This window comes from Mesobacillus subterraneus (assembly GCF_023715485.1).
Taxonomy (GTDB): domain Bacteria; phylum Bacillota; class Bacilli; order Bacillales; family Cytobacillaceae; genus Mesobacillus; species Mesobacillus subterraneus_B.
The window spans coordinates 56,916-171,816 of the sequence record NZ_JAMBOF010000008.1 but is presented as its reverse complement, the minus strand read 5'-3'; the positions used below and the strand labels follow the sequence as shown (position 1 = coordinate 171,816).

At 43.1% G+C, this 114,901-nt stretch carries 125 protein-coding genes, 3 pseudogenes and 1 riboswitch (2 of these 129 only partly in view); of the genes and pseudogenes, 101 read left to right on the top strand and 27 right to left on the bottom strand.

Annotated elements, in window-relative coordinates:
- The 4 genes in view from M3204_RS13735 to M3204_RS13720 are tightly spaced (at most 12 nt apart) and all read left to right on the top strand, a layout consistent with a single transcriptional unit that may run on beyond the window.
- On the top strand, positions 1–115 hold the 3' portion of the coding sequence (locus tag M3204_RS13735; protein WP_251482750.1) for a phage holin. The gene continues 152 nt to the left of window position 1, outside the view; the window shows 115 of its 267 coding nt (coding positions 153–267); its start codon lies off the left edge, out of view; its stop codon occupies positions 113–115.
- A gap of 11 nt (positions 116–126) precedes the next feature.
- Complete coding sequence (locus tag M3204_RS13730) at positions 127–825, top strand: N-acetylmuramoyl-L-alanine amidase (RefSeq protein WP_251482749.1); 699 nt, start codon at positions 127–129, stop codon at positions 823–825.
- A gap of 12 nt (positions 826–837) precedes the next feature.
- Positions 838–1,233, top strand: a complete 396-nt coding sequence (locus tag M3204_RS13725; protein ID WP_251482747.1) for a hypothetical protein — start codon at positions 838–840, stop codon at positions 1,231–1,233.
- Positions 1,234–1,236: 3 nt separating this feature from the next.
- On the top strand, positions 1,237–2,640 hold the full coding sequence (locus tag M3204_RS13720) for a hypothetical protein (protein WP_251482745.1): 1,404 nt from the start codon (positions 1,237–1,239) through the stop codon (positions 2,638–2,640).
- A gap of 14 nt (positions 2,641–2,654) precedes the next feature.
- On the opposite strand, the gene M3204_RS13715 is transcribed toward M3204_RS13720, so the two are convergent.
- The 4 genes from M3204_RS13715 to M3204_RS13700 are packed head-to-tail and all read right to left on the bottom strand — an operon-like array spanning position 2,655 to position 3,548.
- Complete coding sequence (locus M3204_RS13715; RefSeq protein ID WP_251482743.1) at positions 2,655–2,876, bottom strand: hypothetical protein; 222 nt, start codon at positions 2,874–2,876, stop codon at positions 2,655–2,657.
- Between the two features lie 39 nt (positions 2,877–2,915).
- Positions 2,916–3,098, bottom strand: coding sequence for a hypothetical protein (locus M3204_RS13710; protein ID WP_251482741.1), 183 nt, complete (start codon positions 3,096–3,098; stop codon positions 2,916–2,918).
- A 24-nt stretch (positions 3,099–3,122) separates the two neighbouring features.
- Complete coding sequence (locus M3204_RS13705; RefSeq protein ID WP_251482739.1) at positions 3,123–3,317, bottom strand: hypothetical protein; 195 nt, start codon at positions 3,315–3,317, stop codon at positions 3,123–3,125.
- A 33-nt stretch (positions 3,318–3,350) separates the two neighbouring features.
- Positions 3,351–3,548 (bottom strand): helix-turn-helix transcriptional regulator, encoded by a 198-nt coding sequence (locus tag M3204_RS13700; RefSeq protein ID WP_251482737.1) that lies wholly within the window; start codon positions 3,546–3,548, stop codon positions 3,351–3,353.
- A gap of 362 nt (positions 3,549–3,910) precedes the next feature.
- On the opposite strand from M3204_RS13700, the gene M3204_RS13695 reads away from it, so the two are divergent.
- From M3204_RS13695 to M3204_RS13635, 13 genes are all read left to right on the top strand, one after another.
- Positions 3,911–5,206, top strand: coding sequence for an FtsK/SpoIIIE domain-containing protein (locus tag M3204_RS13695; RefSeq protein WP_251482735.1), 1,296 nt, complete (start codon positions 3,911–3,913; stop codon positions 5,204–5,206).
- Positions 5,178–5,723: a replication-relaxation family protein gene (locus tag M3204_RS13690; RefSeq protein ID WP_251482733.1), complete on the top strand. Its 546-nt coding sequence runs from the start codon at positions 5,178–5,180 to the stop codon at positions 5,721–5,723. The genes M3204_RS13695 and M3204_RS13690 overlap by 29 nt, the downstream gene beginning before the upstream one ends.
- 12 nt (positions 5,724–5,735) lie before the next feature.
- Positions 5,736–6,176: a hypothetical protein gene (locus M3204_RS13685; RefSeq protein ID WP_251482731.1), complete on the top strand. Its 441-nt coding sequence runs from the start codon at positions 5,736–5,738 to the stop codon at positions 6,174–6,176.
- Between the two features lie 3 nt (positions 6,177–6,179).
- A complete protein-coding gene (locus tag M3204_RS13680) occupies positions 6,180–6,776 on the top strand; it encodes a M23 family metallopeptidase (RefSeq protein WP_251482729.1) in 597 nt (198 codons plus the stop codon).
- A gap of 88 nt (positions 6,777–6,864) precedes the next feature.
- Entirely contained in the window at positions 6,865–7,263 is a 399-nt protein-coding gene (locus M3204_RS13675; RefSeq protein ID WP_285856976.1) for an ATPase, T2SS/T4P/T4SS family, read from the top strand.
- Positions 7,250–8,281, top strand: a complete 1,032-nt coding sequence (gene comGB / locus M3204_RS13670; RefSeq protein WP_251482725.1) for a competence type IV pilus assembly protein ComGB — start codon at positions 7,250–7,252, stop codon at positions 8,279–8,281. The genes M3204_RS13675 and comGB overlap by 14 nt, the downstream gene beginning before the upstream one ends.
- A 25-nt stretch (positions 8,282–8,306) precedes the next feature.
- On the top strand, positions 8,307–8,624 hold the full coding sequence (gene comGC / locus M3204_RS13665; RefSeq protein ID WP_251482723.1) for a competence type IV pilus major pilin ComGC: 318 nt from the start codon (positions 8,307–8,309) through the stop codon (positions 8,622–8,624).
- A 7-nt stretch (positions 8,625–8,631) separates the two neighbouring features.
- Positions 8,632–9,072: a competence type IV pilus minor pilin ComGD gene (gene comGD, locus M3204_RS13660; RefSeq protein ID WP_251482721.1), complete on the top strand. Its 441-nt coding sequence runs from the start codon at positions 8,632–8,634 to the stop codon at positions 9,070–9,072.
- Positions 9,056–9,391, top strand: coding sequence for a hypothetical protein (locus tag M3204_RS13655; protein ID WP_251482719.1), 336 nt, complete (start codon positions 9,056–9,058; stop codon positions 9,389–9,391). Before comGD ends, M3204_RS13655 begins: the two co-directional genes overlap by 17 nt.
- Positions 9,342–9,818 (top strand): competence type IV pilus minor pilin ComGF, encoded by a 477-nt coding sequence (comGF, locus tag M3204_RS13650; protein ID WP_251482717.1) that lies wholly within the window; start codon positions 9,342–9,344, stop codon positions 9,816–9,818. The genes M3204_RS13655 and comGF overlap by 50 nt, the downstream gene beginning before the upstream one ends.
- 59 nt (positions 9,819–9,877) lie before the next feature.
- The gene (gene comGG / locus M3204_RS13645) at positions 9,878–10,189 is read left to right on the top strand and encodes a competence type IV pilus minor pilin ComGG (RefSeq protein ID WP_251482715.1); all 312 of its coding nucleotides are present in this window, start codon (positions 9,878–9,880) and stop codon (positions 10,187–10,189) included.
- Positions 10,190–10,205: 16 nt separating this feature from the next.
- Entirely contained in the window at positions 10,206–10,706 is a 501-nt protein-coding gene (locus M3204_RS13640) for a shikimate kinase (protein ID WP_251482713.1), read from the top strand.
- Positions 10,707–10,745: 39 nt separating this feature from the next.
- Positions 10,746–10,925, top strand: a complete 180-nt coding sequence (locus M3204_RS13635) for a YqzE family protein (protein WP_251482711.1) — start codon at positions 10,746–10,748, stop codon at positions 10,923–10,925.
- A 127-nt stretch (positions 10,926–11,052) separates the two neighbouring features.
- Here M3204_RS13635 and M3204_RS13630 read toward each other — a convergent pair whose 3' ends face one another.
- Positions 11,053–11,841 (bottom strand): YqhG family protein, encoded by a 789-nt coding sequence (locus M3204_RS13630; protein ID WP_251482710.1) that lies wholly within the window; start codon positions 11,839–11,841, stop codon positions 11,053–11,055.
- Positions 11,819–13,507: a DEAD/DEAH box helicase gene (locus tag M3204_RS13625; protein WP_251482708.1), complete on the bottom strand. Its 1,689-nt coding sequence runs from the start codon at positions 13,505–13,507 to the stop codon at positions 11,819–11,821. Before M3204_RS13625 ends, M3204_RS13630 begins: the two co-directional genes overlap by 23 nt.
- A 173-nt stretch (positions 13,508–13,680) precedes the next feature.
- A riboswitch (glycine riboswitch) is annotated at positions 13,681–13,769 on the top strand.
- 227 nt (positions 13,770–13,996) lie between these two features.
- Here M3204_RS13625 and gcvT point away from each other — a divergent pair.
- The 4 genes from gcvT to M3204_RS13605 all read left to right on the top strand — a co-directional run bounded on the left by gcvT (position 13,997) and on the right by M3204_RS13605 (position 18,640).
- Entirely contained in the window at positions 13,997–15,103 is a 1,107-nt protein-coding gene (gene gcvT / locus M3204_RS13620) for a glycine cleavage system aminomethyltransferase GcvT (protein ID WP_251482706.1), read from the top strand.
- A gap of 22 nt (positions 15,104–15,125) precedes the next feature.
- The gene (gcvPA, locus tag M3204_RS13615; RefSeq protein WP_251482703.1) at positions 15,126–16,472 is read left to right on the top strand and encodes an aminomethyl-transferring glycine dehydrogenase subunit GcvPA; all 1,347 of its coding nucleotides are present in this window, start codon (positions 15,126–15,128) and stop codon (positions 16,470–16,472) included.
- Positions 16,465–17,928 carry an aminomethyl-transferring glycine dehydrogenase subunit GcvPB gene (gene gcvPB, locus M3204_RS13610; RefSeq protein ID WP_251482701.1) on the top strand — a complete coding sequence of 488 codons (1,464 nt, stop codon included), beginning with the start codon at positions 16,465–16,467 and terminating at the stop codon, positions 17,926–17,928. The genes gcvPA and gcvPB overlap by 8 nt, the downstream gene beginning before the upstream one ends.
- 163 nt (positions 17,929–18,091) lie before the next feature.
- Positions 18,092–18,640 (top strand): hypothetical protein, encoded by a 549-nt coding sequence (locus M3204_RS13605; RefSeq protein ID WP_251482699.1) that lies wholly within the window; start codon positions 18,092–18,094, stop codon positions 18,638–18,640.
- A gap of 45 nt (positions 18,641–18,685) precedes the next feature.
- Here the strand turns inward: M3204_RS13605 and M3204_RS13600 are convergent, their stop codons facing one another.
- Positions 18,686–19,006 carry a rhodanese-like domain-containing protein gene (locus M3204_RS13600; protein ID WP_435367729.1) on the bottom strand — a complete coding sequence of 107 codons (321 nt, stop codon included), beginning with the start codon at positions 19,004–19,006 and terminating at the stop codon, positions 18,686–18,688.
- A gap of 232 nt (positions 19,007–19,238) precedes the next feature.
- Here M3204_RS13600 and M3204_RS13595 point away from each other — a divergent pair, with 232 nt between their 5' ends.
- The 6 genes and pseudogenes from M3204_RS13595 to M3204_RS13570 all read left to right on the top strand — a co-directional run bounded on the left by M3204_RS13595 (position 19,239) and on the right by M3204_RS13570 (position 26,276).
- Positions 19,239–20,075, top strand: coding sequence for a lipoate--protein ligase family protein (locus M3204_RS13595; protein WP_251482695.1), 837 nt, complete (start codon positions 19,239–19,241; stop codon positions 20,073–20,075).
- A gap of 355 nt (positions 20,076–20,430) precedes the next feature.
- Positions 20,431–21,870 (top strand): annotated as a pseudogene (locus M3204_RS13590) (vitamin B12-dependent ribonucleotide reductase); the annotation flags it as partial.
- A 189-nt stretch (positions 21,871–22,059) separates the two neighbouring features.
- Entirely contained in the window at positions 22,060–22,995 is a 936-nt protein-coding gene (locus tag M3204_RS13585; RefSeq protein WP_251482693.1) for a restriction endonuclease, read from the top strand.
- Positions 22,996–23,055: 60 nt separating this feature from the next.
- A pseudogene (locus M3204_RS13580) lies at positions 23,056–24,174 on the top strand (vitamin B12-dependent ribonucleotide reductase); the annotation flags it as partial.
- Positions 24,175–24,272: 98 nt separating this feature from the next.
- Complete coding sequence (splB, locus tag M3204_RS13575) at positions 24,273–25,298, top strand: spore photoproduct lyase (RefSeq protein ID WP_251482692.1); 1,026 nt, start codon at positions 24,273–24,275, stop codon at positions 25,296–25,298.
- A 93-nt stretch (positions 25,299–25,391) separates the two neighbouring features.
- Positions 25,392–26,276: a patatin-like phospholipase family protein gene (locus M3204_RS13570; protein WP_251482690.1), complete on the top strand. Its 885-nt coding sequence runs from the start codon at positions 25,392–25,394 to the stop codon at positions 26,274–26,276.
- A gap of 38 nt (positions 26,277–26,314) precedes the next feature.
- Here M3204_RS13570 and M3204_RS13565 read toward each other — a convergent pair whose 3' ends face one another.
- Positions 26,315–26,683 carry an SA1362 family protein gene (locus tag M3204_RS13565; protein ID WP_251482689.1) on the bottom strand — a complete coding sequence of 123 codons (369 nt, stop codon included), beginning with the start codon at positions 26,681–26,683 and terminating at the stop codon, positions 26,315–26,317.
- A gap of 330 nt (positions 26,684–27,013) precedes the next feature.
- Between M3204_RS13565 and M3204_RS13560 the strand changes: the two genes are divergently transcribed.
- The 4 genes from M3204_RS13560 to efp all read left to right on the top strand — a co-directional run bounded on the left by M3204_RS13560 (position 27,014) and on the right by efp (position 29,702).
- Positions 27,014–27,529: a YqhR family membrane protein gene (locus M3204_RS13560; RefSeq protein WP_251482687.1), complete on the top strand. Its 516-nt coding sequence runs from the start codon at positions 27,014–27,016 to the stop codon at positions 27,527–27,529.
- A gap of 80 nt (positions 27,530–27,609) precedes the next feature.
- Entirely contained in the window at positions 27,610–28,056 is a 447-nt protein-coding gene (gene aroQ / locus M3204_RS13555; RefSeq protein WP_251482685.1) for a type II 3-dehydroquinate dehydratase, read from the top strand.
- Between the two features lie 4 nt (positions 28,057–28,060).
- On the top strand, positions 28,061–29,122 hold the full coding sequence (gene pepQ, locus M3204_RS13550; protein ID WP_251482683.1) for a Xaa-Pro dipeptidase: 1,062 nt from the start codon (positions 28,061–28,063) through the stop codon (positions 29,120–29,122).
- A 22-nt stretch (positions 29,123–29,144) separates the two neighbouring features.
- Entirely contained in the window at positions 29,145–29,702 is a 558-nt protein-coding gene (gene efp, locus M3204_RS13545) for an elongation factor P (protein WP_251482681.1), read from the top strand.
- A gap of 235 nt (positions 29,703–29,937) precedes the next feature.
- On the opposite strand, the gene M3204_RS13540 is transcribed toward efp, so the two are convergent.
- Complete coding sequence (locus M3204_RS13540; protein ID WP_251482679.1) at positions 29,938–30,300, bottom strand: rhodanese-like domain-containing protein; 363 nt, start codon at positions 30,298–30,300, stop codon at positions 29,938–29,940.
- A 335-nt stretch (positions 30,301–30,635) separates the two neighbouring features.
- On the opposite strand from M3204_RS13540, the gene M3204_RS13535 reads away from it, so the two are divergent.
- The 6 genes from M3204_RS13535 to M3204_RS13510 all read left to right on the top strand — a co-directional run bounded on the left by M3204_RS13535 (position 30,636) and on the right by M3204_RS13510 (position 36,252).
- Entirely contained in the window at positions 30,636–31,670 is a 1,035-nt protein-coding gene (locus M3204_RS13535; RefSeq protein ID WP_251482677.1) for a hypothetical protein, read from the top strand.
- Between the two features lie 12 nt (positions 31,671–31,682).
- Positions 31,683–32,135, top strand: a complete 453-nt coding sequence (locus M3204_RS13530; RefSeq protein WP_251482676.1) for a cytochrome c maturation protein CcmE — start codon at positions 31,683–31,685, stop codon at positions 32,133–32,135.
- Between the two features lie 30 nt (positions 32,136–32,165).
- A complete protein-coding gene (locus M3204_RS13525; protein WP_251482674.1) occupies positions 32,166–34,148 on the top strand; it encodes a heme lyase CcmF/NrfE family subunit in 1,983 nt (660 codons plus the stop codon).
- A 123-nt stretch (positions 34,149–34,271) separates the two neighbouring features.
- Positions 34,272–34,643: a hypothetical protein gene (locus tag M3204_RS13520; RefSeq protein ID WP_251482672.1), complete on the top strand. Its 372-nt coding sequence runs from the start codon at positions 34,272–34,274 to the stop codon at positions 34,641–34,643.
- A complete protein-coding gene (locus M3204_RS13515) occupies positions 34,644–35,651 on the top strand; it encodes a hypothetical protein (RefSeq protein WP_251482670.1) in 1,008 nt (335 codons plus the stop codon). It begins immediately after the preceding gene.
- 94 nt (positions 35,652–35,745) lie between these two features.
- Positions 35,746–36,252 carry a TlpA family protein disulfide reductase gene (locus M3204_RS13510; protein ID WP_251482668.1) on the top strand — a complete coding sequence of 169 codons (507 nt, stop codon included), beginning with the start codon at positions 35,746–35,748 and terminating at the stop codon, positions 36,250–36,252.
- A gap of 250 nt (positions 36,253–36,502) precedes the next feature.
- On the opposite strand, the pseudogene M3204_RS13505 reads toward M3204_RS13510, so the two are convergent.
- The 3 genes and pseudogenes from M3204_RS13505 to M3204_RS13495 form a co-directional block, all read right to left on the bottom strand.
- Positions 36,503–36,680: pseudogene (locus M3204_RS13505) on the bottom strand (IS5/IS1182 family transposase); the annotation flags it as partial.
- A 514-nt stretch (positions 36,681–37,194) separates the two neighbouring features.
- On the bottom strand, positions 37,195–37,857 hold the full coding sequence (locus M3204_RS13500) for an SIMPL domain-containing protein (protein WP_251482666.1): 663 nt from the start codon (positions 37,855–37,857) through the stop codon (positions 37,195–37,197).
- 123 nt (positions 37,858–37,980) lie between these two features.
- Positions 37,981–38,133, bottom strand: a complete 153-nt coding sequence (locus M3204_RS13495) for a hypothetical protein (protein WP_251482664.1) — start codon at positions 38,131–38,133, stop codon at positions 37,981–37,983.
- Between the two features lie 124 nt (positions 38,134–38,257).
- On the opposite strand from M3204_RS13495, the gene spoIIIAA reads away from it, so the two are divergent.
- Genes spoIIIAA through M3204_RS13455 form a run of 8 tightly spaced genes read left to right on the top strand, consistent with a single transcriptional unit; the run spans position 38,258 to position 43,402 of the window.
- On the top strand, positions 38,258–39,181 hold the full coding sequence (gene spoIIIAA / locus M3204_RS13490; protein WP_251482890.1) for a stage III sporulation protein AA: 924 nt from the start codon (positions 38,258–38,260) through the stop codon (positions 39,179–39,181).
- On the top strand, positions 39,182–39,697 hold the full coding sequence (spoIIIAB, locus tag M3204_RS13485) for a stage III sporulation protein SpoIIIAB (protein WP_251482663.1): 516 nt from the start codon (positions 39,182–39,184) through the stop codon (positions 39,695–39,697).
- A 19-nt stretch (positions 39,698–39,716) separates the two neighbouring features.
- Entirely contained in the window at positions 39,717–39,923 is a 207-nt protein-coding gene (spoIIIAC, locus tag M3204_RS13480; protein WP_009794945.1) for a stage III sporulation protein AC, read from the top strand.
- 14 nt (positions 39,924–39,937) lie between these two features.
- The gene (spoIIIAD, locus tag M3204_RS13475; RefSeq protein ID WP_173401223.1) at positions 39,938–40,327 is read left to right on the top strand and encodes a stage III sporulation protein AD; all 390 of its coding nucleotides are present in this window, start codon (positions 39,938–39,940) and stop codon (positions 40,325–40,327) included.
- A gap of 30 nt (positions 40,328–40,357) precedes the next feature.
- Complete coding sequence (gene spoIIIAE / locus M3204_RS13470) at positions 40,358–41,557, top strand: stage III sporulation protein AE (protein WP_251482661.1); 1,200 nt, start codon at positions 40,358–40,360, stop codon at positions 41,555–41,557.
- 11 nt (positions 41,558–41,568) lie between these two features.
- Positions 41,569–42,198: a stage III sporulation protein AF gene (gene spoIIIAF / locus M3204_RS13465; protein ID WP_251482659.1), complete on the top strand. Its 630-nt coding sequence runs from the start codon at positions 41,569–41,571 to the stop codon at positions 42,196–42,198.
- Positions 42,188–42,850 (top strand): stage III sporulation protein AG, encoded by a 663-nt coding sequence (gene spoIIIAG / locus M3204_RS13460; protein WP_251482657.1) that lies wholly within the window; start codon positions 42,188–42,190, stop codon positions 42,848–42,850. Before spoIIIAF ends, spoIIIAG begins: the two co-directional genes overlap by 11 nt.
- Before the next feature lie 3 nt (positions 42,851–42,853).
- On the top strand, positions 42,854–43,402 hold the full coding sequence (locus tag M3204_RS13455) for a SpoIIIAH-like family protein (protein ID WP_251482656.1): 549 nt from the start codon (positions 42,854–42,856) through the stop codon (positions 43,400–43,402).
- 91 nt (positions 43,403–43,493) lie between these two features.
- On the opposite strand, the gene M3204_RS13450 is transcribed toward M3204_RS13455, so the two are convergent.
- On the bottom strand, positions 43,494–44,975 hold the full coding sequence (locus tag M3204_RS13450; protein ID WP_251482655.1) for a methyl-accepting chemotaxis protein: 1,482 nt from the start codon (positions 44,973–44,975) through the stop codon (positions 43,494–43,496).
- A gap of 223 nt (positions 44,976–45,198) precedes the next feature.
- Here M3204_RS13450 and accB point away from each other — a divergent pair, with 223 nt between their 5' ends.
- From accB to spo0A, 14 genes are all read left to right on the top strand, one after another.
- A complete protein-coding gene (gene accB, locus M3204_RS13445; RefSeq protein WP_251482654.1) occupies positions 45,199–45,705 on the top strand; it encodes an acetyl-CoA carboxylase biotin carboxyl carrier protein in 507 nt (168 codons plus the stop codon).
- A 12-nt stretch (positions 45,706–45,717) separates the two neighbouring features.
- The gene (gene accC / locus M3204_RS13440) at positions 45,718–47,073 is read left to right on the top strand and encodes an acetyl-CoA carboxylase biotin carboxylase subunit (protein WP_251482653.1); all 1,356 of its coding nucleotides are present in this window, start codon (positions 45,718–45,720) and stop codon (positions 47,071–47,073) included.
- Between the two features lie 15 nt (positions 47,074–47,088).
- Complete coding sequence (locus tag M3204_RS13435) at positions 47,089–47,499, top strand: Asp23/Gls24 family envelope stress response protein (RefSeq protein ID WP_251482652.1); 411 nt, start codon at positions 47,089–47,091, stop codon at positions 47,497–47,499.
- 247 nt (positions 47,500–47,746) lie between these two features.
- Complete coding sequence (gene nusB, locus M3204_RS13430) at positions 47,747–48,142, top strand: transcription antitermination factor NusB (RefSeq protein WP_251482651.1); 396 nt, start codon at positions 47,747–47,749, stop codon at positions 48,140–48,142.
- 51 nt (positions 48,143–48,193) lie between these two features.
- Positions 48,194–49,066 carry a bifunctional methylenetetrahydrofolate dehydrogenase/methenyltetrahydrofolate cyclohydrolase FolD gene (folD, locus tag M3204_RS13425; protein ID WP_251482650.1) on the top strand — a complete coding sequence of 291 codons (873 nt, stop codon included), beginning with the start codon at positions 48,194–48,196 and terminating at the stop codon, positions 49,064–49,066.
- Between the two features lie 211 nt (positions 49,067–49,277).
- The gene (gene xseA / locus M3204_RS13420; protein ID WP_251482649.1) at positions 49,278–50,648 is read left to right on the top strand and encodes an exodeoxyribonuclease VII large subunit; all 1,371 of its coding nucleotides are present in this window, start codon (positions 49,278–49,280) and stop codon (positions 50,646–50,648) included.
- A complete protein-coding gene (locus M3204_RS13415) occupies positions 50,626–50,859 on the top strand; it encodes an exodeoxyribonuclease VII small subunit (RefSeq protein WP_251482647.1) in 234 nt (77 codons plus the stop codon). Before xseA ends, M3204_RS13415 begins: the two co-directional genes overlap by 23 nt.
- A 2-nt stretch (positions 50,860–50,861) precedes the next feature.
- Positions 50,862–51,755, top strand: coding sequence for a polyprenyl synthetase family protein (locus M3204_RS13410; protein WP_251482645.1), 894 nt, complete (start codon positions 50,862–50,864; stop codon positions 51,753–51,755).
- Between the two features lie 301 nt (positions 51,756–52,056).
- The gene (dxs, locus tag M3204_RS13405) at positions 52,057–53,949 is read left to right on the top strand and encodes a 1-deoxy-D-xylulose-5-phosphate synthase (RefSeq protein WP_251482643.1); all 1,893 of its coding nucleotides are present in this window, start codon (positions 52,057–52,059) and stop codon (positions 53,947–53,949) included.
- Positions 53,950–53,952: 3 nt separating this feature from the next.
- Complete coding sequence (locus M3204_RS13400) at positions 53,953–54,801, top strand: TlyA family RNA methyltransferase (protein WP_251482642.1); 849 nt, start codon at positions 53,953–53,955, stop codon at positions 54,799–54,801.
- Positions 54,802–55,038: 237 nt separating this feature from the next.
- Positions 55,039–55,488 (top strand): transcriptional regulator AhrC/ArgR, encoded by a 450-nt coding sequence (gene ahrC, locus M3204_RS13395; protein WP_251482640.1) that lies wholly within the window; start codon positions 55,039–55,041, stop codon positions 55,486–55,488.
- A gap of 19 nt (positions 55,489–55,507) precedes the next feature.
- On the top strand, positions 55,508–57,199 hold the full coding sequence (recN, locus tag M3204_RS13390; protein ID WP_251482639.1) for a DNA repair protein RecN: 1,692 nt from the start codon (positions 55,508–55,510) through the stop codon (positions 57,197–57,199).
- A 127-nt stretch (positions 57,200–57,326) separates the two neighbouring features.
- Positions 57,327–58,613 carry a SpoIVB peptidase gene (gene spoIVB, locus M3204_RS13385; RefSeq protein WP_435367730.1) on the top strand — a complete coding sequence of 429 codons (1,287 nt, stop codon included), beginning with the start codon at positions 57,327–57,329 and terminating at the stop codon, positions 58,611–58,613.
- Positions 58,614–58,916: 303 nt separating this feature from the next.
- Positions 58,917–59,744 carry a sporulation transcription factor Spo0A gene (gene spo0A, locus M3204_RS13380; protein ID WP_251482635.1) on the top strand — a complete coding sequence of 276 codons (828 nt, stop codon included), beginning with the start codon at positions 58,917–58,919 and terminating at the stop codon, positions 59,742–59,744.
- A gap of 292 nt (positions 59,745–60,036) precedes the next feature.
- On the opposite strand, the gene M3204_RS13375 is transcribed toward spo0A, so the two are convergent.
- Positions 60,037–60,177, bottom strand: a complete 141-nt coding sequence (locus M3204_RS13375; RefSeq protein WP_251482633.1) for a YycC family protein — start codon at positions 60,175–60,177, stop codon at positions 60,037–60,039.
- A gap of 38 nt (positions 60,178–60,215) precedes the next feature.
- Between M3204_RS13375 and M3204_RS13370 the strand changes: the two genes are divergently transcribed.
- Complete coding sequence (locus M3204_RS13370) at positions 60,216–60,956, top strand: glycerophosphodiester phosphodiesterase (protein ID WP_251482631.1); 741 nt, start codon at positions 60,216–60,218, stop codon at positions 60,954–60,956.
- Here M3204_RS13370 and M3204_RS13365 read toward each other — a convergent pair.
- Positions 60,953–61,216 carry a DUF2627 domain-containing protein gene (locus tag M3204_RS13365; RefSeq protein ID WP_251482629.1) on the bottom strand — a complete coding sequence of 88 codons (264 nt, stop codon included), beginning with the start codon at positions 61,214–61,216 and terminating at the stop codon, positions 60,953–60,955. The genes M3204_RS13370 and M3204_RS13365 overlap by 4 nt on opposite strands.
- A gap of 202 nt (positions 61,217–61,418) precedes the next feature.
- Between M3204_RS13365 and M3204_RS13360 the strand changes: the two genes are divergently transcribed.
- From M3204_RS13360 to M3204_RS13280, 17 genes are all read left to right on the top strand, one after another.
- Positions 61,419–63,479: a sigma-54 interaction domain-containing protein gene (locus M3204_RS13360; RefSeq protein WP_251482628.1), complete on the top strand. Its 2,061-nt coding sequence runs from the start codon at positions 61,419–61,421 to the stop codon at positions 63,477–63,479.
- A 137-nt stretch (positions 63,480–63,616) separates the two neighbouring features.
- Positions 63,617–64,522: a phosphate butyryltransferase gene (gene yqiS, locus M3204_RS13355; protein WP_251482626.1), complete on the top strand. Its 906-nt coding sequence runs from the start codon at positions 63,617–63,619 to the stop codon at positions 64,520–64,522.
- A 28-nt stretch (positions 64,523–64,550) separates the two neighbouring features.
- Positions 64,551–65,645: a branched-chain amino acid dehydrogenase gene (gene bcd / locus M3204_RS13350; protein ID WP_251482625.1), complete on the top strand. Its 1,095-nt coding sequence runs from the start codon at positions 64,551–64,553 to the stop codon at positions 65,643–65,645.
- Between the two features lie 120 nt (positions 65,646–65,765).
- Positions 65,766–66,851 (top strand): butyrate kinase, encoded by a 1,086-nt coding sequence (buk, locus tag M3204_RS13345; protein WP_251482623.1) that lies wholly within the window; start codon positions 65,766–65,768, stop codon positions 66,849–66,851.
- 26 nt (positions 66,852–66,877) lie between these two features.
- Positions 66,878–68,299 carry a dihydrolipoyl dehydrogenase gene (gene lpdA, locus M3204_RS13340; RefSeq protein WP_251482621.1) on the top strand — a complete coding sequence of 474 codons (1,422 nt, stop codon included), beginning with the start codon at positions 66,878–66,880 and terminating at the stop codon, positions 68,297–68,299.
- 72 nt (positions 68,300–68,371) lie between these two features.
- Positions 68,372–69,367 (top strand): thiamine pyrophosphate-dependent dehydrogenase E1 component subunit alpha, encoded by a 996-nt coding sequence (locus tag M3204_RS13335; protein ID WP_251482619.1) that lies wholly within the window; start codon positions 68,372–68,374, stop codon positions 69,365–69,367.
- A gap of 12 nt (positions 69,368–69,379) precedes the next feature.
- Complete coding sequence (locus M3204_RS13330; protein ID WP_251482618.1) at positions 69,380–70,363, top strand: alpha-ketoacid dehydrogenase subunit beta; 984 nt, start codon at positions 69,380–69,382, stop codon at positions 70,361–70,363.
- Positions 70,364–70,409: 46 nt separating this feature from the next.
- On the top strand, positions 70,410–71,708 hold the full coding sequence (locus M3204_RS13325; RefSeq protein WP_251482617.1) for a dihydrolipoamide acetyltransferase family protein: 1,299 nt from the start codon (positions 70,410–70,412) through the stop codon (positions 71,706–71,708).
- A 165-nt stretch (positions 71,709–71,873) separates the two neighbouring features.
- Positions 71,874–73,835, top strand: coding sequence for a methylmalonyl-CoA mutase family protein (locus M3204_RS13320; RefSeq protein ID WP_251482616.1), 1,962 nt, complete (start codon positions 71,874–71,876; stop codon positions 73,833–73,835).
- The gene (scpA, locus tag M3204_RS13315; protein WP_251482615.1) at positions 73,822–76,002 is read left to right on the top strand and encodes a methylmalonyl-CoA mutase; all 2,181 of its coding nucleotides are present in this window, start codon (positions 73,822–73,824) and stop codon (positions 76,000–76,002) included. The genes M3204_RS13320 and scpA overlap by 14 nt, the downstream gene beginning before the upstream one ends.
- The gene (gene meaB / locus M3204_RS13310) at positions 76,002–77,135 is read left to right on the top strand and encodes a methylmalonyl Co-A mutase-associated GTPase MeaB (RefSeq protein WP_251482614.1); all 1,134 of its coding nucleotides are present in this window, start codon (positions 76,002–76,004) and stop codon (positions 77,133–77,135) included. The genes scpA and meaB overlap by 1 nt, the downstream gene beginning before the upstream one ends.
- Before the next feature lie 226 nt (positions 77,136–77,361).
- Complete coding sequence (locus M3204_RS13305; protein ID WP_251482613.1) at positions 77,362–77,799, top strand: BrxA/BrxB family bacilliredoxin; 438 nt, start codon at positions 77,362–77,364, stop codon at positions 77,797–77,799.
- A gap of 239 nt (positions 77,800–78,038) precedes the next feature.
- Complete coding sequence (locus tag M3204_RS13300; RefSeq protein WP_251482598.1) at positions 78,039–78,836, top strand: transporter substrate-binding domain-containing protein; 798 nt, start codon at positions 78,039–78,041, stop codon at positions 78,834–78,836.
- An 84-nt stretch (positions 78,837–78,920) separates the two neighbouring features.
- Complete coding sequence (locus M3204_RS13295; protein WP_251482596.1) at positions 78,921–79,580, top strand: amino acid ABC transporter permease; 660 nt, start codon at positions 78,921–78,923, stop codon at positions 79,578–79,580.
- Positions 79,573–80,295: an amino acid ABC transporter ATP-binding protein gene (locus tag M3204_RS13290; protein WP_251482594.1), complete on the top strand. Its 723-nt coding sequence runs from the start codon at positions 79,573–79,575 to the stop codon at positions 80,293–80,295. Before M3204_RS13295 ends, M3204_RS13290 begins: the two co-directional genes overlap by 8 nt.
- Before the next feature lie 163 nt (positions 80,296–80,458).
- Complete coding sequence (locus M3204_RS13285) at positions 80,459–81,454, top strand: aromatic acid exporter family protein (RefSeq protein WP_353056045.1); 996 nt, start codon at positions 80,459–80,461, stop codon at positions 81,452–81,454.
- A 26-nt stretch (positions 81,455–81,480) separates the two neighbouring features.
- Complete coding sequence (locus M3204_RS13280; protein WP_251482592.1) at positions 81,481–81,996, top strand: L,D-transpeptidase; 516 nt, start codon at positions 81,481–81,483, stop codon at positions 81,994–81,996.
- A gap of 151 nt (positions 81,997–82,147) precedes the next feature.
- Here the strand turns inward: M3204_RS13280 and prli42 are convergent, their stop codons facing one another.
- Positions 82,148–82,243, bottom strand: a complete 96-nt coding sequence (prli42, locus tag M3204_RS23730) for a stressosome-associated protein Prli42 (RefSeq protein ID WP_207499914.1) — start codon at positions 82,241–82,243, stop codon at positions 82,148–82,150.
- A 287-nt stretch (positions 82,244–82,530) separates the two neighbouring features.
- On the opposite strand from prli42, the gene mce reads away from it, so the two are divergent.
- From mce to M3204_RS13255, 4 genes are all read left to right on the top strand, one after another.
- On the top strand, positions 82,531–82,944 hold the full coding sequence (gene mce / locus M3204_RS13270) for a methylmalonyl-CoA epimerase (RefSeq protein WP_251482590.1): 414 nt from the start codon (positions 82,531–82,533) through the stop codon (positions 82,942–82,944).
- 1 nt (position 82,945) lies between these two features.
- The gene (locus tag M3204_RS13265) at positions 82,946–84,496 is read left to right on the top strand and encodes an acyl-CoA carboxylase subunit beta (RefSeq protein ID WP_251482589.1); all 1,551 of its coding nucleotides are present in this window, start codon (positions 82,946–82,948) and stop codon (positions 84,494–84,496) included.
- Between the two features lie 74 nt (positions 84,497–84,570).
- Positions 84,571–85,692 (top strand): tripeptidase T, encoded by a 1,122-nt coding sequence (locus M3204_RS13260; RefSeq protein ID WP_251482587.1) that lies wholly within the window; start codon positions 84,571–84,573, stop codon positions 85,690–85,692.
- Positions 85,693–86,202: 510 nt separating this feature from the next.
- A complete protein-coding gene (locus tag M3204_RS13255) occupies positions 86,203–86,685 on the top strand; it encodes a chemotaxis protein CheW (protein ID WP_251482585.1) in 483 nt (160 codons plus the stop codon).
- 48 nt (positions 86,686–86,733) lie between these two features.
- Here the strand turns inward: M3204_RS13255 and M3204_RS13250 are convergent, their stop codons facing one another.
- Positions 86,734–88,446, bottom strand: coding sequence for a methyl-accepting chemotaxis protein (locus M3204_RS13250; protein ID WP_251482584.1), 1,713 nt, complete (start codon positions 88,444–88,446; stop codon positions 86,734–86,736).
- 180 nt (positions 88,447–88,626) lie between these two features.
- Between M3204_RS13250 and M3204_RS13245 the strand changes: the two genes are divergently transcribed.
- From M3204_RS13245 to M3204_RS13235, 3 genes are all read left to right on the top strand, one after another.
- Complete coding sequence (locus tag M3204_RS13245; protein ID WP_251482582.1) at positions 88,627–89,919, top strand: DNA polymerase IV; 1,293 nt, start codon at positions 88,627–88,629, stop codon at positions 89,917–89,919.
- Between the two features lie 136 nt (positions 89,920–90,055).
- Positions 90,056–91,465: an NADP-dependent phosphogluconate dehydrogenase gene (gene gndA, locus M3204_RS13240; protein WP_251482581.1), complete on the top strand. Its 1,410-nt coding sequence runs from the start codon at positions 90,056–90,058 to the stop codon at positions 91,463–91,465.
- Between the two features lie 161 nt (positions 91,466–91,626).
- Complete coding sequence (locus M3204_RS13235) at positions 91,627–92,370, top strand: alpha/beta hydrolase (protein ID WP_251482580.1); 744 nt, start codon at positions 91,627–91,629, stop codon at positions 92,368–92,370.
- Between the two features lie 531 nt (positions 92,371–92,901).
- Here M3204_RS13235 and M3204_RS13230 read toward each other — a convergent pair.
- A complete protein-coding gene (locus tag M3204_RS13230; RefSeq protein WP_251482579.1) occupies positions 92,902–93,645 on the bottom strand; it encodes a YwaF family protein in 744 nt (247 codons plus the stop codon).
- A gap of 143 nt (positions 93,646–93,788) precedes the next feature.
- Here M3204_RS13230 and M3204_RS13225 point away from each other — a divergent pair, with 143 nt between their 5' ends.
- Positions 93,789–93,995, top strand: coding sequence for a zinc ribbon domain-containing protein (locus tag M3204_RS13225; RefSeq protein WP_251482578.1), 207 nt, complete (start codon positions 93,789–93,791; stop codon positions 93,993–93,995).
- Positions 93,996–94,045: 50 nt separating this feature from the next.
- Here M3204_RS13225 and zwf read toward each other — a convergent pair whose 3' ends face one another.
- Positions 94,046–95,545: a glucose-6-phosphate dehydrogenase gene (gene zwf / locus M3204_RS13220; protein ID WP_353056046.1), complete on the bottom strand. Its 1,500-nt coding sequence runs from the start codon at positions 95,543–95,545 to the stop codon at positions 94,046–94,048.
- Between the two features lie 252 nt (positions 95,546–95,797).
- On the opposite strand from zwf, the gene rnz reads away from it, so the two are divergent.
- The 6 genes from rnz to M3204_RS13190 all read left to right on the top strand — a co-directional run bounded on the left by rnz (position 95,798) and on the right by M3204_RS13190 (position 100,967).
- Complete coding sequence (gene rnz / locus M3204_RS13215; protein WP_251482577.1) at positions 95,798–96,727, top strand: ribonuclease Z; 930 nt, start codon at positions 95,798–95,800, stop codon at positions 96,725–96,727.
- A gap of 18 nt (positions 96,728–96,745) precedes the next feature.
- The gene (locus M3204_RS13210; protein ID WP_251482576.1) at positions 96,746–97,294 is read left to right on the top strand and encodes a histidine phosphatase family protein; all 549 of its coding nucleotides are present in this window, start codon (positions 96,746–96,748) and stop codon (positions 97,292–97,294) included.
- 101 nt (positions 97,295–97,395) lie between these two features.
- A complete protein-coding gene (locus tag M3204_RS13205; protein ID WP_251482575.1) occupies positions 97,396–97,680 on the top strand; it encodes a hypothetical protein in 285 nt (94 codons plus the stop codon).
- Positions 97,681–97,792: 112 nt separating this feature from the next.
- Positions 97,793–98,161: an ArsR/SmtB family transcription factor gene (locus M3204_RS13200; protein WP_285856977.1), complete on the top strand. Its 369-nt coding sequence runs from the start codon at positions 97,793–97,795 to the stop codon at positions 98,159–98,161.
- Entirely contained in the window at positions 98,154–100,292 is a 2,139-nt protein-coding gene (locus tag M3204_RS13195; protein ID WP_251482573.1) for a heavy metal translocating P-type ATPase, read from the top strand. The genes M3204_RS13200 and M3204_RS13195 overlap by 8 nt, the downstream gene beginning before the upstream one ends.
- Before the next feature lie 54 nt (positions 100,293–100,346).
- Positions 100,347–100,967 (top strand): class I SAM-dependent methyltransferase, encoded by a 621-nt coding sequence (locus M3204_RS13190; protein WP_251482572.1) that lies wholly within the window; start codon positions 100,347–100,349, stop codon positions 100,965–100,967.
- A 195-nt stretch (positions 100,968–101,162) separates the two neighbouring features.
- Here M3204_RS13190 and namA read toward each other — a convergent pair whose 3' ends face one another.
- The 3 genes from namA to proC all read right to left on the bottom strand — a co-directional run bounded on the left by namA (position 101,163) and on the right by proC (position 104,317).
- Entirely contained in the window at positions 101,163–102,185 is a 1,023-nt protein-coding gene (gene namA / locus M3204_RS13185; RefSeq protein WP_251482571.1) for an NADPH dehydrogenase NamA, read from the bottom strand.
- A gap of 80 nt (positions 102,186–102,265) precedes the next feature.
- On the bottom strand, positions 102,266–103,411 hold the full coding sequence (locus tag M3204_RS13180) for a glycosyltransferase (protein WP_251482570.1): 1,146 nt from the start codon (positions 103,409–103,411) through the stop codon (positions 102,266–102,268).
- A 60-nt stretch (positions 103,412–103,471) separates the two neighbouring features.
- The gene (proC, locus tag M3204_RS13175) at positions 103,472–104,317 is read right to left on the bottom strand and encodes a pyrroline-5-carboxylate reductase (protein ID WP_251482569.1); all 846 of its coding nucleotides are present in this window, start codon (positions 104,315–104,317) and stop codon (positions 103,472–103,474) included.
- Between the two features lie 91 nt (positions 104,318–104,408).
- Between proC and M3204_RS13170 the strand changes: the two genes are divergently transcribed.
- The 5 genes from M3204_RS13170 to M3204_RS13150 all read left to right on the top strand — a co-directional run bounded on the left by M3204_RS13170 (position 104,409) and on the right by M3204_RS13150 (position 108,758).
- Positions 104,409–104,642 carry a hypothetical protein gene (locus M3204_RS13170; RefSeq protein WP_251482567.1) on the top strand — a complete coding sequence of 78 codons (234 nt, stop codon included), beginning with the start codon at positions 104,409–104,411 and terminating at the stop codon, positions 104,640–104,642.
- A 394-nt stretch (positions 104,643–105,036) separates the two neighbouring features.
- Positions 105,037–106,002 carry an MBL fold metallo-hydrolase gene (locus M3204_RS13165; RefSeq protein ID WP_251482565.1) on the top strand — a complete coding sequence of 322 codons (966 nt, stop codon included), beginning with the start codon at positions 105,037–105,039 and terminating at the stop codon, positions 106,000–106,002.
- Positions 106,003–106,013: 11 nt separating this feature from the next.
- Positions 106,014–106,805: an SDR family NAD(P)-dependent oxidoreductase gene (locus M3204_RS13160; protein ID WP_251482563.1), complete on the top strand. Its 792-nt coding sequence runs from the start codon at positions 106,014–106,016 to the stop codon at positions 106,803–106,805.
- Between the two features lie 104 nt (positions 106,806–106,909).
- Positions 106,910–107,431, top strand: coding sequence for a sigma-70 family RNA polymerase sigma factor (locus M3204_RS13155; RefSeq protein ID WP_251482561.1), 522 nt, complete (start codon positions 106,910–106,912; stop codon positions 107,429–107,431).
- A complete protein-coding gene (locus M3204_RS13150; protein ID WP_251482559.1) occupies positions 107,424–108,758 on the top strand; it encodes a DUF4179 domain-containing protein in 1,335 nt (444 codons plus the stop codon). Before M3204_RS13155 ends, M3204_RS13150 begins: the two co-directional genes overlap by 8 nt.
- Positions 108,759–108,804: 46 nt before the next feature.
- On the opposite strand, the gene M3204_RS13145 is transcribed toward M3204_RS13150, so the two are convergent.
- Positions 108,805–108,996, bottom strand: coding sequence for a YqzH family protein (locus M3204_RS13145; protein ID WP_251482557.1), 192 nt, complete (start codon positions 108,994–108,996; stop codon positions 108,805–108,807).
- A gap of 228 nt (positions 108,997–109,224) precedes the next feature.
- Here M3204_RS13145 and M3204_RS13140 point away from each other — a divergent pair, with 228 nt between their 5' ends.
- Together M3204_RS13140 and M3204_RS13135 are read left to right on the top strand one after the other, a co-directional pair.
- Positions 109,225–110,484 carry a DinB/UmuC family translesion DNA polymerase gene (locus M3204_RS13140; RefSeq protein WP_251482555.1) on the top strand — a complete coding sequence of 420 codons (1,260 nt, stop codon included), beginning with the start codon at positions 109,225–109,227 and terminating at the stop codon, positions 110,482–110,484.
- Positions 110,485–110,505: 21 nt separating this feature from the next.
- A complete protein-coding gene (locus M3204_RS13135; protein ID WP_251482553.1) occupies positions 110,506–110,844 on the top strand; it encodes a YolD-like family protein in 339 nt (112 codons plus the stop codon).
- 63 nt (positions 110,845–110,907) lie between these two features.
- Here the strand turns inward: M3204_RS13135 and M3204_RS13130 are convergent, their stop codons facing one another.
- Positions 110,908–111,123 (bottom strand): CDGSH iron-sulfur domain-containing protein, encoded by a 216-nt coding sequence (locus tag M3204_RS13130; RefSeq protein ID WP_251482552.1) that lies wholly within the window; start codon positions 111,121–111,123, stop codon positions 110,908–110,910.
- Positions 111,124–111,274: 151 nt separating this feature from the next.
- On the opposite strand from M3204_RS13130, the gene M3204_RS13125 reads away from it, so the two are divergent.
- On the top strand, positions 111,275–111,601 hold the full coding sequence (locus tag M3204_RS13125; RefSeq protein WP_251482550.1) for an iron-sulfur cluster biosynthesis family protein: 327 nt from the start codon (positions 111,275–111,277) through the stop codon (positions 111,599–111,601).
- Positions 111,602–111,692: 91 nt separating this feature from the next.
- On the top strand, positions 111,693–112,238 hold the full coding sequence (locus M3204_RS13120) for a hypothetical protein (RefSeq protein ID WP_251482548.1): 546 nt from the start codon (positions 111,693–111,695) through the stop codon (positions 112,236–112,238).
- A gap of 210 nt (positions 112,239–112,448) precedes the next feature.
- Here M3204_RS13120 and M3204_RS13115 read toward each other — a convergent pair whose 3' ends face one another.
- The 3 genes from M3204_RS13115 to M3204_RS13110 form a co-directional block, all read right to left on the bottom strand.
- Positions 112,449–113,396: an alpha/beta hydrolase gene (locus M3204_RS13115; protein ID WP_251482547.1), complete on the bottom strand. Its 948-nt coding sequence runs from the start codon at positions 113,394–113,396 to the stop codon at positions 112,449–112,451.
- Positions 113,397–113,489: 93 nt separating this feature from the next.
- Positions 113,490–113,621: a hypothetical protein gene (locus tag M3204_RS23725; protein ID WP_023627442.1), complete on the bottom strand. Its 132-nt coding sequence runs from the start codon at positions 113,619–113,621 to the stop codon at positions 113,490–113,492.
- Positions 113,622–113,695: 74 nt separating this feature from the next.
- Entirely contained in the window at positions 113,696–114,598 is a 903-nt protein-coding gene (locus M3204_RS13110) for a hydroxymethylglutaryl-CoA lyase (protein ID WP_251482545.1), read from the bottom strand.
- Between the two features lie 149 nt (positions 114,599–114,747).
- Between M3204_RS13110 and M3204_RS13105 the strand changes: the two genes are divergently transcribed.
- Positions 114,748–114,901, top strand: partial view of an acetyl-CoA C-acetyltransferase gene (locus tag M3204_RS13105; protein ID WP_251482543.1) — the beginning only. The gene runs 1,034 nt beyond the window's last position; 154 of the gene's 1,188 nt are visible here — the first part of the coding sequence; it begins with the start codon at positions 114,748–114,750; its stop codon lies off the right edge, out of view.

Sequence of the window (114,901 nt, the reverse complement as noted above, 5' to 3'; positions counted from 1 at the left end):
CTTACTAATCAATGCCATTTTCGGAGTATTGGCCACACTCGGAGTCGTGCAGGACCCGACGACAGAAGGCATGGAAGATAGCTCTAGGGCGAAACGATATTCTGAACCACAATAGGAGGGATATACATGAAAATTTCACATAGTGCCGGACACTCTAAAACAACACCGGGCAAACAGTCTCCTGATGGAATGAAGGAATGGGAATTTAACTCTGCGGTTGTGGGTTATGCCATGGCATTGCTAAACGAATACAAGGATGTTGAGCAACTACGTGTGGATGATCCGACAGGGAACAGGGATATTTCATTGAAGGAACGCTCGGATAAGGTCAATAATTGGGGTGCAGATGTGCACATTGATTATCATGCTAATGCTTTCGGTGCTGGCGGTTATAACGCAGCCAGGGGAATTGAAACCTATGTATACAAAACGAAACCGAAGGAAGCTTATGAATTGGCAGCAAGGATTCAGAATAACCTCCTGAGAGCAACAGGATTGCCGAACAGAGGTGTAAAGGCTGCCGACTTCCACATGTTAAGAGAAACGAATATGACATCTGTATTGCCTGAAATGGGATTCATGACGAACCAGGATGATTTAAGGCTGTTGAAATCTGACCACTATCGAAGGTCATGTGCTGAAGCCATCGTGGCGGCATTGGTGGAACAGTATAAGCTAGTGAAGAAACCAGCTCCTAAAAAGCCTGAGACTGCTGCAAAAGACCTTTGGGGTGTTCAAGTATTCGCGGGGAGTAAAGAAGGCGCAGAGAAGGCTTTGCACAGGGCTAAGACATTGTTCCCTGATGCTTATATGTATAAAAAATAAGGGGGAGTCAAAATGTTAAAGATTGCGAAGAATGCAGGTTTAACGGATATTGTTTCCACAGGTGACGGAACGAATGCCATCAGCACACAGCATCCAATCACAGGAAGCACAGTAGAAATGAAACTGTGGCTATTCAATGATAATGCTGCTGAACGGTTCGAGAACATCAACATCGACCCATCTGACAGTGTTAGTACCGATGAAAGCACATGGATTCAGCTTGCTCCTGATAATGCCGGTTCAGCCGGAACTTATATATCGGGCGGTGCAGCTCTGACAATGGCGAATATCTCTGACAGCAACGTGGGCAAACCCTTCTGGGTGAAGATTACCACTCCATCTGTGGGAAGTGTGCAGAATAAGACGGATATTAAGCTAACTGTGAATTATCGTAAGTTTGCGGTGTAGGGTATGGTTAAGTATCTGCAAATGGATGGGCTTAATGACTATATACAATGTCCATCCGTTACAATAACATCTTTTGAATTAGATATGAATTACCAATCAAAAGGTACAACGGAATATATATTTGATGGGAGAACAGGTTTAACTGATGCGATAATTTATAACGGCACGTATAAAAGCGGCTTAGGTAAATTTACGGGCACAGAGGGAACAACTTATTTAAATGGTTCTGTTATTTCAAATTCAAGCAGTATAACAAAAGATGTAAGAATTTTATTGAAGGCAGTTTCTAATGTTGTGTTTACTGACAATGTTACATTTTTTGCAAAAAATGACGTAACTAATTTTGGTAAAGGTTTAATTTATGCTATCAAGATTTATAACGGCACAACCTTAGTCGCTCACTACGACATGTCAACAGGCACAGTCAACGACATAAGCGGAAACGGCAACCACGCAACGCTAACAGGTGGCACATGGCTAGACGATGGCACAGGCGGAGGAGACACCGGAACAGACGGAACAACAGCGTTCGACCTACGTCAATCTATGTATCAGGATTCAGCCTTTTCAACCGATACCCGATTCAGCCTGTATGTGGATGGATCAACGCAAGCCGACACAAAAAAAGTCCTATACGAAATTTCCTCCACATCATTTGATATGCTTCAAGAAATATTCAGCGATGGGCAAGTCGGGCAGACTCCTTTTGATATGCGTTTGCTGTTGTATTCAGATGGCTCAATATTACACGATAGCCGACAGGCGATGTATGAGTCGGGGCAGAACGCTCATGACTTACAGCAAGCCATATACGAATCAGGAGAGAGCAAGGCGGATATGCACCTTGTTCTCTTTGCTGATTCTTCCACCCATCATGATTTGATTCAAGCGTTATACCAAGATGCAGCAATCCATTTCGATACAAAGCAGATTTCCTTTAATCCTGACCAGCAGAAAATCGGCACGATCCGATTGAAAGGCAAACGTGATTTATATGTCTACCTTGTCGGTAAACAGGAGTTATATGTGCCATTGAAAGCCAAAAGAGAATTAACCGTTTCATTGAAAGGTGGGGTGAACATGACAATGCAGAATCAAAACTTCTCCATGAGTGCCGGGGATACGAAATATTTGACCTTCTCCATTGAAGGGGCAGACGATTTAACAGGGGCAACGATTACCTGGGGAGCGAGGCAGAGGTCATACTCGAATGTGGATAATCTGATTACGAAGTCAACAGGCGATGGCATAACTGTGGAAGGTTCGGAAGTGAAGATTAAACTTGATCCAGAGGATACCGAGATGCTGAGTGGAACATATCATCATGAATGCCAACTAGAGGATAACTTGCAGAACGTTTCCACAGTGTTCACTGGATTGATGACGGTGAATAAATCAGCGGTATAAAAATAAGCCTCGCTCTAATCCAGCGGGGCTTTTTCCATTTCTAACACCTTTCCAGTTATATCCTCATTCCCATCCACAATCACCGAGATTAACTTCTGGTATGTAACTTTCCTCTTGATCTGCTGCAGCCACTCATAAGCGATTTCCTCTGGCTTTCTCCTTCTCAATGGAAATGTTCCACTTTGATAAACCCTTCCAGCATCACTCAGAAATTTGATTTGTATGGTTACGTTCATATTTATCTCCTTTCAAAGAAAAACCCCGGCTGAGTGGGGTTATTTTAGTCTTGATTCTTTTAGAAATACTTTTAACAAGTTGCGAGTGCCTTTTTTAAGTTCGCTTTCTAAAAAAGCTAAGTTATATCCAAAGGAATCCTGTATAACCTTTTTGTGTTTTATTGCTTCTTGTTCTGATAAACCGAATTTTTCTTTAGCGTAATTTAAATAAAACTCATTCATTTCTCCCACTCCTTCTTGGATTGTTCACCAAACAATTTCCCAAAACCTACTTATCACATCTGAATGTGCTACAAAGTCAACCGTTTTATCGCTTTCATATTCAACTATAAAACAAGGTCTAGGACTAAGGTTTTTAGGGGTATATAACTCAAAACCTATGATTTTAGGGTTTTCTTCATTGTGTCGGAAATTGTATGGGTTTAATGATTTTAAATACATATCCGTTTTCCTCCCTTAATGAATATTTCGAATCTATTCCTCATAACTCCACAAATCATCAACCTTACAATCCAATTCCCTGGCGATCAGGAAAGCAGTTTCTAAAGGTGGCTTCACCCTTCCTTTAACCCACCCATTCATAGTCTGTTTGGTTACTCCTAGCTTTTCAGCTAGCTCAGTTTGTGCTATATCCAATTCTGCTAATCTGACTTTGATTCTCGACTTCAACATTTCCGACAACTCCAAACTTACTATAATATTCATCTCCTTTCATATTATTACTACTTCTTTATTATATCAATAAATTTATAAATAGTACAGGATATAATATAAAAAGTAATAATTATTTTTGTACTAGACAGGCAATAAATCATACGTTTCAAAATACGATTAAGTATACAGAAAAACAGTCGCAGATTACTAGCATTCAAAAAGTCGTTTAAAGGCTTCGTTTTCTCTCTTCTTTTCCACAGTCGGAAGGCGAACATCTAAACGACTTCATGAACGGTTTAATCTCGGCAATGGAAAGGATTATCTATCATTCGTTTGATCAGGGACTATATTTCATATATCAAAGGGTGGTGTTGCCATTTATGTTCTTCGAGCTTACTACATCATTACTGGCCGGAAGTTTAGCAGGATTTTCTTATTTTCAAAAGAAAGGCGGGAGCAGTGACGCGGTAAAAATTCAGAGGATATGCGCTCAAAATGGATTGGATTTTAAAGACGATAACATGCAGCTTCTAAGGAAGTCCAAAATCAAAGACGGTGGAATGGTGGTAGGCACTGAATACGCTTATCGAATCCCATTAGGTAAAAGCTTCCACGATTATGAGTTGAAGAAGGCTCATATCCAAGATGGATTAAACAACAAACAATCGATTTTAGACATAAGCTTCAGTGACCTCAGAACGGTCAAATTAGACCGAAACATCTTTCAGGCTATAAAGACATTACTCGATAAGAAAAAGGATGTAAGAAAGGAAATAGAGCTATCGTATGACGGTGTTTTGAAGATTAAAGTATTCAATGAACCATTACCAACTAAGTTTGATTTTGAAACTGGAATATCAAAGGGATGGAAAGTGCCAGTAGGCAAAAGTAGAGGCGGAATGATTTTATATGACTTTGAAAAGAAAGCTCACATCATTGTGGCCGGCACAACGGACTTCGGGAAATCAAACTGGGTAAACTGCACGATCAACACTTTGTTGCATAATCAGGGCGATAATGTTTCCTTCACACTCATTGATTTAAAAGGCGGTCTTGAGTTTAATCGGTACCGAAATTTAAAACAGGTGAAAGCCTATGCGACGAATGTGGAAGAAGCAGCTGAAGCACTTCAAGCAGCAGTCGAAGAAATGGATAGGATGACTGAATATTTACTTGAGAATGGATTCTCTAATGTAAAGGATGCAGGAGTAAAGGAAAGGCATTTCATCGTGATAGATGAAGCGGCTGATATGGCTGACGATAAAACGTGCCAGGCACTATTGAAGGACATTGCAAGGAAGGGAAGGGCCAGCGGTCTGAGACTCATCTACACGACACAATATCCAACAACGGAGACTGTAAGCTCACAGGTAAAAAGAAACTGCATAGGGCGGCTCTGCTTCGTTCTGGATACAGCTACAGCGAGTCAGGTCGTATTAGACCAACCAGGTGCGGAGAAGTTGCCAGCCATTCAAGGAAGGGCATTATACAAGGATTTGGGATTGATTGAAGTCCAGACACCTTATATCTCGAATGATGCAATTACAAAGAATATTCAACCACACATAAATATAAGGCCTCGAAAAGAAAGGGTTGAACTGAATGAAGAAGGAAATCGAAAGGCAACAAAGGGAGGAAGCCATTCTCTTGAGCTTACGGAAACTAGATTATCTTAGCCGGTCACAGATCCAGAAGCTTCACAGATTGAAAAGCGACAGGAACGCTCAAAGAGTGCTGAAAAACATGAGCGATTACTTGAACAGCTTTAAGGATGGCGAGAACATTTACTATCTCAATGAAGAAGGCAGGGAGCGGGTAGGAGCAACCAAGGCCATGAAGAAAACGACTCAAGCCAGGCATTACATTATGAGGAATACACTTTATATCGGCTATGGTTGCCCTTCCACATGGAAGAATGAAATCAAGCTGGAAGTGAAAGGGAAAGTGACTGTCATTGCCGATGCCATATTCATGGTGAATAAACAATATCACATTGTGGAAGTGGACCACACTCAAAAGATGGTGAAGAACAAAGGGAAAATTGAACGATATAAGCAGTTGATTGAACTGAATGTGTTCGAGAAAAAGCCGAAATTCATCTGGATCACCACGACAGAGCTTAGACGAAAGCAACTGCAGCAAGCATGTGAAGGCTTAGATGCCAGGGTTTACACTGTAAAAGATTTTATTTAAGGGGGAAACATCATGTTCAGACAAAAGCAAGAGATTATCAAATTCAGCGATTTTATGAACAAAGGGAAGGACATCATCAGTGTGGAAGAAATGGAAATTATGAAGAAAGGAAAAACAGCCGGGTATGCGTTTGGATTATCCATGCTGCCATTGGCTATTGCTCCATTGACTCAAGCTACTACAGCATCAGCACACGAAGCAGTCACAGTAATGGCACAAGGTCAAATGTACGACAAGATGATTATTGCCTTTAATCCTTTAATCGACCTCATTCAAGCGCTAGCCTATCCTATTGCAATGGTTGTAGTCCTGGGCGGTGCAATCATGGTCATGATTAACCAAAAGGAAAAAGGCTATTCCATGATGATGGGCGCGGGTTTAGGCTATGTCCTGGTCAATATGACACCAATGATTTTAAATATCTTAGTCGATGCCATGAAAAGCGTGGTGTAAATCATGATTGTTCGAATAACTTCTAAATTCGGGGAGGTCAGCAAGATCCATCCAACTCCACATACTGGGATAGACATAGGACTTCCAGAGGGGAGTCAGCTGCACTCCATCGGTGAAGCGGTTGTGGAAAGAGTAGTCGATTATGGAAGTGAAAACATAGGAAAAGGAGTCATCCTTCAATTAGCCGATGGCAGAGAAGCCATATATGGGCATATGAGCGATATAAAGGTTAAGGCTGGGCAAACACTCCACGAAGGGCAATTAATCGGATTAAGCGGCAATACAGGGCATTCCACAGGTCCACATTTACACTTTGGATTGAAAGAGCATGGGGAGTTTGTAGACCCGACTTCCCTTGCTCAGAATTTCTTCGAGCGTGGATCAGTAGCAAACAACAATTATCCAACATTATGGGGGTACTTATATGAAAAGATTATTGGTGACGGGCTGCAGCATTGGGCTTCGGATTACATTATGGCATTACCTGTCATGGTGGGGGTTAGTATTGGTGTATGGGGTTTACTTAATATGGTTAATTCTCGGATGGCTACATGGGGTGTAGGAGGAGTGTTTATCCTGGGAGGATTGATGCTGATATAAAAAAGAGCCGGTATCCCGACTCCATTTATATAAAGAGGATGCTGGCTAAAGCATTATTTATATACCCATGAAAAATCATCTATAAAACATGCGTTGTCCTTTTATCATTACTAAACATTTGGTACTGACCACGATGCATACGAGGGATGCCAGGGGAGCGATCTACAGGCTGATTGAATTTGGCATCAATTGGCTTGAAATAGAACAGACCCTGATAGCCGTAACGGCGCAAAGGCTTGTGGAGCTGACCTGTCCATATTGTGAAGGGCCATGCTCGCCGTTTTGTTATTCGTCTGGCAGCGGCAAAAGGGGGAATGTCTTCGAAATTCTTACCGGGAAAGACCTATCCGCAGTTCTAAAGGAGGCAAGGGGAGAGCATCAGTCCTATCATTACAAGACATTGAAGGATGCTATCACCAAGGGTATAGCACTCGGCTACATTAAGGAGTCTGAATACCAGAGGTGGGTTCTGAATGATGGAGAATAAATGGCCTGTGGCTGAACAGGCGCGTTTTCTGAAAAGGACAGGAGAATTATTGTCGCGGGGATACCCTTTGGCAGAAGCGATTGAGTCCATGACCTTTTATCTTGAGAAAAAGAGAAAGGAGGATATCAGAAGAAGCCTAGATCAACTGCGTGAAGGTTTTCCATTATATTCAATTCTTGCACAGCTTAAATTTAAAAAAGATCTAGTCAGTTATGTTTATTTTGCCGAGCAGCATGGCGGCTTGGCACGTGCTGTTACTGAGGGCAGCGAAATGGTCCTTAAAAGAGAGGGGGATTACCAGCGTTTAAGAAAGCTGGCGTCTTATCCATTTTTTCTAATGCTGCTTACATTTATTTTATTTTTCTTCGTGAACAGGATTTTGCTCCCAAAATTCACGTCACTCTTTGCCGATATGAATCTCACTCCTCACTTATATATGAAGGCCATTTACTCAGCCGCTGCGTTTTTTCCTTTCCTGCTCTATTTCCTGCTGATCCTATCAGTCATGCTCCTCCTTCATTACTTTTTTATTTTCAAGAAGCTATCGCCAATCGAACAAAAAGTGAGACTTACTAAGATACCTCTGCTTGGTAAGCTTCTGAAGCTTCTATATACACATTTTTTCTCCATTCAGCTGAGCTATTTATTTTCAGGAGGGCTTTCAGTATTGGACGCACTGAAAGTATTTGAGCATAATCGCGAGGAACCTTTTTCAAGCGTGCTTGGAAAAGAGATCATTTTAAAGCTCGCTACTGGCCAGGATTTTGACAGAGCGGTCGCGGATTATTCTTTTTTCGAGGAAGAACTGCCCAGGATCATCAGGCACGGACAAAAGAATGGCAAGCTTGACCAGGAGCTTTATTTTTACAGCAGCCATTGCCTGAAACAGCTTGAAGAGAGGACTGATAAAACGATGAAAACCATCCAGCCGGTACTATACAGCTTTATAGGATTGCTCGTTGTATCATTGTACCTCGCGATCCTGCTGCCAATGTTCCAAATGATACAAGGAATTTAAACATTTAAAAAGGAGATTTTGAAAAATGAAAAATAATCAAAAGGGATTTACGCTAATTGAAATGATGATTGTCCTATTGATCATCTCAGTTTTATTGATTATCACCGTTCCGAATATATCCACCCACAGCTCAAACATCAATACGAAGGGATGCGAGGGCTATATGAAAATGGTTGAAGCCCAGGTCCAGGCATATAAAATGGATAAAAAAACGACTCCTTCCTTTGCAGAACTTAAAAGTGAAGGCTATTTGAAAAGCGCAGATGCAAAATGTCCGGACGGCACTGATATTGAAATCACTTCTAAAGGTCAAGTTCAGCCAGTGGCGACAGTAACACCGTAAGCAGGAAATGATGAAATCGGACGGTTTTACAATGATTGAGATGCTGGTCGTACTGGCTGCTTTCTTCATGCTCTCCCTCGCATCCGCATTCATGTTTACTCCCCAAAATGAAAAACTGGAGAAGGACCTGTTTTTTTCTCAGCTGCAAGCCGACCTCCTGTATAGCCAGCAATATGCGATAGCCCACCAGGAGCAGATTACGGTCCATATCATGCCGGAAAATAATTATTACTATATTCGCGGCACTGATTATACAGCAACTTACCTCGTCAAAAGACATTACTCTCAAAATATCAAAGTGAAAAAAGGAACGATGGCATTGTTGTTTTACTATATGCCCGATGGCAATATCAATAGTTTTGGGTCGATTTTCGTCACTGTTGGAACCAGGACTTACATGATGATGATCCAGATTGGAAAGGGCAGGTTCTATGTTACGGAAGTGTGAAGGTTATTTCCTTGCAGAAATGCTGCTTTCGCTCGCTGCCTTTATCATGGCTGCGTCCGTTTTGCTGCCTATTGCCATTCATGTCCTCAACCAGAATATTGAACTTAGGAAAGAGGCCGATGCGGGCAATCTATTATTTGACGAGCTTATGCACATAAAAATATCGGGTACGGAGTCAGGCAGAGTAAGCATTCAGCAAAATGGCATCACTTATCGAGTCACAATAGACAAAAATGAAGACCCATCAGCTTGGGAGGTTTGTATCCATTATGAGGGAGAGCAACAGCAAAACTACAAAAAATGCGGCTTTACTGAATGACCACGCCTTCACGATGCTTGAAATGCTTCTTGCCTTATCAGTCTTTTTGCTGATTGCCTCGATTCTGCCATTAGGCATGAAATTCATCTTGGATGGTGATGTTGGCGAAAGTGGAATCCGCAGGATGGAGTGGGAAGTTTTCAGCAGTCAGGTGAAAAAGGAGATTCGTTCAGCAGAACAGTTGACGATACAGCCGGATAAGCTGCTGCTAAAGGTTGATGGCAAATTAATCATTTATGAAAAATATTCTGCAAGTATGCGCAGGCGGGTCAATTATGTTGGCCATGAAATCCTGGTGCAGAGCCTTGCGAGCTTCAGCTTTGAAAAAATAGCTGACGGTGTAGAAATCAGGGCGACGGATCTAAACGGAGTTCAATATTCTTCGAGGGTTTACTATTTTTATCAAATAGGAGGAGTGACGCCATAGATGAGAAAGGCTTTATTTACCCATTATCACTTATTTTTCTACTGTTGATGTCTTTCTTCTTGCTGATATTGACAGAACAGTATGTCACTGAAAAAAAATTCGTCAAAGAAACTGAAACAATCAGGCTTCAGGAATACTATATGCTTTGTTCAGTTAAACAAGCTGAAGCATTGCTGCGGGATGAACATCTGCCGGAAGCGGGAGGAATGAGCTACCTGAAAGGTGAAGTGGCTTTTCAAAAACAAAATTTATCGGCAAATATGGATCAAGTGACTTTCATACTCACAATGGACAGCGGTGAGAAATCCATTGGAATTGGCCAATATGACAAGGAAAAGGGAGCAATGGTAAAATGGTTAGAAAAGAATTGACAGGTGGTCTAGGAATATGGAAACCATGTATTTAGTTGGATTCATGGGTGCGGGGAAGACATCAATCTCCCAGGAGCTTGCCAAAAGATTGTCAGTCCCTGTGTATGACACTGACAAAGAAATTGTGAAATCTAGTGGAAAGTCGATCAATGAGATATTCGCTACAGATGGAGAAGCGAAGTTCCGGGAAATAGAATCTGAGGTTTTGCAGAAAATGCCCTCAGAAGAGGCGATTGTTGCAACAGGCGGCGGAATCGTTGGTGCGGAGAGAAACAGATTGTTCTTAAGGGAAAAAGCCAATGTTGTCTTTTTGTACACGGAATTGAGTGAAATTATAAAAAGGGTGGAAGGGGATGATTCAAGACCGTTATTGCAAAAAGGCAATCTTGATGCTGCCGAAACCTTGTACAGAAGCAGACTTCCTCTGTACCGCGAGACAGCGAATATCGAAATCGATACGTCTGGTAAATCCATCCCTGCCATTGTCGATGAAATTGTCGAGCGTATGAAAAATTAAGGCCTGGTTATACTTGTAATGGTGAAGGCAGGTGTAACCATGAAAACGAATGATTATGTAAAATACATTACCCAGACTGTAGTTAAGTATATTGACCAGCCAAAAGAAGAGCGAAAAAAAATGAAACAGGCAAAAAAAGAAGCAGAAGCAACCTTTCTATTCAGGTGGTTTGGAATTCTTCCCTTTTTGCTGATGTCGAGCATTAAAAAGAAAAAGTAAAAGGAACCCCGGCAGTTCAAGACTGCCGGGTTTTATTTATGAGATAAGAAAGTATAAAATTTCACTTCGAGAAATGTCCAGCTCCAGCGCTTGTCGGGGCTGAACAAGGCGCTTGCGCTTTTCTTAGTTATAACGCCTTTTCTGTCAGATAAAATAATCCGCCATTTACGATTGATATATTGACTTTTGGTTCGTATTGTTCCTGCAATGCGATTTTTTCAGTTTCAAAGCTTTCGGATATTTCTTCTTCATCTTCATAGAAATGGTGAAGTAAATCCAGATCTTTTTTCCAGCGCATTCTTGCTTCATCAGCCCACGAGTGGTCTTCCAGTTCGATTCTATTGGTCAAGTAGGATTGGATCCTGTTCAAACCGCTTCTCGGCTTAATAAGCGGTGAAAGGGTATAGGCATAGTCTGGTATTTTTGACCTCATCGGCAGACTTAAAAGCTTATCGTGGAAGTCTTCTACCATCCTTCCATTGATCAGCTGCAGGCCAATCGACTGGTAGACATCCCGTTTCCTGTCGCATTGGTAGGAAATTTTCATATTCAGTCCAATCCAAGGAATCAACGGAGTCTGTAGCCCGAAATTATTATTCTCATATAGCCTGATAAAGCCGGCCAGATTTTTTGTTGATTGAAAAATCTGATGCAGCCGTGGTGAGCCAAAGTGAATGACCTCGCCTTTTATATGGTCAGGTGCCTGCTTTTTATTTGTAATGAAGGTCAGCTTCATTGGATTCGGAACGCCGCCCGTCTTCTCAAGATAGTGCCAGTAAAACGGACGATTCATCAGCTCCTTATCCAATTCCACGGTCAGCTGGACAGTCATATAACCTTGGTTATTTTCCAGCAGGTCACAGTGATTGGCAGTGAAATATCTCTCGAGAAAATTATGGATTTCCTGTTGCTGCACGCGTGTTTCCCTCCTTCATTTCTTCTGCGAACTGGATCATAGAGGTCAGGTTTTCCATCTTGATTTTCATTTCACCTTCAGAAGAAGACTTGCCAAATATATCAATCAAATGGTCTTCGATATTGCCAAATTCCAATTTTGTCAGAATATCATCCAGTTCTCCGATAACTTTTTCGAACAGATGAATTTTTTCGTAAAGAAGCTTAAGGACATGCTCTTCAACAGTATCTTTCGTCGCGAAATTATAAATTTTCACGTCTTTTTCCTGTCCGAGGCGATGGATCCTTCCAATCCTTTGTTCCAGCCTCATCGGATTCCATGGCAGGTCGAAATTAATGATGTAGCTGCAAAATTGCAGGTTAATGCCTTCGCCTCCAGCTTCGGTTGCTATGAGTACCTGGACATTTTTCTGGAAAAGCTCCCTCATCCAATCCTTTTTGCCACGCTTGAAGCCGCCTCGGAAAGGGACAGAGGTGATCCCGTGTTGCTTTAGGAACCATTGGAGATAAAGCTGGGTGGCTCTGTATTCGGTAAAAATGATGACCTTGTCGTTTATCTGTTTAATCAATTCCAATGCTTTTTCTGCTTTCGAGTTCTTCGTGACCGCCTCGACTCTCTTAATCAGCTGGCCGATGATATCCTGGAAGGCTATTGAAGGGTTATCCTGCCTTTGGAGCATATTCTTTAAAGTATAAAAAACAGCTTCCCTGCTGCTGCATGCCTCCCGCTGCAAAGTCATCAGTGAAAACTGGCTTGAAGAAAGTCCTCCTTCTGAATCTCTCAATGAGAGGATGGAGTCATACAAGGCGCGTTCTTCCTTGGAAAATTCAATCGCAATCGTCTCGACATGCCGCTTGGTCCATTCAATTCCTGTATCTGCACGCCTGTTGCGGATCATAACTTTATTCACTAATTCCCTTAAGTGTTGATCATCATTAACAGATCGTGAATCCTTTTTATATTTCTCAAAAAAAGCGGTTTCACTGCCTAAGTGGCCTGGTTTCAGGAGTGAAACGAGATTGAAGATTTCTTCGATTCTGTTTTGGATCGGCGTCGCTGTCAGCAGCAGGCAGAACCTTTTCTTCAGGTTTTGGACAAATTCATAGTTTTTTGTTTTGTTATTTTTCAATTTATGAGCTTCATCGATGATGATAAGGTCATAATTTAAATTATTAATGATGTCCCGGTGTGGAGCTCGCTTGGCTGTGTCAATGGAAGAAACCACAACATCGCATTGCTCCCAAACATAGCTTTTCTTTTGGGCGACAGCAGGGATATGGAATTTCGTGTTCAATTCCATTGCCCACTGTGATACTAGCGAGGCAGGGACGAGAATCAACACCTTTCTTACAAGCCCCCTGATCATGTATTCTTTTAAGACAAGACCAGCTTCTATTGTCTTGCCCAAGCCTACTTCATCTGCAAGGATTGCTTTGCCGTTCATGTTTTCGACAACCTGTTTTGCTACTTCAAGCTGATGTGGAAGCGGGGTCAGTTCAGGCAGGTGGACTGGCGCCTGAAGTCCTTCGAATTCTGGGATTATGGTATGTTTTTCTATTTCAATAGCAAGCTTGAACAGTTCCCAGTTTCCCCATGGTCCGTCATGCTCGATTCGTTCAACCATTTCGTCCTGCCAGGAAGAATCAAAGTTAATTTGCACGGTCATTTTACACACCTCTTTTAAAATATAAATGTATTGCCGAACCCGGCTGTCTAATGGTAGGATGAAGATAGATTTGAATGTTTTGAAATTTGTCACTTTAAAGTCTTAAAAAATCAGTTTGCAGCCATGTGTAATAAGGTTTAGCATGCCCAATTTGGAAAATTATATAAATGCGGATGACAGCAAGGGGAGAGACTACCCTGGTAGCGCCGAAGGAGCAAGCAATCTTTGTGAATCTCTCAGGCAAAAGAACTCTTGTTTGACGCATCTCTGGAGAGCGCTTTCTTTAGCGGAAGCCACCAAAGGGGAAAGCCTTTAAAGGTAAACTTTCAGGTGAAAGGACAGAGACCCTCTCGAATTTTAGAGGGGGTGCTCTGTCCTTTTTTGTCTCCTGCGGCTATTGGGCTGCGAGGTCGGATGAGTACCGCTGCTGGCTGATATTTCAGGGGCTGTTTGCTGATTAGTTAGGCACAGGACGAAGGGGGATACATAATGACTGAATTAAAACGAACACCGCTTTTTGAAGTGTATAAGGAATACGGTGGTAAAACAATCGATTTTGGAGGCTGGGATCTTCCTGTCCAGTTTTCAAGTATAAAAGAAGAACACGAAGCTGTAAGAACGAAAGCAGGCTTATTCGATGTTTCCCACATGGGTGAAGTCGAAGTGAAAGGCCCCGATAGTCTGGCCTATTTACAAAAAATGATGACAAATGATGTTTCAAAACTTAAAAACGGCGGTGCTCAATACACAGCCATGTGCTACGAAAATGGCGGCACTGTCGACGATTTGCTCGTTTATAAGCTTGAAGATGACCACTACTTGCTTGTCGTCAATGCGTCCAATATCGAAAAGGATTTCGAATGGCTGCAGGACCATCTGGAGGGTGATGTCCAAATTGAGAACCTTTCTGAAGGCATGGCCCAGCTAGCCCTGCAAGGTCCGGCTGCTGAAGATGTGCTTCAAAAGCTAGTAAAGGATCATGACCTGAGCACGATTGGCTTTTTCAAATTCAGCGAACAAGTTGATCTGAATGGAAAGAAAGCTCTTGTATCAAGAACGGGTTATACAGGTGAAGACGGCTTTGAAATTTACTGCAATGCCGAAGATGCCGTCAGCCTTTGGAAGGAAATCCTGGAAGCAGGCAAAGAAGAAGGCGTGATTCCATGTGGTTTAGGTGCAAGGGATACATTGCGCTTTGAAGCGAATCTGGCTTTATATGGCCAGGAGCTGTCTCATGAAATAAGCCCGCTTGAAGCTGGCATTGGCTTTGCGGTGAAGTTGAATAAAGAAGAAGAATTCATCGGCAAAGCAGCGCTTAAGCAGCAGAAGGAAAATGGCCTGCCAAGAAAGCTAGTCGGGATTGAAATGATTGACCGCGGAATTCCGCGCCATGGCTATCCTGTTTACAAAGGAGACGTCAAAATCGGTGAAGTAACTACCGGCACTCAATCTCCATCATTGAAGAAAAATATCGGTCTTGCGCTCATCGATGCCAAGGAAACTGATTTAGGTAATGAAGTGGAAGTTGAAATCCGCGGAAAGCGTTTAAAAGCTGCCGTTTCAGCTACACCTTTTTATAAAAGAGAGAAAAAATAAAAGCCGGAGAGGGGAAAAAGTTATGAAGCATCGCTATTTACCGCTGACTGAAAGTGATAAAAACGCAATGTTGGAAAGCATCGGCGTTTCATCAATTGACGAACTGTTCAGCGATATTCCTGAAAAAGTCCGTTTTGCCGGGGAATACAATATCAAAAAAGCCAAGCCTGAGACAGCGCTTATGAAAGAACTGGCGCAAATGGCTGCAAAAAATGCTGACTTGAAAATGTACTCTTCTTTTATCGGTGCCGGTGTATATGACCATTACATTCCGGTCATTGTAGACCATGTTCTGTCACGTTCAGAATTTTACACTGCGTATACTCCTTATCAGCCGGAAATTTCCCAGGGTGAGCTTCAGGCGATCTTTGAATTCCAGACAATGATCTGTGAACTGACTGGAATGGAAGTAGCGAACTCATCGATGTATGACGGCGGTACTGCATTGGCAGAAGCTGCTATGCTGAGCGCTGGCCATACAAAGCGCAAGAAGGTATTGATCTCAAGCGCTGTCCATCCGGAATATAAAGATGTTGTTAAAACTTACGCAAAAGGCCAGTACATTGATGTCGTCGAAGTTCCTCACAAGGATGGCGTGACTGACCTTGATGCTTTAAAAGATATGGCTAGCGAAGAAGTCGCAGCTGTAATCGTCCAGTATCCTAACTTCTTTGGACGCATCGAATCCATGAAGGAAATCGAGGAAATCACCCATAATAACAAATCTTTATTTGTGGTTTCCAGCAACCCGCTAGCACTTGGAGCACTAACACCTCCAGGGAAATTTGGTGCGGATATCGTTGCAGGAGATGCGCAGCCTTTCGGGATCCCGACAGCATTCGGCGGACCGCACTGTGGATATTTCTCCGTTACTGGAAAGCTTATGAGAAAGGTTCCAGGAAGACTTGTCGGCCAGACGAAGGATGACCAGGGACGTCGCGGATTTGTTCTGACGCTTCAGGCGAGGGAGCAGCATATCCGTCGCGACAAGGCCACTTCCAATATTTGTTCCAACCAGGCTTTGAATGCACTTGCTGCATCTGTTGCAATGACGGCGATTGGGAAAAAGGGTGTTCGTGAAATGGCGCTTGCTAATATCCAGAAAGCCCATTATGCGAAAAAAACATTTAAAGAAAATGGCTTCGAAATCGCTTTTGATGGCCATTCCTTCAATGAGTTCGTAGTGAGGCTTAATAAACCTGTCAAGGAAGTCAATCAGCAGCTTCTCAATAAAGGCATTATTGGCGGCTATGACCTTGGCCGCGATTATCCTGGACTGGAGAATCACATGCTTGTTGCAGTAACTGAACTTAGAACGAAAGAAGAAATAGATACTTTCGTAAAAGAAATGGGGGATATCAATGCATAAGGAAGATCAGCCACTCATTTTTGAATTAAGCACACCAGGCCGTGTCGGCCACAGCCTGCCAGAAATGGATGTTCCGGAAGTAAACTTGTCTGAGCTTTTGCCTGAAGGTTTCCTGCGCGAAGAAGAACCCGAGCTTCCTGAGGCATCCGAGCTTGATATCATGCGCCATTATACTGCACTTTCCAAGCGCAACCACGGAGTTGACTCTGGTTTCTATCCGTTAGGATCGTGCACAATGAAATACAATCCTAAAATGAATGAAAACGTTGCCCGCTTCAACGGCTTTGCTCACTTGCATCCGTTACAGGACGAGAGTTCAGTCCAGGGTGCACTTGAATTGTTGTATGACCTGCAGGAGCACTTGATCGAAATCACAGGCATGGATGAGGTGACTCTTCAGCCGGCAGCCGGAGCCCATGGTGAGTGGACTGGATTGATGATGATCCGTGCTTACCATGAAGCAAATGGCGATGATAAGCGGACAAAGGTTATCGTTCCTGACTCTGCTCACGGCACGAATCCTGCCTCAGCAACAGTAGCGGGTTTTGAAACCATCACGGTAAAATCAGATGAAAATGGACTCGTAGATTTAGAGGATCTAAGAAAGGTTGTCGGAGAAGATACAGCTGCATTGATGCTGACGAACCCGAACACGCTTGGTCTATTCGAAGAAAACATTCTTGAAATGGCAGAAATCGTCCACAGTGCTGGCGGTAAGCTTTATTATGATGGAGCGAACCTGAACGCTGTAATGTCCAAGGCACGTCCTGGCGACATGGGCTTTGATGTTGTTCACTTGAACCTTCATAAGACTTTCACAGGCCCACACGGCGGCGGCGGTCCAGGATCTGGCCCAGTAGGCGTCAAGGCTGACCTGATCCCATTCCTGCCGAAGCCAATCGTTACGAAACAGGATGGCGTATATAAATTCGATTACGACCGTCCGCAGTCCATTGGAAGGGTTAAGCCATTCTACGGCAACTTCGGCATCAATGTCCGTGCATACACTTACATCCGCACAATGGGTCCAGACGGCTTGAAAGCTGTTACGGAGTATGCTGTGCTGAATGCGAACTATATGATGAGAAGGCTTGCAGAGCATTATGACCTTCCATTCAACAGGCACTGCAAGCACGAATTCGTCCTCAGCGGCAAGCGCCAAAAGAAGCTTGGCGTCCGTACTTTAGATATTGCCAAACGTCTGCTTGATTTCGGCTATCACCCGCCGACAATCTACTTCCCATTGAATGTGGAAGAGGCAATCATGATCGAGCCAACAGAAACAGAATCAAAGGAAACTCTTGATGCCTTCATCGATGCGATGATTCAAATCGCCAAGGAAGCAGAAGAGAATCCGGAAATCGTCCAGGAAGCGCCGCACTCTACAGTTGTAGGCCGTCTGGATGAAACAACAGCAGCGAGGAAGCCTATCCTGCGCTACCAAAAAGCTGAATAAGTTTTTGAAGTCCTGTCGTTTCGGCAGGACTTTTTTTATATCTGGGTAGATTTAGATTTAAGTGATTTTGAAAGAAATCGTGAGGTTTAACCGTGTTATAGAAGGATAGAAGGCAGGTGACGCAGAATATTAGGCAGGAATAAGAAATTAAAGGGGAACTTAGATGGATTTTTCTATTGTATTGCTTATTGTAATGTGTTTTTTTCTGCTGATTGTACCTTTCCGCTACATACTGAAGGTATTTACAAATAAGGAGATATCCTGTGCTTACAAGGTGGCTAATTTAACTGGTCTCGCAGTTTTAAGTTTATTAATTGTGATTGGGATTGATGTTTTGACAATTGACCCACAAACCATTTCAGGAAATGGGAACTTGGCTCTGCTATTAATCATTCCCTTTATAATGGTGCTAACACTCTACCTTACAGCCTTTTTCTTATTTTTCAAGGAAGTAATAAACAGAAGATGGAAGTTATTGCTGTCTATCATTTTGCCATTAATCATTATCTTTTCACTTGCACGTATCTGGCAGGATAGTTCAGAACTGATATCCTTGCTTGGAGGAGGGCCCAAGAATCCGGATTCAAGAATTTATCGTTTTCCCTGGCTGAATCAATATACTAATACAATCTTTTTCAATGTGTATTTAATCGTTCTCCTTTCAGGTCTGACGATGTGGGGGAGTGCTGTTTTTACATCGAAGAAAAGCTAAACCCCTCAGCCATCTAGCTGAGGGGTAATTTTATGGGAAGTTCGCTTATTTAGCCTTGACTTTGCCGCCCCATTTTTTAAATCCGCCTTGAAGGTGGTGCAGATCCTTATAGCCTTTTTTATAAAGCAGCTGTGCAGCACGGCCGCTGCGGGATCCGCTCTGGCAATAAAGATAGACTGGCTTGTCCGGTCTGACTTCCTTCAAACGTGACTTCAGTTGGGTAAGTGGAATATTTCTTGCACCGAGAATGTGTCCGCCGGAAAATTCATTTGGTTCACGGACATCAATCAATTGAGCTTTGCGATAGCCGCTCTTAAACTCTTCTTCCGTCAATGTTTTCACGATTTTCTTTTGATAGAAATACATGAAAACAGAGTAGAGAATTACCGCAACAGTGAGGACGATTAAAAAAATAAGTGTATCCAAAACATATTTCTCCTTTCAAGCTTAGCTGAGCCACTTATAATTATATAAGTCATCTGACCTGAGAGCAAAGGAATTTAGCAAATTTCTTTAAAACAAGCTGCTTTGCTTTTGAATATTATTTTGATAGACTAAAAAAATCTTAACCGTAAATATTTGAAAATGGGGTAATCGTATGAAAAAAGAGGTATGGAGATTTATTGATTCAGGAGACAACTCTCCTTCTTTTAATATGGCACTTGATGAGGCACTCCTTGATTGGCATGGAGCTGGGAAGATTCCACCAGTAATTCGTTTTTATGGATGGAACCCGCCTTCCCTCTCAGTAGGTTATTTTCAAAATATCGAAAGAGAAATAGACATGGATGCCGTAAAGGAGCACGGTCTTGGATTTGTGCGCAGGCCGACTGGAGGCAGGGGTGTACTCCACGAGCATGAACTTACATACAGTGTGATCGTTACCGAAGAGCACCCTGAAATGCCAAAGACAGTTACTGAAGCCTACAGGGTTATATCAGAAGGGATTTTACAAGGGTTCCAGAAGCTTGGACTGGATGCCTATTTTGCTGTGCCGAAAACTTCTGCCGAAAAGGACGCGCTAAAAAACCCGCGCTCTGCGGTATGCTTTGATGCTCCGAGCTGGTATGAGCTTGTTGTTGAGGGGCGCAAGGTTGCCGGGAGTGCCCAGACACGCCAAAAGGGTGTCATTCTTCAGCATGGGTCGATCCTGCTGGATCTTGATGAGGACAAACTTTTCAGCTTGTTTAAATACCCTAATGAACGGGTCAAAGAAAGAATGCAGAGGGCTTTCAAATCAAAAGCTGTCGCAATCAACGAAATCAGCAGCCGGAAAATATCCATCGATGAAGCGAAGGAAGCATTCAAGACAGGCTTTGAGGATGGCCTTGGAATTATTTTGGAACCATATCAGTTAAGTGATGAAGAAATAGAATATGTAAATACGCTGGCGAAAAATAAGTATGAATCGGATGAATGGAATTTCAAGAGATAAAAAAATAAAAAGCGGAATTCCGCTTTTTTTTTAATTTTATCCAGTATTTTCAAGGGGCCTTTAGACTTAGTAAAAGTGCAACCTTCGAAATTTGTTGATTTTTATCTTTAATTGTAGGAAATCTGTCTTTCTCTCTTTTTATCTCTCTTTTTTAATAGATTTCATTTTTGACAAAATAAATTTCTTTTGACCTTAACACCATATATAGTATTGTCGAAAATAAAAAATACACTATATATTGATTTTTGATGTTTCGATATGATAACGTAAGGGTAATTCAAGAATGCAGCTAGAATTACATACTTCTAGTAACATACTACAGATATGAATTAAAACCTTAGAAGGAGTTGTAGAAATGTCTGTTACTTTTGGACAAAAAATGAGCCTGAATGTTGATAGCCTGAACAATGATATCAAGTTGTTCCCGCAGGTTCACCCCATCACACCTGATATGAAACTTACCCACAAAGGCGTATCCCGATTAGTCATGCTGGACCGCTATACTTTTAAAGACACTGAAAAAATCACTCTATCAAATGGGGATTTCGTCGTCCTTACTATCAAAGAGGATCCAAAATTCCCAGCGCGCGGACTTGGATTCATACAAGATATTGATTGGGAGAACAAAAAAGCAAAAGTGCTTGTAGACGAAGAATTCCGCGGTGTGCTGGATGACCCGGAAGAAGCAGCAACCGGCGTGATCACAAAGTCACTGGACGTCATCGAAAAGCCGCTGGAGGTATTCTACGAGCAAATCGCAAAACGTAATGCGACCGGGCTTGCAGCAGTTGAAAAGACAGAGGAAAAGCGCCAGGAATGGTTCGAAAAGTTCTATCAGGAGCTTGTATCCTTGAACTTTATCCCTGCAGGCCGCGTTTTATACGGAGCAGGAGCTGACACAGACGTTACCTACTTCAACTGTTATGTAATGCCTTTTGTAAAAGATTCCCGCGAAGGAATCTCCGAACACCGCAAACAGGTTATGGAAATCATGAGCCGCGGCGGCGGGGTAGGAACGAACGGTTCCACACTAAGGCCTCGCAACACACTAGCCAAAGGAGTAAACGGAAAATCATCCGGATCAGTCTCATGGTTAGACGACATTGCTAAGCTTACGCATTTAGTGGAGCAGGGCGGGTCCAGAAGGGGCGCACAGATGATCATGCTTTCTGACTGGCATCCTGACATTGTAGAATTCATCATTTCAAAAATGCAAAACCCAAGGATCCTACGCTTCCTGATTGAAAACACAAATGATGAATCAATCAAGAGAATGGCGAAAGAAAAGTTGAAATTTACACCGATGACTTTGCAGGAAGAAGCGATGTACCAGGGAATCGTTAACTACAAGAGCATCCCGGGTTACGGTGGATTCAGCGCGGATATTATTAAATCAGCCGAAGAAAAGCTTGCTACTGGCGGCACTTATACAGTTCACAACTCAGAATTCCTTACTGGTGCAAATATCTCAGTAACACTGACTAAAGATTTTATGGATGCAGTCGAAAACGATGCTGAATATGAACTTCGCTTCCCGGATGTTGAAAGCTATGATGCTGAGACAATGAAGGTTTATAACGAAGAATGGCATAAGGTAGGCGACGTACGTGAATGGGAAAAGCTTGGCTATAAAGTACGTACCTACAGAAAAATCAAAGCAAAAGAATTATGGAACCTGGTCAATATCTGTGCGACATACTCAGCAGAGCCAGGCATCTTCTTCATCGACAATGCCAACGACATGACAAACGCACAGGCGTATGGACAGAAAGTTGTAGCAACAAATCCGTGTGGTAGAGTAGCTTAGTTTGCCTCACGTTAAAAATTGCGGAATAAAGCGGGAACCCTGAGATGGGAATCCGAACCGAAGGTCTTGGGTAAAAACAAGGTCAGGGGCAACGCATAGATGGTGAACCTGCGATAGCAGAATATAATCCATCCACGAGGCCGCAACATTACACCACAAAAAAATGGAGAGGTTTTTATGAATAGAGGCTATGCAGGCTACTATAAAGGATTCTATCTTAGAAGTTCCTATGAGTATGCATACGCCATATATCTTGACTATCATAAGGTGAATTGGACATATGAAGCAAAAACCTTTGATATAGGATATAAGATTTATAAACCTGATTTTTTCATTTTCGATCAAAATGGCTCTTTGTCAAAGATTGTTGAAATAAAATCTCGGAACAGAGAAGCTAAAAAATGCGCCAGGATGGCTTTAGAAAGAATAAAAACTCTACATGGAATAGATAGTGAATTGATTTCCTATGAAGAACTTTTAAACTTATATGAATACCTACCTTTCACTTTAAACTCTGTTATAACGAAATGGATTAAATCAAAAGATACTACTATTAACAAATCGTTATCAGGGTCATTGAATGGGCACTTTAATATAAAACATTCTCCAGCTACTAAGAGAAAAATCGGGGAGCATACAAAACAATTATGGAATTCTAATAGTCGAGCAAAACAAAGAATGTTAGACGGGTTAAAAAAATCAGGTCTTTCACAAAAAGGCAAGATCAAAACTCCGAGGGAAAAAAGAAGATGCTTGATTTGCAACTCCGAGTTTATAACCCTTGTAAGTTCCCCTAAGAAGTTTTGTAATAAAGTATGTGCTGGAAAAAGTGCAATTCAAAATGCAACTAACATATATGTTAACAAGAGAAAGGTTCTTCATGGAGAAATTAAGCAATTCATTGTCGAATGGTCAATTGCCAATTCAAGTTTAGTTTTAAGTACTCCCTTAAATAAGGTCAGTACTACAATTAGTAGTATGCTTGACCAAATTGAAAATTCATTTGGAGTTAAAGATTTAAGGGTAATTTCTAAAGCTGTTTTTGAAGTAGATCGAGGAAGAAAAGAGCTCCTATTATTTATGAAAAGTGTGTGTAATGAAAAGATATGCTGAACTAACGGGAAAAGGAACCGTTAGAACTAAGGGATAAAAAGCCTTTAGGATAACAAAATGGAACAGCCTCTTGCACCAAACTCTGTCTGCAACCTTGCTGCCGTTAACCTTGCAGAAATGGCGGACAAGGAAACAAAAACGGTTAACTTTGAAAAATTGAAGCGTACTGTTGAAGTGGGTGTGCGCATGCAGGATAATGTCATCGATGCGACTCCTTACTTCCTTGAAGATAATAAAAGGCAAGCTCTTGGCGAACGCCGTGTTGGCTTAGGCGTTATGGGACTGCACGACCTTCTGATCTACTGTGAAACGGAATACGGCTCTGAAGAAGGAAACAAGCTTGTCGATATGGTATTTGAGACAATCGCGACTTCTGCCTACAGAGCATCTGTAGAACTAGGCAAGGAAAAAGGCAGCTTCCCATTCCTTCAGGGTGGAACAGAAGATGAAACAAACAGACTGCGCAAGGCATTCACAAACACTGGCTTCATGAAGAAAATGCCTGAAGATATTCGTGGGTCAATTCTTGAGAATGGAATTCGCAACTCGCACTTGCTAACTGTTGCTCCCACGGGATCAACTGGGACAATGGTTGGGGTCAGTACAGGCCTTGAACCATACTTCAGCTTCTCCTACTTCCGTAGCGGCCGTCTTGGCAAATTCATTGAAGTGAAGGCAGATATCGTTCAGGAATATCTTGACCGCAATCCTGACGCTGATGCTGAAAACCTGCCGAACTGGTTCGTGTCAGCAATGGAATTGGCGCCTGAAGCACACGCTGATGTGCAGTGTGTCATCCAGCGATGGATTGACAGCTCGATCAGTAAAACGGTCAATGCGCCGAAGGGATACAGCGTCGAGCAGGTTGAAAAGGTATATGAGCGTCTGTATAAAGGCGGAGCAAAAGGCGGAACTGTTTATGTTGACGGCTCCCGCGATTCACAGGTATTAACGCTTAAAGCGGAAGAGAACACGATGGAAGAAGTAATCGATAAGAAAGAAAAACAAAAGCAGCATGTTGTCTTGGTAGATACGATCCACGAATTGCGTTCCACAAACGTGACGATCGGCTCTGAAGTCGGAAACACATGCCCGGTTTGCCGCAAAGGCGAGGTAAAAGAAATCGGCGGATGCAATACTTGTACAAACTGTAATGCACAGTTGAAGTGCGGTTTATAAGATTAACGAAAGAGGATGGAAATATTTTTCTCATCCTCTTTCTGCATTTCTGTCCATAATAACAATATGTAATTATGGAGTGAAATGAGGAAACCGAAATGAAAGCATTTGTACCGCAGCTTGTCTACATTGAGCCACAGGCGCTGGAATATCCCCTTGGCCGTGAGCTAAAGGAAAAGTTTGAAAAGATGGGGCTTGAAATCAGGGAGACAACTTCTCATAACCAGGTCCGAGGGATTCCGGGTGAAAATGACTTGCAGCAATACCGGAATGCGAAGTCGACTCTCGTTGTCGGTGTCAGGAGGACATTGAAGTTCGACACTTCCAAGCCGTCAGCTGAATACGCCATTCCGCTGGCGACTGGCTGTATGGGACATTGCCATTACTGTTATCTCCAGACAACGCTTGGAAGCAAGCCATACATCCGTACCTATGTGAATCTCGATGAGATATTCGAGCAGGCCCAAAAATATATGGATGAAAGGAAGCCTGAAATCACAAGGTTTGAAGCAGCTTGTACATCGGACATTGTTGGGATCGATCATTTGACGCATGCATTGAAAAAGACAATCGAATTCATTGGCCAGACTGAATATGGCCAATTGCGGTTCGTAACAAAGTATCATCACGTCGACCATTTGCTTGATGCAAAGCATAATGGCAAAACCAGATTCCGTTTCAGTGTCAATGCTCGTTACGTCATCAAGCATTTTGAACCAGGGACTTCTTCTTTTGACGAAAGGCTTGAAGCAGCAAGGAAAGTGGCGGGAGCGGGTTATCCACTTGGCTTCATCGTTGCTCCGATTTATATTCATGAAGGCTGGAGGGAAGGCTATCACGAATTATTTGAAAGGCTTAGCCATTCACTTCAAGGAGTTGATCTTACTGGATTGAGTTTTGAACTGATTCAGCACCGATTCACTAAGCCTGCTAAAAACGTCATCCAGAAACGCTATCCAAAATCGAAGCTTGAAATGAATGAAGAAAAGCGAAAGTACAAATGGGGGCGCTACGGCATCGGCAAATACGTTTATCAAACGGATGAAGCAAAAGAACTTGAGGAAACGATTCGCGGATATATCCACTCATTTTTCCCTGAAGCGGAGATACAGTACTTCACATAAACGAGAAAAATTTTTAACTTGTACGCCGTACTATTTTATAAAATGAGCGCTTAAAGATGTATCAATGGGATAACATCGACGGGAGTGGCTCATATGTATATAGACGGCGTTTTTTCCGGAGGAGGAATCAAGGGATTTGCATTGATTGGAGCCTGTGCTGCAGTCGAGCAGAGGGGATTCAGGTTCAAGCGGGTAGCAGGGACGAGCGCCGGATCATTGGTTGCAGGTCTGCTGGCTGCGGGCTATTCAAGCGCAGAAATGGCCAGACTTGTGGGTGAACTGGATCTGAAAAAATTTCTTGATTCCAGAAAGTCGATCATTCCAACAGCGCTGACTAAATGGCTGTTTGTATACTGGAGGCTCGGACTTTATAAAGGTGATGAACTCGAGTGCTGGATTGCTGAAAAGCTGGCAGCAAGAGGTTTGCGCACGTTTGGAGACCTTGCTCCGGATGCCTTGAGAATAATCGCATCTGATTTAACGAATGGCCGGCTTTTGATTCTTCCCGATGACCTGCCGAAGTATGGTATAGACCCAAGAACTTTTCCGGTAGCAAGAGCGATCAGGATGAGTTGCAGCCTGCCTTTCTTTTTTGAACCAGTAAAACTGCGAGATCGTGTTGGGACAAATATCGTCGTGGATGGAGGAGTGTTGAGCAATTTTCCGATGTGGCTGTTTGATAAGGAGAACGTCAAAAAGGTCCGCCCGGTACTAGGTGTCAAGCTCAGCCATCACTTAACACAGCAGCCAACGAATAAAATCAAGAATGCATTGCAAATGTTCGATGCTCTATTCGAGACAATGAAGGATGCGCATGACTCGAGATATATTTCACGAAAGCATGAAAAAAATATTATATTCATACCGACAGAGGGTAATTTGACAACAGAATTCCAGCTGAATGATGAAAAAAAGCAAGAATTGATTGAACTTGGGAGGAAGAATGCGGATAAATTTTTCAAATCATGGTGTTATTAGGGAAAGGCGTTAAATGATACAAATAAAAAAAATCGAGCTTAAAACGAAGCCCGATTTTTTTTCTTGCTTTTTTTTCCGTCAATGACGGTTAAATGGGACGCATCTTTTTTCTTCCGTGCTGATGCGAGCGATCTGATTTTTGAACGTTTAGAGGAAACATTTGCTTCTTTAGCCTGGAATCGTTTTTTGGATCGCTTTGCTGCTTTTTGGAATGCTCGCTGGTGTTGCTTTCCGGGGCTGGATCCAGAAAAACGCCTAACGAGAAAATAAATCACTGCACCGATCACCGCGATTACAGCCAGTGTTTTAAAGACACCGACAGGGTCGTTCCACAATTTAGAGAAAATACCGATAACAGAAAGGACAATAAGCCCTGAAACAATATACATAGAAGTTCGATTCTTCAAAGAAAGCCACCTCCCTACAAGCATCATGAGCATTTTTTTCGTCTTTTAAACTTGCCATCGTTTACTTTATACAAATTCTTCGATTTTATACTCTTCTCCTGCTTCTTTTTCCTTTTTTAGAAATGCTTAAACGAGAGATTATAACCTCCACATCGCCTTCTGCCTGACAAGGCTGCCAAAAGCACTGGAATTCTGTTTATATACTTAATTTTTATTTTACTAAAAAATAGCAAAAACCTCTATATCAAAGACAATCCTAGCACGACAATTTTTCCAGTTCATGCAATTGAATTAGTTCTCCGGGACATACTAAAAACGGAGGTGCAATTAATGGCAGAAAATCAGGAAAACCTTGAACAAAATCAACGAGAAAAACCAATGTCTTTTCTGATGATGACGATCATCACTGGCTTGTTCGGCGGGATTTTGTGGAGCTCCCTGGCTTACTTAGCTTATGTCTTCAACTTTACGGAAATCAGGCCAAATGTCATTCTTGAGCCATGGGCTTTGGGGAAATGGAAAGAGCAGTGGCTTGGCACGGTGATTTCGATAATTGCAATTGGTCTTTTTTCTATCGGTGCTGCGCTCGTGTACTATGCAGTTTTGAGAAAGGTCAATTCGATTTGGGCAGGAGCAGCATTTGGGTTGGCTCTATTTTTACTTGTATTCTATGTTCTTAATCCTATTTTTCCAGGGATAAAACCATTCTGGGACCTTTCGAGAAACACACTGATTACCTCTGCTTGCTTTTATGTCCTCTATGGAGTATTTGTAGGCTATTCAATATCCTATGAGGAAAACGAAATACGCAACAGGGGAAAAAATCATAAGGAAGTTACCTCTTGAGCGAATCCAAGTAGTTTTCGTTAAAATAGTTGTGATAGAATGTTCTTATTGAACATTCTTTTTTTTACGGGAGCCTTTATATGAAAAAAATACTTTTGCTTAACGGTCCTAATCTGAATCGCCTGGGGAAGAGAGAGCCAGGAATATATGGTGTCAGTACGTTAAGGGATTTGGAGGACAGGATGGTTGAACTGGGCGTTAAAAGCCAGATAGAGATCATCTGTTTCCAATCCAATCATGAAGGGGAATTGATTGACAAACTCCATGAGGCGGAGGACACTGGTATAGATGGCATTATATTTAATCCTGGAGCATATACGCATTACAGCTATGCAATCAGGGATGCGATAGCAGGAATAAACTGTCCCGTTATCGAAGTACATATTTCAAATGTTTATGAAAGAGAAGCGTTCAGGCACAAATCGGTGATTGCTCCCGTCTCAAAAGGACAGATTGCCGGACTTGGCCTGCTTGGCTATGAATTGGCGCTTGAAGCATTCAAAAGGGAAGAAAAAGGGGAGGAATAGGGTTATGGAAAAAATTCAAAAATTGCGAGAAAGTTTTGCAAATCTCGGTATAGATGGCATGCTTGTCACAAGCGATTTCAACCGCAGGTATATGACCGGTTTCACAGGTTCTGCAGGCATGGTATTAATCAGTGCTGAAAAAGCGTTGTTTATTACAGATTTCCGTTATACAGAGCAGGCTGCAAAGCAATGCGAAGGCTACGAAGTTGTCCTTCATAAAGGATTGATCCAGGACGAAGTCGCTGCTCAGGCCAAAAATCTGGGAATCAAAAAGCTTGGGTTCGAGGAAAACCATGTTACATATTCTTCATATAAAACATTTGATAAGGGTATTGAAGCTGAGCTTGTGCCTGTATCAGGTGAAATTGAAAAGTTACGCTTGATTAAGACCGATTCAGAGATTAAGATATTAAAGGAAGCAGCAGCTATAGCAGATGCTGCGTTTACACATATACTTGAGTTTATCCGTCCAGGAAGAACAGAGCTCGAGGTGTCAAATGAACTTGAATTCTTTATGAGAAAACAAGGAGCTACTTCTTCTTCATTTGATATCATTGTAGCCTCAGGCTATCGTTCAGCCCTTCCGCACGGTGTGGCAAGTGACAAGGTGATTGAAACGGGTGACATGGTAACCCTTGATTATGGTGCATATTATAAAGGGTATGTATCTGATATTACGCGTACATTAGCTGTCGGCAGCCCTGGGGACAAGATGAAAGAAATTTACGATATCGTTCTTGAAGCCCAGCTGCGTGGCATGGCAGGCATTAAGCCAGGCATGACTGGCAGAGAAGCCGATGCGCTTACAAGAAACTTTATTACCGAAAAAGGCTATGGCGAATATTTCGGACATTCCACAGGACATGGAATCGGCCTCGAAGTACACGAAGGACCTGGTCTTTCATTCAGATCAGATACAGTCCTTGAACCAGGAATGGTTGTGACAGTGGAGCCGGGAATCTATATTGCTGGCCTTGGCGGAGTAAGGATTGAGGACGATACCGTAATTACACTGGACCATAATGAGTCCCTTACACATTCTACTAAAGAACTCATCATACTTTAAGACGACACTAGGAGGACTAACAATGATTTCAGTTAACGATTTTCGTACGGGTTTAACAATTGAAGTGGACAATGGCATTTGGCGTGTACTTGATTTCCAACACGTAAAGCCAGGAAAAGGAGCAGCTTTTGTACGCTCCAAGCTTCGTAATCTTCGTACTGGAGCAATCCAGGAAAAAACATTCCGTGCTGGTGAGAAAGTAGCTAAAGCACAAATCGAAAACCGCAAAATGCAATACCTATATGCAAGCGGAGACCAGCACGTATTCATGGACAATGAGTCCTATGAGCAAATCGAATTGCCAGGAGCTTCTATCGAGTATGAATTGAAATTCCTTAAGGAAAACATGGAAGTATATATCATGCAATTTGGCCACGAAACTCTTGGAGTAGAACTTCCAAATACTGTTGAGTTAGAAGTAACTGAAACAGAACCAGGAATCAAAGGTGATACTGCTTCTGGCGGAACTAAGCCTGCAATCATGGAAACTGGTCTTTCTGTTCAGGTTCCTTTCTTCATCAACCAGGGTGACAGACTGATCATCAACACTACTGACAGTTCATACGTATCTCGCGCATAACCCTGATACGCAAAAAGCTTACTTAAAAAGCAGACTTCAGGCTGTAGACAAACTCGATGAAAATCGAGCCTTGTTTACAGTCTTTTATTTTCTCTGAATATCGGTCTGTTCATATCCGTTCCGGGCAGTTTATGAACAAGCCTTACTTTAAAAGGCCTTAAGAAAGTCTAGAGTTTTGGTCCCGGAAACAAAATGCAGAAAAGAGAAAAGCATCTCAATGAGATGCTTTCTTTTTTTATTGCTCAACGTCATATTTCCATTCGTTCATGCCGCCGGTCATATTATAGATATTTGAAAAACCTTTTTCGGCAAGGATTCCGCTGGCTTGGGTGGAACGGTTGCCGCTGCGGCAAACAACAATGTACTTTTTATTTTTGTCGAGCTCAGAAACCATGCTGTCAATTACTTGTAAAGGGACTAGCTTAGCGCCCGGTATGTGTCCTGCGGAAAATTCTTCAGGAGTTCGCACATCGATTACTTCAACTTCCCCATTGTCGATCATTTCCTTTGCTTCATCGACTGAGACATCTGTATAAGAAGCCCCGGAACATCCAGTAATAAATAGAATGAACAAAAAGGCAGCTGCTATCTTTTTCATTTCGCGTTCTCCCCTTCTAAATACTAATACAGGTATTCTACATCAAAATTGCTTAAGAAGGTATAGACAAATTGTGTCAAGGATGTATGAGGCAGTTGTCCTAATAAATTAGTTTTCACTATAAAGAACATCTTTACATGAGCTAACACCAATGAATGGCAATCTTGACAAAATTGTTATGAATTTTTGACGATTTAAAAACGTTTTTCGTTGGGTAACAAAATGTTCAAGAGTCCGGCCTCAAAAAAGGATATGAAGACTCTATAGTTATATGTATGAGGGATATAGTAAAAAACAGGGAGAGATAAAATATGAAAAAAATGAGGAGGGTCCCTATGCGAAAAAAACTTCTTTTTCTCATCTTGGCCATCACTTTTTCAGGATTAGTTGTACTTAATAGCGCACATGCTGAAGGGGTTTTTGAAGCTGGAAAATTCCCCTACAAAGAAATGCAGATCCAGGTAATGCCCGAATTTGACTATCCTGAAAACTGGCCAAAGGATGAACCATCATTACTTATAGGATATTACGGAACAATCGTGAATAAAACAGGCAAGGATTTTAGCGGCTCGATTGAATTCCCTCTCCCTATAAAAGACAAAAATTTCAGTGTCTACTTGATTGCTGAATTTCCAGATGATAATAAACCAGAAGTACAAAGGCCCTATAAAATAAATGAAGAGAAGGGTACTGTCGTTTGGCAGCCGGGAAAACCAATTAAGCAGGAAGAGAGCTACAACTTCGTTATTGAATACTATGCCAATCCTATTCAGGCAGATGGACCAGATAAAAACTTCAACTTTGAATTCATTCCACCAGCTGAAATCGAAAAGCTAGACCTCATCTTTTACACTCCATTAAATTCACAGGAGTTTAAGCTTGAACCATCACCAGTTACTTCTACCGAGAGTGAATATGGACAAGAGCTTCATCATTATCAGTATGAAGATGTTAAAAAAGGAACTGTTCTCAAACATTTTGCTTCCTACAAAAAGGAAGGCAATGAGTCTGCGTTGTCGATAATCAGCAAAATGAACCCTCCAACTGATGATAACCACAATGGAACAGCCGCGGCTCAAACAGAAAAGAATAATGCTGGTTCAAAGGAAAGACCGATTATTGATGCGGTAGGTGCCATTATCATTGGTGTTTCCATTGTAATTGCAGGGGGACTGGTATTCTTTGGGCTGAGAGGGAGCAGAAAAACTCCTGCAGTACGAAAATCCCAGAAAGGTTTTAAAAAGAATGTCAAAAGCGACGGAAACAAAGTGACGACTATAGCAGAGGAAAAGAAAAATCTCCGTTCGATGCTTTTGAATGGAAAGATTGATCAAAGGACTTATGAAGAAAAAATGAAAAAGCTAATTTAAGAGGTGGATGGGATGAAAAAGAATACTTTAGTTATGGTTGGCGGATTTGTGTTTGCGATTGCGATTGTATTTTTATTGATGGCTGCTACCCCAGGGTCCAGCGGCATAGAACTAAAACTGAAGGATTTATTGGAAAACCAGGAGAAATACAAGGATGATTTTGTAACTGTTGAGGGTCTCCTTGTAGAGGATTCTGTTAAGTGGAATTCACAAAAAATACAATTGCAATTTGACGTTAAGGATGCGGAAGGAAATAAACTGCATGTAATATTTGACGGAGTTAAGCCAGATAATTTCTCTGAGGGTGTAATTGTTATTCTTCAAGGTCACACCGGCAAGAAAAATACTTTTATGGCTGAATCAGTGAAGACAAGGTGTCCTTCAAAGTATGAAGGGCAGGATATGGAGAATTATGATCCTGAACTGCATGAAGATAAGCTTAATCAAGCTCCAGATAAGAAGTAATAAGGCCAATGACATAAAGAAGGTGACAAAATGTATTTAGTCGGAAATGCTTCGATATATATTGGGTTGATATTAGCGATCTACTCCACGGTGATCATTATGTTCGGGATCATCACTAAAAAACAAAAATTGGTCGACAGTGGTAAAGCAGGCGTTTTAGCAGTATTCATCTGCACTTTAACTGCTACAGGGGTAATGCTTTATCTGCTCGCAACCTCACAATTTCAATATGAATATGTACGTGATTATACCAGCAGCGAGCTGCCGCTTTTATACAAACTCAGTGCCTTATGGGCAGGCAATTCAGGATCACTTTTGCTGTGGACTTTCTTCCTGACCATGTATACCGTTATGATAGCTTTTTCAAGGAAGATGAAAGGAAATCCTATGGTTCCTTACATTTCCGCCATCTTGCTGACTAATTCAATTTTCTTCTTTTTCATTCTAGGTTTTGTGGCAAAGCCATTCGTGCTGCTGGATCAAATTCCAGTGGAGGGCAGGGGGTTGAATCCCATGCTGCAGAATCCGGGCATGATTGTGCATCCAGTCACTCTATACCTTGGTTATGTTGGTCTTGCAGTGCCATTCGCATTTGCGATGGCTGCCTTGATTCTAAAGAATATGGATGATTATTGGATCAAAATGACACGCAGATGGACGATTATCGCGTGGCTGTTTTTGAGCCTTGGAAACATTTTAGGTGGGCAATGGGCCTATGTCGAACTAGGCTGGGGCGGATACTGGGCATGGGATCCGGTTGAAAACGCATCCTTCATGCCATGGCTGACGACGACAGCTTTCCTTCACTCGGTGATGATACAGGAAAGAAAAAACATGCTAAAGGTTTGGAACATCAGCTTAATCGTCATCTCTTATGCTCTTACTCTATTCGGGACTTTCCTGGTAAGAAGCGGAGTACTTACTTCCGTCCATGCTTTTGCTGATTCAAATCTTGGCATGTATTTCCTGCTCTTCATGGGTGTAGCCGTGATTGGTGCCTTATATGTAATCATGAGCAGGTATAACTTGATCAAAAGAAGTGCAGGTGAATTTCAATCCTTCATTTCGAAAGAAAGCAGTTTCCTGATCAATAACCTCTTACTTGTAGGGGCAGCATTCGCTGTATTCTGGGGTACTATTTTCCCGCTTGTATCGGAAGCTGTTCGAGGCACTAAAGTAACTGTTGGTATTCCGTTCTTTAATAAAGTAGAGGCGCCAATACTCCTTTCGATGATGTTTGTGATGGCGGTCTGCCCTCTTCTTGCCTGGCAGCGTTCCTCCATGAAGAATTTACAAAAGAACTTCTTGCTTCCTGCATTCCTAAGTATTGCTGCAATGACCTTGATGGTCATGATGGGACTGCAAAAAGCATGGGCAGTAATCGGGTACGGAGTAATTGTATTCTTGTTTATTACACACTACTTAGAGTTTTATAGAGGCGTCAGAGCAAGGAGGAAAATGACTTCCGAAATGCCTCCAGTAGCATTATACAGGCTGATGATCAAAAATAGGCGCAGATATGGAGGCTATGTTGTCCATATCGGAATCGCTTTTATCGCAATGGGGATCATCGGTTCACAAAACTATGATATTGAGACGATGAAAACTCTTAAACTGGGAGAATCTTTAGACGTAGAGGATTACCGGATCACCTATGAAGGTCTGGACCAGAGAACGGAGGACATCAATGATATTGTTTTTGCCAATTTAACAGTATTTAAAAATGGCAAAAGGCTTGGTGTTTATCAGCCAGAAAAGGTATTCTACGGAAATTGGGAGGAGCCTTCTTCTGAGGTAGCCCTTATAAGCTCGGTTGCCGAGGATTTGTATATCGTCCTTAGTACGTGGGAGGAAGACGGTACGGCCACCTTCATCGTAAAAGTAAATCCGATGATGAATTGGATATGGCTTGGTTCAATTTTGCTGGTAATTGGTTCTCTATTTGCTGTCTGGAACGGCAAATACCAGAATATTACTCCTAAATATACTGGTGTAACGAAAGAGGTGGCCTAGAGTATGAAAGCCAAACGCTCTGTTCCCCTGCTAATTCTCCTGCAAACCTTGCCAGTTCTCTCGGCACAATCGAATGCTGCCGAGTAATTGCGACTATGACTACAAATTTAGGATGTGAACTGTATGGAGGATTTCTCAGTCGTTTCAATGATATTTACTGCAATACTCACGCTGGGCTGCATATTCCTGGTTTTAGTGCCTTTGTTCGGTTGGGATTCTTATTTTACCGTAAAAACCAGCAACAGCTTCTCGCCAAACGAAAAGGAAGTGTTAATGACCACATTAAATGAAATAGAATTCGAATATAACATGGGTAAATTATCCAAAAAAGATTACATGGAGTTGAAAAAACAATACGAATTACAAGCTGCAGCCGTAATGAAAAATGAAGCAGGAATTGTAGAAACATCTTTTGATCAAAAGCTGCTTGATGATGTAGAGAAGGAGATTCAACAAGCAATGCTTCAATATAAGAAAAATAAAGGAGAGAGTTAGATGAAAAAATTAATGATTTTCCTTCTGATTTTCTCCTTTATCCCGATTGTCAATGCCAATGCAGCTCTGGTTCAAAAACCTACAGTGGATATGCATTACATTGTAGTGAATCCTGCAGATGACGGGACAATTCAAATCAAGCATATGGTGAACTACACGAATGCCGGGCAGGAAGAATACAAAGGTGACAATGAAACAGATGGTGTTCTTTCTATCCCGCTCCCGGCAGGGGCCATGGATTTGCAGGTGCAGGATCAGTCATTAGATATCAAAACGACCGAAAAGGGTTTCGTTACAGGTAAACCTATCCCGCCTAAAGAAACACAAGTTATTCCATTCAGTTATAAGATGCCAGCAGGGGTGCCGATAATAGTGAAATTGGATTACCCGCTCCAAGTCATGCAGGTACTTATTCCGGAAGGGGCTGGGAGTATACGGGTGGAAGGGGCAAAAAGCAGCAACGCTGGCTTGATGCAATTTGAAGAGAAGAACTTCTGGCTATATAACGTTGAAGGGATTCAAGAGGATCAAGAAATAAAATTATTTTATGACAAAAATACTCAGCCTGCCCAGGATGGAACTGAATCAGGAAATGGAGAGCAGGCGGCTGCCGATGCCGGCAAGGACAGCACTGAAAATGTGACAAGAAATTCTCCGCAGTTCCACAATCCAGGACATGTAAGATTATGGTATCAATCACCTTTGAAAAAATTCAACCCGCATATACTTTTAATCGTTCTCGGTGCGATTTTAACAGCAGGAGCAATTTACTTTTCCTACTTCAAATGGAAAGCCAGGCTCCAGGACCAGAAAATAGGCAGCGATAAAGAGGAACAGCTTTTTCAACAACTAATAGCCCGACAAAATGCGATTATGGATAAAATTCTTGAGCTTGAAGATTCCTACGCCGAAGCAAAGGTTAGTGAAGAAGATTATCAGGCTAAGCTGAGCGCTTATAAACAGCACCTGGTTAAAGTTAAGCTTAACTTGCGTAATTTCATTGAATGATCCCGTGCCTAGCGATGGGAATTCATTAAAGCCTCATGTAATTTGGTGTTATCATTTAAGGCAAAAATCTCGTTGCTGCTTAGGGGGTATTTCCATGGCAAATAAATTCTTAAAAATATTTATCCTGCTTTTAACTGTCGGAGCTTTTGCGTATTTCGCCCTGAATTTGAATAAAGGCGAAACGGCCAGAGGAGTTGGGGAAGAGGCATATAACTTTGAACTTGAAGATATCGAAGGGGAGAATGTGAAACTTTCGGATTTTAAAGGTCAGGTGACAATCCTCAATTATTTTGCCACATGGTGCGGTCCTTGTGTGGATGAAGCACCGGAGCTCGAAGCATTTGATCAGGAATACGGAAAAGATTTTAAACTGTTGATCATCGACCTTGGAGAAACAAGGGATCGTGTTAAAAAGTTTATTGATAAGCATGAAACTACATCTACTTATTTATTTGATTTTAAACAGGACGTTTCAAAAAAATATGGGGTCATTGGGCAGCCGGAGACATTTATCATCGATAAAAATGGAATAATACGTGAACATTATAAAGGTCCTATTACTAAAGATGAACTATATGAAATGGCTAGTAAATATGAATAAAAGCCGCCAAAGATCAAAACCCAGGCAAATAGCCTGGCTCAGTTTGGAGACAAAAGGGGTTCGGAATGGTCTCATTCCGAACCCCTTTTTGATCATAAGGTATTTACATGAGGATAGAATCCTCTTAACTTCAGTTTCTAGTCCATTGCCGGCCCTCTCCATGTCCAGTTGGCTGCTTTTAATATTCAAGGCAGCGAAAATAAGCATCACCTGCATGGACAATTTTTCAAGGGTTCCTTAGGGTTGGCGGGCGAATGCCAAAGGTATATTGAATATAGGTGAGTTTGATTAAAATAACAGAATCTATGCTCGGACGGCCTACTTCAGAATACACATTCTCACCAAGTCATAAATGGAAAGAGATATCAAGTGTGGCTTCCATTTTACGGACTAAGTGTCACGAGGAACTAGTTGGTCTAAAGCACCATCTCTAATTGGTCTCGCTTAATTGGATGATTTTTTAGAAAGCATTTTCTTCACCCCAAGCTTTTGAAAAATCTGTTTTAAAATAGACTTGGGTTAGTTCCACGTTAAGCTTAGAAGCCCTGTTGATTGGAGTGGAAGGCGCGTAGACTCCTGCGGGATCAGCTGGACAGGTGAGACCCCGCAGACGCCAGCGGCGGCGAGGAGGCTCAGCGCCGGCCCCGCGGAAAGCGAAGCGCCTGGAATGGAAATCAACAGCCCCATTTTCTCCTCCAAACTAAAAGACTGTAGACAAGTTCGATTTTCATCGAGTTTGTCTACAGTCTGAAAGCCAGGCAAATAGCCTGGCTTTTTTGCGAGATAAGAAAGCATAAATACCACTTCGAGAAATGTCCAGCTTCAGCGCCTAGCCCCTCGAGTCGCTTCGGTCCGCCCAATGAAGTCAAAGAACGACTTCACCGGTCGGCCCTCCAGCGCTTGTCGGGGCTGACCAAGGCGCTTCCGCTTTTCTTAACATGTTTAAGAACTCAGATAGGTGGCTGTTACAGTAGCTTTAATTTCGAGTTTTCCTGGCTCAATCGGAGTACCGCTGCTTCCGCTCTTATCAAAAGAAGCGACTAGGAAAGGACCTGGGACCGTTCTTTGAGTTTCTTCTTGGATAGATAATGGATAGATCCGTGTACTGATCCCGATAGTTTTTGATATTGTCTGGGCTTTTTTATAGGAATCAATTACCGCCAGCGAAAGGGCTTGATTATAATACACCTGCGGTTCACCGACGGAAAATTGGATATTCATGACCTCGTTTGCACCATTTTGAACAGCAGTGTCTATGACTGCACCTGTTTTATCAGCATCGCGAATCGTAATGTTGAATAAGTGGGTTACCCTGTAACCTTGAAATAACTGCTTTCCATCTTCGTAAGTGTAAATAGGGTCGATTCGAAAATCAGCTGTCTTGATATCCTCTTTGGAGATTCCTATCCCTATAAGTGATGATAGCATTCCGTTTGCTATTTCGGCATTGGAGCCTTGAGCCTCTTGAAGATTTTGGCTTTCTGTCCGTACACCAAGAGTAGCCGTTGCCCTGTCTGGACTTGCGGTTATCGATCCTTCACCGCTTACAATGATTTTCCTTTCACTTTCTGCAACCCTGAATCCGTAGTATAGCCCATTATTCATTTGAAATCCCTCCACTTCATCCCTCTTTCTCTCTATGTTTATGATTGCTTCGGACTTTCGATAACAACCTTAAACTTTGCGAGGGCGGGAAGAAAAACCTTTGCTAAGGGACTTCAAGCGATATTACTCTCCTGCTCCAACGGATTTATCAGTATCATTTTTGTTGTTATATTTTGTATCCGCCATCGGAGATTCCTTTGGGCTTCTTGCCCCTCCAAGGTAAGTTGCGAGATCTTCTCTTTGAACCTTCTGGAATTTTTGGTGGTCTTCATTCATTTTTTCTCACTCCTTTCCTTATTATTCTTTTCTTTTGATTAAGCATCAATTCAGGAAATCTGCCCGTCATAAAGTGGCCAAGCAGGCATACATATTTAATAAGCGTATGTCAGGAGGATCAATGATGGACGATATCTTATCTTTTTTGCCGAAACGTATTGCGGATTTGCTGGATACAGTGCCTCCTAATGACAAAGATGGGATGGAAGAGGTGCGGATACGAATCAACCGTCCGCTCGAAGTAACGGTGAGGGGGAAGCCTCAATTCTTGCCGTATATTATTCCCCCCGAGGATGCAGTCCAGCTGTTGAATAAGCTCGGGCATTTTTCTATGTATACATTGGAAGAAGAACTGAAACGCGGATATATTACGATTGCTGGTGGCCACAGAGTGGGGCTTGCAGGCAAGGTGATCCTGGAAAATGGGTCCGTGAAGGCAATCAGGGATATATCTTCTTTTAATTTCAGGATTGCCAGGGAAAAAATAGGGATTGCCGAGCCGCTGCTGCCATTTTTATATCAAAATGGCTGGAAGCATACGATGATCATCGGTCCTCCCCAGACAGGAAAGACTACATTGCTCAGGGATATAGCAAGGATGATTTCCAGTGGGGTGCCGGAAAAAAAGCTTCCGCCTCTAAAAGCTGGTATCGTCGATGAAAGATCGGAAATTGCCGGCTGTGTAAAAGGGGTACCACAGCTTACCTTCGGACCAAGGGTAGATATTTTGGATTCTTGTCCGAAAGCTGAAGGCATGATGATGATGATTCGTTCAATGAGTCCTGACGTCCTTGTAGTGGATGAAATCGGCCGCAAAGAGGATGGTGAGGCAATCCTCGAAGCGGTGAATGCAGGCATAAAGTTAATCATGACAACGCATGGGGATTCCCTGGAGGATATCCAAAAACGCCCGACATTAAAACCAATCCTCGAGATGGGGATTTTTGATAGATTTGTTGAACTTGCGAGAATTTCAGGCCCAGGAACAATTACTTCTATTAAAGACGCTAACGGCAAAGAAATGCGGCAAAAAGTGAGAGTGACTTAAATGATAAAAATAATCGGCGCTGTGATGATCATCTTGGCCACGACTTGGACAGGTTTTGAAGCATCAAGGCATTTAAGCGAACGTCCCAGGCAGCTTCGGTTGTTGAAGTCGGCACTGCAGTCGCTGGAGGCGGAGATCATGTATGGCCACACCCCGCTGCACGAGGCATCGAGGAAGCTGGCAGCACAGCTTTCAAAGCCTTTGTCCTGGTTTTTTGAATCCTTTTCCAAGAGGCTGACTGAATCGGAAACAACGGTCAAATCTGCATGGGAAGAGAGCCTCTCAGAAGTCTGGAAGCTAACGGCATTCAAACAGGGAGAATTTGAAATCATGAAGCAATTTGGGGAGACGCTTGGAAGGCATGACAGGCATTCACAGCAAAAACAAATTCTGCTTACCATCTCCCATCTGGAACGAGAAGAAACAGATGCCTGTGAGAAGCAGATGAAATACGAAAAAATGGTGAAAAGCATCGGATTTTTATCAGGCTTATTATTAATCATCTTACTGATGTAGCGTTTAGGAGGAGGACAAGATGGGTCTAGAAGTAGATATTATTTTTAAAATAGCAGGTGTGGGAATCGTAGTTGCCTTTTTGCACACCATTCTCGATCAGGTAGGGAAAAAGGAATATGCGCAGTGGGTAACATTGTTTGGATTCATCTATATCCTTTTCATGGTTGCTTCGATTGTCGATGATCTATTTCAAAAAATTAAATCAGTTTTCCTATTTCAAGGGTAAGGGAGGGCTTTGCCATTGAGATCCTTCAAATAACCGGGGTAGCACTGATTGCAACGTTTCTCGCGCTGATCGTCAAAGAACAAAAGCCTAACTTTGCGTTTTTGCTGATTGTTTTTACAGGCTCAGCCATCTTTCTTTTTTTAGTTGATCAAATCTATCAAATCATCTCGATGATCCAGAAGCTGGCGGCCAACGCAAAAGTGAATCTGGTTTATGTGGAAACGATCCTGAAAATCATTGGAATCGCCTATATCGCCGAGTTTGCGGCCCAGATTACAAAAGATGCAGGCCAGGGGGCGATAGCCTCAAAAATAGAATTAGGCGGCAAAATCCTGATACTGGCTATGGCAATACCAATTCTCACAGTAATGATCGAAACAATCATTCGCTTAATTCCGGGCTGATATCAAGCCTTGTAACGATGAGGTGAAAAAATGAAGCAGCGTCTGCAGTTCATACTCGGCACCATACTTAGCTTACTCTTTTTTTTCAGTCCGGTTGTACAAGCTGCCGGTGACGAAAATGCAACGAATCCATTGATTAATCCAGACCATATTGCAAAAGCACAGCTGGAGAATCTCAATATCGACGAACTGAAAGGCTTCTGGGAGGATATTCTCAATAAATATGATGGATATTTGCCAGAAAGCCAGAAAGGCAGTTTATATGATTTCATCAGCGGAGAAAAAAAGTTTTCACTGAAGGAATGGTTCAAAGGAATTTTCCAATTTGCGTTTCATGAATTCATAGTCAATGGGAAATTGCTTGGATCGTTGATTTTGTTAACCGTATTCAGCATGTTTCTCCAGGCTTTGCAAAATTCATTTGAGAAAAGCACGATCAGCAAGGTGGCCTATTCGATCGTGTTCATGGTCTTGATCATCATTGCTCTGAACAGCTTCCATGTCGTTGTAGACTATACAAATGACGCGATCAGCACGATGATCCAGTTCATCCTTGCCTTGATTCCGCTTCTGCTAGCCTTGATGGCAACCTCAGGCGGCATGATATCGGCAGCATTTTTCCATCCTGTTATCCTTTTCATGATGAATACGAGCGGGATGTTTATCCAGTATGTCGTGCTGCCGCTGTTATTTCTATCGACACTGCTGAGCATTGTCAGTATATTGTCTGAGCAATACAAGGTAACGCAGCTGGCTAGTATGCTGCGGAACTGGAGCGTAGGCCTGCTTGGTATATTATTAACAGTTTTCCTTGGGGTCATTTCTGTACAAGGGGCTTCAGCTGCAGTGACAGATGGGGTGACCGTCAAGACGGCGAAATTCATCACTGGAAACTTTGTACCTGTTATTGGCCGGGTATTCACCGATGCGACCGATACAGTCATCAGTGCTTCGATGCTGCTGAAGAACACGGTCGGCCTTGCCGGAGTAGCCATTCTCCTTGTGATCGCAGCCTTTCCTGCCGTCAAAATCCTTATGGTTGCGTTTATCTATAAATTCGCTGCAGCCATCCTACAGCCTTTGGGAGGCGGTCCTGTTATTACCTGCCTTGATATCATCAGCAAGAGTATCATTTATGTATTTGCAGCATTGGGCATTGTATCGTTGATGTTTTTCCTGACAATTACAGTCATTATCGCGGCTGGAAATTTGACGATGATGGTTAGATAAGGGGGATAAAAATGGACTTCATTAAGGAATGGATTACGAATATTATCATTTTCATCCTCCTGGCGACTGTTCTTGATATGCTGCTGCCAAATTCAAGCTTTCAGAAATACACGAAAATCGTCACAGGACTGATTCTGATTGCCATCATCCTGTCACCGGTCATGAAAATTTTCACCTCGGATTTCGAAACGGCGATTACGTCAATGGCAAAATTTAATAGTCAGGAAGATGAAAATATAAAAAATTCAATAGAATTTAAGAAAAAAGAAATACAAGCATCTCAGCATGCATATATTTTAGAAACAATGGCTGTCCAATTGAAAACAGCCGCAGAGGAGGAGTTGATGGAGCAGCAAGGAATGGAGATTGCTAATATCGAGCTTGAAGTAAATGATCAGGATCAGCGGCCTTTCCCTGAAAACCTGGAGTACGTCATCGTGCATGTGAAAAAAGCCGAAGATGAGGGAGAGACTGTGGCAGTAGTAAGAGAAGTAGAAATTGATACGAACGCACCCCTTCCATCAAAACAAACCTCTCAGAATACAGATCAAATATCTTCTCTTCTGTCAGAAAAATGGAATGTTCCTGAAAAGTCTATTCAAATAATGATAGAAGGGGGGAGTGACGAGCATGGACAATGAGAAAGGTCCTTTAACCTGGCTTAAAAAGCAATTAGGCACCAAGGACGGGCCGCCAGGAAAGAAATCCGGCAAGTACCAGTACCTGATGATTGTAGTTCTTTTCGGAGCAGCAATCATGATTGTGGGGAATATTCTTGGCGATCAAAACCCATCCAATGCGGTCGTGCCTGCCATGAAAGAAAACGAGACAGAAGAAGATGCCGCAGTGTTTGGACAGAAAAAAACGGCAGGAAATGACGTCATTTCCGAATATGAAGAGGCTTATGAAGCCCAGCTTACGGAAATGCTTGAAGGAATTAATGGCGTCGGGGATGTGACGGTATTTGTCAATATCGATGCTACAGAGAAAAAAGTACTGGAAAAAAACACGGTCATCCAGTCTCAGACAACGGATGAAACAGATCGTGAAGGCGGGAAGCGGAAAGTGGAGGATGCCTCCAAAGATGAACAGCTGGTAATTATCCGAAACGGAGAAAAAGAGGTTCCCATAGTACTTGAGACAAAAAAACCGGAAATAAGAGGTGTCTTGGTTGTTGCTAAGGGTGCCGAGAATATACAGGTGAAAAAATGGATCACGGAGGCAGTCACAAAGGCTTTGGATGTTCCGAATCACCGAGTGGCAGTAATGCCTAAAAAATCTAAGGGGGATTAATAGATGTTATTAAAAAAGCAAACTGTATGGTTATTGACAATGTTGAGCCTTGTAGTCGTATTATCGGTGTATTATATCACTTCTCCAGAGCAGCAAAAGGGCGGAGAACTTGCAGGAGTCGAAGAGACTAAGACAGACAATAAGGAAACTGCAGCAACTGAATCAAAAGACGGCACAACAGTTATCTCTGGTATTGCAAGCGATGAGAAGTTTGAAGCACTTCGTATGAAGCTAGAAGAGCAGCGTACAAAAATGAAGGAAGACCTGCAGACAATCATGGCCTCTACTGACCTCCCGGCTGAAGAGCGCAGCGATGCGATCGAAAAAATGAACGAGCTTGACGAAATCGCCCAAAAAGAAGGAGTCCTTGAGACGTTGATCAAATCAATGGGCTATGATGATGCCTTGGTACGTGCCGATGGAGAAAAAGTAAGAATTACTGTTAAGGCAAAAGACCACTCAGCATCTGCTGCCAATGAAATCATCCAGATGGTAAGGACAGAGCTAGGTTCATTACAGCCAGTAGCAGTTCAATTCGAACCGGTTAAATAAATGAAAAGCTGCACCGCCTGGGTTATTCACAGTCTAAGTTGAATAGAATACATTCTAATAAAGTGAAAAAGGGAAAGCGGATGCTTTCCCTTTAACTTTGCTGTAATTTCAATAGATTATCCAAGGATCCATGGGCGACTTCCACTGACTTGAATAATTGTTCATGATGCTCGCTTTGATTTATCGCTGCGGATGAAATTTCCTCCAGCGCTGCGCTTGCCTGCTGGATGACTGAGCTGAAGCCGACAATAGTGCTTTCGATAGCAGTTGAAGAATCCAGGATGTTTCTGGTCAATTTATCCTGCTCTGAAATATCACTTTTAAAATTTTTGAAGGTTTGATGGATTGTTTCGAAGGCTTCCATAGTTTCTGCTGCCAGTTCCAGGTTTTGCGTAAGCTTTTCCGCTGTAAGGTTTACGCCATCCTTTGTCTTGGACGTATCACTCATGACACTTTTTAAGTTATCGGTTATCTGGGTGGCCGTATTGCTGGTGATATCTGCAAGCTTCCGTACCTCTTCAGCGACGACGGCGAATCCTCTTCCGCTATCCCCTGCCCTGGCAGCCTCAATTGATGCATTAAGGGCAAGCAGATTGGTCTGGGATGCAATTCCCTGGATGTCTGAAGCAAAACTGGCTGTTTCTTTTACCAGGGTTGAAAGTGAAAGAATATGCTCATTCACGGACTGCATATTCTCGTAGGAGGCAGTAAGTTCTGAGATGAGGCTTGTCATCAATTCATCGCCTTTGTCAGAAACCTTTTCAGCGGCAAGTGCATCCTGATGGAGCTTCTCCACGAGCGCAGATGTCCGGGAAATCACCTGGTTCGTCCTTTCCAGTGTTTGGGTAATGTCGACGACCGAATCGGACTGGACATTGATTCCGGCAGAAATCTCTGTTACTGAATGGGTCATCTCAATTGAAGACTCGTAATTTTCACGGCTCTTGAATTTTACTTCATCTATTAGGTTTGCTATGCTTTTTGTATTAGTCTCGATTATTTTCCTTGTTTCTAAATCTTTCATCAGCAATGCTTCTGATTCCTGTTGGGCTGCAACAATCGTTTCAGCAAGTTTTTTTGATATCGAAAATTGGAAGCTCAGCATGACAGTGACCAACATATATAATAGATAGATCGTTACATAATTTTTCGTCTCCAAAGGCAATTCGTGCTTGTGCATTATTGTGAACAGCGTAATGATCATGAAGCCGAGGCCGGAAGCCAGCATGAGAATTTTCCTGTCCATGTAAATGGCGGCTGCCGCAAGGATAAAATAAAGCAATATATACGCAGTCGGCGATACACTCGTCTCCATGATCATGAACAATACTCCTGAGACAATGACGACAGAGAGATAAGGTATGTAGCTGGTAAGCTTTTTAAGGAAATGGAGCATACCCACTATTGCGACTCCAGTTCCGCCGCCGGCAATGATCGAGAGAATCACCGCAAGTTCTTTCTTCATCGCAATATCAACAACCGCCGCCAGAAGAACGGAAATGAAAGTTGCTTTAACGATCAAGGCATTCTTTCTATTCAGGTCGTCCATTTTTATATCTTCAATATTTTTCATTCAATGTCTTCTCCCCTTAAATCTAGCTAATGATTGATATATTCGCTAGAAATTTTGGGATTCCTGTCGAATGAATTCACTTTTTTTTCAGAAAATATTAAAATGGATAAGAAAGGCTATGAATTGATAAGAATTATCGTAACATATTGAATTTGCACATGGTATTATCGTATAGTATTAGTATCTAGTCTTAATTTATGAAATGGACAAGGGGTGCCCAAACATGTTAAAAGTTCAGGAAATCAGAGAGTTAATCAAATTAGTAGATCATTCAAGCATTGACGAGTTTTCATACGAGTATGAGGGATCAAAAATCAAGATGAAGAAGCATGGTGCAGTCAAAATGGCAGTCGAGACAGCACAGCCTGCTGTTCAGCATGTAGCGCCGCAGCCAATTCCAGCTGTACAGGAAGCTCCTAAGCAAGAACCAAAGGCTGATGCAGCAGCGATCCAGGAAACGAAACAGGAAGAAGTTAATGATACTTCCAATTTACATAAAATTGTTTCTCCGATGGTTGGTACTTTCTATCAATCTTCCTCTCCTGATGCGGAGCCTTATGTAAAAGCAGGGGCTAAGGTCAGCAAGGATTCAATCGTGTGTATCGTAGAAGCGATGAAATTGTTTAACGAAATCGAAGCGGAAGTAAACGGGGAAATCGTTGAAATTCTAGCAAAAGACGGTCAGCTGGTGGAATACGGCCAGCCTTTATTCCTTGTCAAGCCCGAATAAGGAGCGATATTGATGATAAAAAAATTATTGATAGCCAACAGAGGAGAAATTGCAGTCCGGGTCATCCGCGCCTGCAGGGAACTGGGAGTTGAATCTGTCGCGGTCTTTTCAGAAGCAGACAGGGAATCACTTCATGTACAGCTTGCTGATGAAGCCTATTGCATCGGACCGAAGGCTTCTAAAGACAGCTATTTAAATTTCACCAATATTATCAGCGTGGCAAAGCTGACAGGCTGCGACGCGATCCATCCTGGGTACGGATTCCTGGCGGAAAATGCCGATTTTGCAGAGCTTTGCAGAGAGTGCAACATTATATTTGTCGGGCCAACGCCTGAAGCAATCCAGAAGATGGGGACTAAGGATGTCGCAAGGGAAACAATGAAAGAGGCGAACGTGCCGATTGTACCAGGTTCCCAGGGAATCATCGAGAATATCGAGGATGCTATCAACCTTGCGAATGACATCGGTTACCCTGTTATCATCAAAGCGACTGCTGGCGGCGGCGGTAAAGGGATCCGGGTTGCCAGGACAGAGCAGGAGATGATCAAGGGGATTAATATTACCCAGCAGGAAGCAATGACGGCATTCGGAAATCCCGGAGTTTATATTGAAAAATATATAGAGGATTTCCGCCACGTAGAAATCCAGGTGCTTGCTGACAGCTACGGCCATACAATCCATCTTGGCGAACGTGATTGTTCGATTCAACGACGCCTTCAAAAACTGCTAGAGGAAACACCATCCCCGGCACTGGATGGAGAAATTCGCGCAGAAATGGGCGAAGCTGCTGTAAAAGCAGCCAAAGCAGTTGATTATACTGGTGCTGGCACGGTAGAATTTATATATGACTATCGCAATCGTAAATTTTATTTCATGGAAATGAATACACGTATCCAGGTGGAACATCCTGTAACTGAAATGGTAACAGGTGTTGACTTGATCAAGGAACAGATCAAGATTGCGTCTGGCGAAAGGCTGAACCTTGAACAGGAGGATGTGCAGTTTAACGGCTGGGCGATCGAATGCCGTATCAACGCAGAAAATCCAGCGAAAAATTTCATGCCTTCAGCCGGTAAAATCAAAATGTATCTCCCTCCAGGCGGTTTTGGTGTTAGAATAGATTCAGCGGCATATCCTGGCTATACGATCCCGCCTTACTACGATTCAATGATCGCGAAGGTCATTACATATGGCAGTAGCCGGGAAGAAGCGATTGACCGCATGAAGAGGGCGCTTGGCGAATTTGTGGTTGAAGGTGTCCACACGACCATTCCGTTCCATCTTAAGCTGCTGAACCATGAAAAGTTCGTGGAAGGGCAATTCAATACAAAATTTTTAGAAATGTATGATCTTATGACAGAAGAATAACAGGAGGGTCTAGCCATGAGTGAACAGCAACATTTACTTGAAATGAGCCATGATGAAAACGGCTTGGGAAAAGTAGAAATTGCACCTGAAGTAATTGAAGTCATTGCAAGCATTGCGGCATCCGAAGTTGAGGGTGTCACGCAAATGCGCGGCAGCTTCGCCGCTGGTGTAGTTGAAAGATTAGGCAAGAAAAATCACGGCAAGGGCGTAAAGGTTGAACTTGCTGAAGAAGGCATCAAGGTTGATGTATACTGCGTGATGAAATTTGGTGTGTCAATTCCTGTGGTTGCTCAAAAAATTCAGGATAACATCCGCCAGGCATTATTGAACATGACTGCGCTTGACGCAACAGAAGTCAATATCCATGTCGTCGGAATCCAATTTGAAAATCAGAAGCAAGAAACTGAAGTAGAACAGGAAATTTAAAAACGGAACCGAAGGCATATTTTCGTATGCCTTTGGTTTTTTTTGTGAGGACCAAGGCGCTTGTGCTTTTCTTGTTTCCAAATGGCAATAAGGCATTGGATTCCCTAGTCTTTTATTGATAAATTTTCCATTGTTTTGATTAACTTTTTCTAAAAAGTGAAAAATAATAGGAAACCATGCGTAAAGTGATATGTTATGCTATTATTTTGTTAGAATCAGACACGCCATAAAGGAGCTAAGGAATTCAATGAAAAGAAGAACAGCTAGAGAAAAGGCCCTCCAGGCCTTATTCCAGATTGATATAAGCAAGGTAGAAGCTTCAGATGCAATCGAGCATGTACTCGAAGAAGAAGTGGGGGATGATTACCTGAATAAACTTGTATACGGTACCGTTCAGCATCAGCAGGAAATAGATGATGAAATTAAGGGGTATTTGGAAAAATGGTCAATCGACAGGCTTGCCGCTGTTGACCGTAATCTCCTGCGCCTTGCCGTATATGAATTGAAGTACTGCAACGAAGAAGTGCCCGCGAATGTCGTTCTTGATGAAGCAATTGAAATTGCCAAATTATATGGGGATGACCAATCAAGCCGATTTGTAAATGGGGTTCTGTCTAAAGTAAAACAGAATATCTCCCAGTAACCATTAAAAGAAGGCAGGTTGGACCTCCCTGATTACTTAGGGGGAGAAAGTATGGCTGCTATTATTATTGATGGAAAAGAAATCGCTAAAAAGACAAAAAGTGAAATCGTCGGCCAGGTCCAGGAAATGAAGACTCAAGGTATGACACCGGGACTGGCTGTGATTCTCGTCGGCGATAACCAGGCTTCAAGAACCTATGTAAACAGCAAGCAAAAAACGGCTAGAGAGCTGGGCATGCATAATGTGTTGATCGAATATCCTGAATCGATCACCGAACAGGAGCTTCTGGCTAAAATAGATGAATTGAACAACGATGAGAATATTCATGGAATTTTGGTTCAGCTTCCCCTGCCAGGTCATATCAATGAAACTCACCTGATTGAGGCAATCTCTCCTGACAAGGATGTTGATGGGTTCCATCCAATTAACATCGGCCGGATGATGACCGGTCAGGACGCCTTTTTGCCTTGTACGCCTTTTGGTGTCATGGTGATGATGAAGGAAATGGAAATTGATCTTGCTGGTAAGCATGTCGTCGTGGTCGGCAGAAGCAATATAGTAGGAAAGCCGGCAGGGCAGTTGTTCCTTAATAAGAATGCGACCGTTACATATTGCCATTCAAAAACAAAAGATTTAAAAGAACATACCCGACAGGCAGATGTAGTGGTTGCCGCCGTTGGAAAGGCAGGCCTGATTACAGCTGACCATATCAAACCAGGAGCAGTAGTGATTGATGTAGGCATGAACAGGGATGTAGAAGGCAAGCTCTGCGGGGATGTTGCATACGCAGAGGTCAAAGAGAAGGCAGGCTATATCACACCAGTACCAGGCGGTGTCGGCCCAATGACGATTGCCATGTTGATGTACAACACTTTAAAATCAGCAAAAAACCACCTGAGTAAGCTTCAAAATTCAAATTTATAAGGCGTGATACTGTCTATATCTGTTATATTTAGGAGCTCAAATTCACTTATGTTAAGTGACGAAACGGGATTCCAAATTTATAATAGATATGGGCAGTTTTTTTATGAAGTAGAATGTATAAATTCGACTGTGGATTTTAAAATTAACATTCATCTTAATCACTGCCGAATGTAAAAGTTTTTCAACCTGTTTCCCCCAAAGGAGTTTACCAATGGATAATCAGCGTTATCTCACTGTCAACGCATTAACCAAATACATAAAACGAAAATTTGATGCAGATCCCCATCTTCAGGGTGTTTATATTAAGGGGGAAATCTCTAATTTTAAGAGGCATTCGAGTGGGCATATGTACTTTACGCTTAAGGATGAAAAAGCGAGAATCCTGGCTGTAATGTTCTCAGGCGCCGCCCGTTCAATGAAGTTTAAGCCTGAGAATGGCATGAAGGTCCTCGTAAGGGGCGATATCAGTGTCTATGAAGGCAGCGGACAGTATCAGGTATACATAAAAGAAATGAAGACTGATGGTGTCGGCGATTTATTCGTCGCATACGAGCAGTTGAAGAAAAAGCTTGAACAAGAAGGGCTATTTTCACCGAAGTACAAGAAACCCCTTCCGAAATATCCAAAGGCAGTCGGAATTGTTACTTCGCCGACAGGCGCAGCTATCCGTGATATTTTGACGACGATCAAAAGAAGGTATCCAATTACAAAGGTATTGATTTTTCCAGCTTTAGTCCAGGGTGACCAGGGAGCGCCATCGATCGTCAAGGCAATCCAGAAGGCAAATGACAGGGCAGACGTGGATGTCCTGATTATCGGTCGCGGAGGTGGTTCAATCGAGGAGCTTTGGAACTTCAATGAAGAAGCGGTAGCAAGGGCTATTTTTGCTTCTGAGATTCCAATCATTTCTGCGGTTGGGCATGAAACAGACTTTACGATTGCCGACTTTGTTGCCGACATGAGAGCGCCGACGCCGACAGGGGCAGCAGAACTGGCAGTGCCTCATATCCAGGAGCTTTTGGAGCGAGTAATGAACCGGGAAACAAGGCTGCTGAGGGCGATGAGGGAAAAAGTGATTTTCCAGCAGGAGCGCTATCAGCGCCTGATCAGGTCTTATGCATTCCGCTACCCGAGGAAATTATATGAACAAAAGCTGGAGCAAGTGGATAAATTGACGGAATCGTTAACCCGCGGAGCGGAAAAGCTTTATGCCGCAAAAAATGACGCGCTCCTACAGCTAAAAAGAAGACTGGAACGTGGGCACCCTGAAGAACTGAGGAAAATATCCGCTGAAAGACACCAGCGGGCAACAAGGGCTTTGAACCGAGCGATGACTGCAGTGGTTTCAGAAAAGCGAAAAGAGTTCACCGGAATCATCTCGACGCTTGAAGCATTGAGTCCGCTGAAAATCATGGATCGTGGCTACAGCCTTGCTTATTCAGAAGATGGCAAACTAATTAAGAAAGTCGCCCAGGTAAAACCGGAGCGAAAAATATATGTAAAGCTTTCAGATGGAAGCCTTAAATGTGTAGTAACTGAAATTGAGGAGAGTGTAAACGATGGCAGACGAAAAGAAACTTAACTTTGAACAGGCAATGGAACAATTAGAAACGATAGTTGAAAAGCTTGAAGAAGGCGACGTACCTCTAGAAGAAGCGATTTCATTTTATAAACAAGGAATGGAACTATCCAAGCTTTGCCATGATAAGCTAAAGAATGTGGAAGAACAACTGGCCCAGATCATTACAGAAGATGGACGGACTGAAGGTTTCTCCATAAATGAGGAGGAATAGATTTGGATCCTGTTTCACTGGAATCATTTTCAAAGAAATATAAAGCTTTGGTTGAAGAACGGCTCAGGGAAGTTGTTGGCATGCTGGAGACACCGGAAAACCTTGCCAAAGCAATGCTCTATTCGCTTGAGGCCGGCGGCAAAAGGATTCGCCCGCTGCTGCTGTTCGCGGTGATCGACTCATTCGGAAAAAACCCAAAGGATGGACTGGATGCTGCTGCGGCGATTGAAATGGTGCATACATATTCCCTTATCCATGATGACCTCCCAAGTATGGACGACGATGACTTAAGAAGAGGAAAACCTACGAACCATAAGGTTTTTGGGGAAGCGACTGCTATCCTTGCTGGTGATGCCTTATTGACGTTAAGTTTTAATATGCTTGCTGAACTGCCAGAAGAATCAGTCCCGGTCAACGTGAAACTATCGTTGATAAAAGGCTTGTCCAAAGCATCAGGTGCGGCTGGTATGGTGGGCGGGCAAGTTGCCGACATGGAAGGTGAAGGAAGACAGCTGACACTAGAACAGCTTGAATATATCCACATCAATAAAACCGGGAAGCTTCTGGAGTATAGTATCATTGCCGGTGCCGAAATTGCTGGTGCTACAGAAGTCCAAAAAAATCTGTTGTCCAAGTTTGCCTATCATATTGGCCTCGCTTTCCAAATCAGGGATGACATCCTCGACCTTGAGGGCACAGAAGAAATGATCGGAAAACCAGTCGGCAGCGATACTGAAAATGATAAGAGCACGTATCCGGCACTGCTCGGCATTGAAGGAGCGAAAGAGGCGCTTGACCATCACTTGCGAAGTGCAAAAGATGCCCTGTTGTCTACCGACCTTGATGTGGACATTCTTTCACAGATTGCCGATTTAATTGGTCTACGGAACCATTAGGCCTCGGATGCCGTTGAGAATGCAGGAATCGTGTGCTATAATTGGCTGTTAGCACGGTAGTGTTGACAGCCTTTTTTATATATAGAGGCTGTTGCGTTCAATGCTTTGAAGAAAATTACAGCAACGGATTTTTACTTTTTTGATCTGTGAATTACGAAAAAGTGCCTACATAATTTAAGGTATAGCTTGAAAACCTTTCTTTACTTAATATATGTTATTACTAACAACTTTTTTGGGAAAATGAATTATCCAAATATTGAATGCGGATTAATAAGTCAGAAATGAAAGTGAGTGGTCCGAAATGGATCTTTTATCAATAAAAGACCCTTCCTTCTTGAAAAATCTTTCAAACAAGGAATTGGAAGAATTGAGCGGGGAGATTCGGCAGTTTTTAATCGAAAAATTATCGGTTACTGGAGGACATATTGGTCCTAACCTTGGTGTAGTAGAATTGACAATTGCCCTCCACAAGTGTTTCGACAGCCCGAAGGACAAATTCCTCTGGGATGTAGGACATCAGTCATATGTACATAAAATCCTGACAGGAAGAGCATGCCAATTTGATACATTAAGGCAGCATAAAGGATTATGCGGCTTTCCTAAAATGATTGAAAGCGAGCACGATGTCTGGGAAACTGGCCATAGCTCTACTTCACTATCAGCAGCTATGGGAATGGCTATTGCCAGGGATTTAAAAGGTGAGAACTCGCATATCGTCCCGATTATTGGTGATGGTGCGCTGACAGGCGGAATGGCTCTTGAAGCGCTTAATCATATCGGCCATGAAAAAAAGAAGCTGATTGTCATTCTTAATGATAATGAAATGTCGATTGCACCGAATGTCGGTGCTTTGCATAGCGTACTTGGCCGTCTGCGGACTGCAGGGAAATACCACTGGGTGAAAGATGAACTCGAGCTGCTGTTAAAGAAAGTACCGGCGATCGGTGGGCAGCTTGCAGCTACTGCTGAGAGAATCAAGGACAGTTTAAAGTACTTGTTTGTATCAGGCATCTTTTTCGAGGAGTTAGGATTCACTTATTTAGGTCCAGTAGATGGGCACAATTATGAAGATTTATTTGAGAACCTTGCATATGCGAAAAAACAGGAAGGACCTGTGTTGCTGCATGTGATCACAAAAAAAGGCAAGGGATACAATCCTGCAGAAAACGATAAGATCGGCACCTGGCACGGAACTGGGCCTTACAAAATGGAAACAGGTGATTTTGTTAAGCCCGATTACTCTCCGCCAGCATGGAGCAAGCTTGTCAGTGAAACAGTAAGAAAGATTGCGAGGACGGATGAACGGATTGTCGCAGTAACACCGGCGATGCCAGTTGGATCGAAATTGGAAGGCTTCGCTAGCGAATTCCCTGACAGAATGATTGATGTAGGGATTGCTGAACAACATGCGACGACTTTTGCTGCCGGTCTGGCTACACAGAACATGAAACCATTTCTTGCGATATATTCGACATTCCTGCAGCGTGCATATGATCAGGTGGTCCATGACATTTGCCGCCAGAACCTGAATGTATTTATCGGGATTGACCGTGCCGGCCTTGTAGGCGCTGACGGTGAAACCCATCAAGGCGTCTTCGATATTGCGTTCTTAAGGCATCTCCCTAATATGGTGCTGATGATGCCTAAGGATGAGAATGAAGGACAGCACATGGTCAACACTGCCATCAAGTATGATGATGGCCCGATTGCCATGCGTTATCCTCGAGGCAATGGCCTTGGTGTACCAATGGACGAAGAGTTAAAAGAAATTCCGATTGGAACGTGGGAGGTTTTGCGTGAGGGCGAGGATGCAGCGATCCTTACTTTCGGTACCACGATTCCGATGGCTCTGGAGGCAGCGGAAATCCTTTCGAAGCAGGGATTTTCAGTGAAGGTTATCAATTCCCGTTTCATCAAACCGCTTGATGAAGAGATGTTGAAGGGTATCCTTAATGCTGATATGCCGATCCTTACAATTGAAGAAGCTGTCCTCCAAGGCGGATTCGGAAGCTTTATTCTTGAAACAGCCCAGGAGCTCGGCTACCATAAAGCAGAAATCGACCGTATGGGAATTCCAGATCAATTCATCGAACACGGCAGTGTCGAGAAATTGCTGAAGGAAATCGGCATGACAACAGAGGATGTCGTCTTGCGCATTCAAAAGCTGGCAAGGCAAAAACAAAAAAGGGCGTAACAAATGAAAATTAAAAAAGAACGATTAGATGTACTCCTTGTTGAACGCGGCCTCGCTGAAACGAGAGAAAAGGCAAAACGGACAATCATGGCAGGACTTGTTTACTCCAACGAAAACCGGCTGGACAAGCCGGGAGAAAAAGTGAACAGTGACATTCCCCTGACAGTGAAGGGGAATGTCCTTCCCTACGTAAGCAGGGGCGGATTGAAGCTTGAAAAGGCATTGAAGACCTTTGATCTTGATGTGAAGGGCAAAACATTACTGGATATCGGAGCCTCCACTGGAGGGTTCACGGATTGTGCCCTCCAAAATGGAGCCGAAATGTCATACGCCCTGGATGTCGGCTATAACCAGCTTGCCTGGAAGCTGCGCCAGGATGAGCGTGTAGTAGTCATGGAAAGGACCAATTTCCGTTACGTTAAGCCCGAAGACTTGATTAAGGGAATGCCAAACTTTGCGAGCATCGATGTCTCGTTTATCTCGCTTCGCCTGATCCTTCCGGTGCTGAAAACCCTCTTGGTTCCAGGCAGTGATATTGTCGCTCTCGTCAAACCGCAGTTTGAAGCAGGGCGCGAACAAGTTGGGAAAAAGGGGATTGTTCGTGACAGGAAAGTCCACGAACAAGTATTGAATCGAATCACCGGATTTTCAATTGACGAGGGCTATGATGTATTAAATTTAAGCTTCTCACCGATCACAGGTGGGGATGGCAATATTGAATTCCTCCTGCATCTTCAGTGGAACGGCCAATCAGAGGAAAAAGGAAGCCTGCTTTTAAAAACCTCAAGCGAGGCTGTGGTGACAGAGGCGCATAATGAATTGAAGTCAAAACAAACGAACGAAGAAGAATAGGCTGATGCAGTCTGTTCTTTTTTTTGTCGATAGGATTAACACTTATGAAAGGCGAACCCGGGTTATCAAACATTCTTTAACCATGAGGCCTGTTACTGAATTTTTTCTTAAGTTCATCTCCTTGTCACTTCCGGCAAGGAGAAAAACCACGAATTATTGTACATTTTGCCGAAATCGGCTAACATATGAGTATAAATATAAACAGGAATGTTTCGGATCTATCCAGGGGTGATATGAATGAATAAAGGACAGCGACATATTAAAATACGAGAGTTAATTGCAAGCAAAGATATTGAAACACAGGATGAGCTTGTCGACCGGCTGAAAGCTGCCGGCTTCAATGTTACTCAGGCGACTGTTTCGCGTGACATAAAAGAGCTGCATCTTGTAAAGGTGCCCCTGATCGATGGAAGGTACAAATACAGCCTTCCTGCTGACCAGCGATTCAATCCTTTGCAAAAATTAAAGAGGTCCCTGATGGACGCTTTTGTAAGAATTGACCAGGCGGGTCATTTATTAGTGATGAAGACATTGCCTGGAAATGCGAATGCGATTGGGGCATTAATTGATAATCTCGATTGGGAAGATATTCTTGGCACGATTTGTGGGGATGATACAATCTTAATTATCTGCCGTACTCCGGAGGATACCGAGCTGGTCACAAATCGTTTTCTGGATATGCTGTAAAAAATGAGGTGACGGTTGCTTGTTAAATGAATTATCGATAAGAAACTTCGCAATAATAGAATCTTTGTCTGTTTCTTTTAATAAAGGCCTTACTGTTCTGACGGGCGAAACAGGTGCAGGCAAATCCATCATCATTGACGCAATCCATCTGCTCGTAGGCGGCAGGGGTTCAGCAGAATTTGTCCGCCATGGTGAGAATAAGGCTGAGATTGAAGGCTTGTTCTTTATTGAAGGTGAACAACATCCTTGTTACGCCAAAGCAGCTGAATTTGGCATCGAGATTGAAGATGGCATGATCGTTATAAGAAGGGATATTTCGGCAGGCGGGAAAAGCGTCTGCCGTATCAATGGCAAGCTTGTCACCATTGCGGTGTTACGGGAAGTGGGATCTTCCCTGATCGATATCCACGGCCAGCATGAGCATCAGGAATTGATGGATGAAACTAGGCATATTAACCTTTTAGATCAATTCGGTGCAGAAGAAATCCTCCCTGCCCTGAGTGAATACCAGCATGTCTTCCGATCCTTCGAACAAACGCAAAAAAAACTTAAAAGTCTGAGTGAAAACGAGCAGCAGATGGCTCACAGGCTGGATTTAATTCAATTCCAGCATGACGAAATCCAGTCAGCGAACTTGAGAATCAATGAGGATGAAGAACTTTCTGAAGAAAAGCACAAGCTTGGCAACTTTGAACGGATTTTTGAAAGTATCCAGACCAGCTATTCTGGCCTGCAGGGTGAACAGAAAGGGCTCGACTGGATAGCGCTCGTAATGGATAATCTCCATACAGCCGCTGATTTGAACCCCGAATATAAAAATGTTGCAGAATCGGTTGCCAATAGCTTTTATATGCTCGAGGATGCAGCGAGAACAATCAGGAATGAACTTGATTCGTTAGAATACGACCCGCAGCGCTTGAATGAAATCGATGACCGATTGAACGAAATCAATCAGCTGAAGCGCAAATATGGCAAAACCATTGAAGAAATCCTCGAATATTCTTCAAAAATTGAGGAAGAAATCGAGACCTTGCAAAATAAAGAAGTCCATATCGGCCAAATGGAGAAGGAGCTTGCCTCCCTAAGGAAGGATTTGCGCATCGAAGCATCCAATTTAAATGAAACACGGAAAAAATGGGCGAAAAAATTAACAAAATTGATTCATAAAGAACTAAAAGAACTATACATGGAGAAAGCTGTATTTGAATTAAGGATCGAGTCAAATCAGGAAACCTTCCATAAAAATGGTACCGATAAGGTCGAATTTTATATTTCAACAAACCCTGGGGAACCATTGAAGCCATTGTCAAAAGTTGCTTCAGGCGGGGAACTTTCAAGGATTATGCTCGCGCTTAAAAGCATATTTTCGAAGCACCAGGGCGTCACTTCGATCATTTTCGATGAAGTCGACACAGGTGTCAGCGGCCGCGTAGCGCAATCCATTGCCGAAAAAATTTATAATGTATCGACAGGTTCCCAGGTTCTATGCATTTCGCATTTACCACAGGTGGCAGCGATGGCTGATACACATTTATACATTGCAAAAGTGATAAAGAATGGCCGTACTAAAACTTCAGTAACTCCGCTTACTGTCTCCGAGAAGGTTAAGGAAATTGGCAGGATGATTTCAGGGGTTGAAATTACAGACCTGACAAAACAGCATGCAGAAGAATTATTGAAGCTTGCCCAGAATATGAAAGCTGCAACTTGAAAAGCTATCCATAAAGGGTAGCTTTTTTATTTTTATACTGGTTATAAATGCGCCGTGTCGAGGCAAAATTAAAGATGTAGCCATTTTCGATATGTGTGTGGACTAGAAGCGAGGAGAGTGAATGGATTTGAAAAAAGATTTTTTCAGAAAATTTATTGGTGGAATTCTCCTTGTTTCATTAATTGCTCTAGGTTTTGCAAAACCAGTACATGAATATTTATCAATTCCAGGAGATATTACTCTGTTCGAGGGGCAAACGCTTCATATAAATGCTAATGCCGTGCAAGTTACAGCCTCTGCAGAAAATGAAAGTATAACCGTAGACCAGAACGGCGAAACCGTTTCGCTTGAAGCAAAAAGACATGGCAAAGATGAAATGGTTCTTGAGCTCGCGGGTTTTCCGGTAAAAAAAGTCGATGTTAATGTTCTGAAGGATTTCAAGGTTATGCCTGGCGGCCAATCCATTGGAGTCAAACTGAATACAGTTGGTGTCCTAGTGGTCGGACATCATCAAGTTCAGGCTGAAGAGGGAAGGGTATCACCAGGTGAAACAGCAGGGATTAAAAAAGGCGATATCATTACAGAAATCAATGGCAAGCAAATTGAAAAAATGGCGGATGTTGGTCCTTTCGTGAAGCAGGCAGGGGAAGATGGAAAACCATTGGATTTAGTGCTTAAAAGAGAAAATGAAAAAATCACAACACATCTCCAACCGAAAAAAGATATAAATGAAAACACGTACAAGCTCGGATTGTATATTCGCGACTCGGCAGCAGGGATTGGCACAATGACATTTTATCACCCTCAATCCAAGAAATATGGTGCCCTCGGCCATGTAATATCTGACATGGATACGAAAAAGCCAATTGTCGTTGAAGATGGCCAAATTGTTCGCTCCACAGTAACCTCCATTGAAAAAGGTGGAAAAGGTGACCCAGGTGAAAAGTTGGCGCGCTTTTCATCCGACCGGGAAATAATCGGTAATATCAAAAGAAATAGCCCCTTTGGGATTTTTGGCGAATTGAACAAGGATATCAATAATGGCATTTTTGATAAGCCGCTTCCAATAGCCCTTTCGCATCAGGTGAAGGAAGGCCCGGCAAAAATATTGACAGTCGTAAACAATGATGAAGTTAATCTTTTTGATATAGAAATTGTCAGTACGATTCCACAAAAGTTTCCAGCGACAAAGGGGATGGTCATTAAAGTGACAGACCCTGAGCTATTGGAAAAAACCGGCGGAATTGTCCAGGGAATGAGCGGCAGCCCGATCATCCAGGACAATAAGCTCATAGGAGCGGTGACACACGTATTTGTTAATGATCCAACGAGCGGATACGGCGTCCATATTGAATGGATGCTGAATGAAGCGGGGATTGATATTTATGAAAAACCAAGAGAACAGGCAAGTTAAATGACGAAAATTCGGCGGCAGCTGCCGCCTTTTTTTATTGTCGAAATTACGCAATGGCCGGTTTACTATTGGGTGAAGCAGTTTTGAAACTAAGATTTTGTTAATAAAAAAGTCTAATTTCAAGATTATTCGACAAAATACCTAATGGATTTTTGTCAACAATCGAAATTAGTCGAAAAACAAAGGAAAAAGGAGCATTAATAAGAAAATATAACTTTTTTAAGAAAAAATTAAAAATAAGAGGAATTTCTGTTGCATTGTCGAATTAGTCATTTAGAATAGAATTTAGAGAAGATAAGATTTGTGATCATAATTGGATTGAGGAGGAACCAAGCAGTGAACAAAATAAAAGTATGTGTCGTTGATGACAACAGAGAATTAGTAGGTCTTCTTGAAGAGTACCTTTCTTCGCAGGATGATATGGAGATTATCGGTGTTGCCCATAATGGCCAGGAATGTTTAGAAATGCTTGAAGATATAGATCCGGACGTTATGTTATTAGATATCATCATGCCTCACCTTGACGGCCTGGCAGTGCTTGAAAGGCTCCGTGAGATGAAAAAAGGCATCATTCCAAATGTGATTATGCTGACTGCATTCGGTCAGGAAGATGTAACCAAAAAGGCAGTAGATCTTGGTGCTTCTTATTTCATCCTGAAGCCATTTGATATGGACCATCTTGCCGGACATATTCGCCAGGTGAGCGGCAAAGCGAAAACGATGGCAAGAAAGCCATCATCGTCGATTAACTATGGAAGGTCAACAGAGCAAAAGCCTAAGAACCTTGATGCAAGCATTACAAGCATTATCCATGAAATTGGCGTTCCTGCCCACATTAAAGGCTATATGTACTTGCGTGAAGCTATCTCAATGGTGTACAACGATATTGAACTTCTTGGCTCGATCACAAAAGTCCTCTATCCAGACATCGCCAAAAAATTTAATACGACAGCCAGCCGTGTAGAACGGGCGATCCGCCATGCAATCGAGGTTGCCTGGAGCAGGGGGAATATCGATTCCATTTCCTCATTGTTCGGGTACACCGTATCCATGTCAAAGGCGAAGCCGACCAATTCAGAATTCATCGCAATGGTCGCTGATAAGCTGCGTTTGGAGCATAAGGCTTCTTGAAAGAGTTAGGGCAAATATAAGCAATTATTTCATATCTTAAAATAAACATCTTTCTTTGTATCGGTTTTCCGGAATGAAGAGGGATGTTTTTTGTTATGGCTCCCTGTTAAACTTGCCTGCTCATCAATCCGCTTTTACAATAAAAAGTAACAAAGTTTATGGAAAGAGCCGTAGGGAAAAAGAAAAACGCCGGGAAGGCGTTTTGTGTATAAAGTGTGCTTATATTTATATGGCCCGCTTTTTACTTTGCTTCCCTAACAGATGCGCAATAGCATCCCGTGTAGGATCTTGATTATTTTTCCTGTTCTTTTTCAAGCTCAACTAACTTTTGCATAAGTATGTGTTGAGGCATGTGCATGATGCGCTCAATCGGCATGCCCAGCTTTTCGGAAAGCTTGATGGCTGTTTCTGCTGAGATATGCAGTGGTTTCATATTTTCCCCTCCAAATAATGATGATAAGGTGATGTTTTATGACTCTTATTTTAGCACATCGCGGCTATACTGCTGCTTATCCTGAGAATACGATGAAAGCATTTACGGAAGCATCTAATGCTGGAGCGGATGGGCTGGAGCTTGATGTCCAAATGACAAAAGATGGCGAACTTGTCGTCATCCATGATGAAAAGGTTGACAGGACAACGAATGGTACTGGTATGGTCAAGGATTTCAATGTAAAGGACCTTCGAAGACTGGATGCTCGCTTCAACAATAAGACAATGACTAAAAAAGAACCGATTCCTTTGTTGGAAGAGGTATTAGAATGGATGTCCGGAACGAATTTAATCTGTAATATTGAATTGAAAAATAGCATAGTTCCATATGCAGGCATGGAAGAGAAGGTCATTGCGCTGGTGAGGGATTATAATTTAGCTGACAGAATCATTATCTCATCCTTTAATCATTATAGCATTGTCTACAGCTACCGGGTTGCTCCGGAAATTGAAATCGCCCCTTTATTGTCAGAAGGTTTGTATATGCCCTGGATTTATGCGCAATCAATTCGGGCAAAGGGATTTCATCCGCACTGGCGGGCAGCACCTGACGAAATTGTAAAAGCTGCCCTGGAAAGTGGAATAGAGGTAAGGCCGTACACGGTCAATAAAGATGCCGAAATGGAGAGATTGTTTAAAATAAACTGCAGTGCATTGATCACAGATGATCCGGCTAAAGCAATAAGAATAAGAAACAAAATAAAAACAGGCCTGATCTAGGGCCTGTTTTGCTTTTTGCTCGAATCCGGAACCCGGAATATTGCCTGGACTTTATTTTTTTTGCGATCACGGTGGAGGACGAATCCAGCGATGAAGCCCAGTCCAGCCAGGAAAAAAATCAGGCCTGCGAGGAATTGGAGCCATAAATATGGAAAAGGTGCCTGCAAGATTCCAAACACCATATCACGCATTAATTTTATGCCTAAGGCGGCAATGAATCCTGGTATCAACATAATGATAAGAGCTATGATCCTGATCATATCGTTTCCCCTCTTAAAGTTCTTCTCATTTATGAGTATAATCAACCGCAGCTTATTCCGCAATGTTCGAAGTTTTCACTAAAAGAGTTTGAAAAATAAGAAATTTGTCAGCGTGTTCAAAAACAATTAAAATATTATTGAAGGATTTTGCAGGCTGATTCTGCAAGCTATGAAATTTTTTTCAGGATCCTTGGAGGGTATTATGCAAAAAATAATAATTGTCGGAGCAGGAAAGGGTGGTACTGCCATCCTGGACATTTTTAAACAGATAGCGAATGTAGCCGCTGTCATTGATATTAATCCCAAAGCTCCAGGCATAATTGCAGCTGAAAATGCCGGTATTAATACGGGGACTGATTGGCGTAAATATATGGCTGATGACCTTGATATTGTCATTGAAGTTACTGGCGAGGAAAAGGTTTTTAGGGAATTGCGAGATGCGCGCGGAAAAAACACTGTATTGATCCCGGGCAGTGTTGCATACCTGCTTGCCACTCTGCTAGAGGAAAAGGAAGGCTTGATCAATACCCTAAGGAAAGTTACATATGAGCACGATTTAATATTCAACTCTTCGGGTGACGGGATGGTAGTCATCAACACGGAGGGCATTATCACCCTTTTTAACAGAAGTGCAGAGAAAATCATAGGAACGACAAGGGATCATGCTGAAGGAAAGCACGTATCCGATATTATCCCGTCAAGTAAACTGCCGAGAGTGTTGAACACAAGGAAGAGCGAGAGCAATCAGGAACTTGTGCTGCCAAATGGTTCGAAGATCATCACAACGAGAATTCCGATTATCGATGAAAATGACCAATTGATTGGGGCGTTTTCAGTATTTAAGGACATAACGGATGTAGTAAGTTTAGCAGAAGAGATAACGAATCTGAAAGAAATTCAGACGATGCTGCAGGCTATCATCAATTCCAGTGATGAAGCGATTTCCGTTGTCGATGAAGAAGGCAGGGGGATTTTAATTAATCCTGCCTATACCCGAATCACTGGTCTAAAAGAAGAACAGGTAATCGGACAGCCGGCTACTGCGGATATTTCAGAAGGCGAAAGCATGCATATGAAGGTATTAAAAACAAGGAGGCCTGTACGTGGTACAGCGATGAGGGTCGGGCCCAATAAAAAAGAGGTCGTCGTCAATGTAGCTCCAATCATTGTTGATGGAATCCTAAAAGGCAGTGTTGGGGTCATTCATGATATGTCTGAAATCCAAAACCTGAACCGTGAACTAATCAGGGCGAGACAAATCATCAGGACTCTTGAAGCGAAATATTCCTTCGAGGATATTATTGGCCAATCCGAAGAGATGATGATTCCGATTGAACAAGCCAAGCTTGGAGCAAAAACACCTGCCACAGTCTTGCTTCGAGGAGAATCGGGAACAGGGAAGGAACTGTTCGCACATGCAATCCATAATGCAAGTGACCGTAAATTCAATAAATTCATTCGCGTTAATTGTGCGGCAATTTCTGAATCATTGATTGAAAGTGAACTTTTCGGCTATGAAGAGGGTGCATTTTCAGGTGCAAAAAGAGGCGGCAAACGGGGATTCTTTGAAGAAGCAAACAACGGAAGTATTTTTTTGGATGAAATCGGTGAATTGCCCGCCAATACTCAGGCTAAATTGCTGCGCGTCCTGCAGGAGCGTGAAATTATCCGTGTGGGCGGAACGAAACCCGTTCCAATCAATGTACGGGTGATTGCCGCAACGAATATGAACCTGGAAAAAGGGATTGCAAACGGGGGATTTAGAGAAGACTTATATTATCGTTTGAACAGGATGCCAATCCACATACCGCCGCTTAAAAGAAGAAAGGAAGACATCCCGCTGCTTTGTGAAAGGCTGATCCGTAAAATTAATCAGGATTATGGAAGGAATGTCGAAGGTGTTTCTGAAAAAGCGATCAAAAAACTGATGGATTATGATTGGCCAGGTAACGTCAGGGAATTGGAAAACGTGCTTGGAAGGGCAATCATTTTCTTAAATTATAATGAAACAATCATCGGTTTCGATCATTTGCCTGATTTGCAAAGCAGCCAGCCTAAAGAGAGACAGCACCAGAGCGGAGTAATGGTCAAAACAGAAACATTGACAGTCCAAATGGAAAAATTCGAGTCGAAAGTAATCAGCGATACACTGAAACATGTGAATGGGAATAAAACGCTTGCTGCTAAGACGTTAGGTGTTTCCGTAAGAAATTTATATTATAAGCTCGAAAAATACGGAATTGAAGCGAATGGCATGCAATAATTTTCATACTGTGCAATTTTTTGCATGATACTTTCGGACAAAAGTAAAGCGTTTTCAACAATTTAATTTTGGCACGGTTCTTGCATATGTATTTAATCGGGTGATGCGCCACGAAAAGAAAGGGTTGAAGCCATACAATGAAATTAGACTCGCTTATCAGTAAGGCATCCCAAAACGAACGAAAGACAGTCGCAGTTGCAGCGGCAGCAGATGCAGAAGTTTTGGAAGCAATCGCAGAGGCTGTGAAAATGAAACTGGCCGATTTTCTTCTTTATGGAGACAAAGAAGAAATCGAAATGATGATCAGTCAACATCATCCGCAACTCATAGACAGCGCAGGGATTAAAGTCCTGTCAGCACCAAATAATAATACTGCCGCAGAAATGGCAGTAAAAGCTGTCAAAACGAATGAGGCAAATGTGTTAATGAAAGGGAATATTCCTACTGCTTCGATACTAAAAGCTGTCCTCAATAAAGAATATGGGCTAAGGACCGGTGCGGTTCTGTCACATGTAGCTGTATTTGAAATACCAGGCTACGACAGGTTCACAATTGTGACCGATGCAGCGATGAATATTGCACCTGACCTCGAGCAAAAGGCACAGATTGTCAAAAATGCTGTCCAGGTTGCCCATTCGATTGGAATTGAAATGCCTAAGGTTGCACCATTGGCAGCCGTCGAAGTGGTTAATCCAGCGATGCAGGCCACACTTGATGCATCGGCATTGACCATGATGAACAAACGCGGCCAAATTTCGGGCTGCATAATTGATGGGCCGCTTGCCCTCGATAACGCAGTGTCACAGCTTGCTGCGGAACACAAGGGAATCAAAAGCGAGGTAGCCGGAGAGGCTGATATTTTATTAGTTCCAACGATCGAAGTTGGGAATGTACTTTACAAATCATTAATTTATTTCGCCAATGCAAAGGTTGGTGCAGTAATTGCGGGAGCAAAAGCTCCAATTGTGTTAACATCCAGGGCGGACACTGCCGAAAGCAAGTTATATTCACTTGCACTCGCGTTATGCTCTGCTTCTAAATAACTTACATATAACAGGGGAGGAACTAGAAATGGAAATCTTTAAGTATCTAGAACAGTACGATTATGAGCAGGTAGTATTTTGCCAGGATAAACAATCAGGTTTAAAGGCGATCATCGCAATCCATGATACAACACTTGGACCGGCACTCGGCGGGACACGCATGTGGACATACGCGTCCGAAGAAGCAGCGATTGAGGATGCTCTTCGTCTTGCGAAAGGCATGACCTACAAAAATGCTGCTGCAGGCTTGAACCTTGGTGGAGGAAAGACTGTTATCATCGGAGATCCGCGCAAAGATAAGAACGAAGAAATGTTCCGGGCGTTCGGCCGTTACATCCAGGGCTTGAATGGACGTTATATCACTGCAGAAGATGTGGGAACGACTGTTGCGGATATGGACTTGATCCATGAGGAGACAGACTTCGTTACCGGTATTTCACCTGCATTTGGTTCATCGGGAAATCCATCCCCAGTAACAGCTTATGGGGTTTACCGAGGAATGAAGGCTGCTGCTAAGGAAGCATTCGGAACTGATTCACTCGAAGGCAGAACGGTTGCTGTCCAAGGTGTAGGAAACGTGGCGTATAACCTTTGCCGCCACCTTCATGAAGAAGGAGCTCAGTTGATTGTCACTGACATCAATAAAGAAGCGGTTCAAAGAGCAGTTGAGGAATTTGGCGCAAAAGCTGTTGATCCAGACGAAATCTACAGCGTTGATTGTGATATTTACGCTCCATGTGCCCTTGGTGCAGTAATTAACGATGAAACAATTCCGCAAATCAGGGCGAAAGTCATTGCAGGTGCTGCAAACAACCAGCTGAAGGATACTAAGCATGGCGATATCATTCATGAAATGGGTATTGTTTATGCACCTGACTATGTCATCAACGCTGGTGGCGTCATCAACGTTGCGGATGAGCTATACGGTTATAACGCTGAAAGAGCGATGAAAAAGGTTGAAACAATTTACAATAATATTGAAAAAGTTATTAATATTGCCAAAAGGGATGGAATTCCTACTTATAAAGCGGCTGACCGCATGGCAGAAGAGCGTATCGAAAGAATGCGCAATTCCCGCAGCCAGTTCCTGCGAAACGGACACCATATTTTAAGCCGCCGTTAATTGAAAGGTATATGCAGAGTGCGCTGAATACAACATTCGGCGCCTCTGCTGTTTCCTAAATGAGTAATTGACGTTTTACGGATTTACGTGTAAGTCCGTTATGAAATTGGAGGTTTAACTGTGCAACAAACAGAATATCGGATTCTAGTCATAAATCCAGGATCTACATCAACGAAAATTGGAGTCTTTGACAATGAGGTTTCCGTTTTTGAGAAAACGATCCGTCATGATTCAGCAGTCATCAACTCCTACGAAACCATCATCGATCAATACGAATTCAGGAAGAATACGATACTTGAAACGCTTGATACTGAAGGAATCAACATTTCCAAATTGAGTGCTGTTTGTGGGCGCGGCGGGCTATTAAGGCCAATCGAAGGCGGTACATATGCAGTAAACAATAACATGCTTAAAGACCTGCGTGCCGGTTTCTCAGGCCAGCATGCTTCAAATCTTGGCGGGATTCTTGCCTATGAAATTGCTTCAGGATTGAATATCCCCTCTTTTATTGTCGATCCTGTCGTTGTGGATGAACTTGATCCGATTGCGAGAGTTTCAGGATTTGCACTAATTGAACGTAAAAGCATTTTCCACGCATTGAACCAAAAGGCAGTCGCACGCCGGGTTGCGAAGGAGCTTGGGAAAAAATACGAAGAGCTTAACCTGATCATCACTCATCTTGGCGGCGGTATTACAGTTGGTGCCCACAAAATGGGCAGAGTGGTAGACGTAAATAACGGTTTGCATGGAGATGGCCCTTTCAGTCCCGAACGAGCAGGTACAGTCCCAGCTGGTGACCTTGTTGAGTTATGTTTTTCTGGTGATTATTATCGCGAAGAAATCATGAAGAAGCTTGTGGGGCAGGGTGGTCTTGTCGGTTATCTTGGTACGAATGATGCGGTCAAGGTTGAAAAAATGATCAAGCAGGGCAACGCAAAAGCAAAGCAGGTATATGATTCAATGGCCTACCAGGTTGCTAAAGAGATTGGGTCTGCAAGTGCTGTGCTCGCTGGAAAAGTAGATGCGATTGTCCTAACAGGCGGACTAGCATACGGAAAAGAATTTGTAAATGAAATTTCTGAACGGATCAACTGGATCGCAGACGTGATTGTTCACCCTGGAGAAAACGAATTGCAAGCCCTGGCTGAGGGAGCACTTCGCATCCTGCGTGGAGAAGAAGAAGTAAAAGAATATCCAGGGAAATAAGATTTTATTTGGAGGAGGGAATTCAGATGGCTCAAGAATATGATTTAGTCATTCTCGGAGGCGGAACAGGCGGATATGTGGCAGCTATAAGGGCTTCACAGCTTGGATTGAAAACTGCCATCGTTGAAAAAGGAAAGCTTGGCGGTACATGCCTGCACAAAGGCTGCATTCCAAGCAAGGCGTTGCTCAGAAGTGCAGAAGTATATGCCACTGCCAAGAAAAGCGAAGAGTTCGGCGTAACGACCGGTGAAGTCGGCGTCAATTTCGCAAAGGTTCAGGAAAGAAAAGAAAAGATTGTCGAGCAGCTTCACAAAGGTGTACAGCACCTGATGAAACAAGGAAAAATCGATGTTTATGAAGGTTTGGGAAGAATCCTGGGTCCATCCATCTTCTCACCTATGCCAGGAACCATTTCTGTTGAAATGAACAATGGCGAAGAAAATGAAATGCTCATCCCTAAGAATGTCATCGTTGCAACAGGTTCAAGACCAAGAACATTGCCTGGTCTTGAAGCAGATGGCCAATATGTGATGACGTCAGATGAAGCGCTTGTGATGGCGGATCTTCCTAAGTCAATCATTATCGTCGGCGGTGGTGTAATTGGCATCGAATGGGCTTCCATGCTTGCTGACTTTGGAACTGCTGTCACTGTAATTGAGTATGCAGACCGTATTGTTCCAACCGAGGACAAGGAAGTTTCAAGAGAAATGCAACGCGCAATGAAGAAAAAAGGCGTGAAAATCGTAACTAACGCAAAAGTCTTATCAGAGACCCTGCAAAAGGGTGATGGTGTCACGATCAGCGCAGAGGTTAAAGGCGAAACGAAAGAATTCACTGCTGAAAAATTGCTGGTCTCTGTTGGACGCCAGGCAAATGTTGAAGGAATTGGCCTTGAGAATACAGAAATTCAGCTGGAAAGAGGTTTCATCCAGACAAACGAGTTTTTCCAGACAAAAGAATCACACATCTATGCAATTGGCGATGTGATTGGCGGGTTGCAGCTTGCGCATGTGGCTTCTCATGAAGGAATAGTCGCTGTTGAGCACATTGCCAATCAAGAGCCACAGCCAATCGACTATACGCTCGTCTCAAAATGTATTTACAGCTCTCCAGAGGCCGCCAGCGTTGGGCTGACTGAAGATGAAGCAAAAGAAAAAGGTCACGATGTAAAAATAGGCAAATTCTCTTTCAAGGCAATCGGAAAAGCGCTTGTATATGGTGAATCCGATGGTTTTGTGAAAATCGTAGCTGACAAGGAAACCAATGATATTTTGGGTGTCCATATGATCGGCCCGCATGTAACAGATATGATCTCAGAAGCGGGACTTGCAAAAGTTTTAGATGCTACACCATGGGAAGTTGCCCATACCATCCATCCTCACCCGACATTATCCGAGGCAATCGGTGAAGCTGCCCTGGCAGTGGATGGCAAAGCAATTCATTCTTAATATATATTTTGAACAAGAGCTCTTTTACCTCAGGTTAAAAGAGCCTTGTACGAACAATTGGGAGGTATAAAGATGGCAGAAAATCGTCACGCTGCACTTGGCTTAAGTGATGAAAAAGTTTTGGAAATGTATGAAACAATGCTGTTAGCCCGCCGGCTGGATGAGCGGATGTGGCTGTTGAACCGTGCCGGGAAAATTCCGTTTGTAATTTCCTGTCAGGGACAGGAAGCGGCACAGGTAGGAGCTGCTTTCGCACTTGACCGCGAGAAGGATTACGTTCTTCCTTACTACAGAGATATGGGTGTGGTCTTAACTTTTGGCATGACTGCTAAAGACTTGATGCTTTCTGGTTTTGCCAAAGCGGAAGACCCTAACTCTGGAGGCCGCCAGATGCCTGGACACTTCGGGCAAAAGAAAAACAGGATCGTAACAGGTTCTTCACCGGTTACTACACAGGTTCCACACGCTGTCGGAATCGCCCTTGCAGGTAAAATGGAGAAAAAAGATCTTGTCACATTTGTTACTTTTGGTGAAGGGTCTTCCAACCAGGGAGATTTCCATGAAGGCGCAAACTTTGCGGGAGTACATAAGCTTCCGGTCATTTTCATGGTTGAGAACAATAAATATGCGATTTCAATACCTTATGAGAGACAAGTTGCTGCCGAGAAGGTATCAGACCGTGCAATCGGTTATGGCATGCCTGGTTTCACAGTAGACGGAAATGATCCATTAGAAGTTTATAAAGTGGTAAAGGAAGCTGCTGACCGCGGACGCCTTGGTGAAGGGCCGACTCTAGTAGAGGCAGTGTCTTACCGTCTGACTCCACACTCATCAGACGATGACGACAGAAGCTACCGTGCTCCAGATGAAGTTGCTCAGGCAAAGACTAAGGATCCGATCATAACGTTTGGTGCTTATTTGAAGGAAAATGGCATCATGAACGATGATAGTGAAAAAGAGATCAATGACAGAATCATGAAGCTGGTTAATGAAGCAACTGATTATGCTGAAAATGCACCGTATGCAGAGCCTGAACATGCTTTGAAATACGTATATGCTGAAGAGTAAGGGGGAACGAAAATGGCGGTTATTTCTTATATAGATGCAGTTACATTAGCGATCAAAGAAGAGATGGAAAGAGACCCGAGAGTTTTTGTCCTCGGTGAAGATGTTGGTAAAAAAGGCGGAGTATTTAAAGCGACTCAAGGTCTGTATGATCAGTTCGGCGAAGATCGCGTTCTTGATGCACCTTTGGCAGAATCTGCAATCGCCGGGGTTGGAATTGGTGCGGCCATGTACGGTATGCGTCCTATTGCTGAAATGCAGTTCGCTGATTTCATTATGCCTGCGGTAAACCAAATTATTTCGGAGGCAGCAAGAATCCGCTACCGTTCCAACAATGATTGGAGTTGTCCAATGGTTATCCGCGCTCCTTACGGCGGCGGAGTCCATGGCGCCCTCTATCACTCCCAATCTGTCGAGGCAGTTTTTGCGAATCAGCCGGGTTTGAAGATTGTCATGCCTTCGACTCCTTATGATGTAAAAGGATTGCTTAAAGCAGCGATCAGGGATGAAGATCCGGTATTGTTCTTTGAACATAAGCGCGCCTACCGCCTGATTAAAGGTGAGGTGCCGGAAGATGATTATGTTCTCCCAATCGGCAAGGCAGACGTAAAGCGCGAGGGTGAGGATATAACGGTCATTACCTATGGATTGGCAGTGCATTTTGCCTTACAGGCAGCTGAAAGACTCGCAAAGGATGGTATTTCAGCACATATCCTTGATCTTCGCACAGTTTATCCATTGGATAAGGAAGCCATCATTGAAGCTGCATCCAAGACAGGAAAAGTCCTCCTCGTTACGGAAGATAACAAAGAGGGAAGCATTATGGGTGAAGTAGCGGCTATTATTGCGGAACATTGCTTGTTCGAATTAGATGCACCAATCAAAAGGTTGGCAGGTCCTGACATTCCAGCCATGCCATACGCTCCGACAATGGAGAAATATTTTATGATCAATCCGGATAAAGTGGAAAAAGCAATGAGAGAACTTGCTGAATTTTAATATAAGCATATTGGAAATAGAATGAATGGAGAAGGAGGTAATACCTTTGGCAATCGAACAAATTAAAATGCCTCAATTAGGTGAGAGTGTTACTGAAGGCACTATCAGCAAATGGCTGGTATCCGTTGGCGACAAAGTGAATAAATATGATCCCCTTGCAGAAGTAATGACCGACAAGGTAAATGCTGAAGTCCCATCTTCTTTTACTGGGACAATCAAGGAATTGATTGCGAATGAAGGCGATACATTAGCGGTTGGCGAAATCATCTGTACGATTGAAATAGAAGGCGGGAACGAAGCTGCTCCAGCTGCTCCTGCAGCAGAGGCTGCACCTTCAGCTGTTGCTGCAGAAGCGCCAGCTGCAAACGAAGGAAATAAAGCAAGATATTCACCGGCTGTTTTAAAGCTTTCCCAGGAAAACAGCATTGACTTAACCCAGGTTAAGGGCAGCGGTGCCGGCGGCAGGATTACCCGTAAGGATTTGCAGAAGATCATTGAATCAGGCAATATCCCGCAGGCTTCTGCCCAGTCAGCGCAGCCAAAAGAAACAGTTCAAGCACAACCTGCTGCTGTCCCGTCTGCGCCACAAGTTCAACCTGCTGCAGTACAATCTGCAACAGCTCCAGCTGTCCCTGTTTCAGCTGGAGATATTGAGATTCCGGTTACTGGAATACGTAAAGCAATTGCGGCAAATATGCTAAGAAGCAAGCATGAAGCTCCACACGCCTGGACCATGGTTGAAGTCGATGTAACAACCCTTGTGGAATACAGGAACAACATCAAGGATGATTTCAAGAAAAAAGAAGGCTTCAACTTAACGTTCTTTGCTTTCTTTGTGAAAGCAGTCGCCCAGGCACTCAAGGAATTCCCACAAATCAATTCCATGTGGGCTGGCGATAAGATCATCCAGAAAAAAGATATCAACATTTCCATCGCGGTTGCGACTGATGATGCGTTATTCGTTCCTGTCATCAAAAATGCAGACGAAAAAACAATCAAAGGCATTGCCCGCGAAATAACAGAAGTTGCCCAGAAGGTACGTACTGGCAAGCTCCGCTCAGAGGATATGCAAGGCGGAACATTCACAGTCAATAACACTGGCTCATTCGGCTCAGTTCAATCAATGGGAATCATCAACTATCCACAAGCTGCAATCCTGCAGGTTGAATCGATCGTTAAGCGTCCTGTTGTAGTGAATAACGGCATGATCGCTGTCAGGGACATGGTCAGCCTATGTCTATCACTTGATCACCGTGTACTCGATGGCCTTGTTTGCGGACGATTCCTCGCTAGGGTAAAAGAAATTCTTGAAAATACATCGAAAGACACTACCTCAATATACTGATTAATATAATTAGCCGCTGCTTTTGCAGCGGCTTTTATATTGGAAGCCCTTCGTTGCTAGAATAGCTATCGTGTAATAAAATAAAGGAGAGAATTAAAATTTGAATTTTATCACAATTTTTACGTATAAAGGGGGGAAGGCTGTCTTATTGATGGACAGTAGGATATGACGATTGAAAAGATGAAAACATGCTCGTTTAATACAGCTTCATTCGATGATTGGCAGGAAAAAGCAGCCGCATCGCTAAAAGGCAAACCGCTCGATACGCTTTATACAAATACATACGAAAATATCACTCTAAAACCGCTTTATACAAAGGATGATTTCCCGGAAGGAATGGTAGGTGATTTCCCCGGAGTGCCTGATTACAGACGTGGTATCCACCCGATGGGCTATCAATCAGACTCGTGGCAGATTGCCAACCGAGTAACCTATTGTAATCTCGAGGAACTGAAAGAGAAAATGGATTCTGCCCTTTCAAAAGGGCAAACTGCGATTTCATTTGAGGTGAAACCGGAAATTTTTGCTGATCAAAAAAGTTTGATTGCTTTTTTCTCAAGCTTTAAAAATGGCTATCCTTTCTGTATCAATGCAGGCAGCCTTCAGGCACCATTGCTTGCTGCCCTGGTTATCGCAAACCAGGAAACTGGCAAGGCTGATAAGCTTTCAGGTTTTATCGCTGCCGACCCAGTTGCCGAAGCAAGTCTAAATGGCGGTATACCAAAAGAAGAAACCGAATTCTTTCAAGAATGGTCAAGAATGCTTGAAGAAGCTAGCACAGAACTGCCATCATTAAAAACGGTTATGGTCAATGCTGCTCCTTATCACAATAGCGGCGCCAATGCTGTACAAGAGCTCGCGGCCGCAATTGCAACGGGAGTTTTCCTTCTTCAAAAATTAATTGAAAATGGATGGGAATTAAAGAAAGCGTTATCAAAGATGGTGTTTAATTTTGCGATTGGCTCGAATTTCTTTATGGAGACGTCGAAGCTCCGGGCGGCCCGCCTTTTATGGAATAAAACAGCTGAGGCTTTTGGAGCAGGCATGGAGGATCGTAAGTTAGTCATATCGGCTGAAACCTCCATCTTCACAAAGACGATTTCTGATCCGTACGTCAATATGCTTCGGACAGGTAATGAGGCCTTCGCCGCAGTTCTTGGAGGAGTACAGTACCTGCATACTGGCACATTTGACGAAGCGGCCGGAAACACAAATGAATTTTCGGAAAGGGTTGCCCGCAATACACAGTTGATTCTCAAGTCAGAGGCTCACCTTGAAAAAGCAGCGGACCCTGCTGGTGGTTCATTTTACGTTGAGTCATTGACTAAACTGCTTGCAGAAAAAGCATGGGAACTCTTCCTTGAGATTGACAGCAAGGGCGGTGTATATGAAACTCTTAAATCAGGCTGGCTCCAGGAGCAGATTGCCAAGACTGCCGGGAAACGCGAAATAGATATCCTTAAGCGCAAAAAAAGCATCATCGGTACGAATGTTTACGCTAATCTTGCAGAGAAAATCACTGAACCGGACAATCATGAAAATAGTAAAAACTATATCAGCGGGTCGCTCGTTGACATCATGCAAAAAATAAAGTCTGATGAGGCGATTTCAAGTTCATTTATTGAAATAAGTAGCAATTTTCCTCCGTTAGAAATGAAAAGACTAGCAGAACCATTTGAAAATTTGAGGTTCAAGGCAGATCGGATTGAAAAAGAAGGAAGTGTAAGGCCTTCTGTCGGTTTAATCTGTTTGGGAGAATTGAAGAAACATAAGGCGAGAGCTGATTTTATTTCTGGATTCCTTGCAGCTGGCGGTATCCATGCTGAACGGAGCAGCGAGATTACAAATGCTGCAGATGCTGCGGACTTCATCAAATCAAGCAATATTGGTCAGTTTGTTATATGTGGTGAAAATGGGGACTACTCTACGATGGGCCCAGAGTTTGCAAGTGAACTTAAACAGCAGCATCCAGAAATCGAGTTATATTTGGCGGGACTGCCGGATGAAGAAGAAGCTGAATGGAAAGCAGCCGGAATTGAAGAATTCATTCACATAAGAAGCGATGCATATCAAATCCTTTCATCATTGCTTCAGCACATGGAGGTGAGTGCAGATGCAAAAGCCTGATTTTACAAAGATACGTTTGTTCGATGAAGAAAATAAAGTAAGCAGAGAACAAATCGACCAGCAAATTAGCCGCACAATGAATGATGTGGTATTCGAAACAAATGAACAGATTAAAGTGAAGCCATTATATACAACAGATGATTTATCCTCTGCAGACCATCTGGACAGCATGCCTGGACTTCCTCCGTACACAAGAGGTCCTTATCCAGCGATGTACGTTAATCGTCCATGGACAGTAAGACAGTATGCCGGCTTCTCAACGGCCGAAGAAAGCAATGCGTTTTACAGACGGAATCTGGCTATGGGACAAAAGGGCTTATCGGTTGCATTCGACCTTGCGACCCATCGGGGCTATGATTCCGACCACCCGCGTGTTGAAGGGGATGTGGGTAAAGCTGGAGTTGCGATTGATTCCATAATGGATATGAAGATATTGTTCGATGGCATCCCGCTTGACCAGATGTCTGTATCAATGACTATGAACGGTGCTGTCCTGCCAATCATGGCTTTTTTCATCGTGACAGCCGAGGAACAGGGTGTTACACAGGATAAATTGTCTGGCACGATCCAAAATGACATCCTCAAGGAATATATGGTGAGAAACACTTATATCTATCCACCGGAAATGTCGATGAAGATCATTGCCGATATTTTCGAGTATACGTCAAAATATATGCCTAAGTTCAATTCAATCAGTATCTCAGGCTATCATATGCAGGAAGCCGGGGCTCCAGCAGATATTGAACTGGCATACACGCTCGCCGATGGGCTTGAATATGTCAGGACTGGCCTAAAGGCTGGGATAAATATCGATTCATTTGCGCCAAGATTGTCATTTTTCTGGGCAATCGGGATGAATTATTTCATGGAAGTGGCCAAGATGAGAGCAGCCCGTTTCATCTGGGCAAAAATAATCAAAACCTTCGATCCGAAAAATGAAAAATCAATGGCATTGAGGACTCATTCGCAAACATCTGGATGGAGCCTTACCGAACAGGATCCATACAATAACGTCATACGTACATTGATTGAAGCTCACGCAGCTGCAATGGGACATACACAATCGCTCCATACGAATGCACTTGATGAAGCGATTGCTCTTCCAACTGATTTTTCTGCACGGATTGCGCGCAATACCCAGCTGTATCTCCAGGAAGAAACAGGTATAACAAAGGTGATTGACCCTTGGGCCGGCAGCTATTATGTTGAAAGTTTGACAAATTCGCTGATTGAGCGGGCATGGGAGCATATTGAAGAAATCGAAAGTCTTGGCGGCATGGCAAAAGCAATTGAAACCGGCCTTCCAAAAATGAGGATCGAAGAAGCAGCAGCGCGCCGCCAGGCACAGATTGATTCTGGTAAAGAAACGATTATTGGTGTCAACCAATATAAGCTTGAGAAAGAAGATCCGCTTGATATCCTGGATATTGATAATACAGCCGTTCGGGCGAAACAGATTGCAAGGCTGAACGAGCTTAAAGAAAATCGTGACAATGAAAAAGTTGAAGCAGCATTGGAGCAGCTCTCACGGGCAGCAGAAACTGGAAATGGTAACCTGCTGGAATTCGCAGTTAAGGCTGCACGCGTACGGGCGACACTAGGCGAGATTTCCGATGCAATCGAAAAAACAGCAGGAAGACACAAAGCAATTATCAGATCAATAAGTGGTGTTTACAGTGCTGCGTTCACGAATGAAGAAGAAATAGCCGAGGTTCAGACGCTGACGGAGGAATTCCTTGAAAATGAAGGCAGAAGACCGCGCATTCTAATAGCCAAGATGGGTCAGGACGGTCATGACCGCGGGGCAAAGGTTATTTCCACTGCCTTTGCGGATCTAGGATTTGATGTGGACATCGGACCACTTTTCCAGACTCCTGAAGAAACAGCGATCCAGGCCGTTGAAAATGACGTCCACGCAATTGGCATCAGCTCGCTGGCCGCAGGCCATAAGACGCTGCTTCCTATGCTCGTCCAGGAATTGAAAAAGCTGGGTAGGGAAGATATTGTTGTTATTGTCGGCGGCGTCATTCCGGCACAGGACTATCAATTTTTATATGAAAACGGCGCAAGCGCGATTTTTGGTCCAGGGACGGTCATACCAGTTGCGGCACAAAAAGTTTTGCGGGCAATCTATGAGCGACTTGGCTACGAGGAAGTGTCGCGTTAATGGCAGATGAGAAAAAGCCAGAATGGTTCAATCCGCAAATGGCTGATTCCTTTTTGAGCAGTCTAAAGCCCGGGGTAACAGACGAAAGCACTGACGGGAATAAAAGTCCTGTAAGAGGAGGACGTTTCGTCAAGAAAAAAAATGGCAGGAAAATCGAACCTGCAACGCTTGCGGCAGATATCAGAAATGGAAACCGAACTGCACTGGCAAAAGGGATTACCTTGATTGAAAGCAACGCGGAGCATGATTTTCAGTCTGCTCAGGCTTTGCTGCAACAGCTGCTTCCTGATGCCGGAAAATCAATCAGGATCGGAATAACGGGAGTGCCTGGAGCTGGTAAAAGCACCTTTATCGAAAGCTTTGGAAGTTATTTGTGCAGTCTTGGCCATAAAGTTGCTGTACTTGCCGTTGATCCAACATCGCGCTTGACCGGCGGAAGTATACTTGGAGATAAGACAAGGATGGAAATGCTTGCGAGGAATCCGCGTGCATTTATCCGTCCTTCTCCTTCAGGAGGAAAGCTTGGAGGGGTACACCGGAAAACTCGTGAAACGATGCTTGTATGTGAAGCCGCAGGGTTTGATGTCATCCTGGTCGAAACAGTCGGGGTTGGCCAGAGTGAAGTGATTGTCAGAGATATGGTCGATTTCTTCATGCTTCTCGTCCTGACCGGAGCAGGGGATGAACTGCAAGGAATGAAGAAGGGGATCATGGAGCTTGCCGATACAGTAATTGTCAACAAAGCCGATGGCTCGAATGAGCAGGCAGCGAAAAAGACAAAGGAAGAATATAATCGGATCCTTCATTTTCTGCAGCCTGCAACAAAAGGCTGGCAGACAGTTGCATTAACTAGTTCTGCTTTGAATGGCAAGGGTATAGAGGATGTCTGGAAAACAATATCAAAATTTGACAGAATCACTAAGGCAAGTGGTTCGTTTGAAGACAGAAGGCGTACCCAGACAAAAGAATGGCTGAATGATATGATCATCGATCAGCTGCAGGCGAATTTCTTTCAGAATCCGACAATTAAACTCTTGCTTCCTAAGGTTGAAAATGAAGTCATATCTGGAAATAAGCCCGTATCCACAGCGGTAGATGAATTGTTCAAGTCTTATTTCGGTACAAAAAAATAAGCTGTCCAGCGCTGGGCAGCTTTTCATCTTATTAAATCACAGAAAAAAAAGCGGACAACGGTAAGTATGCCGTTGTCCTTCATCTAGGGAGTTTAGGGGTATGGATCTAGCTGTAATGTTACCTTTCCCGGAAATTCGGAGAGTTAAACATACTTTGAAAAATTTATTTTAATTGTTATCATATAAATATGTATTTTAAAATTTCCAGCAGAGGAGAGATCAATCGATGAGCATGGATTTCAATTTTTTTATGAATGATGTTGTCCGCCAGGCACGCCAGGAAATAACGGCAGCTGGATATACAGAATTGACGACGAGTGAAGAGGTAGAACAAGCATTAGGTAAAAACGGTACTACCCTGGTCATGGTTAACTCGGTTTGCGGATGTGCTGGTGGTATCGCGCGCCCTGCGGCCGCGCACGCACTTCACTATGATAAGCGCCCCGACAATCTTGTTACTGTGTTTGCAGGACAAGATAAAGAAGCTACTGAAAAAGCCAGAAGCTACTTCACAGGCTACCCGCCATCATCCCCATCTTTCGCCTTGTTGAAGGATGGAAAGCTTTGTACAATGATTGAGCGCCACGAAATTGAAGGCCACGATCCAATGCAAGTAGTGAATAAACTGCAGAAAGCATTTGAAGAAAATTGTGAAGAAGTATAATATCTTAACTTAATCCCAGCATTGCTGGGATTTTTTTTTACGATTTTTTATAGAGTACAAGCGGTTATAAAATTCTAAAATTTATATTTAAAAATATTATTGCATATTTACTAGTATGTGTTAAAATACATTTTAGTTAATAAATATTAGGTCGTTCAGCAAAGTGTACCAAATTCGATACTAATATATTAATAAAATTGTATAAAAATAACAGACTTAACATTATAGGAGGAAAACAAGTGAAAAAGGCATTATCTATTTTTATGACTGCGATTTTAATTATGGGAGTTTTGGCTGCATGCGGCACAGCTTCTGAAGAAAAAGAAAATGCGGGCGGCAATGGCGAAGCAAAGAAAGTGTTAACAATGGGGACTTCAGCTGACTACCCTCCATTTGAATATGTGGAAACTGCTAAGAGCGACGAAATCATCGGTTTTGACGTTGACCTTGCAAATTTGATTGCTGGTGAATTAGGTTATGAAGTCGAAATTAAGGATATGGATTTCAACGGTCTTATCGGGGCGATCCAGGCCGACCGTGTTGATTTTGTCATGGCAGGCATGACGCCAACTGAAGACCGTAAAAAAAGCGTCGACTTTTCTGATGTTTACTATACAGCTAAACACATGATCGTTTCTGCAAAAGACAGCAACATTAAGTCAATCGAAGATCTGGAAGGTAAAACTGTTGGCGTTCAGCTTTCTTCCATCCAGGAAGGCAAAGCTGAAGAAATTGGTGAAACAGTGAAAATCAAAGTTGAAAAACGCACTAGAATCCCGGAATTGGTCCAGGAAATCAAAGCGGGACGCATCGATGCAGCAATTATTGAGGATACAGTAGCAGAAGGCTATTTCAAGAATAACCCTGATCTTGCAGGTTTCACAATCGAAGATGCAAATGAAGAAGAAGCAGGATCTGCAATCGCTTTTCCTAAAGACAGCAAGCTGACTGAAGAATTCAACAGAGTCCTTAAAGAGAAAATGGAAAATGGCGAAGTAGAAAAGCTAGTTGTTAAATGGTTTGGCGGAGAAAAGTAAATTTGAAAAAACAGGCGTTCAGAATGGTTATGTCTTCTGGGCGCCTTTCTCCTTCATGAAATAATAGAGAGGACTGTTAACACTATGGATCTGGATTTTACCGCCATCCTTCCTTCATTGCCATATATCCTGAAGGGAATTGGCGTCACTCTGAAAATAGTTTTGGTAGCAGGGCTTCTGGGCTTTGCATTTGGAATCATTCTTGCAATTTTTAAAATCAGCAAATATAAGGCGCTTAACTGGTTTGCTGATGTGTATACATCCATCTTTCGCGGTACACCGCTCATTTTGCAGCTGATGATCATTTATTATGGTGCTCCGCAGATTATTGGCGTTGAAATTTCATCTTATACTGCCGCCGTTGTATCATTTTCCTTGAACTCGGCTGCATATATATCTGAAATCATTCGCGCAGGAATTCTAGCAGTTGATAAAGGACAGAAAGAAGCAGCGATGGCTCTTGGCGTTCCTGGCAATAGAATGATGAGGGACATCATCCTGCCTCAGGCTCTGAAGAATATCCTCCCTGCATTGATGAATGAATTTATCACCCTTACAAAGGAATCGGCAATCGTTACTGTTATTGCAGCGAATGATATCATGCGCAGAGCTTATATTGTCGGCGGGGAGCAGTATAGATTTTTTGAGCCATTCATTTTTGCCGGACTCATCTACTATCTCATGGTCATCTCCTTGACAGTGGCCGGCAAGGCAGTTGAAAGGAGAATGAGACAAAGTGATTAAAGTACAGGATCTTCATAAATCATTTGGTAAGCTTGAAGTTTTGAAGGGTATTTCCACCACGATAGAAAATGGCGAGGTCGTTGCGATCATTGGGCCTTCAGGCTCTGGGAAATCAACCTTCCTGCGCTGCCTGAATTTGCTGGAACAGCCGACGAGCGGGAAAATCTTGATTGGAAAAGATGATGTTACCGACAAGAAAACGAATATCATGAAAGTCCGCGAAAATGTAGGAATGGTTTTCCAGCACTTTCATTTGTTCCCGCATATGACAGTCCTGCAAAATGTCACATATGCACCGATTAAAGTTAAAGGCTTATCAAAGGAGGAAGCAGAGAAGCATGGATTGCAGCTTCTAGAAAAGGTAGGCCTCTCGGAGAAAGCAAATGAATACCCAAACAGGCTTTCCGGCGGGCAGAAACAGCGGGTAGCCATTGCGCGTGCATTGGCCATGAACCCCGGAGTCATGTTATTCGATGAACCAACATCTGCTCTTGATCCGGAAATGGTTAAAGAGGTGCTTGAAGTAATGAAATCCCTTGCTCATACGGGAATGACAATGGCGATTGTTACTCACGAAATGGGTTTTGCCCGTGAGGTGGCGGATAGAGTGCTGTTCCTGGACGGAGGGGTACTGGTGGAAGATGCACCCCCTGCGGAATTTTTCAGCAGCCCTAAAAGCGAAAGAGCAAGAGAATTTCTGGAAAAAATGCTTTAATACAACAGTGTTGCTTTTGTATTAATTTAGCAATCTGATACACTAATGGATGATCATATCTAACTTGATATGGTCATCTTTTTTATTATTTTTAATGTATAGCTTTGGCAATTAGTCCTTAGTGCCCTATTGCTTAAGCTTATCTGTGTTAGGGGAAATCAAAGTGAAATTTAGAATTGGCTACAGAACAATAAAAACAGCGCTTGGCACGGCCTTGTCGATTATGATTGCCCAGTTTCTCGGCTTTGAAAACTTTGTGTCAGCTGGGATTTTGACGATTCTTTGCATTCAGGTCACAAAGAAGCGATCCCTGCAGGCGTCATGGCATCGATTTCTTGCCTGTATCATCGCGATGGCATTTTCGGCAATATTTTTTGAAGGAATGATGTACCATCCAATAGTCATTGGCCTTCTTCTACTCTTTTTCATCCCAACAGTTGTAATGGCTGGAGCAAAGGAGGGAGTGGTATCAAGCAGTGTCATCATCATGCATATTTATTCGGCTGGCAATGTAACGGCGGCATTGCTTTTGAATGAGCTGGGAATCATCACAATCGGCATTGGAGTTGCTTTGATCATGAATTTATATATGCCAAGCGTTGATTATAAGCTTGAGGAATACCAGAGGGAAATAGAGGTCTATTTCAAGAAGATTTTTAGTGAAATTGCCATCTATCTGAAAAACAAAGACAGCAGCTGGGACGGCAAGGAATTGACTGAAGCGGCGAGCGTGATTGAAAAGGCGAAAGCACTTGCAATGCTTGATGTGGAAAACAATATATTAAGAGATGAAAACTTATATTATCAGTACTTTAAAATCCGTGAAAAGCAATTTGAGATCATTGAAAGGGTACTTCCTTCGGTTACTTCTATTCCTCAGCATGTAGAACAAGGAACAATGGTTGCTGAATTTGTCGAGACTCTTGCGAAAGGAATCAATCCAGGTAACACAGTACTATTCCATCTTGAAAAATTAATGAGAATGAAGGCTGAGTTCGAGAACATGGACCTTCCAATAACAAGGGAAGAATTTGAAGCACGGGCAGCACTGCTACATTTTGTCAACGAGATGGAACAGTTCTTGCTGCTGAAAAGGTCGTTCAAGGGCTTGGCAACTCTTAAAAGCAGGCATGAAAAGGAAGAGGCCGGGGCAAACTAACGGAAATAGACAACGGAGGGAATAAAATGCACGTATTTATTTCTATGCTGCTTGCGGCAATTGTCTTCTCGCCAATTTGGCCATTAGGTCCAAACCCGCTGCCCGGAGACCCGTTTGTGATCGTGAACAAGCAAACGAATGAGGTTGCCCTCATCAACGAAAACAGAGTCCAGACAGTGGTCAGCGCAGCTACAGGAAAATCAGAACATCTAACACCTGAAGGCCTCTTCACGATTACAGTCAAGGCACCAGAACCATATTACCGCAAAAAGGATATCCCTGGAGGAGATCCGAAAAATCCTTTAGGCAGCAGGTGGATTGGTTTTGATGCTGAGAATACAGATGGAAGAACATATGGAATACACGGAACAAATGACCCTGCAAGCATCGGCAAAAAGATTTCACAAGGCTGCGTTCGGCTCCAGAATGAAGCAGTTGAATCATTGTATGACTATATTCCAGTAGGTACAAAAATACTCATTACGTCCTCCTCAAAAAGCTTCATTGAACTTGGCAAGGAGCAAGGGGCCATCAGCAAATAAGAAAAGCGCAAGCGCCCTGGTCAGCGCCGACAAGCTACTCGAGGGGCTAGGCGATGGAGCCGGACCTTTCTTGAAGTTGAAGACATATAAATTCTGATACTAAAAAAAGGGCTGTCAACTGACAGCCCTTTAAGTCTTTATAGCGGATTTATTATAGAAATGTTGACAGGCCCATAAGAAGGGTCGAAGCAAGCATAGTAAAAAGCATGATATATACTACTACCTTCCTGGTATTCGGTTTACGCATATACAAATTCCCCCTTCTAAACTTTTGCAGTTTATCTTTTATTATTTTACATTCATTTAGACAATTCAACAACCCTATCAAAGTCTCTTTTAATAACTATACTGACTTTTATGTTAGGGTTATAGTTAGATGGCAAAAGTGTTTTTAAAATCCCTATCCCTAATATTATGCCAATCAATATTTCTTTTTTCAATATGAAATCTGTATTTAAATAAGAAGGATTTGTGACGCTTATAGCGAATAGTTAAATGATTAAGTATATTCAAATAGTATTTGGAGGGAACCACATGATTAAAAAGGTCGACCATATCGGCATTGCTGTCAAATCTCTTGAGCATGCCCTCCCATTTTATACAGATGTGCTAAAGCTGCCATTATTGGGAATCGAGGAAGTAGCTAGCGAAAATGTGAAAGTCGCTTTTCTGAAAGCCGGGGAAACAAAACTGGAACTCCTTGAGCCCTTATCAGAGGATAGTGCAATCGCCCGTTTTATTGAAAAGCGCGGAGAAGGAATCCATCATGTAGCATTGGGTGTGGAGTCCATCCAGGAGCGGATTAACGATATGAAGGAAAATGGCATTAAAATGATCCAGGATGTTCCTAAAAAAGGAGCTGGAGGAGCGCTTGTAGCTTTTATGCATCCTAAATCAACTGGAAGCATTCTATACGAATTATGCGAGAAAAATAAGGAGGCTGAATAACATGCCTGATATATACGAAAAAATCAATGAACTATATGATCGCCGCAGGGAAATTGAGCTTGGCGGCGGAGATGAACGGATTGAAAAGCAGCATGAAAAAGGCAAGCTGACCGCACGGGAGAGAATAGAATTGCTTGTTGATCGAGGAACTTTCGTGGAACTGAACCCATTCATCCAGCATCGAAGCACTGATTTTGGTCTTGAGAACCAAAAGGGTCCTGGTGACGGTGTTGTAACCGGTTACGGTAAAGTGAACGGCAGGCCAATTTATTTGTTTTCACAGGACTTCACAGTGTTCGGCGGCGCTTTAGGCGAAATGCATGCAAAGAAAATCGCTAACGTTATGGATTTAGCAGCTAAAAACGGAGCGCCGTTTGTCGGGCTTAATGATTCAGGTGGAGCAAGGATCCAGGAGGGAGTCGTTTCACTTGATGGCTACGGGCAAATCTTCTACCGAAATTCAATCTATTCTGGTGTCATTCCCCAGATTTCTGTCATTATGGGTCCATGCGCTGGAGGAGCGGTATATTCGCCAGCCATTACCGATTTCGTGTTCATGGTCGAAAAAACAAGCCAGATGTTCATCACTGGCCCGAAGGTAATCGAAACAGTTACCGGAGAAAAAATCTCTGCGGAAGACCTCGGTGGTGCGATTGTCCATAATACGATCAGCGGCAACGCTCATTTCCATGGTCAGTCTGAAGAAGAGACATTGCAGCAGGTAAGGCTGCTCTTAAGCTATCTGCCGCAAAACTATGAAGAAAAGCCGCCGCGACTTGAAGCGGACGACATGGAGGACTACCGTCCAGACCTGACTGATGTGATCCCGTTTGATGCTGTTAGGCCATATGATGTCCGGAAAGTAATCGAGCAGGTTGTTGATGCGGATTCGTTCCTTGAAATACAGAAGGACTTCGCCAGAAACATCGTCATCGGTCTCGCGAGAATCAAAGGTGAAGTTGTCGGTCTTGTCTGCAACCAGCCAAAGGTGATGGCAGGCGGACTAGATATCGACTCATCTGATAAGGCATCGAGATTTATCCGGTTTTGCGATTCATTCAATATTCCAATTATCACATTTGAGGATGTTACCGGATTTTTCCCGGGCATAAAGCAGGAGCATGGCGGGATTATCAGACATGGAGCAAAAATTCTCTATGCTTATTCTGAAGCAACCGTCCCAAAGCTGACGGTTATTTTACGAAAAGCATATGGCGGCGCTTATGTCGCGCTGAACAGCAAGTCGATCGGCGCAGACCTTGTTTTTGCTTGGCCAAATGCTGAAATAGCGGTCATGGGATCACAAGGGGCTGCGAATATTATTTTTGCAAAGGAAATTCAGAACAGCGATAATCCTGATGAAACAAGGCAGCAGAAAATCGATGAATACCGTGAAAAATTCGCGAACCCATATGTAGCAGCCAGCCAGGGAATGGTCGATGATGTCATTGATCCACGAGAAACCCGAATCAAGCTGATCCAGGCGCTGGATATGCTCCGCACTAAGAAGGAAGATAGGCCAGGCAAAAAACATGGCAACATCCCGCTTTAAGATTTTGTATTTGGTATTGCTATTCAATTAGCGGTATACTCAAAGAGTATATACATAATTGGAGGTCGGCTTAGATGATTAATAACGAACGTTTATTGAATGAGTTTTTGGAGCTGGTCCAAATTGACTCTGAAACAAAGTATGAAACGGAAATTGCCCGCATCCTTAAGCAGAAATTCACTGATTTGGGCGTTGACGTATTCGAAGACGATACGACTGCCCAGACGGGACATGGCGCAGGCAACCTTGTCTGCACATTGAATGGAACTAAGGAAGGAGTAGACACTATCTATTTTACTTCCCATATGGATACTGTAGTTCCTGCCAACGGAGTAAAGCCTTCCATCAAGGACGGATATGTTGTGACAGATGGAACAACAATTCTTGGTGCTGATGATAAAACTGGTCTAGCGGTAATGTTGGAAACAATCAGAGTGTTAAAAGAACAGTCAATCCCTCATGGAACCATCCAGTTCATTATTACGGTGGGGGAAGAATCAGGTCTTGTTGGAGCTAAGGCACTTGACCCATCATTAGTAAAAGCTAAATATGGTTATGCACTTGACAGTGATGGCAAGGTTGGAAACATTGTAGTTGCTGCACCGACACAGGCAAAGGTTGCTGCTGTTATCCATGGTAAAACAGCTCACGCTGGCGTTGCTCCTGAAAAGGGTATCTCCGCAATCACGATTGCTGCCAAGGCTGTTGCGAGAATGCCGCTTGGCCGTATCGATGAAGAAACAACTGCTAACATTGGGCGTTTCCAGGGTGGCACACAAACAAATATCGTATGTGACCATGTTGAAATTCTAGCTGAAGCCCGTTCTTTAATACCTGAAAAGATGGAAGCTCAGGTAGCGAAAATGAAGGAAGCATTCGAATCAGCTGCACAGGAAATGGGCGGCAAGGCTGATGTGGATGTTCAGGTAATGTACCCAGGATTTAAGTTCGGCGAAGGTGATCTTGTCGTGGAACTTGCAAGAAAGGCGGCTGCGAAAATTGGCAGAAGCTCAGAATTGCTGCACAGCGGCGGCGGAAGCGATGCTAACGTTATTGCCGGATTCGGCGTACCGACAGTCAACCTTGCTGTGGGTTATGAAGAAATCCACACAACAAATGAAAGAATGCCAATCGAAGAGCTGGAAAAACTTGCTGAGATGGTTATCGCATTGATTCAAGAAGTAGCAGCACAGTAAATAATGAGAAAAAGTGGGCTTCCTGCAAGGGAAGCCCTTTTTTTTACGAACATACAGGTTTTAATAGACATTTCAAAGAGGAGTGACAATCAAAATGTCTAAGAAACGGGTTTTAATAGACATTTCAGGGAGGAGTGACGATCAAAATGTCCAAGAAATGTGTTTTCTTAGACATTTCAGAGAGGAGTGACCCTAAAAATTTCCAAGAAACCAAGTTTAATAGACATTTCAGAGAGAAGTGACTGTCGAAATGTCCAAGAAACGGGTTTTAATAGACATTTCGAAGTGGGTCGAGCGTCAAAATGTTCAAGAAACCAGGTTTAATAGACATTTCAGAGAGAAGTGACTGTCAAAATGTCCATTAACCGCATTCTTTTTTAATTAGTTATAAAGATGATACTAAAGAATCCGATATAATACGTGGAATGATCCACCTGATTAATCACTATGCATCCGATTTAATCTATTAATATTTAGTGATAGAACTTTAAATAAAGGAAGTGAACTCCAATGGCTGAAAGTACTAAGACGGTTGTGTTTCAAGCAGGGAATGAAGAATACGCTTTTCCGATTCTTTTCGTTGTATCGATTGAAAAAATGGAAGGGATGACTGCAATCCCGCATATGCCCGACTATGTCACCGGGATTACGAAGGTAAGGGGAGATTTGGTTCCGGTCATTGATCTGGAAAAGGTCCTTTATAACCGGGATATTCAGGCAGATGACAAAACGAGGCTGATCGTACTGGAGACATCGGATATTTCGTTAGGTGTCCTAGTCAGGGATGCGAAGGAAATCCTTGAGATACCTCAGGAAAACTTGAAACAGCCAGGTCTGATCGCCTACCAAAATACTAAATTCATTACTGGCATCGCCAACTTTGAGAAACGGATGATCATGGTCATTGATCCGGAAACCCTGATCCAGTCACTTGAGGGAATCAAAGAGATTAAGGACTATATGAAGAATCAAAAACAGGAATTACATAACTAGTGTGTGATATGAAAACAAGCTGGCCCCCGCGGGCCAGCTTGTTTTGGTTTATAATTTAAAGCTGGAGAATGATTTCCTCAGGTCCTCAGCCATGCTGGATAATTTGTTGGATGACTCCAACAGCTCCTGCATGGTAGCGTTCTGTTCCTCTGTAGTAGCTGCTACCTGCTCGAGGAATTGCGCGGACTTTGAAGATGCGGTGATGACTTCGGTTGCAGACTGGGCCATGAATTCCATCTTTTCATTCGCATTCATGACGGCGCTGTTTACCTTATTCCCATTCAAGCTGACCTCCTCGATCGATTGAGCTATTTCTGTGAAGATGGCCGCCACTTTCTCAACAAGTTCATTGCCTTTTTGGACGGTCACCTGGCTTTCATCCATAACATTTACGGCCTGGTTCGTTTCTTTTCCAGTTTGTTCTAGGATTGTGCGGATGCTGTCTGCCGCTCCAGCTGATTGTTCGGCAAGTTTGCGCACTTCCTGGGCCACGACACCGAAGCCTTTCCCATGCTCCCCGGCTCTTGCCGCTTCGATCGCTGCATTCAATGCCAATAAATTTGTCTGATTTGAAATATCTGTGATGATCTCAATGATCCGATGAATTTCCTGAGAATTGTTCTTCAGGGAATGAATCACCTTGGCCAGTTCTGTGACCTTTCCATTGATTTCATCCATCTGTTCTGTCACATTGATGGCATATAGTTTTCCCTGCTCAATCTTTTGCTTTGTGTCAGAAGTGGTTTGCAGGGTTTCATGCATTGAACCAGTAACTTCGATTAATTGTGAAGACACATTTTCAACTGCTTCATTGGTGCGTTCCGAAATTTTCACCTGCTCATCTGAGGCAGAGGCAACTTGCATGATCGATGTTGTAATTTCATTGTTTGCTTCTGTGGTGGCTTCTGCATTTTCCTTTAGATTTCTCGACATTTCATTTACCTGGTCAGATGACGCCAAAATGCTGGAAATGGAAGCTTTAAGGTTACCGGATAATTGATTCATTGCCTGGATGATCTGACCCACTTCGTCCTTGCTCTTTGCCTGCAACGCTTTTACATTCAGCTCCCCTGCTGCGAGCTTCTTACAGTAAGCAACAACATCCTTAAGATTTTTGCTGATGCTGCGGGAGACAAAGTACATTGCCACAGAAGAGATGATAAAGGCGATGATGATGAGGATGAAAGTATTACGGATCATGGTAGCAATTGAAGAATGGGTTTCCTTCATGATCCTGGTCCTGTCATCCAATATCGATGTCCGGAGTTCGTTTAACTTTTCGATATTCATATCCCGGATGGTTTCTGCCTTGTTAGTCAGGCTGATTTGAGTATAGATATCAACCTGTTCAAAGTTTTGACGGAATTCTTCGACAGTTTTTAAAATATCGTCTTCCCAAACAGTATTCATATGCTGGTCAATCTTCACAATTGCATTGAGAACTGTTTTGGCTTCCTCTGATTTTACGTATGTATTCAGGCTTTCTGAAGAAGATTTGAACTGCTCGGACTCTTTATTGTACAAATCAATTAGCTCTGGTTTGGGATCCGTTATGTAATCAGTAATTATAATGTATTTCTGGCGAAAAGAAGATGACATTTCACTAATCATGATGGCGTAATCACTTTTCTCCTCTGCCAGGTCGATCGCATCCTGTAGGTTGCTCAAAACACTGGACAAATAAATAAAACTGCCCAGGAAAATGACCATGATAAATGCGAAAACGCTTGCATACTTTCTGCCAATGGACCAATGCTGCATAAAAACTCCTCCGTCTAGGTATATCTATTTAAACATTTTATCGGGTTTTTCAGGGGAATCTTTAACCTTTCCCTTGATTTCTTCACATAAAATTCAAATTTAACTTCCAAACTCCGATGAAGTAAAACTTCGGTATTTTTGATAAACTAGAAGGGAACGTATATTTGGGAAGTGGCCATAATGAAAGAAATGTACCCAAAAAAGGGCAGAGTTATTTTACATGTCGATATGAATAGCTTCTATGCTTCAGTAGAAATGGCATATGACCAGGAGTTAAAAGGGAAACCGCTCGCGATTGCTGGGAATCCGGAAGAGCGCCGCGGAATCATTGTTACCTGCAGCTATGAAGCGCGGAAATTCGGAGTCAGGACGACAATGCCGTTATGGGAGGCGAAGAAGCTTTGCCCCGATTTAATCATAAAAAAACCTAACTTTGATCGATATCGTTCAGCATCTGCGGCTATGTTTGATCTATTGCGACAATACACCGAGCTTGTTGAGCCGGTTTCGATTGATGAAGGCTATTTGGATATAACCGATTGCTCTGATATTGGCTCACCGATGCAGATCGCCGAAAGCATCCAGAAGAGGATTCTTGATCAACTCGATTTGCCATGCAGTATTGGGGTCGCACCTAATAAATTTCTTGCGAAAACCGCCTCAGATATGAAAAAGCCTCTTGGCATTACGGTTCTAAGAAAGCGGGACATCCCAAGCGTACTTTGGCCGCTTGAGGTAGGGCAGATGCATGGAGTAGGAAGCAAGACAGCGGATAAACTAAACAGTATCGGAATCGAAACAATCGGCGAACTTGCTAAGGCAAATGACATACAGCTAAAAGGCTTGCTCGGCATCAACGGCATAAGGTTGAGAGATAGAGCTAACGGCCTGGATAATCGCCGTGTCGATCCCGAATCAGTCTATGATTTTAAGAGTATTGGAAATTCGACAACACTGCCGAGAGATATTTCTAACCAGCAAGAACTCCTGAAGGTGCTGGATAAGCTTTCAGAACAAGTAGCTGCAAGAATGAAGCGAAAGGAAGCTGTCGCTACAAATATCAGCGTCACGATTCGCTTTAAGGACAGGAAAACCATCACAAGAAGCCATAAGCTCGAAAATCCTGTTTCCAGGCAGGATGATATTGCCGCAGCCGCTAAAACTCTCTTTTTAAAGCATTGGAATGGGGATTCCGTAAGGCTGCTGGGCATAACAGGCACTGACCTTCTTGATGCAGATAAGGCTGTTAAGCAGCTTGACCTTTTCTCTTATGAGCATGATGCCAGGAAGGAACCACTTTTCAATACAATGAGTCTGCTGCGGGAGAAATACGGGAAAAATATTATTGAAAGCGCAGGTTCCCAGGTGAAAAAGCCGCACCTTAACGAGAATAAAAGTGCAGGAACAAGCTTCAATAAAGATTTTCTCCAGGAGCGGCGGCCAAACGACGAGACTGATAAAAAAGAAAAGTAAGATGCGTTTAACGGGCCCTCTTAAAGTCAAAATAAGTAAGGGGAAAACCGGTTTGTTTGCAACACTCACTTATCATTGCTAAATTAGAGTGTATGAATTAAAAATTATAGCTTTAACCAGAAGGGACGTTGTAAAGATGTCGAAACAACAAATTGGAGTCATAGGCCTTGCTGTCATGGGTAAAAACCTTGCGATGAATATCGAAAGCCGGGGCTATTCTGTATCCGTTTATAACCGTTCAAGAGAAAAGACGGATGAAATGCTTGCTGAGACAAAAGGAAAGAGTATCGTTGGTACTTTTACAATTGAAGAGTTTGTGCACTCATTAGAAAAACCGCGTAAAATTTTGCTCATGGTCAAAGCAGGCGCAGCGACTGATGCAACCATTGATCAACTGAAGCCTTATCTTGAAAAGGGCGATATCATCATAGATGGCGGGAATACATATTTTGCCGATACACAGCGACGCAACAAGGAATTGAGCGAGCTTGGCCTTCACTTCATTGGGACAGGAGTATCGGGCGGGGAGGAAGGTGCGCTTCATGGTCCTTCCATCATGCCTGGCGGACAAAAGGAAGCATACGATTTAGTTGCTCCGATTTTCCAGGATATTGCTGCTAAAGTAAATGGAGAAGCATGTACAACTTACATTGGACCGGATGGAGCAGGCCATTATGTGAAAATGGTCCACAATGGCATCGAATATGGGGACATGCAATTGATCTCTGAATCGTACTTCATGTTAAAGCATATTCTCGGCTTAAGTGCAGAAGAGCTGCACCAAGTATTTGCCGATTGGAACAAAGGTGAGCTGGACAGCTATTTGATTGAAATTACAGCTGACATATTTACCAAAAAGGATGAGGAAACAGGTAAACCTCTTGTCGATGTGATTCTCGATACGGCAGGACAAAAAGGTACAGGAAAGTGGACAAGTCAAAGTGCGCTAGATCTTGGTGTGCCGCTGCCAATCATTACTGAATCCGTTTTTGCCCGCTTCATTTCTGCGATGAAACAAGAGCGCGTTGAAGCAAGCAAAGTCCTTAATGGACCAGAATCAAAACCATTCGATGGAGACCGTGAGGCATTCATCGAATCAATCCGCAAAGCATTGTACCTCAGCAAAATTTGTTCCTATTCGCAAGGCTTTGCCCAAATGAGAGCAGCTTCTGAAGAATATAACTGGGATTTGAGCTATGGTGAAATCGCAATGATTTTCCGCGGAGGCTGTATCATCAGAGCGCAGTTCCTTCAGAAAATCAAGGAAGCGTACGACCGGGACCCTGGCTTGAAAAACCTGCTGCTTGATCCGTATTTCAAAGAAATTGCTGAAGGCTACCAGCAGTCATTGCGAGAGATTATCTCTGCAGCGGTTATGAACGGAATTCCGGTACCAAGCTTCTCTGCAGCCCTATCATACTTTGATAGCTACAGGACCGAAACACTTCCTGCCAACCTGATTCAGGCACAGCGCGACTACTTTGGTGCGCACACCTATCAGCGAATTGACAAAGAAGGTATTTTCCACACAGAGTGGATGGAATAAAAAATGCAACAGCGAACCTTGTGTTCGCTGTTTTTTTTGGTGATAAATCGAGTAAGTAGAAAAATTTAATCTTGTGAAAGAGTAAGGAATATAAGGGAGGTTTTATATAAAGGGAAGCGAATTCTATTAATGTAGGAAATTTTAAGAGCGGAGGGATGAACATGACAGAACATTATCCAATTTTGCAAGGCGCCGAACCTTTTTACTTTGAAGGAAGTCGTGTTGGAATTTTAGTTTCTCACGGATTTACTGGATCAACCCAGAGCATGCGGCCGTTAAGTGAGGCATATGCTGCTGAGGGATTTACGGTTTGTGGACCTCGTCTTAAAGGGCATGGTACACATTATGAAGATATGGAGCAAACCACTTATCGTGATTGGATTGCCTCAATAGTAGAGGGGTACAAGTGGTTAAAAGAACGGTGTGATACAATTTTTGTCACTGGCCTTTCAATGGGTGGAACGTTGACGCTGTATATAGCCGAAAAATATCCGGATATCCGCGGGATTATCCTGATAAATGCTGCTGTTGATATTCCAGCGATGGAGCCGGTTCTTCAGTTAGAAGGGACAAGGTTTTTAGATGCAATTGGCTCTGATATCAAAAAGCCTGGAATAAAGGAGCTCGCCTATGAAAAGACCCCAGTTCGATCCGTTAAAGAAATTCTGTCATTAATGGCAGAAGTCAAAGGCAATCTTTCAAAGGTTTCCTGTCCCGCATTAATTTTTGTTTCTGAAGAAGATCATGTAGTTCCTCCTGACAATTCACAAATAATTTATGATGGCATTAATTCCGAAACGAAAGAGATTCATTTTCTGAAAGAGAGTTATCACGTTGCTACTTTAGACAACGACCAGCAGGTAATCATAGAAAGAACAGTGGATTTTATAAAGAAAGTTCTTTAGGATACATGTTATATGTCTACAGTTTTGTTATTATTTATCCAAAAAACGAAATTGAACACAAGAAGGTAAAAACAGTTCGCTGCTTTGCCCGAAAATGCGAGAAAGAACCGAAAACGGTAAAAGCAGGTCCTCTGCATTGCCCGAAAATGCGAGAAAGAACCGAAAACGGTAAAAGCAGGTCCTCTGCATTGCCCGAAAATGCGAGAAAGAACCGAAAACGGTAAAAGCAGGTCCTCTGCTTTGCCCGAAAATGCGAGAAAGAACCGAAAACGGTAAAAGCAGGTCCTCTGAAATTGTCCGAAAATGCGAGAAAGAACCGAAAACGGTAAAAGCAGGTCCTCTGCTTGACTCCCAAAATGCGAGAAAGAACTCAAAACGGTAAAAGGAGAGTAAACAACTGATGTCTATCCTATTGAGAATTTCTACCCAAGAACAAAGGGGTTCGGAATGAGACCATTCCGAACCCCTTTTATCGACAAACTGAGGTGACATATTATACGTCTCCTTTCTGTCATTTAGAGAGAAATACACTCAAATTTTATCAACAGAAGGATAAGAATCTCCCCTGCCGGTTTTTTCTCGATTTCGTAAAAGCAGCCATGCGGTGAAGCTTAAAAAGAACAATAAACTTTCCAATGAAAAGATATACCATGGGTAAGGACCAAGTAAATCTAAGAAACTTGGGCTTTCTGGCTTATGTCGCAGAAACCAGTAGTTACCATCCGCCTTTTTGTTTACAAACAAGATAACAGGCAAAAGCAGATTAATAAAGACAATGACTTTGACCACTGAACTGAAAGTAGGGAAGTACCCTTTAGCCCATGTGAAATATAAAGTTACCCAGACAACCATCATATGCGCATAGAAAAAGTGGAAAAATCGAAAATGAGGAAAGTCGTATGTTAAGGCAGGAGTAATTATAGCTTGCGTTGCACCCAATAAAGCAATGAAAAATAATAATTCAAAGAATACTTTCTTTCTAGTCAATAACAAAACAATAGATAACAGGAGTCCGATATTACACAATTCCAACGGCATTGATCGGCCTAATTTCCAAATACCATGAACATACATCCATACATGATTAGCGATCTCAATCAGGATTAAAGAAAAGCTGACTCCTATTTCTGCTTTTCGCCATTTATCATTCTTCAATTGATGCCGGCATAGGAAAATAACAACTGAAACAGTTACAAAAATAGCTAAGATCACTAAATGACTTTGAGAAAATATATCAAAATCGAAAGTCGTATTACTAGGACCAAACCACTCCATTATTTCACCTCTGGCTTGAAAATTGAACAAACATAAGTTGTCCCTTTCATAAAATCTTTATACGGCAATTCTATTTATAACTGAAACCATTTTTCTCCAGAATCGTATATGTTTTATAGTTTGATTAAGGGAGATGGGTAATAATGAGTGGAAAAGGCTGTATAAAATGTGGAAGCATGGACGCTGGGAAAAAGGATGTGGCGATGACTGGTACCGGCTTGTCCAAGATGTTTGACATTCAGAACAATCAATTCACAGTAGTGTTTTGCAAGAAATGTGGTTATTCGGAGTTTTATAATAAAGAAGTTTCAGCAGGCTCTAATATTCTTGATTTCTTTTTTGGAGGCTGAGCAAGAAAAATCCCGCCTGATTATTTTCAGTGCGGGATTTTGTGTTATTTTTAGCATTTTTCAACATCGATTTCGGTAATTGACCACCAGAAGAATCCATCTTTTTCGAGCAGCTTGTCTGCTGCGTCAGGACCCATTGAGCCTGATGGATAGTTAGGGAAGTGTGGCTCTTTTGTGTTTTCCCATATTTCTGAAATGTTGTCGACGAAGCTCCATGACAGGGCGACTTCATCCCAGTGGGTAAAGTTGGTAGCGTCACCGCGCAATGAATCGTACAGAAGTTTTTCGTATGCTTCAGGAGTATTGATGCCATCAATACCTTTATTTGCGAAATTCAGTTTTACAGGGGTTGCTTTTGTACCCTGACCTGATTTTTTTGCATTCAAGTGAAGTGTAATCCCTTCTTCTGGCTGGATATGAATCACCAAAAGGTTTGGATTCACCGTCTTTTCTGGCTGATAATACAAATCCATTGGGATGTCCTTGAATTGGATTACGATTTTTGTAGACTTTGCCTTCATCCTTTTTCCGGTACGGATGTAAAAAGGCACTCCAGCCCAGCGGAAGTTATCGATCATCAGCTTGCCAGCGACAAATGTCTCGGTGTTAGAATCAGGATCAACCATATCTTCCCGGCGGTAAGCTGGGACTTCTCCATCATTCATCGTACCATTATCATACTGTCCGCGGACAAAGTACTCATTGACTTCCTCACCTTTTATTGGGCGGAGGGCACGGAATACTCTAACTTTTTCCGAGCGGACCTCATCTGTTGTCAATTTGATAGGCGGCTCCATTGCGAGCAATGAAACCATTTGGAGCATATGGTTTTGAACCATGTCACGGAGCGCTCCGCTCTTTTCGTAATAACGTCCGCGCTCTTCCACACCAAGCGTTTCACTGGATGTAACCTGGATGTTAGAAATATAACGATTATTCCAGAGCGGTTCGAACATGGCATTCGCAAAACGGATAACCTCGATATTCTGAACCATTTCCTTGCCAAGGTAGTGGTCAATTCGGTAGATTTCATCCTCTGAAAATGCAGTCCTGATTTGCTTGTTCAAAACTTTAGCTGATTCTAGATCATGGCCAAATGGCTTCTCGATGACTAGGCGTTTAAAACCGGATACATCTGTAAGCTTATCCTTCTTTAAGTGCTCGGCGATCGTACCGAAAAATTCAGGTGCCATCGCCAGGTAGAAAATCCTGTTGCCGTTAAGTCCATAGTGGCTGTCCATTTCTTCCGCAAGCTTTCTCAGGGCGATATAAGAACTGGAATCGGTCACATCATGGGAATGATAATAGAATTTGGATACAAACTCGTCGATATTAGCTTCAGACGCTCCATTTTCTTTCACAGATTCTTTTACCTTCAGCTGGAATTCTTCATTAGACAATGAACGGCGGGCAACGCCAATGACCGCGAACTTGTCCAGCTTTCCTTTTTCAAACAAGTTATAGAGGGAAGGGAACAATTTACGGTTTGCCAGGTCTCCCGTAGCCCCGAAGATCATGATTAAAGCTGTTGGTTTTTCGGTGTGTGCCACAATATAGAACCTCTCTTTATGTGAATTTAATGAATATGTATAAAAACACTTTACAAATATAAAATTTTATCGGTTTCACGAACATTTAGCAACTGTTTAAACTGTAAATAGTTTTCTTCCATTTTGCTGGAACTATGCCTCTATCAACTAATTCTCTGTTTGGCTTATAAGATTTCGGTCCCTTATGATATATTGAAAAGAATAAAGCCTGTACCGATATCAGGCGTTTTTGTACGAGAGGATGTATGAATTATGGATGTTTTTTTTCTTGGAACAGGAGCTGGTGTTCCAGCCAAGCTCAGGAACGTTACGTCAATTGCTTTGAAATTACTGGAGGAAAGGGGAGCTGTCTGGCTTTTTGATTGTGGCGAAGCGACCCAGCACCAAATTTTACATACAAGCATCAAGCCCAGGAGAATTGAAAAAATCTTCATCACTCACCTCCATGGAGATCATATTTACGGGCTTCCAGGATTGTTGTCAAGCCGTTCCTTCCAGGGAGGGGAGTCTTTGGTGACCGTGTACGGGCCAGTCGGGATTAAAGAGTACATTGAGGTTTCGTTAAAAATAAGCAAATCATACTTAAAATATCCAATCGAAATCATCGAGATTGAAGAGGGCGTCATTTTTGAAGACGAGCAATTTGCTGTAGAAGCAAGGCGCCTCGAGCATGGGATTCCTTCATATGGGTATAGGATAACAGAAAAGGAGCGCCCTGGAACTCTTCTTGCTGACAAGCTTGCAGCCGCGGGAGTAAAACCTGGTCCAGACTATAGAAAAATTAAGAATGGCGAAGAGGTTATTTTCGAGGATGGAACTGTCATTAATCCGAAGGAATTTGTCGGTCCGCCCCAGAAGGGAAGAATTGTTACGATATTAGGTGATACAAGGATTTGCCAGAATGCACTTTTGCTTGCTGAAAAGGCAGATTTACTGATCCATGAAGCTACTTTTTCAGCAGATGAGGAAGCTCTTGCGCATGAATATTATCATTCAACCACGCTTCAGGCAGGCGAAACGGCTCTTAAAGCGGAGGCGAAGAAGCTTTGCCTGACTCACATCAGCTCGAGATATGACCGCAATGACTGGAAGCAGCTAGAAGCTGAAGCAAGGAAGGTTTTCTCTAATACCTTCATTTCTGAGGACTTCCTGGAAATCTCCGTTCCTTATAAAAATGACTGAGTAAAGGAGTGGGTTTATTTGAAAACAATTTATCTGGTTAGACATGCAAGTGCCGCTGGACAGCCGATTGATGCTCCATTGACAGAGCAGGGGAGGAAACAGGCACTTACGCTGGTGAATTTTTTCAAGCAAAAGGAGATTGATATTATTTATTCGAGTCCCTTCAAAAGGGCGCTGGATACGATAAAGCCTCTTTCTGATTCAAGGGAAATCAACGTTATTGAAGATAGCAGACTGGGCGAAAGAGTGTTAAGTACGGTCAATTTTGAAGATTGGCGCGAAAAGCTGAAACAAAGCTTTGATGATTTTAATCTAGTATTCGAAGGCGGAGAGTCACATTCTGCGGGAATGGAAAGGGCCAAGTCTTTAATTGAGGATGTATTATGCTCTGAAGAAGATCATATCCTGCTGGTAAGCCATGGCAATATGACGACTTTGCTGATGAGATATTTCAATGAGAGCTTCGGCTATGACTGCCTGATGGAAATGACGAACCCAGATGTATTTGAATTGGTAGTTTCGAATGAAAAAACAATCCTTAATCGAATTTGGGATGACCGGATCTGAGTAATTTTTAAAGAAGGTGTTTAAAAAGAAACCCAGAGGGAAAATGGAATAGGATGGAATCCAATCCATCCTGACGACAACATGAAACTGGGGGAACTTCTGTGGAATTTTTGCTTTTATTCGGTCTTCATTTTTTTATTATGGGCTCACTTGTCCTATTGTTCAGCGGAATTATAACCTTTATTTTCCCGCGAATGCATTTTCTGATTACGATCTCCCTTTTTGGCGTTGCGGGCTTTCTCTATGCAGTAATCTTTGAAGTCATCAACCTCGCTATTTTCGCCGTATTCTATAACATGATTCTATCAATGATTGCAGTTGGCCTGGTGAAGATTGGTTTTTATTTTAAAAAAGTTGCAGAAAATCAGAGTGAGAAAATCGCATAACTAATTCAGAGCAAGAACCAGGAGAAAAATCCTGGTTTTATTTTTTGTTTGACATTCAAACGTTCTTTTGAATATGATACAATCAAACGATTATTTGAATGAGGTGGTTGAGTTGAAGGATCATGATGTCTGCCAGGTAAACTGTACCGACGAGGAAAAAGTGGAACGGGTAGCCGGGGAGCTAAATGAACAAAATACATCTGAAGCGGCGAAGATTTTCAAGGCTTTATCTGATGAAACAAGAATCAAGATTGCCTACGCGCTTTATATAGAAAAAGAGCTTTGTGTCTGCGATGTCGCAGCGATTGTAAATTCTTCGACGGCTACAGCCTCCCACCATTTGCGGCTGTTAAAGAATCTCGGTCTCGCAAAATACCGAAAAGAAGGAAAACTAGTGTTTTATTCACTTATCGATGATCATGTGAAGCAATTAATCTATTTGGCTTTTGAGCATCAAAGGGAGATGGTTAAGAATGACTGAAGCAGCAGGACAAATGGGAGAAAAGACGATCTACCGCGTACAGGGCTTCACCTGAGCAAGCTGTGCCGGAAAGTTCGAACAGAACGTAAAGCACCTGGATGGTGTTTTTGATGCGAAAGTTAATTTTGGCGCCTCTAAATTGACCGTATACGGTCAGGCCTCCATTGAGGAACTGGAGAAGGCTGGAGAGTTTGAAAATCTAAGGATTTTTCCTGATAAGGCAGAAATCGTCCCAGAAAAAAAGAAACCATTCTGGCTGGAAAACTATACGGTGCTGATCAGCTTAATGCTTATTATCATCGCTTACTATTTCCAATTTAGTAACGGTGAAAAAAGCGTTCCGGCAATAGCTTCATTTTTAGGAGCCATTCTGGTTGGTGGTTATTCGCTTTTTAAGAGTGGGATTAAAAATCTTATGAAGCTCGATTTTGACATGAGGGCACTGATGACCGTCGCAATTATTGGCGCAGCGATCATTGGCGAATGGAGCGAAGGAGCCGTTGTAGTCATCCTGTTTGCAATCAGCGAAGTGCTGGAGAGGTATTCAATGGATAAAGCAAGGGCATCCATCCGCTCATTGATGGATATAGCCCCGAAGGAAGCGCTCGTCCGAAGAAGCGGCAATGAATACATGGTGAATGTCAATGAAATCGAAGTTGGCGATATCATGGTCGTCAAACCAGGCGAGAAAATTGCCATGGACGGGGAAGTCGTCTCAGGATTTTCGGCGGTAAACCAGGCTGCAATAACAGGCGAATCTGTTCCTGCTGAGAAACACGCGGGTGATGAGGTTTATGCTGGAACATTGAATGGTGAAGGTCTTATTGAAGTGAAAATCACTAAATTGGTTGACGATACCACGATTGCGAAAATCATTCACCTTGTCGAAGAGGCGCAGGCGGAAAAGGCACCATCACAGGCTTTCGTAGACCGGTTTGCCAGATATTATACACCAATCATCATTCTAGTCGCATTTTTGGTGGCCATCCTCCCTCCGCTGTTGCTCGGAGCGGACTGGAGTGAGTGGATTTACCAGGGGCTCGCCGTCCTTGTCGTCGGCTGTCCATGTGCGCTGGTCATTTCAACGCCTGTTTCGATCGTGACCGCAATCGGCAATGCCGCTAAAAATGGTGTTTTAGTAAAAGGCGGAGTCCACCTTGAGGAAATGGGCTTGCTGAAAGCCATTGCCTTTGATAAAACCGGCACTTTGACAAAAGGTGTGCCAGCTGTAACTGATTATAAAGTGTTTGCTTCATCCGATCCGAAAAAATTATTCTCGACGATCGCTGCTCTTGAAAATAAATCGCAGCATCCGCTTGCCGCATCTATTGTCCGCAAGGCAGATGCAGATAAGGTCGCGTTCAGAGAAATTGAGATAGAAAATTTCACATCTGTCACAGGGAGAGGAATAAGAGGGACAGTGGACAGCGTAACGTATTATATCGGAAGTCCTAAATACCTTGATAGCATTATGAACGGCGGACTGCCATCCGAGGTTAGTGAAGAAATTTCCCGCCTGCAGTCTGAAGGTAAAACTGTCATGGCTGCCGGAACAGCAGAAGGCTTGCTCGCCTTAATCGCAGTTGCCGATGAAGTAAGGGAATCAAGCAGGGAAGTCATTGAACGACTGCATGCCCTGGGAATCGTAAAAACAATCATGCTTACGGGCGACAACAGTGGAACGGCTAAAGCCATCGGCAGCCAGGCCGGTGTGTCGGATATTGAATCGGAGCTCCTTCCTGAGGATAAGCTGGCATTCATAAAGACTTTGCAGAGGGATCATGGGAAAGTCGCAATGGTCGGCGATGGCATCAATGATGCGCCGGCACTTGCTGCTGCGACGGTAGGAATCGCAATGGGCGGAGCTGGAACTGATACAGCATTAGAAACAGCAGATATCGCTCTTATGGCAGATGATTTGAAGAAGCTGCCATTCACGATAAAGTTAAGCCGCAATACCCTGGCTATCATCAAGCAAAATATCGCCTTCGCGATAGGTGTAAAATTGCTCGCGCTGTTACTAGTGATCCCAGGCTGGCTAACCCTGTGGATCGCGATTTTTGCAGATATGGGCGCCACGCTGATCGTTACACTGAACGGTTTGAGGCTTTTGAAAGTGAAAGATAAATAAACATTTGCGCTGGCGAAAAGAAAGATTATCTATTTTTGGGCTGGAGAGGGTAGGATGAATAATTCATGGAACAAACTCATTTACAAGGGCTGGGCGCCGATTTACGATTCGATTTTTAACGCAGGCCCTTTTTCCAGAGCAAGGGAAAAGCTCTATCAAGATATCCTATTTCAGCCTGGAGACAAGGTGCTATTCGTTGGCGTCGGCACCGGTGCTGACATTGAAAGGTTATCCTATGGAAAACTGGAAGTCACCGCAATAGATTTTTCGGAATATATGCTCCAGAAGGCCCGTGATAAATTTAAAGACTCGAAGATTGATTTCCTCAAGATGGATGCACAGCGGCTTGATTTTCTTGACGAATCCTTTGATTATATCGTCGGCAGTCTGATTCTCTCGGTTGTGCCTGACAGCGGCAAGGCATTTGGCGAGATGGCAAGAGTTTGCCGCAAGGATGGCACGGTAATAATTTTTGATAAATTTGCTGAGCCTGGCAAAGCCTTGTCAGCTCCGAAGAAACTTTTCAGGCATTTAATCAAACTGCTGGGAACGGACATTGGAATATCTTTTGAGGATATCTATCAAAAGAATAAAGCTGATCTTAGGCTTCTCTCGGACGAAGGAGTTATGTTTGGGGATATGTATCGCAGGATTTTGCTGAAAAAAGTGCAATAAGATGAGAGCCGGCTATCAAATGGAGATGGCCGGTCCTTTTTAATAAATTTTTTAAGTTTGCCTTACTGTGGCTAGCAATATTTCAATATTTGATTATTTTAATTAAATCTCATTTCACCAAAAAATAGTTAAAAATCTTTAATTTTTACCAAAATTTTTCATAAAGAAAGCCGGCATGCAACAGTCGGCCAAGCACTAAAATATCCATCCTCGTGTATACTGCTGCGGCGCTTCGATGCTTGTTCCGAGTTCCTTTGCTGCTGTACGCGGCCAGTATGGATCGCGGAGAAGTTCGCGGGCGATGAAGATCAAATCGGCGCGGTCATTCTGCAGGATTTCCTCTGCCTGGATCCCGGTTGTGATCAAGCCGACGGCACCGGTTGCCACACTCGCTTCATGCTTGATTTTTTCTGCGAATTTAACCTGGTAGCCTGGATACACATTTATCTTCGCAGGAACTACTGCTCCGGAGCTGACATCGATCAAGTCAACGCCTAAATCTTTCATCCATGCACCCATACTTGCGTAATCATCGACGGTCAAGCCATCCTCATGATAATCACATGCAGAAACTCGGACAAACAAAGGTCCATCCCAAACCGTTTTTACCGCTTCGAGAACTTCGCGCAGGTAACGGAAGCGGTTTTCAGCGGACCCGCCGTATACGTCTTCCCGTTTATTTGTAAGCGGAGAGAGGAATTGGTTGATCAAATACCCATGGGCAGCGTGGATTTCAATAACATCGAAGCCTGCCCGCTTTGTCCGCTCTGCAGCCAACTTGAATGCCTTGATGGTTTCGTTGATCTCTTCAATGGTCATTGCTTTTGGCTCTTTATATTTATCGTCAAACGCCAAAGCCGAAGGGGCGATAATTTCGTCACGCAAGGCAGCTTTCCTGCCGGCATGGGCAAGCTGGATTCCAGCGGCTGCACCATTTTGTTTAATTTGCTCAGTCAGTCTCGTAAGACCCCGTACATGATCATCACTCCAGATTCCTAAGTCCTGGTGAGAAATCCGTCCCTGCGGCGTTACAGCAGTCGCTTCAAGGATGATCAAGCCCACTTGCCCGACAGCCCTGCTTGTATAGTGAGCAACATGCCAGTCAGTGACGATACCATCCTCCTTTTCGCATGAGTACATGCACATCGGAGCCATGACAATGCGATTTTTCAGGGTAAGGTCTTTGATTTCATAAGGTGAAAATAATTTCGTTTCCAAACAAGAAGCCTCCTTTTATTTCGCAATACAAAATATATTTTCAGTATAACAGGGCTCCTTGAGGAAAGGAAAAATTGTACTCACTTTAAATCATTTTTTCTTAGCTCGCTAAGTGTATATTTCGTCCCGCGCCAGATGATGCCGCCCCTTTTGAAGGTTAAGTAGCTGGCTCTGATGATGGAAAAAATAAACAGCATGGCCGTGAATGGCAAGGCCAGGAACAACCACGGGGAGAAACGCGTCATTTTCTTCGTAACCATCGAATATAAAATGGCAAGAAATATGATATTGGCTGCGCTAAGCAATGCAAGAGCGTTGTTCTCAGAAAAAATCGTAAAGAATGGAATCACTTGTGAGACAAAGACACCGAAAACTGAAAACAGTACCATGCTGATCCGATAATGGAGGCCGGCGAAAGTGTTTTTCTCCAATCCTGCCAAAGCTTCTTTTAAACTTGGATACCATTCCACCTCAATGAGTGTCATAGCTGTCACAATCCGCTGCCTGAGGCCGGCTGCTTTTACCTTCATTCCCAGCTGTAAATCATCATCCGGACGCATCTTGATTTGCTCATGAGTGCCGATCTTTTCATATGCAGACCTTGTCATCATGTTGAATGCGCCGATTCCGATCCCTGTTTTTGAACGGGGGTTGTTTGCGAGCCAGGGCCTCTTGTAATAGGAAAAACCAAATAAGAAGAATGCGACGAAGGACTTCAGCCAAAATGGCTTTGCGCTTAGGTTTGGCGCGGCCGTCATATGGTCCAGACAATGCTTTTCAAAATATCCAACCGCTTTTGAAAAAGCCTCGGGCTCATACATAACATCTGCGTCGGTAAACAGGATCAGCTTTCCGGATGCCTGCTTGTATCCTTTATCCAGCGCATTATTTTTGCCGAGCCAACCTTCTGGCAAACGCTCGATATGAATCACGTTCACTCTTTTATCTAAATCCTTCAGATTATTCATTAATTTGCCCGTTGCATCTTCTGAGCGGTCATTGACCAAGATCCACTCGACATTTTTATACGTTTGTGAAAGCTGGGTATGGACGCTCTGGTAAATATGTTCTTCCTCATTGCGGGCGGCGACAATTACGCTAAGCATTGGTCCGGTATCTGCTGCTTCTGCTTTCTCCAGGGAGTCAAGCCGCCGGAAGCCAAACGAAGCATCAATCGTCGCGACAATCCAAATCATAAGAGTCAATGATAGTAAAATCAAAAGCATTGCGCCCACGTCCCTGTTGTTTTTCTCTATTGTAGAGAAATGAGGGACTAAATTGCAATTTTAGAGGGGGCGGTTTGCTGCCGCAATTTCATTCCCCAGCAAGTGGCCGAGCCTTTTCGATTGGGCAGTCGCTTCCTTGATGCAGGAAATAAATGCAGATTGTACGCTATACTGTTCGAGGATGCTGATGCCTGCTTCAGTCGTCCCGCCAGGGCTTGTGACCTCGAAACGAAGCTGGGCGGGTCCTTTATCCGATTTCGCCAGCATTTCAGCTGCACCTAAAAGTGTCTGGATGATCAGCTGTTTAGCCGTCTGCTTTTCAAGCCCGATTTCTGCTGCGCTTTTTTCCATTGCTTCTACGAGATAATAAATATATGCCGGCCCGCTTCCTGAAAGTCCAGTGACCGCATCTAGCTGAGTTTCTTTAACGATGGCAGTCAAACCGACTGTGTTGAACAGTTCTTTTACCAGCATCTTTTGCATTCCTGTCACGTGTTCATTTACTGCCAAAGCAGTTGCCGATTTACCAATCGCAGCCGAGGTGTTCGGCATCGCCCTTGCCACCGCCAAAGACTTGCCGGCCGCTGCTTCAATCGCTTCAGTTGAAACTCCCGCGAGGACAGAAATTATCAGTATTCCGTCAGTAAGGTAGGCTTTGATTTCCTCTATCGCTGCTGCTGCATCCTTGGGCTTCATCGCAAGAACAACAGCATCAGCATCATAAAAAAGTTCGCCGTAATCATACGTAGCCCTGATTCCATATTTTTGTTCAAGCGTTTTAAGCCTGTTTGTATCTTGCTTATTTGTTACCCACATTTGCTCTCCCGGAAGAAGCCCGCTTGCCCCTATACCGGAAATCATCGCTTCTGCCATCGAACCTGCCCCAACAAAAACAAGCTTCTTCATCAAGATCGCCTCCATATTTTTCTTTTTGGCTCTGTTAAACACGGCTGTTGATTTTCGTTCCAGGCGCTTCGCTTTCCGCGGGGGAAGAATTATGAAAAAGCTCAAGTGCCAGCTTTTTCAAAGACCAAATTCTTCTTGGCTGGCGCTGAGCCCGCAGGAGTCTATGCGCCTTCCACTACAATCAACAGAGTTTAAAAATCAACATTCAGATTTAACGGAGCCTTCTTTTTTTAAAAAAACAAAAAGGCCCTTCATCCATAAAAGGACGAAAGGCCATGCTTCCGTGGTACCACCTTCATTCACTTATTCGGCTATCGCCGAATAAATGCAGCTCACAGTCCGATAACGCCGGTATGCGTCCAGGTTTGCCTGGCAGCTCACAAGGTAGGGTTCAACATGAAGAGGGCGGCGGAGCCTTTCAGCCGGTGGACTCCACTCTCTTGCACCATTCCTGTCTACTCGTCTTGCTCAAGTGCTTTAAAGTTCATGAAATTTTAATAGTGATTATGCAAGAAAGACAACCTTGCTGTCAAGGGGTAATCGGATAATTTTTAGTTTTTTTCTGAAAATAAAATGTGAAAATAATGACAATTGCCCGTTTTAAAGGTAAACTTATTTTTATATTAAAAAAATGCCTGACCTCGCAAAAATGAATAATTACATAATTAAACAAGCAGTTTACCCTATATAAATATAATGTTCAGAGGTGTATAGATGATATGGCAGAATGGAAAGATGGAATCGCAAAACTGACATTGCCGACGCCTTTTCCTGTCGGTGATGTGAATGCCTATTTGGTAAAAGGCGACAGGCTTACGCTAGTAGATGCCGGCACAAAAACCCGGGAGTCATGGGAGTCGTTCAAGTCCCAGCTTGGAGATCTGAACCTCAAGCCTGAGGACATAGAGCAGGTTATCCTGACGCACGATCATCCTGATCATGTGGGCATGCTTGATTATTTTTCGGAGGAATTACACGTGTATGGGCACCCGCTTAATGAACGTTGGATCAACAGGACGCCTGAATTTGAAAAGATTCATCAGCAATTTTATGACAAACTTTTTGTGCAATTTGGGATTCCTGAGCAATACTTTTTGCCATCAATGAAAATAATGAAAAAGACATTGGTATTTTCGTGTGATCGTCCATTATCAGGAGAAATTATAGAGAATGATGTTCCCCCTGCACTTCCAGGCTGGCGGGTGCTCGAGACACCAGGACATGCACAGAGTCATATTGTTCTTCTGCGTGAGAAGGATGGGACAATGATTGCTGGCGATACAATCCTTGCGGGAATCTCGCCGAATCCATTGCTTGAGCCGCCATTGCCCGGCGAATCTGAGCGGCCAAAACCGCTTGTCCAATATAATGCGTCGCTTAAAAAATTGCAGCAGTACCCGATTGGACTTGTTTACACTGGGCATGGAGCCGAGATAGCGGAAGTGCACGGACTTATTGAAAAGAGACTTGCCCGCCAGCATGACCGAGCGTTGCAGGTGAGAGGAATGCTGGAAGGCAGAGAACTCACAGTATTTGAAATTTGTAAATTACTATTTCCGTCTGTCTATGAACGGGAATTGAATTTAACCATATCTGAAACAGTAGGCCAGCTTGATTATTTACAATCCCTTGACGCCGTTACAGTCAGGGAAGAAGGGCCAACCTTCGTTTATACTGCAAAATGAGGTGAATTGTAATGCCATCGTTAACAGGGAAAAATATTATCATCACCGGTGCCTCAGGAGGAATTGGGGCTGAGATTGCCAGGCTTTGCGCGGCGCGTGGAGCGAATCTTGTCCTGCTTGCCCGGAGTATCGATAAACTCGAGATTTTGAAAAAGGAATTACAATCTACATATGCCATCAATGTACATGCCCAGCAGTTGGATGTTTCAGATACAGAGGCCATCAAGGCTGTTTTCTTTGAAGTGCTTTCTGACATTCGCTATGCTGATATATTGGTCAACAATGCGGGCTTCGGGATTTTTGATTATGCACACGAAGCGAAAATTGACGACATCAAATCGATGTTCGACGTGAATGTCATTGGCTTGATGGCATGCACATCGATGGTCCTCCCAGGAATGAAACAGCGTAGGAGCGGGCATATCATCAATATCGCTTCCCAGGCCGGCAAGATTGCCACGCCAAAATCAAGCGTTTATTCGGCATCAAAGCATGCTGTGCTTGGCTACACGAACAGCCTGCGCATGGAGGTAGCTGATGATAATATCTTTGTCACTTCTGTCAATCCGGGTCCGATCGCAACGAATTTCTTTGAGGTCGCGGATAAGCAGGGGACCTATGTGAAGAATGTGAAACGGTACATGCTGAAGCCTGAATATGTGGCGAAACAGGTAGTCGACCGGATGATGACTACGACGAGGGAAATCAATCTGCCGCGCTGGATGAGTTCCGGCAGTATTTTTTACACGCTGTTCCCGCGTATATTTGAGCGCTTTGGCAAGAAGGTATTTAACCAAAAATAAAATTGTCGACCGTCAAAAAAATTTTTGGCGGTTTTTTTAATTCAGTAAAACTTTTTACCAGCTATATGGTCTAATAGATAGATACAAAGTCAGGGGGAGACATTTTGGAGCTTCAAGAATTGGTACAGAAGGCTAAGAAAGGCGACGAAGCGGCATTTTATGAATTGATGCAGCTCCATAAAGGACGCCTATACCGGATTGCTCTTAGCTATCTCAAAAATAGTGAAGATGCAGTCGAAGCGCTGCAGGAGGTAACATACAGGACATTCCGCTCGATCCGGAAAGTGAAGGAGCCGCAATATTTTACGACGTGGCTTACTAGGATCCTGATAAACTATTGCAATGATGAATTGAAGAAAAAGAAAAGAACTCTTGTCAGTGATAACCTGATCAGTTTGATGGGATCTGAACATCAGTCCAGCTGGCTGGAGGTTGAGGAAGTCATCAGCAAGCTTGATTCCAAAACGAGGCAGGTCATTGAATTGAAATACGTCCACGATTTTAAAATCAAAGAAATTGCCGAGATTCTTGAATGTCCGGAAGGTACTGTGAAGACATGGCTTAACAAAGGATTGAAGGAGCTTCGCGGACAGCTCGAAGAAAAGGGGGGATTGGGCTATGCTTAATGCCGAGGAAAAAAAGCTGACAAAGGCTCAGGCCGCACTTGAGAATATTGAAGTTCCTGAATTTCAGCTGGACGCGGCCATTGCTGCCGGCATCAGCAAAGGGAAAAAGAAGCAGAAGAAAAACCTGCTGTTCATAAGGACACTTGCCTCGGCAGCGATCCTGATCTTTGCTTTTACAGCGATGCTGAGGACGTCGGAAACATTTGCTTCTTATGTCACCTCGATACCGGGAATGGAGAAGATTGTTGAACTTGTCCGCTTTGACAAGGGACTGACCTCCGCCATCGAAAATGACTTTGCGCAAAAAATCGGTGTATCTGATGAACATGATGGCATCAAGATTACCCTGGATTCGGTGATTGTCGACGAGCAGATGATGGTATTGTTCTATCAAATGGAATCTTCCGGAAATCGCAAGGACATTTCAATTAAGGATATTCAGCTGACCGATGACCAAGGCAAGAGTCTCGGATTCAGTTCATCAGTATGGCTCGGGCCCGTCGACTTTCAGCAGAAAAACGTTTATCAAGCTACGTACACCTTTGACGGTAGGCTTCCTCCTGAAAACATGAAAATGAATATTTGGCTTGCAGAAGGAAGGGATGGCGAGGTGATTACCAAGCTTGAAGATAAATGGGTACTTCCTTTCTCGGTTGACAGAGATTCCTTCATGGGTAAAAAGGAGTTCATCGATGTGAATGAAACTGTCACGATAGAAGGGCAGAAGATAACAATTGAAAAGGTGTCGATTTATCCAACTCAAATCGGTGTCATTGTGCACTTTGACGAGGATAATACAAAACAGATATTCAGATTTGAAGACCTGCGCCTTGTGGACGAAACAGGTGAGGAATGGGCAGCAATTTCAAATGGAACCATTGCTTCCCATTTCAATGAGAATCGGCACGAGGTTTACCTGCAAAGCAATTATTTCAAAAAGCCAAAAGAGCTATATCTGCGCTTCAATTCGCTGCGAGCGCTTGGTAAAGACGAGGTAGAAATTATGATTGATCCCGGGAAAATGGAAGTCCTGAAGGCTCCAAGTGACGGGAGATTGCTGAAAGTGAGCAGGGAGGAGAATCAATTGCTGCTCACCTTCCAAAGAGACTCCAAGGATGGACATGGAAATATTTCTATTGATCAGGCTGTTGACCCAAGCGGGAAAGAAATCGGAGATGGTTCAGCTTCTTTTAGATGGAACGATGAAAGTCCTTTGGAAGTTTTAATTCCTTATTTTGGTGAAGGAGCGGCACCTGGCCCGATTACCCTGAAGCTGAATGATTATCCCGCAACCATCAAAGGCGAAGCGAAGATCAGATTAAAATAATCAAAAGGCTGTCCTGCAGGGCAGCCTTTTCGATTTGGTGATTTTTTTATGTAGCCAAAAATTCATAAACCGCATCATTAATGATGTCATGCAAATCCGTCTCAGGCTCCTCATTTTTCAGTTCCACAATCTTTATATATATTTCTTCAAATTCCGCCTCGCTGAACGGCAGTGAATCATCATGCCGGTACTGCACGAAGCATTTCTGGATCATCTTTCGAATGAGTTTTTTATCCATGAAAAATAGCACCTCTCCATCCGATTATACTCTGAACTGCCAGCTGAAAACAGCACTGTATAAAAATGTCCAACATTGGCATGACTCACCATTTACACCTTAATTAAGTCAGTCCGCCGGAAAATTACCATTGAAACCGAACGCATATTCGCTTAAGATTATGGGTATAATGAAATAGAACAGATGTTCCTATTAATGGCAGACAACCTGCAGAAAGGAGAAAAAAACATGGTCGATTACAGCGAAATGCCGCAAAACAAAATTCTTTGTGTTGATATGAAAAGCTTCTATGCCAGCTGTTCCGCAGTGATGCTGGACCTTGATCCTCTTGAATGCTACCTGGCTGTGGTCGGGAACCTCGACCGTCCGGGAAGCGTCGTCCTGGCAGCATCGCCCCGTTTGAAAAAAGACTTTGGCATAAAAACCGGCTCGCGGAAGTTTGAAATTCCTGATGATCCGCGAATTATTGTCGTTGATCCCCAAATGTCAACGTACCTGCGAATCTCCACTGAAATCTCCCGTGTATTCAATCGCTATGTCCCGAAGGAAGCGATCCATACCTATAGTGTCGACGAAAGCTTCATAAAAGTAGATGGGGCTTCGAAGCTTTGGGGAGACGCTGCTTCAATCGCAAAAAAAATCAAAGATGATATCGAGCGCGAGTTCCAGCTCCCTTGCGCCATTGGAATTGGCCCGAATATGCTGATGTCAAAACTTTGCCTTGACCTGGATGCGAAAAAGAAAGGCATTGCTGAGTGGACCTATGAAGACGTCCAGACAAAGCTGTGGAATATCTCGCCGCTCAGCGAAATGTGGGGGATTGGCCGCCGTGTCGAAAAAACACTGAACAGCATGGGGATTTTTACCGTCGGCCAGCTTGCCCGCTATGACCTTGAAAAACTGGAGAAAAAATTTGGCATCATGGGCAACCAGCTTTACTGGCATGCGTGGGGAATTGATTTCTCGGATATCGGTGCTCCTATCATGGAAGGTCAAATCAGCTTTGGGAAAAGCCAGATTCTGCTGCGGGATTATAAAGAAGAAAAGGAAATCAAGCATGTCATCCTCGAAATGTGCGAGGAAGTCGCACGCCGGGCAAGGAGCCATGGGAAAGCCGGGCGGACAATCAGCTTTGGGGTAGGCTACAGCCAGGATGAATTCGGCGGAGGCTTCCACCGGTCCAGGACGATCGAGGAACCGACGAATATCACGATGGATCTGTATCGCGTCTGTCTTGAGCTTTTTGCCGAGAACTACACGGGAAAGACGGTGCGCAGCATTTCAATTTCACTCGGGAACCTCATCACCGACAGCGAATTCCAATTGAATTTATTTGAAAAGAACGGCTGGAAGAAGAAAGAGCTAGGCTATGCAATGGACCGGATTCGCAGCCGGTATGGCTCGACAGCCCTTTTAAGAGCGGTTTCCTATACGGCAGCCGGAACAGCAAGGCATCGAGCGGCACTCGTTGGTGGACACAAAGGCTGATAGCAGAAGGAGGAGATAAAGATGATTCGTGATCGTGGAAGAATTAAATGGACTTCAATGATGCTTCCAGAACATGTAAAGCTGCTCCGTGACTGGGCACAGGAGGACCAATATGAACAACAAAGACAGCTTGATGAGCAGCAGCTCGAACAATTGAACGAAACCATTCTCGAAGCGATGGAGTATAACCGTCCAGTCAGCATCACCTATTACCGCCAGCGGAGGTATGAACTGGTGGTCGGGAAAATCCATTACTGGAACGACCTCGGACAGAAGCTCCATGTTGTGGACAAATTCGAGGAACTCCATCGCATCCAGCTTACGGCCATTGCGGATGTCAGGCATGCAGACGAATGGTAAGGTGTTTTTAGCCAATGGCAACTCCACAAAAAAGAGCAATGGAATGACCATTGCCCTCAAACATCATTCCGTTTCTTCAGATTGCGGAGCACGGACGACGGACTCGAACTTCCCTTTATGGGAAGCATCGCAAAACGGCATGTTTTTGCTCATTCCACAGCGGCAAAGAGAGAAAGCCGGCTTCGTTTCATATGCATTGCCGGCGCCATCCAGCAGTTCAACATCGCCGGTAATCCTTAATGATCCATTATCATTCACTTTAATCGTTACTTTTGTCAAAATAAACACTCCTTTCTAAGTCACAATTATCTTTGATAGTAGTAGTTAATCAGGAAAATTGCAAGATTATTTTGAAAGTCAGGCAGGGGTTTCAAAACGAAAAATGGAAAATGGTATGTTAAAATAAAAAAATCAGAAAGGGAGTGCAGTCATGAAGTTGAAAATCACCGAAGCAGCAGCAAATAAACTCAACGAAAAAATTTCAGGAAAACAAGGATATTTAAAACTGAAGTACGATATAGACGGCTGTGGCTGTGCAGTGAATGGTATTGCGGCCCTCTGGCTGGAAAGCGAGTGCCATGAGAATGAAAGTGAACTCAGTACAAGTGATATTCCTGTCTATATTGAAAAATCCAAGGAAGTCTTTTTTGATGAAGAGATGACGCTTGACTATAAGGAAGCTTCCGGCTGTTTTCAGTTGAAGAGTCCTAACGAATATTTAAATCCCCGAATGAGTTATTTTGATAAAACAATATAAAAAAAGTTTACAAATATTTGAAAAATAGGTTAAATAAGAGAGAAGGATGTAGGAATACATAGAAGTTTGATGAAAAGGCAGGAGGAGAACTATGGGGAATTTGCGGCGGGCAGCCATAATAGTCATGTGCATGATTGTATTGTCAGCGTGCGCATATAAAACTGCAGGGGAAGCAATCCAAAACGATATTCCGTTCAACATCAAACAGATTGTCCACAAGGAAGAAGTAAAGGATGGATGGCTAGTCTTTTACACAACTGAGCAAAAGGAAGGATCCAATACATTCGCCGCTCTTGCGGTCGCCTATATTGAAGGCAGCGAAAAAGAGGGCTGGGAAAATGTAGGGCATAACCACTGGACTTATTATAAAAATGATTTCATGATTTTGTATGCCGACACTTTCCATACCTATAATACAAATGGTAAATTGGATTCCAAGATTCCGGTTATCTTTGGAAAGGTCGTAAACCCTGACATCAAAACAATTGAGGCTGCAGGGGCTGATGGCAAGTTTACTAAAATAGAAATCTTTGAAAAAGAAAATGAACGCTACTATTACGCGATTGGCGATTATAAGGAAGTCAGGGCATTGAACGCTGACGGCAAAGAAGTCGATCGCCAGGGTGAAAAGCAGTAAAAGGTTGGCTCTTAGATGAGCCAGCCTTTTTTATTTCGCTCGCTCGGCTCAAAAAAGAGACAGGAACTGAATAGCGCTATCGGACAAAACAGAGTCGCAGGAAGAAAGAAATGTCCGATAGAAGGGTCCTATCAGACAAAACAGAGATGCAGGAAGAGAAAAATGTCCGATAGACATGCTGATTGGACACTTGGTTCGTAAATCAAACATCTAAGTCTCCAAAACAATATCCTCAGCATCTTGATCAGCTGCAAAAACATGTTCCTCAAGAAATTCATCAAGAACTTTCTCGTATTCCTGGCGGTTTTGGCTGTACGACTGAGCGTGATGGCCATTTTCGGCCATATACAGTTTCTTTGGCCCCTTCTTCTGTTCAAACAATGCCTCGGTCATCGAAGGCAGGATGAAATCGTCCTTGCGGCTATGGATGAAGAGGATTGGATTGTTTATATTCTCAATGACCGATATTGGCGAAACATCGTTAAGCGAATATTTGTCACGGATGCGAAGGAACAAGCTGGCGACTGGGAGCAACAGTCGCGGAGGAAGCAATTTGACCTCTTCCTTGATGCGATAGGCGAGCTGCTCGCTGAAGTCGGAAAAAGGGCAATCCGCAACATAGAAATCAGCGCCATCTTCAAGCATGCCGGCATAGAGGAGCAATGTAGCAGCCCCCATCGATTCTCCGTGGATTCCGAGAAATAGGTCAGCCCCTTTTTCTTCCCTTAGCCAGTCTACGACCGATTTCAGATCGAACTTTTCATAGTAGCCATAGCTTGTTGTCTTTCCGCCCGATTCTCCGTGGCGGCGATGGTCATAAATAACAGCATTGTAGCCTCTGTTTAAAAACAGATTCATATATTTTACGGAATTTGTTTTGCTCTGCGTCACCCCATGGGCAATGATGATGTACCGGTTTGTGTCGTGAGGTTCAACAAGGACGGCCTTCAATTGGTAGCCAAAAGAAGAAGGGATCGTTACTTCGCGTTTAGGCAAAGCCTCATATTCATCAGGTATCAAGTGGCCGGCCTCTGTTTCCCGGGTCAAAATTTCTTCATCCGCCTTCTTTTTCAAGAACATAAGTTTATTGGAGATATAAACCCCTAAAGAGGCAAGTACGAGCAGAAATGAAAATAAAACACGGAACGTCTTTCTCAAGCTCAACCCTCCGAATAATGCGTTTTTCTTTATTTTACCATTAGTATTAATAATACAAACATAAAAGACCGCCGGTGGGGGCGGTCTGAAAAATTATTGCTGTGAATTTTGTCGCTTTGTTGGATGAATTGCTTTTTCCAGATCCTCAGCGGCGATTTTCTGCTTTACATTGTCTGCGTTTGGCTTGCCTTGCTGGCTGTATCCTTTATCGCGTTTCTGGCTCATGTGATGTGCTCCCTTCAACTTATTGGCTTCACCTAATAAGATGGATTTCAGCAAGGAAGCTTATGCAACAAATTTTACACCATTACAGAATTCAGTCGAAAATAAGTGCTTTCAATCGGCCTTGAAATATGTGGCTGGATAATCTGGATTGCCTGGATCAGCTTATCCAGGTCGACACCAGTGTCAATTCCCATCCTATGCAGCATATAGACGACATCTTCGGTAGCCGCGTTCCCGGCAGCGCCAGGAGCGAATGGGCAGCCTCCGAGTCCGCCGGCCGAAGTATCATAACGCGTGATCCCTGCCTGAAGCGCAGCGAAAATATTGGACAGACCAAGCTTTCTCGTATCATGAAAATGGGCCGTCAATAGCACGTCTGGGTATGCTTCCTTCAATTTAGAAAATAATGAATAGGACTCATTGGGCGCAGCCATTCCGATTGTATCGGCCACACTCAATTCATCGACGCCAGCTTGAACAAACTCACCGCAAAGGGCAAGAACTTCATCCTCGTTGACCTTCCCTTCATATGGGCAATAAAAAGCAGTGGAAATGCAGGCGCGCACAAAGAAGTCCTTAGCCTTCAGTTCCGCGATCAATGGCAATACTTCGGCAAGGCTTTCTGCAGTAGACTTGTTGATATTTTTCTGGTTGAAAGTGTTGCTGACACCGACGAAGACAGCGACCGCTTTGCAGTCCGTCATATAAACGCGCTCGATTCCTTTTTTGTTTGGAGCGAGCACTATATTTCTTGTATTGCCGTCGAGACAATCAGTAACGATCTCGGCGGCATCGCCCATTTGCGGCACCCATTTAGGCGATACGAAGGATGTAAGCTCCATCTCTTTCAGTCCGGCACTTTTTAAAGCGCTGATAAAATCTTTCTTAATTTCTGTAGGAACGAAGCTTTTTTCGTTCTGGAGTCCGTCCCTTGGGCCAACCTCGATTATTTCAACCTTTTCAGGAAGCTGCAGCATTTTAAGTACCCTCCTTTTCAGATACCTTCATTGTAAATAGAAAATTTTTAAAAATGCAAGAATAAATAAAATTTTGATAAAATAAAAGGGATTTGATTCAAATCAATAGAAGTAAATAACATGTGAGAACTAGAGAAAGGGTGAGCAGTTTGAGCAAAACCGAAGCAGTAATCGTAGCTGCGGTAAGAACAGCAATCGGCAGCTTTAATGGTAGTTTGAAGAATATTTCTGCGCCGGAACTAGGAGCCGCGGTAATTAAAGATGCACTTAAGCAGGCAGGAGTCCAGCCGGATCAGGTGGATG

Bases quoted from the DNA above. Each gene is read 5' to 3' on its own strand.
- M3204_RS13605 (WP_251482699.1), top strand. From the start codon at position 18,092: ATGGATTTTTCTATTGTATTGCTTATTGTAATGTGTTTTTTTCTGCTG.
- M3204_RS13250 (WP_251482584.1), bottom strand. From the start codon at position 88,446: ATGCAGCATTGGTCCATTGGCAGAAAGTATGCAAGCGTTTTCGCATTT.
- M3204_RS13295 (WP_251482596.1), top strand. From the start codon at position 78,921: ATGGATCTGGATTTTACCGCCATCCTTCCTTCATTGCCATATATCCTG.
- M3204_RS13695 (WP_251482735.1), top strand. From the start codon at position 3,911: ATGTTCTTCGAGCTTACTACATCATTACTGGCCGGAAGTTTAGCAGGA.
- scpA (WP_251482615.1), top strand. From the start codon at position 73,822: ATGCAAAAGCCTGATTTTACAAAGATACGTTTGTTCGATGAAGAAAAT.
- M3204_RS13730 (WP_251482749.1), top strand. From the start codon at position 127: ATGAAAATTTCACATAGTGCCGGACACTCTAAAACAACACCGGGCAAA.
- accC (WP_251482653.1), top strand. From the start codon at position 45,718: ATGATAAAAAAATTATTGATAGCCAACAGAGGAGAAATTGCAGTCCGG.
- M3204_RS13245 (WP_251482582.1), top strand. From the start codon at position 88,627: ATGAAAGAAATGTACCCAAAAAAGGGCAGAGTTATTTTACATGTCGAT.
- M3204_RS13370 (WP_251482631.1), top strand. From the start codon at position 60,216: ATGACTCTTATTTTAGCACATCGCGGCTATACTGCTGCTTATCCTGAG.
- M3204_RS13450 (WP_251482655.1), bottom strand. From the start codon at position 44,975: ATGAAAAATATTGAAGATATAAAAATGGACGACCTGAATAGAAAGAAT.
- M3204_RS13360 (WP_251482628.1), top strand. From the start codon at position 61,419: ATGCAAAAAATAATAATTGTCGGAGCAGGAAAGGGTGGTACTGCCATC.
- M3204_RS13585 (WP_251482693.1), top strand. From the start codon at position 22,060: ATGAATAGAGGCTATGCAGGCTACTATAAAGGATTCTATCTTAGAAGT.
- M3204_RS23725 (WP_023627442.1), bottom strand. From the start codon at position 113,621: ATGAGCCAGAAACGCGATAAAGGATACAGCCAGCAAGGCAAGCCAAAC.
- gndA (WP_251482581.1), top strand. From the start codon at position 90,056: ATGTCGAAACAACAAATTGGAGTCATAGGCCTTGCTGTCATGGGTAAA.
- meaB (WP_251482614.1), top strand. From the start codon at position 76,002: ATGGCAGATGAGAAAAAGCCAGAATGGTTCAATCCGCAAATGGCTGAT.
- M3204_RS13230 (WP_251482579.1), bottom strand. From the start codon at position 93,645: ATGGAGTGGTTTGGTCCTAGTAATACGACTTTCGATTTTGATATATTT.
- spoIIIAE (WP_251482661.1), top strand. From the start codon at position 40,358: ATGAAGCAGCGTCTGCAGTTCATACTCGGCACCATACTTAGCTTACTC.
- M3204_RS13720 (WP_251482745.1), top strand. From the start codon at position 1,237: ATGGTTAAGTATCTGCAAATGGATGGGCTTAATGACTATATACAATGT.
- M3204_RS13635 (WP_251482711.1), top strand. From the start codon at position 10,746: ATGAAAACGAATGATTATGTAAAATACATTACCCAGACTGTAGTTAAG.
- M3204_RS13625 (WP_251482708.1), bottom strand. From the start codon at position 13,507: ATGACCGTGCAAATTAACTTTGATTCTTCCTGGCAGGACGAAATGGTT.
- M3204_RS13110 (WP_251482545.1), bottom strand. From the start codon at position 114,598: ATGCTGCAGCTTCCTGAAAAGGTTGAAATAATCGAGGTTGGCCCAAGG.
- M3204_RS13150 (WP_251482559.1), top strand. From the start codon at position 107,424: ATGCTTAATGCCGAGGAAAAAAAGCTGACAAAGGCTCAGGCCGCACTT.
- M3204_RS13600 (WP_435367729.1), bottom strand. From the start codon at position 19,006: ATGTATTTCTATCAAAAGAAAATCGTGAAAACATTGACGGAAGAAGAG.
- M3204_RS13540 (WP_251482679.1), bottom strand. From the start codon at position 30,300: ATGAAAAAGATAGCAGCTGCCTTTTTGTTCATTCTATTTATTACTGGA.
- M3204_RS13520 (WP_251482672.1), top strand. From the start codon at position 34,272: ATGGAGGATTTCTCAGTCGTTTCAATGATATTTACTGCAATACTCACG.
- spoIIIAA (WP_251482890.1), top strand. From the start codon at position 38,258: ATGGACGATATCTTATCTTTTTTGCCGAAACGTATTGCGGATTTGCTG.
- M3204_RS13400 (WP_251482642.1), top strand. From the start codon at position 53,953: ATGAAAATTAAAAAAGAACGATTAGATGTACTCCTTGTTGAACGCGGC.
- M3204_RS13265 (WP_251482589.1), top strand. From the start codon at position 82,946: ATGCCTGATATATACGAAAAAATCAATGAACTATATGATCGCCGCAGG.
- M3204_RS13655 (WP_251482719.1), top strand. From the start codon at position 9,056: ATGTTACGGAAGTGTGAAGGTTATTTCCTTGCAGAAATGCTGCTTTCG.
- M3204_RS13675 (WP_285856976.1), top strand. From the start codon at position 6,865: ATGCGTTGTCCTTTTATCATTACTAAACATTTGGTACTGACCACGATG.
- lpdA (WP_251482621.1), top strand. From the start codon at position 66,878: ATGGCTCAAGAATATGATTTAGTCATTCTCGGAGGCGGAACAGGCGGA.
- efp (WP_251482681.1), top strand. From the start codon at position 29,145: ATGATTTCAGTTAACGATTTTCGTACGGGTTTAACAATTGAAGTGGAC.
- spoIIIAB (WP_251482663.1), top strand. From the start codon at position 39,182: ATGATAAAAATAATCGGCGCTGTGATGATCATCTTGGCCACGACTTGG.
- folD (WP_251482650.1), top strand. From the start codon at position 48,194: ATGGCTGCTATTATTATTGATGGAAAAGAAATCGCTAAAAAGACAAAA.
- M3204_RS13375 (WP_251482633.1), bottom strand. From the start codon at position 60,177: ATGAAACCACTGCATATCTCAGCAGAAACAGCCATCAAGCTTTCCGAA.
- M3204_RS13640 (WP_251482713.1), top strand. From the start codon at position 10,206: ATGGAAACCATGTATTTAGTTGGATTCATGGGTGCGGGGAAGACATCA.
- M3204_RS13415 (WP_251482647.1), top strand. From the start codon at position 50,626: ATGGCAGACGAAAAGAAACTTAACTTTGAACAGGCAATGGAACAATTA.
- M3204_RS13725 (WP_251482747.1), top strand. From the start codon at position 838: ATGTTAAAGATTGCGAAGAATGCAGGTTTAACGGATATTGTTTCCACA.
- M3204_RS13365 (WP_251482629.1), bottom strand. From the start codon at position 61,216: ATGATCAGGATCATAGCTCTTATCATTATGTTGATACCAGGATTCATT.
- nusB (WP_251482651.1), top strand. From the start codon at position 47,747: ATGAAAAGAAGAACAGCTAGAGAAAAGGCCCTCCAGGCCTTATTCCAG.
- M3204_RS13125 (WP_251482550.1), top strand. From the start codon at position 111,275: ATGAAGTTGAAAATCACCGAAGCAGCAGCAAATAAACTCAACGAAAAA.
- M3204_RS13710 (WP_251482741.1), bottom strand. From the start codon at position 3,098: ATGAATGAGTTTTATTTAAATTACGCTAAAGAAAAATTCGGTTTATCA.
- M3204_RS13330 (WP_251482618.1), top strand. From the start codon at position 69,380: ATGGCGGTTATTTCTTATATAGATGCAGTTACATTAGCGATCAAAGAA.
- proC (WP_251482569.1), bottom strand. From the start codon at position 104,317: ATGAAGAAGCTTGTTTTTGTTGGGGCAGGTTCGATGGCAGAAGCGATG.
- M3204_RS13225 (WP_251482578.1), top strand. From the start codon at position 93,789: ATGAGTGGAAAAGGCTGTATAAAATGTGGAAGCATGGACGCTGGGAAA.
- M3204_RS13180 (WP_251482570.1), bottom strand. From the start codon at position 103,411: ATGCTTTTGATTTTACTATCATTGACTCTTATGATTTGGATTGTCGCG.
- comGC (WP_251482723.1), top strand. From the start codon at position 8,307: ATGAAAAATAATCAAAAGGGATTTACGCTAATTGAAATGATGATTGTC.
- M3204_RS13140 (WP_251482555.1), top strand. From the start codon at position 109,225: ATGGTCGATTACAGCGAAATGCCGCAAAACAAAATTCTTTGTGTTGAT.
- spoIIIAC (WP_009794945.1), top strand. From the start codon at position 39,717: ATGGGTCTAGAAGTAGATATTATTTTTAAAATAGCAGGTGTGGGAATC.
- M3204_RS13715 (WP_251482743.1), bottom strand. From the start codon at position 2,876: ATGAACGTAACCATACAAATCAAATTTCTGAGTGATGCTGGAAGGGTT.
- mce (WP_251482590.1), top strand. From the start codon at position 82,531: ATGATTAAAAAGGTCGACCATATCGGCATTGCTGTCAAATCTCTTGAG.
- comGB (WP_251482725.1), top strand. From the start codon at position 7,250: ATGATGGAGAATAAATGGCCTGTGGCTGAACAGGCGCGTTTTCTGAAA.
- gcvPA (WP_251482703.1), top strand. From the start codon at position 15,126: ATGAAGCATCGCTATTTACCGCTGACTGAAAGTGATAAAAACGCAATG.
- M3204_RS13235 (WP_251482580.1), top strand. From the start codon at position 91,627: ATGACAGAACATTATCCAATTTTGCAAGGCGCCGAACCTTTTTACTTT.
- M3204_RS13305 (WP_251482613.1), top strand. From the start codon at position 77,362: ATGAGCATGGATTTCAATTTTTTTATGAATGATGTTGTCCGCCAGGCA.
- M3204_RS13160 (WP_251482563.1), top strand. From the start codon at position 106,014: ATGCCATCGTTAACAGGGAAAAATATTATCATCACCGGTGCCTCAGGA.
- M3204_RS13525 (WP_251482674.1), top strand. From the start codon at position 32,166: ATGTATTTAGTCGGAAATGCTTCGATATATATTGGGTTGATATTAGCG.
- dxs (WP_251482643.1), top strand. From the start codon at position 52,057: ATGGATCTTTTATCAATAAAAGACCCTTCCTTCTTGAAAAATCTTTCA.
- M3204_RS13510 (WP_251482668.1), top strand. From the start codon at position 35,746: ATGGCAAATAAATTCTTAAAAATATTTATCCTGCTTTTAACTGTCGGA.
- M3204_RS13515 (WP_251482670.1), top strand. From the start codon at position 34,644: ATGAAAAAATTAATGATTTTCCTTCTGATTTTCTCCTTTATCCCGATT.
- M3204_RS13685 (WP_251482731.1), top strand. From the start codon at position 5,736: ATGTTCAGACAAAAGCAAGAGATTATCAAATTCAGCGATTTTATGAAC.
- M3204_RS13260 (WP_251482587.1), top strand. From the start codon at position 84,571: ATGATTAATAACGAACGTTTATTGAATGAGTTTTTGGAGCTGGTCCAA.
- M3204_RS13530 (WP_251482676.1), top strand. From the start codon at position 31,683: ATGAAAAAGAATACTTTAGTTATGGTTGGCGGATTTGTGTTTGCGATT.
- pepQ (WP_251482683.1), top strand. From the start codon at position 28,061: ATGGAAAAAATTCAAAAATTGCGAGAAAGTTTTGCAAATCTCGGTATA.
- M3204_RS13165 (WP_251482565.1), top strand. From the start codon at position 105,037: ATGGCAGAATGGAAAGATGGAATCGCAAAACTGACATTGCCGACGCCT.
- M3204_RS13170 (WP_251482567.1), top strand. From the start codon at position 104,409: ATGAAAAAGCTCAAGTGCCAGCTTTTTCAAAGACCAAATTCTTCTTGG.
- M3204_RS13280 (WP_251482592.1), top strand. From the start codon at position 81,481: ATGCACGTATTTATTTCTATGCTGCTTGCGGCAATTGTCTTCTCGCCA.
- rnz (WP_251482577.1), top strand. From the start codon at position 95,798: ATGGATGTTTTTTTTCTTGGAACAGGAGCTGGTGTTCCAGCCAAGCTC.
- aroQ (WP_251482685.1), top strand. From the start codon at position 27,610: ATGAAAAAAATACTTTTGCTTAACGGTCCTAATCTGAATCGCCTGGGG.
- xseA (WP_251482649.1), top strand. From the start codon at position 49,278: ATGGATAATCAGCGTTATCTCACTGTCAACGCATTAACCAAATACATA.
- bcd (WP_251482625.1), top strand. From the start codon at position 64,551: ATGGAAATCTTTAAGTATCTAGAACAGTACGATTATGAGCAGGTAGTA.
- gcvPB (WP_251482701.1), top strand. From the start codon at position 16,465: ATGCATAAGGAAGATCAGCCACTCATTTTTGAATTAAGCACACCAGGC.
- M3204_RS13435 (WP_251482652.1), top strand. From the start codon at position 47,089: ATGAGTGAACAGCAACATTTACTTGAAATGAGCCATGATGAAAACGGC.
- ahrC (WP_251482640.1), top strand. From the start codon at position 55,039: ATGAATAAAGGACAGCGACATATTAAAATACGAGAGTTAATTGCAAGC.
- M3204_RS13455 (WP_251482656.1), top strand. From the start codon at position 42,854: ATGTTATTAAAAAAGCAAACTGTATGGTTATTGACAATGTTGAGCCTT.
- yqiS (WP_251482626.1), top strand. From the start codon at position 63,617: ATGAAATTAGACTCGCTTATCAGTAAGGCATCCCAAAACGAACGAAAG.
- M3204_RS13255 (WP_251482585.1), top strand. From the start codon at position 86,203: ATGGCTGAAAGTACTAAGACGGTTGTGTTTCAAGCAGGGAATGAAGAA.
- gcvT (WP_251482706.1), top strand. From the start codon at position 13,997: ATGACTGAATTAAAACGAACACCGCTTTTTGAAGTGTATAAGGAATAC.
- M3204_RS13335 (WP_251482619.1), top strand. From the start codon at position 68,372: ATGGCAGAAAATCGTCACGCTGCACTTGGCTTAAGTGATGAAAAAGTT.
- M3204_RS13135 (WP_251482553.1), top strand. From the start codon at position 110,506: ATGATTCGTGATCGTGGAAGAATTAAATGGACTTCAATGATGCTTCCA.
- M3204_RS13120 (WP_251482548.1), top strand. From the start codon at position 111,693: ATGGGGAATTTGCGGCGGGCAGCCATAATAGTCATGTGCATGATTGTA.
- comGD (WP_251482721.1), top strand. From the start codon at position 8,632: ATGATGAAATCGGACGGTTTTACAATGATTGAGATGCTGGTCGTACTG.
- splB (WP_251482692.1), top strand. From the start codon at position 24,273: ATGAAAGCATTTGTACCGCAGCTTGTCTACATTGAGCCACAGGCGCTG.
- M3204_RS13145 (WP_251482557.1), bottom strand. From the start codon at position 108,996: ATGGATAAAAAACTCATTCGAAAGATGATCCAGAAATGCTTCGTGCAG.
- M3204_RS13500 (WP_251482666.1), bottom strand. From the start codon at position 37,857: ATGAATAATGGGCTATACTACGGATTCAGGGTTGCAGAAAGTGAAAGG.
- M3204_RS13190 (WP_251482572.1), top strand. From the start codon at position 100,347: ATGAATAATTCATGGAACAAACTCATTTACAAGGGCTGGGCGCCGATT.
- M3204_RS13680 (WP_251482729.1), top strand. From the start codon at position 6,180: ATGATTGTTCGAATAACTTCTAAATTCGGGGAGGTCAGCAAGATCCAT.
- accB (WP_251482654.1), top strand. From the start codon at position 45,199: ATGTTAAAAGTTCAGGAAATCAGAGAGTTAATCAAATTAGTAGATCAT.
- M3204_RS13595 (WP_251482695.1), top strand. From the start codon at position 19,239: ATGAAAAAAGAGGTATGGAGATTTATTGATTCAGGAGACAACTCTCCT.
- M3204_RS13560 (WP_251482687.1), top strand. From the start codon at position 27,014: ATGGCAGAAAATCAGGAAAACCTTGAACAAAATCAACGAGAAAAACCA.
- M3204_RS13495 (WP_251482664.1), bottom strand. From the start codon at position 38,133: ATGAATGAAGACCACCAAAAATTCCAGAAGGTTCAAAGAGAAGATCTC.
- M3204_RS13570 (WP_251482690.1), top strand. From the start codon at position 25,392: ATGTATATAGACGGCGTTTTTTCCGGAGGAGGAATCAAGGGATTTGCA.
- M3204_RS13705 (WP_251482739.1), bottom strand. From the start codon at position 3,317: ATGTATTTAAAATCATTAAACCCATACAATTTCCGACACAATGAAGAA.
- comGF (WP_251482717.1), top strand. From the start codon at position 9,342: ATGAGGGAGAGCAACAGCAAAACTACAAAAAATGCGGCTTTACTGAAT.
- M3204_RS13320 (WP_251482616.1), top strand. From the start codon at position 71,874: ATGACGATTGAAAAGATGAAAACATGCTCGTTTAATACAGCTTCATTC.
- M3204_RS13700 (WP_251482737.1), bottom strand. From the start codon at position 3,548: ATGTTGAAGTCGAGAATCAAAGTCAGATTAGCAGAATTGGATATAGCA.
- spoIIIAG (WP_251482657.1), top strand. From the start codon at position 42,188: ATGGACAATGAGAAAGGTCCTTTAACCTGGCTTAAAAAGCAATTAGGC.
- spoIIIAF (WP_251482659.1), top strand. From the start codon at position 41,569: ATGGACTTCATTAAGGAATGGATTACGAATATTATCATTTTCATCCTC.
- M3204_RS13535 (WP_251482677.1), top strand. From the start codon at position 30,636: ATGCGAAAAAAACTTCTTTTTCTCATCTTGGCCATCACTTTTTCAGGA.
- prli42 (WP_207499914.1), bottom strand. From the start codon at position 82,243: ATGCGTAAACCGAATACCAGGAAGGTAGTAGTATATATCATGCTTTTT.